General features: G+C 68.3%; 97 protein-coding genes and 1 riboswitch (1 of these 98 running past the window's edge). Of the genes, 42 read left to right on the top strand and 55 right to left on the bottom strand.

Going from position 1 to position 115,343, the window contains the following annotated elements:
• From DSD19_RS16545 to trpS, 3 genes are all read right to left on the bottom strand, one after another.
• Positions 1-279, bottom strand: the 5' portion of a protein-coding gene (locus tag DSD19_RS16545; protein ID WP_113670404.1) for a universal stress protein. 177 nt of this gene lie to the left of the window's left edge; 279 of the gene's 456 nt are visible here — the first part of the coding sequence; the start codon lies at positions 277-279; the stop codon falls past the left edge of the window.
• Positions 280-451: 172 nt separating this feature from the next.
• The gene (locus tag DSD19_RS16540) at positions 452-1,315 is read right to left on the bottom strand and encodes a branched-chain amino acid aminotransferase (protein WP_075786662.1); all 864 of its coding nucleotides are present in this window, start codon (positions 1,313-1,315) and stop codon (positions 452-454) included.
• Between the two features lie 746 nt (positions 1,316-2,061).
• Entirely contained in the window at positions 2,062-3,084 is a 1,023-nt protein-coding gene (trpS, locus tag DSD19_RS16530; RefSeq protein ID WP_113670403.1) for a tryptophan--tRNA ligase, read from the bottom strand.
• Between the two features lie 79 nt (positions 3,085-3,163).
• Here trpS and DSD19_RS16525 point away from each other — a divergent pair, with 79 nt between their 5' ends.
• Entirely contained in the window at positions 3,164-3,850 is a 687-nt protein-coding gene (locus DSD19_RS16525; RefSeq protein ID WP_113670402.1) for a rhomboid family intramembrane serine protease, read from the top strand.
• Here the strand turns inward: DSD19_RS16525 and murJ are convergent.
• The 3 genes from murJ to DSD19_RS16510 are packed head-to-tail and all read right to left on the bottom strand — an operon-like array spanning position 3,841 to position 9,357.
• Positions 3,841-5,385: a murein biosynthesis integral membrane protein MurJ gene (gene murJ / locus DSD19_RS16520; RefSeq protein WP_113670401.1), complete on the bottom strand. Its 1,545-nt coding sequence runs from the start codon at positions 5,383-5,385 to the stop codon at positions 3,841-3,843. The genes DSD19_RS16525 and murJ overlap by 10 nt on opposite strands.
• The gene (locus DSD19_RS16515; protein WP_113670400.1) at positions 5,385-8,201 is read right to left on the bottom strand and encodes a [protein-PII] uridylyltransferase; all 2,817 of its coding nucleotides are present in this window, start codon (positions 8,199-8,201) and stop codon (positions 5,385-5,387) included. Before DSD19_RS16515 ends, murJ begins: the two co-directional genes overlap by 1 nt.
• The gene (locus DSD19_RS16510; protein ID WP_113670399.1) at positions 8,161-9,357 is read right to left on the bottom strand and encodes a penicillin-binding protein activator; all 1,197 of its coding nucleotides are present in this window, start codon (positions 9,355-9,357) and stop codon (positions 8,161-8,163) included. The genes DSD19_RS16515 and DSD19_RS16510 overlap by 41 nt, the downstream gene beginning before the upstream one ends.
• An 85-nt stretch (positions 9,358-9,442) precedes the next feature.
• Between DSD19_RS16510 and rsmI the strand changes: the two genes are divergently transcribed.
• The 3 genes from rsmI (at position 9,443) to gshB (ending at position 11,714) form a co-directional block, all read left to right on the top strand.
• Entirely contained in the window at positions 9,443-10,303 is an 861-nt protein-coding gene (rsmI, locus tag DSD19_RS16505) for a 16S rRNA (cytidine(1402)-2'-O)-methyltransferase (RefSeq protein WP_243628065.1), read from the top strand.
• 16 nt (positions 10,304-10,319) lie between these two features.
• Positions 10,320-10,673 (top strand): YraN family protein, encoded by a 354-nt coding sequence (locus DSD19_RS16500; RefSeq protein WP_113670397.1) that lies wholly within the window; start codon positions 10,320-10,322, stop codon positions 10,671-10,673.
• 99 nt (positions 10,674-10,772) lie between these two features.
• Entirely contained in the window at positions 10,773-11,714 is a 942-nt protein-coding gene (gene gshB, locus DSD19_RS16495; RefSeq protein ID WP_113670396.1) for a glutathione synthase, read from the top strand.
• Between the two features lie 18 nt (positions 11,715-11,732).
• Here the strand turns inward: gshB and DSD19_RS16490 are convergent, their stop codons facing one another.
• From DSD19_RS16490 to DSD19_RS16480, 3 genes are all read right to left on the bottom strand, one after another.
• On the bottom strand, positions 11,733-12,185 hold the full coding sequence (locus tag DSD19_RS16490; protein WP_113670395.1) for a hypothetical protein: 453 nt from the start codon (positions 12,183-12,185) through the stop codon (positions 11,733-11,735).
• A 120-nt stretch (positions 12,186-12,305) separates the two neighbouring features.
• Positions 12,306-13,817, bottom strand: coding sequence for a YifB family Mg chelatase-like AAA ATPase (locus DSD19_RS16485; RefSeq protein WP_075786651.1), 1,512 nt, complete (start codon positions 13,815-13,817; stop codon positions 12,306-12,308).
• A 31-nt stretch (positions 13,818-13,848) separates the two neighbouring features.
• Complete coding sequence (locus tag DSD19_RS16480) at positions 13,849-14,736, bottom strand: glutathione S-transferase (protein ID WP_113670394.1); 888 nt, start codon at positions 14,734-14,736, stop codon at positions 13,849-13,851.
• A gap of 219 nt (positions 14,737-14,955) precedes the next feature.
• Between DSD19_RS16480 and DSD19_RS16475 the strand changes: the two genes are divergently transcribed.
• The 5 genes from DSD19_RS16475 (at position 14,956) to DSD19_RS16455 (ending at position 19,441) form a co-directional block, all read left to right on the top strand.
• A complete protein-coding gene (locus tag DSD19_RS16475) occupies positions 14,956-15,834 on the top strand; it encodes an RNA polymerase factor sigma-32 (RefSeq protein ID WP_075786649.1) in 879 nt (292 codons plus the stop codon).
• Positions 15,831-16,649 (top strand): ChaN family lipoprotein, encoded by an 819-nt coding sequence (locus DSD19_RS16470; protein ID WP_243628059.1) that lies wholly within the window; start codon positions 15,831-15,833, stop codon positions 16,647-16,649. Before DSD19_RS16475 ends, DSD19_RS16470 begins: the two co-directional genes overlap by 4 nt.
• 88 nt (positions 16,650-16,737) lie before the next feature.
• Positions 16,738-17,934 carry a bifunctional phosphopantothenoylcysteine decarboxylase/phosphopantothenate--cysteine ligase CoaBC gene (gene coaBC, locus DSD19_RS16465; RefSeq protein WP_113670393.1) on the top strand — a complete coding sequence of 399 codons (1,197 nt, stop codon included), beginning with the start codon at positions 16,738-16,740 and terminating at the stop codon, positions 17,932-17,934.
• Positions 17,931-18,398 carry a dUTP diphosphatase gene (dut, locus tag DSD19_RS16460; protein ID WP_113670392.1) on the top strand — a complete coding sequence of 156 codons (468 nt, stop codon included), beginning with the start codon at positions 17,931-17,933 and terminating at the stop codon, positions 18,396-18,398. Before coaBC ends, dut begins: the two co-directional genes overlap by 4 nt.
• Positions 18,398-19,441 carry a HesA/MoeB/ThiF family protein gene (locus tag DSD19_RS16455; RefSeq protein ID WP_113670391.1) on the top strand — a complete coding sequence of 348 codons (1,044 nt, stop codon included), beginning with the start codon at positions 18,398-18,400 and terminating at the stop codon, positions 19,439-19,441. The genes dut and DSD19_RS16455 overlap by 1 nt, the downstream gene beginning before the upstream one ends.
• 4 nt (positions 19,442-19,445) lie before the next feature.
• Here the strand turns inward: DSD19_RS16455 and DSD19_RS16450 are convergent, their stop codons facing one another.
• Positions 19,446-20,318 carry a cation diffusion facilitator family transporter gene (locus tag DSD19_RS16450; RefSeq protein ID WP_113670390.1) on the bottom strand — a complete coding sequence of 291 codons (873 nt, stop codon included), beginning with the start codon at positions 20,316-20,318 and terminating at the stop codon, positions 19,446-19,448.
• Positions 20,319-20,380: 62 nt separating this feature from the next.
• Entirely contained in the window at positions 20,381-20,902 is a 522-nt protein-coding gene (locus DSD19_RS16445) for an SH3 domain-containing protein (protein WP_113670389.1), read from the bottom strand.
• Between the two features lie 96 nt (positions 20,903-20,998).
• Between DSD19_RS16445 and DSD19_RS16440 the strand changes: the two genes are divergently transcribed.
• The 4 genes from DSD19_RS16440 to DSD19_RS16425 all read left to right on the top strand — a co-directional run bounded on the left by DSD19_RS16440 (position 20,999) and on the right by DSD19_RS16425 (position 27,517).
• Positions 20,999-21,985 (top strand): D-glycerate dehydrogenase, encoded by a 987-nt coding sequence (locus tag DSD19_RS16440; protein WP_113670388.1) that lies wholly within the window; start codon positions 20,999-21,001, stop codon positions 21,983-21,985.
• Between the two features lie 9 nt (positions 21,986-21,994).
• Positions 21,995-23,449 (top strand): glycosyltransferase family 39 protein, encoded by a 1,455-nt coding sequence (locus tag DSD19_RS16435; protein WP_113670387.1) that lies wholly within the window; start codon positions 21,995-21,997, stop codon positions 23,447-23,449.
• Entirely contained in the window at positions 23,446-24,915 is a 1,470-nt protein-coding gene (locus DSD19_RS16430; protein WP_165828160.1) for a glycosyltransferase family 39 protein, read from the top strand. The genes DSD19_RS16435 and DSD19_RS16430 overlap by 4 nt, the downstream gene beginning before the upstream one ends.
• Before the next feature lie 112 nt (positions 24,916-25,027).
• Entirely contained in the window at positions 25,028-27,517 is a 2,490-nt protein-coding gene (locus DSD19_RS16425; RefSeq protein ID WP_113670385.1) for an FAD-dependent oxidoreductase, read from the top strand.
• A 21-nt stretch (positions 27,518-27,538) separates the two neighbouring features.
• Here DSD19_RS16425 and DSD19_RS16420 read toward each other — a convergent pair whose 3' ends face one another.
• The 11 genes from DSD19_RS16420 to xdhA form a co-directional block, all read right to left on the bottom strand.
• Positions 27,539-27,982 (bottom strand): EF-hand domain-containing protein, encoded by a 444-nt coding sequence (locus DSD19_RS16420; RefSeq protein WP_165828159.1) that lies wholly within the window; start codon positions 27,980-27,982, stop codon positions 27,539-27,541.
• Between the two features lie 103 nt (positions 27,983-28,085).
• Positions 28,086-28,442: a carboxymuconolactone decarboxylase family protein gene (locus tag DSD19_RS16415; protein WP_075786638.1), complete on the bottom strand. Its 357-nt coding sequence runs from the start codon at positions 28,440-28,442 to the stop codon at positions 28,086-28,088.
• Between the two features lie 74 nt (positions 28,443-28,516).
• Positions 28,517-29,176: a DUF938 domain-containing protein gene (locus DSD19_RS16410; protein ID WP_113670383.1), complete on the bottom strand. Its 660-nt coding sequence runs from the start codon at positions 29,174-29,176 to the stop codon at positions 28,517-28,519.
• On the bottom strand, positions 29,176-30,255 hold the full coding sequence (locus DSD19_RS16405; protein ID WP_113670382.1) for an FAD-binding oxidoreductase: 1,080 nt from the start codon (positions 30,253-30,255) through the stop codon (positions 29,176-29,178). Before DSD19_RS16405 ends, DSD19_RS16410 begins: the two co-directional genes overlap by 1 nt.
• Before the next feature lie 516 nt (positions 30,256-30,771).
• Entirely contained in the window at positions 30,772-31,845 is a 1,074-nt protein-coding gene (locus DSD19_RS16400; protein WP_075786635.1) for a BMP family ABC transporter substrate-binding protein, read from the bottom strand.
• A 61-nt stretch (positions 31,846-31,906) separates the two neighbouring features.
• On the bottom strand, positions 31,907-32,839 hold the full coding sequence (locus DSD19_RS16395; RefSeq protein ID WP_113670381.1) for an ABC transporter permease: 933 nt from the start codon (positions 32,837-32,839) through the stop codon (positions 31,907-31,909).
• A complete protein-coding gene (locus DSD19_RS16390; RefSeq protein WP_113670380.1) occupies positions 32,839-33,924 on the bottom strand; it encodes an ABC transporter permease in 1,086 nt (361 codons plus the stop codon). The genes DSD19_RS16395 and DSD19_RS16390 overlap by 1 nt, the downstream gene beginning before the upstream one ends.
• 12 nt (positions 33,925-33,936) lie before the next feature.
• Complete coding sequence (locus DSD19_RS16385; protein ID WP_113670379.1) at positions 33,937-35,457, bottom strand: ABC transporter ATP-binding protein; 1,521 nt, start codon at positions 35,455-35,457, stop codon at positions 33,937-33,939.
• Positions 35,454-36,401, bottom strand: coding sequence for a xanthine dehydrogenase accessory protein XdhC (xdhC, locus tag DSD19_RS16380; protein WP_113670378.1), 948 nt, complete (start codon positions 36,399-36,401; stop codon positions 35,454-35,456). The genes DSD19_RS16385 and xdhC overlap by 4 nt, the downstream gene beginning before the upstream one ends.
• A complete protein-coding gene (xdhB, locus tag DSD19_RS16375) occupies positions 36,398-38,749 on the bottom strand; it encodes a xanthine dehydrogenase molybdopterin binding subunit (protein ID WP_113670377.1) in 2,352 nt (783 codons plus the stop codon). The genes xdhC and xdhB overlap by 4 nt, the downstream gene beginning before the upstream one ends.
• Positions 38,746-40,158, bottom strand: a complete 1,413-nt coding sequence (gene xdhA / locus DSD19_RS16370; RefSeq protein WP_113670376.1) for a xanthine dehydrogenase small subunit — start codon at positions 40,156-40,158, stop codon at positions 38,746-38,748. The genes xdhB and xdhA overlap by 4 nt, the downstream gene beginning before the upstream one ends.
• A 271-nt stretch (positions 40,159-40,429) precedes the next feature.
• Between xdhA and DSD19_RS16365 the strand changes: the two genes are divergently transcribed.
• Both DSD19_RS16365 and dnaE read left to right on the top strand, forming a co-directional pair.
• Positions 40,430-40,792, top strand: coding sequence for a VOC family protein (locus DSD19_RS16365; RefSeq protein ID WP_113670375.1), 363 nt, complete (start codon positions 40,430-40,432; stop codon positions 40,790-40,792).
• 38 nt (positions 40,793-40,830) lie between these two features.
• A complete protein-coding gene (gene dnaE / locus DSD19_RS16360) occupies positions 40,831-44,331 on the top strand; it encodes a DNA polymerase III subunit alpha (RefSeq protein WP_113670374.1) in 3,501 nt (1,166 codons plus the stop codon).
• A 219-nt stretch (positions 44,332-44,550) separates the two neighbouring features.
• On the opposite strand, the gene DSD19_RS16355 is transcribed toward dnaE, so the two are convergent.
• On the bottom strand, positions 44,551-44,751 hold the full coding sequence (locus DSD19_RS16355) for a hypothetical protein (RefSeq protein WP_075786626.1): 201 nt from the start codon (positions 44,749-44,751) through the stop codon (positions 44,551-44,553).
• A gap of 85 nt (positions 44,752-44,836) precedes the next feature.
• Here DSD19_RS16355 and hisS point away from each other — a divergent pair, with 85 nt between their 5' ends.
• From hisS to hisG, 3 genes are read left to right on the top strand one after another with little or no spacing between them, the layout of a single operon-like run.
• Complete coding sequence (gene hisS / locus DSD19_RS16350) at positions 44,837-46,333, top strand: histidine--tRNA ligase (protein ID WP_113670373.1); 1,497 nt, start codon at positions 44,837-44,839, stop codon at positions 46,331-46,333.
• 3 nt (positions 46,334-46,336) lie between these two features.
• Positions 46,337-47,443, top strand: a complete 1,107-nt coding sequence (locus tag DSD19_RS16345) for an ATP phosphoribosyltransferase regulatory subunit (RefSeq protein ID WP_113670372.1) — start codon at positions 46,337-46,339, stop codon at positions 47,441-47,443.
• Positions 47,440-48,138, top strand: coding sequence for an ATP phosphoribosyltransferase (hisG, locus tag DSD19_RS16340; protein WP_113670371.1), 699 nt, complete (start codon positions 47,440-47,442; stop codon positions 48,136-48,138). Before DSD19_RS16345 ends, hisG begins: the two co-directional genes overlap by 4 nt.
• A gap of 431 nt (positions 48,139-48,569) precedes the next feature.
• Here hisG and glyA read toward each other — a convergent pair whose 3' ends face one another.
• Positions 48,570-49,865: a serine hydroxymethyltransferase gene (glyA, locus tag DSD19_RS16335; RefSeq protein WP_113670370.1), complete on the bottom strand. Its 1,296-nt coding sequence runs from the start codon at positions 49,863-49,865 to the stop codon at positions 48,570-48,572.
• Between the two features lie 173 nt (positions 49,866-50,038).
• On the opposite strand from glyA, the gene DSD19_RS16330 reads away from it, so the two are divergent.
• A complete protein-coding gene (locus tag DSD19_RS16330) occupies positions 50,039-50,806 on the top strand; it encodes an NAD kinase (RefSeq protein ID WP_113670369.1) in 768 nt (255 codons plus the stop codon).
• A gap of 57 nt (positions 50,807-50,863) precedes the next feature.
• Here DSD19_RS16330 and DSD19_RS16325 read toward each other — a convergent pair whose 3' ends face one another.
• From DSD19_RS16325 to prpE, 3 genes are all read right to left on the bottom strand, one after another.
• The gene (locus DSD19_RS16325; RefSeq protein ID WP_113670368.1) at positions 50,864-52,282 is read right to left on the bottom strand and encodes a sigma-54 dependent transcriptional regulator; all 1,419 of its coding nucleotides are present in this window, start codon (positions 52,280-52,282) and stop codon (positions 50,864-50,866) included.
• Positions 52,279-53,796 (bottom strand): response regulator, encoded by a 1,518-nt coding sequence (locus DSD19_RS16320; protein ID WP_165828158.1) that lies wholly within the window; start codon positions 53,794-53,796, stop codon positions 52,279-52,281. Before DSD19_RS16320 ends, DSD19_RS16325 begins: the two co-directional genes overlap by 4 nt.
• A gap of 285 nt (positions 53,797-54,081) precedes the next feature.
• Positions 54,082-55,977, bottom strand: coding sequence for a propionate-CoA ligase PrpE (gene prpE, locus DSD19_RS16315; protein WP_075786618.1), 1,896 nt, complete (start codon positions 55,975-55,977; stop codon positions 54,082-54,084).
• A gap of 190 nt (positions 55,978-56,167) precedes the next feature.
• Here prpE and DSD19_RS16310 point away from each other — a divergent pair, with 190 nt between their 5' ends.
• The 6 genes from DSD19_RS16310 to DSD19_RS16285 all read left to right on the top strand — a co-directional run bounded on the left by DSD19_RS16310 (position 56,168) and on the right by DSD19_RS16285 (position 61,273).
• A complete protein-coding gene (locus tag DSD19_RS16310; RefSeq protein WP_075786617.1) occupies positions 56,168-56,557 on the top strand; it encodes a cytidine deaminase in 390 nt (129 codons plus the stop codon).
• A 1-nt stretch (position 56,558) separates the two neighbouring features.
• Positions 56,559-57,869, top strand: coding sequence for a thymidine phosphorylase (locus DSD19_RS16305; RefSeq protein ID WP_075786616.1), 1,311 nt, complete (start codon positions 56,559-56,561; stop codon positions 57,867-57,869).
• Positions 57,866-59,077, top strand: coding sequence for a phosphopentomutase (locus tag DSD19_RS16300; RefSeq protein ID WP_113670367.1), 1,212 nt, complete (start codon positions 57,866-57,868; stop codon positions 59,075-59,077). Before DSD19_RS16305 ends, DSD19_RS16300 begins: the two co-directional genes overlap by 4 nt.
• Positions 59,074-60,057, top strand: coding sequence for an adenosine deaminase (locus DSD19_RS16295; protein ID WP_113670366.1), 984 nt, complete (start codon positions 59,074-59,076; stop codon positions 60,055-60,057). The genes DSD19_RS16300 and DSD19_RS16295 overlap by 4 nt, the downstream gene beginning before the upstream one ends.
• A complete protein-coding gene (upp, locus tag DSD19_RS16290; RefSeq protein ID WP_113670365.1) occupies positions 60,050-60,682 on the top strand; it encodes a uracil phosphoribosyltransferase in 633 nt (210 codons plus the stop codon). Before DSD19_RS16295 ends, upp begins: the two co-directional genes overlap by 8 nt.
• 63 nt (positions 60,683-60,745) lie before the next feature.
• Positions 60,746-61,273 carry an SPOR domain-containing protein gene (locus DSD19_RS16285; RefSeq protein ID WP_113670364.1) on the top strand — a complete coding sequence of 176 codons (528 nt, stop codon included), beginning with the start codon at positions 60,746-60,748 and terminating at the stop codon, positions 61,271-61,273.
• Between the two features lie 25 nt (positions 61,274-61,298).
• Here the strand turns inward: DSD19_RS16285 and DSD19_RS16280 are convergent, their stop codons facing one another.
• Positions 61,299-62,315 (bottom strand): hypothetical protein, encoded by a 1,017-nt coding sequence (locus DSD19_RS16280; RefSeq protein ID WP_075786611.1) that lies wholly within the window; start codon positions 62,313-62,315, stop codon positions 61,299-61,301.
• 121 nt (positions 62,316-62,436) lie between these two features.
• The gene (locus DSD19_RS16275) at positions 62,437-64,068 is read right to left on the bottom strand and encodes a long-chain-fatty-acid--CoA ligase (RefSeq protein WP_113670363.1); all 1,632 of its coding nucleotides are present in this window, start codon (positions 64,066-64,068) and stop codon (positions 62,437-62,439) included.
• A gap of 354 nt (positions 64,069-64,422) precedes the next feature.
• On the opposite strand from DSD19_RS16275, the gene DSD19_RS16270 reads away from it, so the two are divergent.
• On the top strand, positions 64,423-65,157 hold the full coding sequence (locus tag DSD19_RS16270) for a Hint domain-containing protein (RefSeq protein ID WP_113670362.1): 735 nt from the start codon (positions 64,423-64,425) through the stop codon (positions 65,155-65,157).
• Here DSD19_RS16270 and DSD19_RS16265 read toward each other — a convergent pair.
• The 6 genes from DSD19_RS16265 to DSD19_RS16240 form a co-directional block, all read right to left on the bottom strand.
• Entirely contained in the window at positions 65,145-67,334 is a 2,190-nt protein-coding gene (locus DSD19_RS16265; RefSeq protein WP_113670361.1) for a 3-hydroxyacyl-CoA dehydrogenase NAD-binding domain-containing protein, read from the bottom strand. The two genes, DSD19_RS16270 and DSD19_RS16265, sit on opposite strands and share 13 nt — an antisense overlap.
• Before the next feature lie 11 nt (positions 67,335-67,345).
• Positions 67,346-68,557: an acetyl-CoA C-acetyltransferase gene (locus DSD19_RS16260; protein WP_113670360.1), complete on the bottom strand. Its 1,212-nt coding sequence runs from the start codon at positions 68,555-68,557 to the stop codon at positions 67,346-67,348.
• A 20-nt stretch (positions 68,558-68,577) separates the two neighbouring features.
• The gene (locus tag DSD19_RS16255) at positions 68,578-69,213 is read right to left on the bottom strand and encodes a glutathione S-transferase family protein (RefSeq protein WP_113670359.1); all 636 of its coding nucleotides are present in this window, start codon (positions 69,211-69,213) and stop codon (positions 68,578-68,580) included.
• A gap of 425 nt (positions 69,214-69,638) precedes the next feature.
• On the bottom strand, positions 69,639-71,417 hold the full coding sequence (locus DSD19_RS16250) for an acyl-CoA dehydrogenase C-terminal domain-containing protein (protein ID WP_075786605.1): 1,779 nt from the start codon (positions 71,415-71,417) through the stop codon (positions 69,639-69,641).
• A gap of 36 nt (positions 71,418-71,453) precedes the next feature.
• Positions 71,454-71,855, bottom strand: a complete 402-nt coding sequence (locus tag DSD19_RS16245) for a MerR family DNA-binding transcriptional regulator (protein ID WP_075786604.1) — start codon at positions 71,853-71,855, stop codon at positions 71,454-71,456.
• A 121-nt stretch (positions 71,856-71,976) separates the two neighbouring features.
• A complete protein-coding gene (locus tag DSD19_RS16240; protein WP_075786603.1) occupies positions 71,977-72,345 on the bottom strand; it encodes a MerR family DNA-binding transcriptional regulator in 369 nt (122 codons plus the stop codon).
• 438 nt (positions 72,346-72,783) lie between these two features.
• Between DSD19_RS16240 and DSD19_RS16235 the strand changes: the two genes are divergently transcribed.
• The 3 genes from DSD19_RS16235 to DSD19_RS16225 are packed head-to-tail and all read left to right on the top strand — an operon-like array spanning position 72,784 to position 75,069.
• Positions 72,784-73,215 (top strand): PaaI family thioesterase, encoded by a 432-nt coding sequence (locus DSD19_RS16235; RefSeq protein WP_075787642.1) that lies wholly within the window; start codon positions 72,784-72,786, stop codon positions 73,213-73,215.
• Positions 73,212-73,721 (top strand): PaaI family thioesterase, encoded by a 510-nt coding sequence (locus tag DSD19_RS16230; protein WP_075786602.1) that lies wholly within the window; start codon positions 73,212-73,214, stop codon positions 73,719-73,721. Before DSD19_RS16235 ends, DSD19_RS16230 begins: the two co-directional genes overlap by 4 nt.
• Positions 73,714-75,069, top strand: a complete 1,356-nt coding sequence (locus DSD19_RS16225) for an MATE family efflux transporter (RefSeq protein ID WP_113670358.1) — start codon at positions 73,714-73,716, stop codon at positions 75,067-75,069. Before DSD19_RS16230 ends, DSD19_RS16225 begins: the two co-directional genes overlap by 8 nt.
• Before the next feature lie 18 nt (positions 75,070-75,087).
• Here the strand turns inward: DSD19_RS16225 and DSD19_RS16220 are convergent, their stop codons facing one another.
• Complete coding sequence (locus DSD19_RS16220) at positions 75,088-76,131, bottom strand: succinylglutamate desuccinylase/aspartoacylase family protein (RefSeq protein WP_075786600.1); 1,044 nt, start codon at positions 76,129-76,131, stop codon at positions 75,088-75,090.
• Positions 76,132-76,250: 119 nt separating this feature from the next.
• Positions 76,251-76,448: riboswitch (cobalamin riboswitch) on the top strand.
• A 177-nt stretch (positions 76,449-76,625) separates the two neighbouring features.
• On the opposite strand from DSD19_RS16220, the gene DSD19_RS16215 reads away from it, so the two are divergent.
• Together DSD19_RS16215 and DSD19_RS16210 are read left to right on the top strand one after the other, a co-directional pair.
• The gene (locus tag DSD19_RS16215) at positions 76,626-76,970 is read left to right on the top strand and encodes a cysteine-rich small domain-containing protein (protein ID WP_075786599.1); all 345 of its coding nucleotides are present in this window, start codon (positions 76,626-76,628) and stop codon (positions 76,968-76,970) included.
• A gap of 260 nt (positions 76,971-77,230) precedes the next feature.
• On the top strand, positions 77,231-78,544 hold the full coding sequence (locus DSD19_RS16210; protein WP_113670357.1) for a calcium-binding protein: 1,314 nt from the start codon (positions 77,231-77,233) through the stop codon (positions 78,542-78,544).
• A 27-nt stretch (positions 78,545-78,571) separates the two neighbouring features.
• Here the strand turns inward: DSD19_RS16210 and DSD19_RS16205 are convergent, their stop codons facing one another.
• From DSD19_RS16205 to hutI, 11 genes are all read right to left on the bottom strand, one after another.
• Positions 78,572-79,372, bottom strand: coding sequence for an amino acid ABC transporter ATP-binding protein (locus DSD19_RS16205; RefSeq protein WP_113670356.1), 801 nt, complete (start codon positions 79,370-79,372; stop codon positions 78,572-78,574).
• 3 nt (positions 79,373-79,375) lie between these two features.
• Complete coding sequence (locus DSD19_RS16200; protein WP_075786597.1) at positions 79,376-80,038, bottom strand: amino acid ABC transporter permease; 663 nt, start codon at positions 80,036-80,038, stop codon at positions 79,376-79,378.
• Positions 80,038-80,685, bottom strand: a complete 648-nt coding sequence (locus DSD19_RS16195; protein ID WP_113670355.1) for an amino acid ABC transporter permease — start codon at positions 80,683-80,685, stop codon at positions 80,038-80,040. The genes DSD19_RS16200 and DSD19_RS16195 overlap by 1 nt, the downstream gene beginning before the upstream one ends.
• Positions 80,686-80,745: 60 nt before the next feature.
• Positions 80,746-81,558, bottom strand: a complete 813-nt coding sequence (locus DSD19_RS16190) for a transporter substrate-binding domain-containing protein (protein WP_075787640.1) — start codon at positions 81,556-81,558, stop codon at positions 80,746-80,748.
• A 101-nt stretch (positions 81,559-81,659) separates the two neighbouring features.
• Complete coding sequence (locus tag DSD19_RS16185; RefSeq protein ID WP_113670354.1) at positions 81,660-82,208, bottom strand: HutD family protein; 549 nt, start codon at positions 82,206-82,208, stop codon at positions 81,660-81,662.
• Positions 82,205-83,899 (bottom strand): urocanate hydratase, encoded by a 1,695-nt coding sequence (hutU, locus tag DSD19_RS16180; protein ID WP_113670353.1) that lies wholly within the window; start codon positions 83,897-83,899, stop codon positions 82,205-82,207. Before hutU ends, DSD19_RS16185 begins: the two co-directional genes overlap by 4 nt.
• Before the next feature lie 21 nt (positions 83,900-83,920).
• A complete protein-coding gene (locus tag DSD19_RS16175; protein WP_113670352.1) occupies positions 83,921-85,063 on the bottom strand; it encodes an acyl-CoA dehydrogenase family protein in 1,143 nt (380 codons plus the stop codon).
• Complete coding sequence (locus DSD19_RS16170) at positions 85,056-86,252, bottom strand: CaiB/BaiF CoA-transferase family protein (RefSeq protein WP_113670351.1); 1,197 nt, start codon at positions 86,250-86,252, stop codon at positions 85,056-85,058. Before DSD19_RS16170 ends, DSD19_RS16175 begins: the two co-directional genes overlap by 8 nt.
• Positions 86,249-87,043, bottom strand: coding sequence for an N-formylglutamate deformylase (hutG, locus tag DSD19_RS16165; protein ID WP_113670350.1), 795 nt, complete (start codon positions 87,041-87,043; stop codon positions 86,249-86,251). Before hutG ends, DSD19_RS16170 begins: the two co-directional genes overlap by 4 nt.
• Positions 87,040-88,560 carry a histidine ammonia-lyase gene (hutH, locus tag DSD19_RS16160; protein ID WP_113670349.1) on the bottom strand — a complete coding sequence of 507 codons (1,521 nt, stop codon included), beginning with the start codon at positions 88,558-88,560 and terminating at the stop codon, positions 87,040-87,042. Before hutH ends, hutG begins: the two co-directional genes overlap by 4 nt.
• The gene (gene hutI, locus DSD19_RS16155; protein ID WP_113670348.1) at positions 88,554-89,744 is read right to left on the bottom strand and encodes an imidazolonepropionase; all 1,191 of its coding nucleotides are present in this window, start codon (positions 89,742-89,744) and stop codon (positions 88,554-88,556) included. Before hutI ends, hutH begins: the two co-directional genes overlap by 7 nt.
• Positions 89,745-89,817: 73 nt before the next feature.
• Between hutI and DSD19_RS16150 the strand changes: the two genes are divergently transcribed.
• Positions 89,818-91,188, top strand: coding sequence for a formimidoylglutamate deiminase (locus DSD19_RS16150; RefSeq protein WP_113670347.1), 1,371 nt, complete (start codon positions 89,818-89,820; stop codon positions 91,186-91,188).
• A 2-nt stretch (positions 91,189-91,190) separates the two neighbouring features.
• A complete protein-coding gene (locus tag DSD19_RS16145) occupies positions 91,191-91,892 on the top strand; it encodes a GntR family transcriptional regulator (protein ID WP_113670346.1) in 702 nt (233 codons plus the stop codon).
• A gap of 10 nt (positions 91,893-91,902) precedes the next feature.
• On the opposite strand, the gene DSD19_RS16140 is transcribed toward DSD19_RS16145, so the two are convergent.
• From DSD19_RS16140 to choX, 7 genes are all read right to left on the bottom strand, one after another.
• Positions 91,903-92,340, bottom strand: a complete 438-nt coding sequence (locus DSD19_RS16140) for a universal stress protein (protein ID WP_113670345.1) — start codon at positions 92,338-92,340, stop codon at positions 91,903-91,905.
• Between the two features lie 19 nt (positions 92,341-92,359).
• Complete coding sequence (locus tag DSD19_RS16135) at positions 92,360-93,655, bottom strand: TRAP transporter large permease (RefSeq protein WP_113670344.1); 1,296 nt, start codon at positions 93,653-93,655, stop codon at positions 92,360-92,362.
• A gap of 3 nt (positions 93,656-93,658) precedes the next feature.
• Complete coding sequence (locus DSD19_RS16130; RefSeq protein ID WP_207802484.1) at positions 93,659-94,216, bottom strand: TRAP transporter small permease; 558 nt, start codon at positions 94,214-94,216, stop codon at positions 93,659-93,661.
• Between the two features lie 217 nt (positions 94,217-94,433).
• Complete coding sequence (dctP, locus tag DSD19_RS16125) at positions 94,434-95,456, bottom strand: TRAP transporter substrate-binding protein DctP (RefSeq protein ID WP_075786584.1); 1,023 nt, start codon at positions 95,454-95,456, stop codon at positions 94,434-94,436.
• 387 nt (positions 95,457-95,843) lie between these two features.
• On the bottom strand, positions 95,844-96,872 hold the full coding sequence (choV, locus tag DSD19_RS16120; protein ID WP_113670342.1) for a choline ABC transporter ATP-binding protein: 1,029 nt from the start codon (positions 96,870-96,872) through the stop codon (positions 95,844-95,846).
• On the bottom strand, positions 96,869-97,705 hold the full coding sequence (gene choW / locus DSD19_RS16115; protein WP_075786582.1) for a choline ABC transporter permease subunit: 837 nt from the start codon (positions 97,703-97,705) through the stop codon (positions 96,869-96,871). Before choW ends, choV begins: the two co-directional genes overlap by 4 nt.
• 96 nt (positions 97,706-97,801) lie before the next feature.
• Positions 97,802-98,716: a choline ABC transporter substrate-binding protein gene (gene choX, locus DSD19_RS16110; protein ID WP_113670341.1), complete on the bottom strand. Its 915-nt coding sequence runs from the start codon at positions 98,714-98,716 to the stop codon at positions 97,802-97,804.
• Between the two features lie 102 nt (positions 98,717-98,818).
• Between choX and betI the strand changes: the two genes are divergently transcribed.
• From betI to betA, 4 genes are read left to right on the top strand one after another with little or no spacing between them, the layout of a single operon-like run.
• A complete protein-coding gene (gene betI / locus DSD19_RS16105; RefSeq protein WP_075786580.1) occupies positions 98,819-99,391 on the top strand; it encodes a transcriptional regulator BetI in 573 nt (190 codons plus the stop codon).
• Positions 99,388-100,893 (top strand): choline-sulfatase, encoded by a 1,506-nt coding sequence (gene betC, locus DSD19_RS16100; protein ID WP_113670340.1) that lies wholly within the window; start codon positions 99,388-99,390, stop codon positions 100,891-100,893. Before betI ends, betC begins: the two co-directional genes overlap by 4 nt.
• 13 nt (positions 100,894-100,906) lie before the next feature.
• Positions 100,907-102,364 (top strand): betaine-aldehyde dehydrogenase, encoded by a 1,458-nt coding sequence (gene betB / locus DSD19_RS16095; protein ID WP_113670427.1) that lies wholly within the window; start codon positions 100,907-100,909, stop codon positions 102,362-102,364.
• Complete coding sequence (betA, locus tag DSD19_RS16090; protein ID WP_113670339.1) at positions 102,364-104,019, top strand: choline dehydrogenase; 1,656 nt, start codon at positions 102,364-102,366, stop codon at positions 104,017-104,019. The genes betB and betA overlap by 1 nt, the downstream gene beginning before the upstream one ends.
• On the opposite strand, the gene DSD19_RS16085 is transcribed toward betA, so the two are convergent.
• Positions 103,988-105,655 carry an FAD/NAD(P)-binding protein gene (locus tag DSD19_RS16085; RefSeq protein ID WP_207802483.1) on the bottom strand — a complete coding sequence of 556 codons (1,668 nt, stop codon included), beginning with the start codon at positions 105,653-105,655 and terminating at the stop codon, positions 103,988-103,990. The genes betA and DSD19_RS16085 overlap by 32 nt on opposite strands.
• Before the next feature lie 219 nt (positions 105,656-105,874).
• Between DSD19_RS16085 and DSD19_RS16080 the strand changes: the two genes are divergently transcribed.
• The 5 genes from DSD19_RS16080 to DSD19_RS16060 all read left to right on the top strand — a co-directional run bounded on the left by DSD19_RS16080 (position 105,875) and on the right by DSD19_RS16060 (position 114,578).
• Positions 105,875-107,722: a c-type cytochrome gene (locus DSD19_RS16080; protein WP_165828155.1), complete on the top strand. Its 1,848-nt coding sequence runs from the start codon at positions 105,875-105,877 to the stop codon at positions 107,720-107,722.
• 138 nt (positions 107,723-107,860) lie between these two features.
• Positions 107,861-109,498 (top strand): MFS transporter, encoded by a 1,638-nt coding sequence (locus DSD19_RS16075; RefSeq protein WP_113670426.1) that lies wholly within the window; start codon positions 107,861-107,863, stop codon positions 109,496-109,498.
• Positions 109,499-109,654: 156 nt separating this feature from the next.
• Positions 109,655-110,725, top strand: a complete 1,071-nt coding sequence (locus DSD19_RS16070) for an HlyD family secretion protein (protein ID WP_113670336.1) — start codon at positions 109,655-109,657, stop codon at positions 110,723-110,725.
• Between the two features lie 3 nt (positions 110,726-110,728).
• Complete coding sequence (gene rbbA / locus DSD19_RS16065) at positions 110,729-113,455, top strand: ribosome-associated ATPase/putative transporter RbbA (RefSeq protein WP_113670335.1); 2,727 nt, start codon at positions 110,729-110,731, stop codon at positions 113,453-113,455.
• A gap of 4 nt (positions 113,456-113,459) precedes the next feature.
• On the top strand, positions 113,460-114,578 hold the full coding sequence (locus DSD19_RS16060; RefSeq protein WP_113670334.1) for an ABC transporter permease: 1,119 nt from the start codon (positions 113,460-113,462) through the stop codon (positions 114,576-114,578).
• Positions 114,579-115,343: the final 765 nt, after the last annotated feature.

The raw sequence follows: 115,343 nt of genomic DNA, 5'->3' as shown, positions 1-115,343 counted from the left end.
GATCTCGGGCACTGCCTCGCCCTCGCGGATCACCAGTTCGGGGTCGATCCCCTGCCGGTCGCGCATCCATTTGGCGAAGACCTCGAAATGCGCCTCGATCCGTTCGCGGGCCTCTTCGCGCATCAGATCGCCGACGCCGATCCAGTGGTTGAACTCCTCGGGCGCGATCACCGACAGGATCTGAACCCCGCCGCCCGTCTTCGCGGCCCGGAGCGCGGCAAAGCGCATCGCGTTCAGACATTCGCGGCTGTCGTCCAGCACCACCAGAAACTTGCGCATCGGGGCCTCCTCCGGGAACCGCGCCTCAGCATGACCGACCGGCCGCGCGCTGGCAACTCCCCCCTCCTGCCGCAGGCCCGTCCACGGAGGACGGGCCTGACCTGCTGATTTCTTCTTGGCTCAAATACCCATAGCGAAACCGCGCAGATGCGCGCTCCCACAGGGGCAGGGCTCAGGCGGCCGAATGCGCCCAGTCCCAATACAACTCGCGCACCTTCGCGGTCAGAGGCCCGTGCTCGTACTGCACATCATCGAAGGCCTTGACCGGCGTCACCTTCATCATGTTGCCCGACAGGAACACCTCGTCCGCCTGGCGCACATCCTCGAAGCTCAGCACCGTTTCATGCACGGTGTAGCCCGCCGCCGTCAGGTTCGAGATATGCCGCTTGCGGGTCAGCCCGGCGAGGAAGGTGCCGTTGGCGATGGGCGTGAAGAATTCGCCATCCTTGACGATGAAGACATTCGCGGTCGCGGTCTCGGCGACATTGCCCAGCGCATCCGCGACCAGCGCATTGCCAAACCCCTTGGCCCGCGCCTCGGCCAGCATCCGCGCGTTGTTGGGATACAGGCAGCCCGCCTTGGCATTGACCACGGCACAATCCAGCGTCGGGCGGCGGAAGCGCGTCGTCGTCATCGTCGTGGCGCTGCCCGGTGCGGCCATCGGGATTTCCTCGAGGCAGATCGCAAAGCCGGTGGCGCCTGGCTTCGGCGCGACCCCCAGCGAGTCGCCCTCAAGCGCCCAGTACATCGGCCGGATATAGACGGCGGCATCGGCAGGGTAGGTCTTCAGTCCTTCCCAAACGATCTCGGCCATCTCGCCGCCGCCGATGGTGGGGGTGATCATCAGCGCTTCGGCCGACCGGTTGATCCGGTCGCAATGGGCCTGAAGATCGGGGGCGATGCCCTCGAAATAGCGGGCTCCGTCGAAGACCGTGGTGCCCAGCCAGGACCCGTGATCGGCGGCGCACATCACCGGAATGTCGCCCCGGTGCCAGGTCCCGTTGTAATACGTGCGAATATTCGTGCCTGTGGCCATGGCGTACCTCTTCGGAAATTCGTCGCGCACCCTAGACCCGGGCTGCCGGAGCGTCCAGACCGCAGAGCATCGCCACCATCCGGCCAGGCGCGCGCCGGCCATAAAAAGACGCGCCCCCGGCGGGGCGGCCGGGGGCGGATCGGGTCTCGCAGTCCGCGGGCACTGGCGCAACGGGCGGATGCGCCGGACTTGGGGATGACGAGGCGGCCCCCGGATAAACGGTACCGTAGCGGAACCCGACCGCCCAACCCTGTGCGGCGAGCGATTCCATTTTGTGTCAGGCCCGTTTCCGTTTTGTGAATTCGCCTATGGGGACCGGATCGGCCAGGCAGATGGCCTCGCTGACCCGGTGACCGGCCGCGCCGTCGATCGGGAGGCCGGCGGCCAGCACCCGGGCCGGCGTGACGCTAAGGCCCTTGCTGCCGGGATAGAGGGGCGTGGTGTGAAGAAAGCCCGGTATGGCCCGGCGTCAGGGGCGCGCCAAGCCTGGCCCCGGCGTTCAGGCCGATATGGTGGTGATCGCCGCCAGCGGAACCAAACGCAGAGCCGGACCCGTAGCGCTCTTGCAGCTCGAACCTAGGCAGGCCCGAACAGAAGGTAATGCCAAGGTCCAGATCGGCCACCTTCAAATGGACATGGCCGATGCGAGCTTCTGCGACATGGGGCACCTTCGATAGAGAAGACAACACCCCGTCAGTCGCACATGCCGCGTGGAAACCCGCGCGGCATTGCGTTTTTGCAGTGTCTCAGGCGCCGACCATGCCGACGATCTGATAGGCGCGCCGCACGATGGGCTCGGCGATGGCGTTGGCCTGCTCGGCGCCATGGGCGAGGATGCGGTCGATTTCGGCCGGGTCCTGCATCAACCGGCTCATCTCGGTCGAGATCGGCGACAGCCGGTCCACCGCCAGATCGGCCAGCGCGGGCTTGAAGGTGCCGAACGGCTGCCCGGCATACTCGGCCACGACCTCGGCCGCAGTCTTGCCGGAAAGGGCTGCATAGATGTTGACGAGGTTGCGGGCCTCGGGCCGGCCGTCCAGCCCTTCGAGGGTTTCGGGCAGGGGTTCGGGGTCGGTCTTGGCCTTCTTGATCTTCTTGGCGATGGCATCGGCATCGTCGGTCAGGTTGATCCGGCTCATGTCCGAGGGGTCGGATTTCGACATCTTCTTGGTGCCGTCGCGCAGCGACATCACCCGGGTGGCGGCCCCCTCGATCACCGGCTCCGGCACCGGGAAGAAGTCGACGCCATAGTCGTTGTTGAACTTGATGGCGATGTCGCGGGTCAGTTCCACATGCTGTTTCTGGTCCTCGCCGACCGGCACATGGGTCGCATGATAGACGAGGATGTCGGCCGCCATCAGCGCGGGATAGGCAAAGAGGCCCAGCGAGACGTTCTCTGAATTCTTGCCCGCCTTGTCCTTGAACTGGGTCATGCGCTGCATCCAGCCCAGCCGGGCGACGCAGTTGAAGATCCAGCCCAGCTGGGCATGGCCGGGCACCGCCGACTGGTTGAACAGGATCGACTTGGTCGGGTCGATGCCGCTGGCGATGAAGCCCGCGGTCAGCTCGCGCGTGGCGCGGTTCAGCTTTTCGGGGTCTTGCCAGACGGTGATCGCATGCATGTCGACGATGCAATAGATCGTGGGCATGTCGCCCCGGTCCTGAGTCTCGCCAAAGCGCTTGAGCGCGCCCAGGTAGTTGCCCAGCGTCAGCCCGCCCGAGGGCTGGATGCCGGAAAAGACTCGCGGTGTGTGGACCACCTCGGCCATCGGTTCATCTCCGTCTGGAATTTCACGCCCCGCTCGCTTACCGATGCGGGGGAACAGCGTCAACCGAGGCCCGTGTCGCATGCAGTCCGATCCGAACGCTCCGCCGATCAACCCGTTGCCCGCGGTGGTCTGGCTTCTGACCCTGCCGGTGATCGCGATGGAGGCGGTGCTGAGCCTCGGCGAAAGCGGGCTGGCGGGCGGGCCGGGCGCGGTCGGTTGGCGGATGGAGGCGATCCGCGATTACGGCTTCTCGGGGCAGGTCTTCGACTGGATGCTGAAGACCGGCCAGTTTCCGCCCGACCAGATGATGCGCTTTGTGACCTATCCCTTCATCCATGGCAGCGTGACCCATGCGGTCTTCGTCGTGGTCTTCATCCTCGCGCTGGGCAAGATGGTGGGCGAGGTGTTCCGCGCCTGGGCCGTGCTTTTGGTCTTTTTCGGCGCGGCCATCGTCGGGGCGGCGACCTATGGGCTTCTGATCGACAGCCCGGTGCCGCTGATCGGCGGCTATCCGGGCGTCTACGGGCTGATCGGCGCCTTCACTTTCCTGATGTGGGTGCGGCTGGCGGGGACAGGGGCCACGCAATACCGGGCCTTCACGCTGATCGGGGTGCTGCTGGGCATCCAGCTTCTGTTCAGCCTGCTTTTCGGCGGGTCGATGGACTGGGTTGCCGATCTGGCCGGATTCTGCACCGGGTTCGTGCTGTCCTTCCTGGTCAGCCCCGGCGGCTGGGCCCGGGTGCGGGCGAAGATCCGTCACCGCTGACGGCGCATCGCCCGGCGGAATTCGGACAGGCGGAACGCGCCCAAAGCGTGACCCAGCCCGAAATACGAAACGATCCCCAGCGCCACCAGACCGGCCAGCGCCGGATAGCGCAGCCCGTCCTCGGCCAGCCAGGGCTGGGCGGCGCGGGCCGCGCCCCACAGCAGCGCCCCCATCAGCCCCGAAGCCAGCACGATCCGCCCGGCCCGGCGCCTGAGGCGCGCGTCGATCGCGGCCGCCGCGCCATAGCGGCGCGACCCGTGCCAAAGCAGCGCGACCATCGCCCAGCCCGCCAGCGTCGTGCCCCAGGCCGCCGCGATATAGCCGAAGACCGGAGCAAGCCCGATCGCGACGCCCGCATTCACCGCCAGCGCCCCCAGCGCGTAATAGAACGGCCGCCGGGTATCCTCGCGCGCGAAGAAGAGCGGTTGCAGCACCTTCTGGATCACGAAAGCCGGCAGCCCCGCGCCATAGACCGCGACCGCCAGGGCGGTGGCCGCGACATCCGCCTGATCGAAGGCGCCGCGCCTGAACAGCACGCCCACGATGGGGCCGGGGATCGTGGCCAGCGCGACGGCGGCGGGCACGGTCAGGGCCAGCGCGAATTCGCCCGCGCGGTTGAAGGCGTCGCGCCCGCCCGTCGTGTCGCCCGCGCCCAGACGGCGCGAAAGATCCGGCAGCAGCACGACGCCGATGGCGATGCCGACCACGCCCAGCGGCAACTGGTACAGACGGTCGGCATAGGACAGCCAGGCCACCGCGCCCTCGAAGAAGCTGGCGACCTGCCGTCCGATCAGCAGGTTGACCTGCACCACGCCCCCCGCCAGCGCCGCCGGGGCCGCGATGATGGCCAGCCGCTTCAACTCGGGCGTGAGGCGCGGGCGGCGAAGGGTCAGCCGGAACCCGGCCTTCGCGGCGGCGGTCCAGACCAGCGCCATCTGCGCGATCCCGGCCAGCGGCACCGTCCAGACCAGCGCGTCGCCGACCGGCCAGCCCATCGTGGCGGCCAGCAGCATGGCGCCGACCAGCAGCACGTTCAGAAGGACCGGTGCCGCGGCCGCGGCGACGAAGCGTCCGGTCGCGTTCAGCACGCCCGACAAAAGTGCCGCCAGCGAAATGAAGAGGATATAGGGAAAGGCGATGCGGCCAAAGACCACCGCCAGATCGAACCGCTCATCGGCTGCGAACCCGCCCGCCATGGCCAGCACCAGCGCGGGCATCGCCAGTTGCGCCAGCAGGGTAAAGCCGATCAGGATCGTCGCGAGCCCGGTGAAAGCGTCCCGGGCGAAGTCGAGCGCGCCCTCGTCCCGTTCCAGCTTTTTCGAGAACAGCGGCACGAAGGCCATGTTGAACGCGCCTTCGGCGAAGAAGCGGCGGAACATGTTGGGTAGCGAGAAGGCCACCAGAAACGCCTCGGCCACCGGTCCGGTGCCCAGATAGGCCGCAATGAGGATGTCGCGGGCAAAACCGAGGATGCGGCTTGCCAGGGTCCAGACGCCGACGGTCAGAAAGCCCGACACCAGCCGGATCGGCCGCATCAGTTATAGGCCCTCTCGGTACCCTTCTCGATGGCCTCGCGCAGCTTGCGTTCCAGCGAGTCCTGCCGGGATTTCGAATAGAGCTTCAGCCCGAAACTGTCCTTCACATAGAAGCTGTCGACCACCTGCGCGCCATAGGTCGCGATCATCGCCGAGGCGATGTAGATGTTCGAGGTCGCGAAGATCCGGGTCAGGTCGTACAGCAGCCCCGGCCGGTCGCGGGTGTCGACCTCGATGATGGTGTAGATCTCGGACCCGTCATTGTCGAAGGTGATCGAGGTCGGGAACTTGAACCCGCGCTCGCGTTTCTTGACCTTGTCGCGGTCGGCCAGCTTTTCGCGCGGGCGCACCTCGCCCATCAGGGTCTTTTCGATCATCTGGCTGAGCCGGGACAGCCGCGAGGAGTCGTAGGGCGACCCGTCCGCATCCTGGACCCAGAAGGCGGCGGTGGCGTAGCCGTCCTTGGTTGTATAGGTGCGCGCGTCGACGACATTGGCGCCGACCAGTGCCAGCGCCCCCGCCAGCCGCGAAAAGATCCCCGGATGGTCCGAAAGCGCAAAGCAGACGCGGGTGGCGTCGCGGTCGGCATCCTCGGCCAGGTCGATCCGGATCTCGTCATTGCTGATGCCGCGCAAGAGGTTGGCCATCACCACATGGGTGCCGCTTGGCAGGCCCTGCCAGTAGGGCCCGTAATGGCGCCCGGTCTCAAGCCGAAGCTCTTTGGCGTCCCAGCCCGCCAGCGCCTCGCGCAGCGCGCGTTTCGATTCCGCCTCGCGGCGTTCGCGGTTGATGTCCTCCAGCCCGCCTTCCAGCGCGGTCACGGTTTCGCGGTAAAGGCTGCGGATCAGCTGGGCCTTCCAGTTGTTCCAGGTCCCCGGGCCCACCCCGATGATGTCGCAGACCGTCAGAACCGTCAGCAGATCGAGCCGCTTGCGGGTCTTCACCGCCTTGGCGAAGTCGCGCACCGTCCGAGGATCGGACAGGTCGCGCTTTTGCGCCATGTCCGACATCAGCAGGTGATAGCGCACCAGCCATTCGACGGTCTCGCACTCTTCGGCCTTCAGCCCCAGCCGCGGCGCCACCTTGCGCGCGATCTGCGCCCCCAGCACCGAATGATCCTCGGGCCGGCCCTTGCCGATATCGTGCAGCAGCAGCGCGACATACAGGATGCGCCGGTTCACGCCGTCCTTCAGGATGCGGCTGGCGATGGGCAGTTCCTCGACCAGTTCGCCGCGCTCGATCTGGGCCAGCGTCGAGATGCACTGAATGGTATGCTCGTCCACCGTGTAGCTGTGATAGACGTTGAACTGCATCATCGCCACGATGGGTTCGAATTCCGGGATCAGGGCGGACAGCACGCCCAGCTCGTTCATCCGCCGCAGCGAGCGTTCGGGGTTGCCGTGCTTGAGCAGCAGGTCAAGGAAGATCCGCTGGGCCTCGGGGTCGGCGCGCACCTCGTCGTCGATCAGCCGCAGGTTGGCCTGGATCAGCCGCATCGCGTCGGGATGCAGCAGCGTGCCGGTCCGCAGCGCCTCTTCGAAGATCTTCAGAAGGTTCAGCTTGTCGGCCAGAAACGCCTTGGGGTCCGAGACGTTCATGCGGTTCTGCACGATCTCGTAGCCCTTCGGCACCTTGCGGCGGCGGCGGAACAGCCCGATCAGCGCGGGTTCCTTCTTGACATGGGCCGCCTCGAGCTTGGTCAGGAAGATCCGGGTCAGGTCGCCGACCGTGGTGGCGTGCCGGAAATAATCCTGCATGAAATGTTCGACCGCGCGGCGCCCGCCATGGTCGGCATAGCCCATCCGCGCCGCCACCTCGACCTGCATGTCGAAGGTCAGCTGGTCGATCGCCCGGTCGGCGATCAGATGCAGATGGCAGCGGACGGCCCAGAGAAACCGCTCGGCCTCGACGAAACCGGTGAACTCGTCGCTGATGAAAAAGCCAAGCTTGACCAGTTGCGAGGCGCGGTCGACGCGATAGACGTATTTCGCGATCCAGTACAGCGATTGCAGATCGCGCAGCCCGCCCTTGCCCTCTTTCACATTGGGTTCCAGCACGTAGCGCTGACCGCCCTGCTTGCGCAGCCGTTCGGACCGTTCGGCCAGCTTGGCCTCGATGAATTCGGCGGCGGTGCCCTTGAAGAGATCGTCCCAGAGCGCGGTGTTCAGGGCCTTGTCCAGCGGCTGGTGCCCGCCGAGGAAGCGGTTTTCCAGCAAGGCCGTGCGGATCGTGTAATCCTCGCGGCCCAGCCGGACGCAATCCTTCACCGTGCGCGAGGCATGGCCGACCTTCAGCCGCAGGTCCCACAGCATGTAGAGCATGGATTCGATCACGCTCTCGGCCCAGGCGGTCAGCTTGTAGGGAGTGAGGAACAGCAGGTCGACATCGGAATGCGGCGCCATCTCTCCCCGCCCGTAGCCGCCGACGGAAAAGACGGCGAGACGTTCGCCCTCGGTCGGGTTGGGGCGCGGATGCAGGATCTCGCAGGAGACTCTCATCGTCGCGCGCAGCAGGCAGTCGGTCAGCCAGGTATAGGCGCGCACGGTCGGACCCGCGTCGAAGGGCCGTTCGGCGAAGCCTGCGGCGATGACCTCGCGGCCTTTCTGCCGGGCTTCGGTCAGATACTGCACCACGGCGCCGCGCAGCGCCTTGGGGTCGATCCCCTCGGCGGTCAGACGGGTCAGTTCGGCCTCGAAGGCGGCCATGTCGAAAATGTCGGACGCCGGACAGATCAGGCTGTCCGGCGCCGGGTCTGCGCGGCGGGATCTGGACGGGCTAGAAGCCTGCGCCGCCGAAACTTCTTGGAGCGGGGTCAATCACGGTCACCTGGTTGTCGCGGATCTCGGCCACGGCCAAGGCCCGCTCGTTCGTGCCGTCGGAGCGCAGTCGGAACACGCCGTTCACACCGACGAAGCCGGAAGGCTGGGTCAGCCCGGACACCGTCAGCGCATCGCTGCGGCCCTGGCTGGCAAGGGCGCCGATCGCGGCGATGCCGTCATAGGCAAGGCCGGCGGCGGGATGGGCGGGCTCGCCATAGGCGGCCATGTAGCGCCGTTCGAACCGGTCCGAAACGCCCGGATCGGGCAGGGCGAACCAGCCGCCCTGAAGGCCCGGCAGCGCCAGTGTCGAGGGCGGAATATCCCAGCGCGTCAGCCCGATGAACTTGATCTGGGCCGGATCGACGCGGTTTTCCGGCAGGAGCTGCGCCAGAAGGGGCAGCGCGCCTGCGGTGCTGGCGGTGAAGAAGACCGCCGAGGCGCCCGAGTCGCGGGCCTTGCGCGCCAGACCGGGCACGGCCTGAACCACACCGTTCTGCGACAGCTCGTAGCTGCCGGTCGCGGCGACCGTGCCGCCGCTTCGCGCGACGGCCGAGGCGATGGCCGCCCGCCCGGCCTCGCCCGCTACGTCGGGGTCGTGCACGATCATGACCGGGCTTCGGCCCTGGGCCACGGCATAGCGCGCCAGCCGGTCGGCGGTATTCTCGAAGGTGGGTCCCAGCACAAAGACGTTGCCGCCGGCGATCTGGGTATTGTTGGAAAAGCTCAGCACGTTGATTCCGCGCCGGGCGACGGCCAGGCCCGCGGCATTGGCCGACTGGGCATAAAGCGGCCCGAGGATGATCTTGGCCCCGTCCGAGGCGGCCTCTGCCGCGACCTTCGCGGCGATGTCGGGATTGCCACCGGTATTGTAGACGCGAAGGTCGATCTGCACGCCCTTGAGGTCGGAAATCGCAAGCCGCGCCGCATTCTCGAGGCTGCGCGCGACCACCTCATCGCCCGGCGTTCCCGACCCGTGGGGCACCAGAAGCGCCACCGGAACCGGTTTCGATGAGTTAATCGAGGGGCCGCCTCCCAGTCCTGACGGCTGGCAGGCCGCGACCAGAGCAAGGGCGGCCAGGCCCAGGACCGGCGCCAGGGCCGACGTCAAGGCGGGAGCCGACCGCTTGCGGCAGGCGCGAAAAACGGCGATCATGACGCTCTCCTTCACTGGGGCGGTCTCGGCGGCGAACCTATGCGTATCGGCGGGGCAAGTAAACGTCAGACAGGTAAAAGAATCCTTGGAAATCCTGCGTGATCCGCTGCCTGCGGGGCTTTATTTCGTCGCGACGCCCATTGGTGCCGCGCGCGACATCACACTGAAGGCGCTGGATATTCTGGCCTCGGCAGACGTGCTCGCGGCGGAAGACACGCGCACCGCGCGGCATCTGATGCAGATCCACGGGATCGCGCTGGGCGACCGGCCACTGATCGCCTATCACGACCATTCCGCGCCCTCGGTTCGGGATGGCCTGGTCGGAATGGCGGCCTCGGGCAAGTCGGTCGCCTGTGTCAGCGAGGCGGGCACGCCGATGGTGTCGGACCCGGGCTTTCCTCTGGCGCGCGCCGCCATCGCGGCCGGGGTTGCCGTGCATGCCGCGCCCGGACCCTCGGCGATGCTGGCGGCACTGGTGGTTGCGGGGCTGCCGAGCGATCGGGTGCTCTTTGCCGGGTTTCCCCCAGCCCAGGCCGGAGCACGGGCCCGGATGCTGGAAGACCTCGCTTTGGTGCCGGCGACGCTGGTGTTCTACGAATCGCCCAGGCGCATTAGCCGACTGTTAGAGGAAATGGTGGTATCCCTCGGCCCGGATCGCGAGGCTGCGGTCTGCCGGGAACTGACCAAGCGCTTCGAAGAGATTTCGCGCGGCACGCTTGCGGACCTTGCCCAGACCTTTGCCGAGCGTGAGGTCAAGGGAGAGATCGTGTTGCTGGTCGGGCGAGCCGCGCCGCGCCAGGCAAAGGCTGAAGATCTTGAGGCCGCGCTTGACGAAGCTCTGGCGCGGCTGTCGGTCAAGGATGCGGTGGCCGAGGTTGCCTCGGCGCTGGACCTGCCACGGCGGCAGGTCTATCGCGCCGCCCTCGACCGAGAGGGCAAGGCGTAGCTCTGGAGGGCGGATTGTGAGCGGAACTGTGTCGTATCATTCGGGATATTCGGCCGAAGACTGTGTCGCCCGTGGTTACGAACGGCGTGGCATGGCGATTGCGGCGCGTCGCTGGCGCGGCGGCGCCGGTGAGATCGATCTGATCGCGCGGGATGGCGACGGTCTCGTCTTCGTCGAGGTCAAGGCCAGCCGAAGCTTCGCCCGCGCGGCCGAACGGGTCACGCGGCGGCAGATGGTTCGGGTGATGTCCGCAGCACAGGAATTTCTGGCTGGCGAGCCGAAGGGGCAACTCACCGATATCCGCTTCGATGTCGCATTGGTGAACGGGATCGGAGAAGTCGATATTCTCGAGAACGCATTCTGCGCCTGAGCGCGGTTGCAAATCCCCGGCGGCTCGGCCATCCAGAGCGGGCGCCGTGGCGCCCGGGCGAGGGGCAGCGGCGGGGAAGGCCGGGCGAGGGAGCACCAGATGCCGTTCAAGGTTGCCATTCAGATGGACCCGATCGGGGCCGTCAATATCGACGCGGACAGCACGTTCAGGATCGCCGAAGAGGCGCAGGCGCGCGGACACAGCCTGTTCTACTATACCCCAGACCGGCTTTTCTGGAACGATGGGCGGGTCATGGCGCGGGGCTGGCCGCTGGAGGTCCGCCGGGTGCGTGGCGATCATTTCACTCTGGGGCCCGAGCAGGAGGTTGATCTTGGCGCCTACGATGTCGTCTGGCTGCGGCAGGACCCGCCCTTCGACATGGGCTACATCACCACCACGCATCTGCTGGAGCATCTGACGCCTGCTACCCTCGTCGTGAACGACCCGTTCTGGGTGCGTAATTTCCCGGAAAAGCTATTGGTCCTTCGTTTTCCGGAACTCATTCCGCCGACTGTGATTGCCCGCGATCTGACAACTCTGCGTGCCTTCAAGGACCTGCATGGGGACATCATTCTCAAGCCGCTTTACGGGAATGGCGGGGCGGGGATCTTCCGGCTCGACCCCGACGATCGCAACCTGGCCTCGCTGCACGAGCTTTTTTCGGGCATGAGCCGCGAGCCGCTGATCGCGCAGAAATTCCTGCCTGCGGTTCGCAAGGGCGACAAGCGCGTCATTTTGGTCGACGGCGCGCCGGTCGGAGCCATCAACCGGGTTCCGGCCGAGGGCGAAACCCGGTCGAACATGCATGTGGGGGGCCGTGCCGAACGGGCGGATCTTACGCCCCGCGATCTGGAGATCTGTGCCGCCATCGGCCCGACGCTGAAGGAGGCCGGTCAGGTTTTCGTGGGGATCGACGTGATCGGCGATCATCTGACCGAGATCAACGTGACCTCGCCCACCGGCATCCAGGAACTGGAGCGCTTCGACAAGGTGAACATCGCCGCCCGGATCTGGGACGCCATCGAGGCGAAGCGGGCCTGAGCCCGCTTCGACCGCCAGTCATTTCTGCACTTCGCCGGTGATGATCTGCCGGATGAATTTCGCGACCGGTCCGTCCGAACCGGAGCCTTGGCCCGTGCGCCAGGACATGTTGCGGGCCTCGCCGGTCTTGGGGGCGGCACCGGTATCGGTCTCGCTCGCACTGAGAAGCGGCAGCCCCAGGGCGGCCGAGAACGGCGTCGGATTGTCGGTCATCAGCTCGAGGTCGGAGCGGCGCCCGCTGAGCAGCGGCCAGCCGAACCGGCTTGAAAACGGGGTCGGCATGTCGGTCATCAGCTTGGTCGACGACCCCTGTCTCTCGCTCAGCAATGGCAGGTTCAGCGCGTCTGACAGTGGGTGATCGCGGACCTTGCCCAACTCGACATCGGGTTTGCGATTGCTCAGCAGCGGCCAGCCGAACCGGCTCGACAGCGGAGTGGGGGTATCGGTCATGAGGCCATGTCTGTCGGTCATCGTGGCATCCTTCCTTCGATGTTTGCAGGTTCGACCTGGTCAACAACCCGGGTGCCGCAGGGTTCCTGCAAATGCCACGATCGTGGGATCGTGAGGTTCGGCGCGATCATTGACAGCCTTCTAGCTATCGCCGACGGCCAAGCGGAAGCCGACGGCCTCGGCGACATGGGGCCGCGCAACCTGCTGGGCGCCGTCGAGATCGGCGATGGTCCGGGCGACGCGCAAAACGCGGTGATAGCCGCGCGCGGTCAGCCGGAACCGCTCTGCCGCCCGTAAAAGCAGCGCGCGTCCTTCGGCGTCGGGCGTCGCGATCTGGTCGAGCAGCGCGCCCTCGGCCTCGGCATTCACGCGCACCCGGGGATGCGCCTCGAAACGCGCGGTTTGCCGGGCGCGGGCGGCGGCGACCCGGGCGGCCACGGCGGCAGAGCTTTCGCCCGAGGCGGGCAGGTCCAGGTCGCGGAACGCGACCGGCGGCACTTCGACGCGCAGGTCGAACCGGTCCATCAACGGACCCGAGATCCGGCCAAGATAGTCCGCGCCGCATTGCGGCACCCGGGCGCAGGCCCGGGACGGGTCGGCGAGATAGCCGCATTTGCAGGGATTGGCCGCCGCGACCAGCAAAAAACGGCAGGGATAGCGGGTATGGGCATTGGCGCGGGCGATCACGACTTCACCGGTCTCGATCGGCTGGCGCAGCGTGTCCAGCACCTGACGCGGAAATTCGGGAAACTCGTCCATGAACAGCACGCCGTTATGGGCCAGGCTGATCTCGCCCGGTCCGGCGCCGCGCCCGCCGCCGACGATGGCGGCCACCGAGGCGGTGTGATGCGGGTCGCGAAACGGGCGCTGGCGCGAGATGCCGCCCTCGTCCAGCAGCCCCGCCAGCGAGTGGATCATCGAGGTTTCAAGCGCCTCTGTCGGCGACAGCGGCGGCAGAAGGCTGGGGATCCGCGCCGCCAGCATCGACTTGCCCGAGCCGGGCTCGCCGACCAGAAGCAGGTGATGCCGACCTGCCGCGGCGATCTCGAGCGCGCGCTTGGCCCGTTCCTGGCCCTTGACCTCGGCCAGATCGGGCGTCGGCGCGTCCGGCTGGACCTCGCCCGGCTCGGCCGGGGCCAGCGGGGCCTGGCCGGTGAAATGGCGCACCACCGAGGCGAGGTCGGGCGCGGCCAGCACCTGGGTCGCGCCGACCCAGGCCGCCTCGGCACCGCAGGCGCGCGGACATAGAAGCGCCCGGTCGGCTTCGGCGGCGGCCATCGCCGCGGGCAGCGCCCCGATCACCGGCACCAGCCGCCCGTCGAGCGACAGCTCGCCCAGGGCCACCACGCCTTCCGCCATGTCGCGGGGGATGACCTCGAGCGCGGCCAGCAGCGCCACCGCGATGGGCAGGTCGAAATGCGAGCCCACCTTGGGCAGATCGGCGGGCGAAAGATTGACCGTGATCCGCTTTGAGGGCAGCGCCACGCCCATCGCCGCCAGCGCCGCGCGCAGCCGGTCGCGGGCTTCGCTGACCGCCTTGTCGGGAAGGCCCACCACTGAAAAGGCGGGAAGCCCGGGGGCGACCGCGCATTGCACCTCGACGATCTGTGCCTCGATGCCGTCGAAGGCCACCGTATAGGCCCGGGCCACCATTTCGCGCTCTCCGGTCTGAATCGGAAAACGGCTACGCCTGCTTGGTTACCGAATGGTAAATGGCGCTGACTTCGGGGAAGGCTTCGGGGTCGTTCGCGGCCTTGTCGCGGCAGCGCGCGTTGCAAAAGCCGATCACCACACCTTGCGTCTTGAGGAAATGGGTCGTCGGCTGGCCCGAGAACGGGCAGGCCGCGTTGACCGAAGGGCCGGACGCGACGGCGCGGGCGGCGACCGGTTCGGGGCCGGGCCAGGGCAGGCGCGGCAGGGCCATCGCATAGGGTTCGGGGTCGTAGCCGACGGTCAGCCCCTCGGCGCGCCAGCGGCGGAAGGCCGGGTCCGCCAGATGCTGCGCCACGTAATTGGCGGCGGCATCGCCGACCGGCAGCCCATAGGCCGCGATCCTTGCCGCGACCGGGGCGTAGAAGGCATCGGCCAGCGAATAGCGCCCGAAAAGCCAGGGTCCGCCCGCGCCGAACCGGGCATGGGCCTCGGCCCAGATCGCCTGCAGGCGGTCGAGTTCGGCCAGCACCTCGGGCGGCGGCAGGAAGCCGTCATAGGAATGGGACAGCACCATCGGACAGCGCGACCGCAGCGCGGCAAAGCCCGAATGCATCTCGGCCGCCAGCCAGCGCGCGCGCATCCGCGCCGCCGCGTCCTCGGGCCAGAGCCCGGCCCCGGGATGGCGTTCGGCCAGGGTCTCGGCGATGGCCATCGTATCGCCCAGCGGCTCGCCCTCGGGGGGCAAGAGCGCGGGCACCAGATGCGCGGGCGCGGCCGGAGCGAGGTCGCGGCGCATGGTGCCGGTGTATAGCCCGACCTCGGCGATCCGGTAGGGCAGGCCGAATTTCTCCAGCATCAGCCAACCGCGCAGGGACCAGCTGGAATAGGTCCGGTCGCCGATGAAAAGCGTATATGTCATGGACTGAGGCTAGCCTCCGGGCGCGTCCGGAGAAAGCGCATTTTCGTGATCGTTCCGATGTCGGCGCGCGATGCCCAAGTGAAACCCATGAATATGTGCGAATTTGCACACAAGTATCGCGGGAATATTTCGAGTCGCTCAAGCTCTTGTGTGATCCGGAACCGGATCGGCGCAGTATAGTTTAGGAAACGATAAAACTCTGTCTGACGGGAATTTGGCATGGCATTTGATGGATTCGATGCGAACACGCTGTCGCGTCAGGCGATGAAGGCGGAGCTTCTGGACGCCGAGACCGAACTGAAGCTTGCCTATGCCTGGCGCGACGAACGCGACGAGGCAGCCCTTCACCGCCTGATCACGGCCTATATGCGGCTGGCGATCTCGATGGCGGCGAAATTCAAGCGCTACGGCGCGCCGATGAACGACCTGATCCAGGAGGCGAGCCTTGGCCTGATGAAGGCCGCCGACAAGTTCGACCCCGACCGGGGTGTGCGGTTTTCGACCTATGCGGTCTGGTGGATCAAGGCCTCGATCCAGGACTATGTGATGCGGAACTGGTCGATGGTGCGGACCGGGTCGACCTCCAGCCAGAAATCGCTGTTCTTCAACATGCGCCGGGTCCAGGCCCGGCTGGAACGCGAGGCGGCGGGCCGGGGCGAGACGCTTGACCGGCACCAGTTGCGCCAGATGATCGCCTCCGAGGTCGGCGTGCCCTTGCAGGATGTCGAGATGATGGAGGGTCGGCTCTCGGGGTCCGATTTCTCGCTGAACGCCTCGCAATCCACCGACGAGGAGGGGCGCGAATGGATCGAGACCATCGAGGATGACAGCGCGCAGGCGGCCGAACTGGTCGAGGAGGGGCGCGACCGGGCGCAACTGCGCGGCTGGCTCGTCCATGCCATGGGTCAGCTGAACGACCGCGAACGTTTCATCGTCAAGGAACGCAAGCTGCGCGACGACCCGCGGACGCTTGAAAGTCTTGGCAACGAGCTTGGCCTGTCGAAGGAACGGGTGCGTCAGCTCGAGGCCGCGGCCTTCGGCAAGATGCGCAAGAGCCTTGAAGCCCAGTCGCCCGAGGTGCTTCACTTCCTCGCGTGAGACATGTTGCACGAATCGCCGCGCTGGCCGTGGCCCTGACCGCCCATGCCGTCGGCGCCGAGGAAATCGGCCCGGCGGCTTTCGCCTCGCTGCCTGCCGCCGATGTGGTGGTGCTGGGCGAGACCCATGACAACCCCGACCAGCACGCCAATCAGGCCGCAGCCGTCAAGGCGCTGGCGCCCAGGGCGCTGGTTTTCGAGATGCTGACGCCCGAGCAGGCGGCAAAGGTGACGCCCGGGCTTCGGCTCGACGGTGTGGCGCTGGGCCAGGCGCTGGGCTGGGAGGCCTCGGGCTGGCCTGATTTCGCGATGTATTTTCCGATTTTCTCGGCCGCGCCCGAGGCGCGGATCTATGGTGCGGCGCTGCCCCGCGACGAGGTCCGCCGGGCCGTGACCGATGGGGCGGCGGCCGTCTTCGGTGCCGATGCCGCGACCTATGGCCTGACCGACCCGCTGCCCGAGGCCGAAGGCGAGCAACGGATCAACGATCAGCGCGAGGCCCATTGCAACGCTTTGCCCGAACATCTTCTGCCCGGTATGGTCGAGGCTCAGCGGCTGCGCGATGCCGCGCTGGCCCGGGCCGCGCGTCAGGCGCTGGACGACACCGGCGGCCCGGTCGCGGTGATCGCGGGCAACGGCCATGCTCGCACCGACTGGGGCCTGCCCGCGGCCTTTGCCCGGGTCGCCGAGGGCGCCCGGCTGATCTCTGTCGGCCAGCTCGAGGGGGCCGCGACGGGCACGCCGCCCTATGATTACTGGCTGGTCACGGGGGCGGCCGATCGCGGCGACCCCTGCGCCGCGCTGACTGGCGGCTAGGGCCGGTGGGCGTGCTTGTCTCGGCCCCGTCCGGGGCCTAAGACTGTCTTTCCAAGGTGTTCTGGCAAGAGGTTGACGGGCGGGCGGCATGGTTTCCGGCAAACGCATTCTTCTGATCGTCGCGGGGGGCATCGCCGCCTACAAGACACTCGATCTGATCCGCCGCTTGCGCGAGCGGGGCGCGGCGGTCACCCCGGTGATGACGCAGGCGGCCGAACGTTTCGTGACGCCGCTGTCGGTCTCGGCACTGGCGGGCGAGGCGGTGCATCGCGACCTCTTCGATCTGACCCGTGAGGCCGAGATGGGGCATATCCAGCTTTCGCGCTCGGCCGATCTGGTGGTCGTGGCGCCCGCGACCGCGAACCTGATGGCAAAGATGGCGGGCGGGCTCGCCGACGATCTGGCCTCGACCCTGCTGCTGGCGACCGACTCGCCCGTTCTGGTCGCGCCCGCGATGAATGTGCGGATGTGGACCCATCCCGTGACCCGGCGCAATCTGGCTGCCCTGCAATCGGATGGGATCCGCGTCGTCGGGCCCAATGAGGGCGGCATGGCCTGCGGCGAATACGGGCCGGGGCGGATGGCCGAAGTGCCCGAGATCCTTTCCGCGATCGAGGCCGCGCTGGGGGCGGGGCCGCTTGCCGGGCGCCGCATCGTCGTGACCTCGGGCCCGACGCATGAACCGATTGATCCGGTCCGCTACATCGCCAACCGCTCGTCGGGCGCACAGGGCACGGCGCTGGCCCGGGCGCTGATGGCGCTGGGCGCCGAGGTGGTTTTCGTGACCGGCCCGGCCGCGGTGCCGCCGCCCGAGGGTGTCGAGATCGTTCGGGTCGAGACCGCGCGCGAGATGCTGGCCGCGGTCGAGGCCGCCCTTCCGGCCGATGCCGCGGTCTGCGCCGCCGCCGTTGCCGACTGGCATGTCGCCAATGCGGCCGACCGCAAGATGAAGAAGGACGGTTCGGGCCGGGCGCCGGTTCTGGATTTCGCCGAAAACCCCGACATTCTGGCGCGCATCGCCCGGCGGGCCGAAGACCGGCCGCGTCTCGTGGTGGGCTTTGCCGCCGAAACCCATGATGTCGTGGCCCATGCCGAGGCCAAGCGCGCGCGCAAGGGCTGCGACTGGATCGTTGCCAATGACGTCTCGCCCGCGACCGGCATCATGGGGGGGGCCGAGAACGAGGTGACGCTGATTACCGCCTCGGGCGCCGAAACCTGGCCGCGTCTGTCGAAGGACGAGGTCGCCCAGCGGCTTGCCCGCCGGATCGCCGAGGCGCTGGCATGAGCCCGCGTCTGCAGATCGTCTGGGAAGACTGGGCCGATCGCAGCCTGCCGCTGCCCGCCTATCAGACCCCGGGCTCGGCCGGAGCCGACATTCGCGCGAACCTGCCGCCCGAAGATCGCGAGGCCGGGCTGACGCTGGCGCCGATGGAGCGCCGGATCGTGGCCACGGGCTTCCGGATGGCCTTTCCCGCTGGGTTCGAGGTGCAGATCCGTCCGCGCTCGGGCCTGGCGCTGAAGCACGGGATCACGCTTCCGAACACGCCCGGCACCATCGACAGCGACTATCGCGGGCCGCTTGGCGTGCTGCTGGTCAATTTCGGGGCCGAGCCCTACACCATCCGCCATGGCGACCGGATCGCCCAGATGATCGTGGCGCCGGTGGTGCAGGCCGCCTTCGAGGTGGTCGAGGCGCTGGACGAGACCGTGCGCGGCGAGGGCGGGTTCGGGTCGACGGGGCGCGGCTGATGGGTCTGGTGCTGGGAATTGCGCTGGTGCTCTGGTCGCTGGGGATGATCCTTCGGATCTCGCGCCAGGGGCGCTGGGGCATGATCGGGGGGCTTTATGCGGGCGTCCTGATCCTGCAGATCGCCATGCCCGCGGGCCATCCCCTGCGCCAGGCCATCGGTGGCACGCCCGAGGGATGGGCGGCGCTTGGGGTCCTGGCGCTCTTGGTCGTGGCCTATCGCGGCGTGCTGGGCGCGCTCAAGCGGCGCGTGGCCCGCGAGGTCGTGCCGATGGCCCCCCAAGGCCCGCTGCGGCCGGTCGAGCTGGACCGTTATGCCCGCCACATCATGCTGCGCGAAATCGGCGGGCCGGGCCAGCGCAAGCTGAAAGAGGCGCGGGTTCTGGTGATCGGGGCCGGCGGGCTCGGCTCCCCCGCTTTGCTGTATCTCGGGGCGGCGGGGGTCGGCACCATCGGCATCGTCGATCCCGACGACGTGGATCTTTCGAACCTTCAGCGTCAGGTGATCCATACCGATACGCGGCTGGGCATGCCCAAGGTCTTTTCCGCGCAAAAGGCCATTCTGGCTCAGAATCCGTTTGTCACCATACGCCCCTACAAGCGTTGTCTGGATGAAGAGTCGGCCGCCGCACTCTTTCCCGATTACGATCTGATCCTGGACGGCACCGACAATTTCGAAACGCGCTATCTGGTCAACCGGATGGCCGCGCGTCTGGGCAAGCCGCTGATCGCCGGGGCCATCGCCCAGTGGGAAGGCCAGATCAGCCTTTACGACCCGGCGCACGGGACGCCCTGCTATCAATGCATCTTTCCCGAGGCCCCGGCGCCGGGGCTTGCGCCAAGCTGCGCCGAGGCGGGCGTCGTGGGCGCGCTTCCGGGCGTCGTGGGCGCGATGATGGCGGTCGAGGCGATCAAGTTCGTGATCGGCGCGGGCGAAGGGCTTGGCGGGCGGATGCTGATCTATGACGCGCTTTACGGCGAGACCCGGACCATCGCGCTCCACCGCCGAGAAGACTGCCCGGCCTGTGGCGCTGTTCGGCTCTGAGGGCTCAGCGTACCGGGTCGAAATGGATGATCACATCCGCGACCGGAAACTCTGCAAGGATCGCGTGTTTCAGCCGGGCGCCGATGGCATGGGCATCGTTCAGGCTTTGTGCGCCATCAAGCTCGATATGCAGGTTCACGAAAAGGCGCGGGCCGGACCGGCGGGTCTTGAGGTCGTGAAAGCCCCGCACGCCCGTGCAGGCCTTGGCCAGCGCCTCGATCCGCGCGATGGTTTCGGGCGGCGCGGCGCGGTCCATCAGCGCGTCCCACGCCCCCTTGCCGATCCCCAGCGCGCCGACCGCCAGCATCCCCGCCGCGGCCAGCGCGACCACCGCGTCGATGCGCACCAGCCCCAGATTGGCCGAGGCCCAAAGCGCGAAGATCGCCCCGATATTGGGCAGCAGATCGCCCAGATAATGCAGCGAGTCGGCAGCCACGACGCGATTGCCGGTCCGCCGCGCGACCCAGCGCTGGTACAACACCAGCATCGCCGTCAGCGTGATCGACAGCGCCATCACCACGATCCCGGGTCCTTCCTGCGAAAGCGGTTCGGGATCTGCCTCCAGAAGCCGGGTCATGGCCGCGAACGCGATGATGCTGGCCGAGGCCAGGATGAACACCGCCTGTCCCAGCGCGGCCAGATCCTCGGCCGCGCTGTGGCCGAAGGCATGATCGTCGTCCGGCGGCCGCGCGGCATAGAAGATCGCGGTCAGCGCGCCCAGCGAGACCATCAGATCGAGCGCGCTGTCGGCCAGCGAGGCCGCGATCGACAGCGCCCCGGTCTGGCCCAGCGCCCAGAGCTTCAGCGCAACAAGCGTGATCGCGGTGGCGACAGAGGCGACCCCGGCAGAGAGGTTAAGGCGGGAGATCTTGAGCATGGCGGCTGGCTCGACAGGGGGTGCGGCCCCCGCTTACCAGCCGAGCGCATGGCGGGGCAAGCTCACTCGCGGATCTCGTCGGCGTCCACGCCCCAGATCGCGGCCTTGGGCACCCAGCCCGCCGCGCCGTCGGCGCTGATCCGGCACCAGTCTATACTGCATTCTCCCAGCCGGGCGATCACCCCGGCTTCGGCCTTCGCCAGCACTTCGGACTCGCGGCGGGGCGCGCGCAGAAGCGGCAGCATGTCCTGATCGACGATCACCGTGCGGACGCCCGACAGCAGCGAATAATGCACCCAGCCGCCCGCGCCGTCGCGGTCGCGCACCTGCCGCCAATGGCCGAATTCCGCCGTGATCTGCAACGGCACGCCACGCCGGGTATAGACCCAGTCGATCCGGTGGCTGAGGCTCGGGCCACGCCGCACATTGCCCTCGGCCGCCTTCAGCGAGACATAGCGCGGCAGCGGCAGATTGGTCACCCGCCCGCGTTCCTCGGCCAGGACGGGACCCGTCGAGGTGAGCACGCCAATCAGAAACAAAAGGGAAATCGCCAGAGATGCGCGTTCGCGCAGTCGTGCCCGCATAACGTCCTGCCAGCTGGTTTCGGGGTCTTGTGCCGCGCCCCGATCTCGGACAGTTTGCCACTGACGCCAAGGGATGAAAAGCAGGGAGGCTCTGGGATGCCCGCACAACGTCTCAGTGTGGTTGTGACGCGACGGTTGCCCGAGGCGGTCGAGACCCGGATGAAGGAACTTTTCGACGTCGAGCTGAACGAGGCCGATGTCAAGCTCACCCGCGAGCAGCTGGTCGATGCGATGCGCCGCGCCGATGTGCTGGTGCCCTGCGTGACCGACGTGATCGACCAGTCGATGCTGGCCCAGGCCGGGGACCGGCTGAAACTGATCGCGAATTACGGCGCCGGGGTGGATCATCTGGATGTGCAGACCGCCCGCCAGCGCGGCATTCTGGTGTCGAACACGCCCGGCGTGGTGACCGAGGATACCGCCGACATGACGCTGGCGCTGATGCTGGCGGTGACCCGCCGCATCCCCGAGGGGCTGCATGTGATGCAGGCGGGCGACTGGCGCGGCTGGGCGCCCACGGCCTTCATGGGCGGGCGGATCGGCGGCCGGCGTCTGGGGATTCTCGGGATGGGACGGATCGGGCAGGCGGTCGCGCGGCGGGCGCGGGCCTTCGGCATGCAGATCCACTATCACAACCGCAAGCGCCTGCGCCCCGAGATCGAGGCCGAGTTCGAGGCGACCTACTGGGACAGCCTCGACCAGATGGTCAGCCGGATGGACGTGATCAGCGTGAATTGTCCGCATACGCCCTCGACGTTCCATCTGATGAACGCGCGGCGGCTCAAGCTGATGAAGAAGGACGCGGTGATCGTGAACACCTCGCGGGGCGAGGTCATCGACGAGAACGCGCTGACCCGGATGCTGCGCGCGGGCGAGATTGCGGGCGCCGGGCTTGATGTTTTCGAACATGGGCACGAGATCAACCCGCGCCTGCGCGAGCTGCCCAATGTGGTTCTTCTGCCGCATATGGGGTCCGCCACGATCGAGGGGCGCAGCGAGATGGGCGAAAAGGTCATCATCAACATCAAGACCTTCGCCGATGGGCACCGGCCACCGGATCTGGTCGTGCCCAGCATGCTCTAGGCGCCTGCGATGTCCGGGACAGGTGGCAGAACCGCGACCGCTATTTTCCTTTTCGCGATCTCGGCCTATTTCGCAGTGCAAGTCGTGTTGCGTCTGACGCTGGGCGGCGCCTTTGAAACCGACGAAGCCGAAATGCTGGTCATGACCCCCGGTTTTCAGTTGGGTTATGGACCGCAACTGCCGCTTTATAACTGGTTGCAGCTTGGACTTTTCGAGCTTCTGGGCAGGTCTTTGCTGGCGCTGTCGCTGCTCAAGAACGGGCTGCTTTGGCTGACCTATCTTCTGGTTTTCCTTGGGTTCAGGCTGTGGCTGCCCGCAGGTGTCGCGGCTCTGGGCGCGCTGTCGCTGCTTTTCGTGCCCGACATCGCCTGGGAGGCGCAGCGGGCGACCACCCATTCCAACATGCTGATCTCGGTCTCGGCGGCGACGCTGGCGGCCTTTCTCTGGGCGATGCGGGGCGGAAGCTGGGCCGCCTGGGTTGCGCTGGGCATTGCCGTGGGGCTTGGGGGGCTGTCGAAATACAATTTCTTCCTGGTCCCGGTTGGCTTGCTGACGGCGGCGCTGACGCTGGCCCCGTTCCGCGCCCGGATCATGACGCGCCGGGCGCTGGTCGTGCCCGCCATCGCCGCCGCCATTCTGGCGGCGCCCTATGGCTGGATGGTGCAGAATCGCGACCTTGCGTTCTCCTCGGTCGGCAAGCTTCGGCTTGAAACCGACAGCGCCCGCGCCGTGCTGCCCGATGGGCTGGCGATGCTGCCGGGCGGCATGCTGTCGCTTCTGGCGCTGCCGCTTCTGGTGGCGGCGGTGGCCTGGGCCTTCGGGCGGCGGCGGGCCGAACCGGACCCGGTCGGGCCGCTGCCCGCGCTGTTGCTGCGGGCGGGCGCGGTCGTGGCCGTGTTGATGGCCTTGGGCGTCTGGCTTGCGCAGGCGGGCACGGTCACGGCGCGCTGGCTGCTGCCTCTGGCCTTCCTCGCCGCGCCGGGTCTTTTTCTGGCGCTTGCGCCCCGGATCGGCCCGGTCGCGCGGCGGGGCATATTCGCTGCCGCGGCGGTCTTTGCCGTTCTGGTCTGCGCGGGCCTGACCTATGACCGCTTCAAGGAGGGCGCGCGGCGCGACGTCGATTTCACCGGCCTGCCCGGGCGCCTGGCCGGGATCGAGGGCGCCGAGGGCGTGCCGGTCATCGCGGAATTCTACACCGCCGGAAACCTTGCCGCCGCCGAGCCGGATTGGCGCATCGCGCCCTATCTGCCCTTCGCGGTGCACCGCTTTGCGGGCGGGCCGGTGCTGTTTCTGATGCGCGAGACCGTGCCCCGCGACCTTGCGGCCGGTCTCGCCCAGGCCGGATGGCCGCCGGGCACCGAACCGGAGGTGCTGGAGGAGGGCGGCTTTACGCTGCCATACCGCCGGTCCGGGGCAGAAATGCCCTTCCGCTTTGTCCTTGCCAGAACGCCCGCCTTGCCATGACCGCCGCTCGCGCGAAAGACGCCCGCACCGTCACGCTCTTTCTTCTGGCGATCGCCGCCTATTTCGCCGCGCAGATCGGGTTGCGGCTGTGGCTGGGGGGCAGTTTCGAAGGCGACGAGGCCGAAATGGTCGTCCTGTCGCGGGACTGGCATTTCGCCTATGGCTCGCAGCCGCCGCTTTACAACTGGTATCAGACCGTCTTTTTCGACCTCTTCGGCGTCAACACGCTGGGTCTGGTGCTGGCCAAGAACCTTCTGCTGTTCGGCACTTATGCGACGGCCTTCCTCGCCTTGCGCCCTGTCGCAGGAACCCGGCCCGCGATGGCGGGCGCACTTGCCCTCGGGTTGATCCCGAACCTTGCCTGGTGGTGCCAGCGGACCGGGTCGCACAGCATCGCGCTGGCCTTTACCACGGTGCTGACGGTCGCGGCCTTCCTGTGGCTGCTGCGCCGCCCCGGCACGCGCGGCTTTGTGCTGTTTGGCCTCGCGGTCGGGCTGGGCGGGCTTGCCAAGCCGAATTTCTGGATCGTGCCGCCCGCGCTGATTCTGGCGGGGCTCAGCATGGCTGCGCTCCGTCCGCTCCTGTGGGACCGGCGGCTCTGGCTGACGGCGGCTGTGGCATTGGCCGTGGCCATCCTGCCCTATGCCGCGATGCTGGCCGATCCGCTGGCGGCCTTCTCCGATCTGTGGGAGTTCCGCACGGGCGCTGGCGGACCTGCGCAGGCGATGTGGCCTGCGGGGCTGGCCTATCTGGGGCAGTCCACCCTCCTCGAGCTTGTTCCGATGCTGCTGGCCGTCGGTCTTGCCCTGGGGCTTGGCGGGGCCGCGGCACGCCGCAGCCTGAAAACCCCGCCCGAGGCGCAGCTTCTGCTGCGGGCGGCGTTGATCGGGTTGGCGCTGACCGCGGTCGGGGTGGTGGCGACCGATACCGGTTTTGTGCGGTCGCGCTGGCTGATGCCGCTTTTCATCCTTGGTCTGCCGCCGCTGGCGATGACGGTTTTCGGCAACGCCCCGGCCCGCGTCTGGCGCAATTTCCTGCGCGCCATGGCGGGCCTTGCGCTGCTGATCCTCGCGGCCATTGCCGACACCCGGCTGCGCGGCGCTGGAAGCGATTCGCTTCGGGTCGATCTGCTGGCCGAGACCCTGGCCGAAACGCTGCCCGACCGGCCGGTGCTGCTGGGGCCGCATTACTATACCGGCAACCTGCTGCTGCATCTGCCGGACTGGGCGGCATTTCCGCCCTTCCCGACCCGGCAACTGGCCGAGCCGGAGGGCAGGGTGCTGGTGGTCGTCGACCGCAAGGGCGTGCCGGGCATCCTAGGCCTGCTGCAAGAGCAGGGCTATCCCGGCGAGAGCCTGCCCGAGCCGGTGCTGACCCGCGAGGTGCAGGTGCCCTACCGTTTCGACGAGGGCACCCCGCGCGAGATAGTGGTGACCCTTTTCGATTTCGGCGCGGCCCTGCGGTAAGCGCGCGCAGCCCCGCGTCGGTTTCCGTCCATTTCGGGTCGGATGGCCCCCGCCGCGCCGACCGAATCCTGCCTAACTGGGGGAAACGAGCGGCAAGCAGGAGTGAAGGCCGATGAAGACTCATGTCAAAGCCCTGGTCGTCGGCGGCGGCGCCGTCGGCACCTCGATCGCATATCATCTGGCCAGGGCCGGCTGGGACACCATGCTTTTGGAGCGGGACGAGCTGACCTCTGGGTCGACCTGGCATGCGGCCGGGCTTTTGCCCTATTTCAACATGTCCTTCGCGACGACCCATATCCACGACTACTCGATCAAGTTCTACAAGACGCTCGAGGCCGAGACCGGGCTTAACCCAGGGTTCAGCGTGGTCGGCAACCTGCGCATGGCGCAGACGCGCGCGCGGATGGACGAATACATGCTCTATGCCACAACGGCCGAGACCTGTGGCGTGCCCTATGAATGGTTGAGCCCGGCGCAGCTGAAAGAGCGCTGGCCGCTGATGCGCTGCGACGATCTGATCGGCGCGATCTACCATCCGACCGACGGCTACATCAACCCGGCCGACGTGACCCAGGCCATGGCCAAGGGCGCGCGGCAACTGGGCGCCGTGATCGAGCGGAAATGGCAGGTCGACGCTTACGAATGGACTGGGTCCGAATGGCGGGTGACGGTCACGAAGATGGCCGAGAAGGGCGGCAACCTCGTGCCGACCGAGGAACAGACCGTCATCACCGCCGAACATGTGGTGACCGCCACCGGCAACCACGCGCAGCGCACGGCGCGGCTTCTGGGCCTCAAGATTCCGGCGATTCCGGTCGAGCACCAGTATATCGTGACCGAGCCCGACCCGGCGCTGGTCGAATGGCGCAAGGCCGGCAATCCCGAACATCCGGTCCTGCGCGATGCCGATGCCAAATGGTATGTGCGCGAGGAACGCGGCGGCTGGATCCTCGGCCCCTATGAACGGAACGCGCCCGCGCGGTTCGCCTATGGCTGCCCCGACAGCTTCCGCGCCGATCTGTTCCCGCTCGATCTGGACCGGATCGAGGAGGAATACATGTCGATGATCCACCGGCTGCCCAGTTCGGAGACGGTGGGGCTGAAGGACGATTTCAACGGCCCGATCTGCTATACGCCCGACGGCAACCCGCTGTTGGGGCCGGCGCCGGGGCTAAGGAACATGTGGCTGGCCGAGGGTTTTTCCTTCGGGATCACCGCCGCGGGCGGGTCGGGCCATTACCTTGCCCAGCTCATGACCGAGGGCGAGGCCGAGATCGACATGGGCGCGCTCGACCCCCGGCGCTACGGGTCCTGGATGACGATCGATTATGCCGTGGCCAAGAACGAAGAGGCCTATGAGCATGTCTATATCCTGCACCATCCCGACGAGGAACGCCCGGCTGCCCGGCCGCTGAGAACCGCGCCCTGCTATGACCGGATGAAGGCGCTGGGCGCGCAGTTCGGTCAGGTGAATGGCTGGGAGCGGCCGAACTACTTCGCCCCCGAGGGCTTTGACGACCATGCCGCGCGCAGTTTCCGGCGCGGCGGCTGGTGGCAATATGCCGAGGCCGAGGCGCGGGCGATCCGCGAGACGGCCGGGCTGATCGACGCCACAGCCTTTGCCAAGCATGTCGTGCGCGGCCCCGGGGCGACGGCCTTCCTCGACTGGTTCACCTGCAACAAGCTGCCGAAGGTGGGTCGGGTCAACCTGACCTATGCCCTCAGCGTCGCGGGCACGGTCAGGACCGAATACACCATCGTCCGTCAGGCCGAGGATGTCTATTATCTGGTCTCGGCCGGGGCCTGGCACGCTTATGACGAGGATTTCCTGCTGAAGGCGGCCGAGGACAAGGCGGCCGAGTTCGGCCCGGTGATCGTCGAGGATGTCACCACGCGCCATGGCGTCTTCGCGCTGGCGGGACCCAATGCGCGGGCGATCCTGGCCGGGCTGATCCGCGATGCCGACCCGGCGACGGCGCTGTCGAACAAGCGTTTCCCCTGGCTGTCGGCGCGGCAGATCGAGCTGGGTATGGTCCCCGTCAACGCGCTTCGCGTGGCCTATACCGGCGAGCTGGGATGGGAGTTGCATCACCCGATCGAGATGCAGAACCACCTGTTCGACCGGCTGATGGAGGCAGGCGCCGCGCATGGGCTGAAGCCGGTGGGGGCGCGGGCGCAGAACTGGCTGCGGCAGGAGAAAAGTTATCGCGCCTTCGGCACCGAACTGGGGCGCGATGCGACGCCGCTCGAGGCCGGGCTCGACCGTTTCGTCGATCTGTCGAAAGACTTCCACGGCAAGGCGGCGATGGAGGCCAAGGGCCTCCGCTCGAAATGCGTCACGCTGCTGATCGACGGGCCGGAGGATGCCGATCCCTGGGGCCGCGAGGCGCTTTACGATGGCGAGACCCGGGTCGGGCGGCTGACCTCGGGCGGCTGGTCGGTCGCCTTCGGCAAGTCCATCGGCATGGGCTATGTGCGGCCCGAGCTGGCGGTGCCGGGCACCCGGCTGAGCATCAGGATGTTCGACGCGCTCTGGACCGCCGAGGTGGTCGAGGACAGCCCCCACGACCCGACGAATGCACGGATCCGGGCGGACGGCTGAGCCGCCCGCCTTCCCCACCGGTCAGCGGGCGGACACGTCCCAGAGCGTGAGCCGCCCGTCGCCGTCGCGATCGTGCATCGCGAGCCATTCATTGGCTGCCATCCGGAATTCCGAAAGCTCGATGCGCCCGTTGCCGTCGAGGTCGTTGCGCATCAGCTTCTGGCCCTTGACGACGACCTTGCGTTCGTAGGCCTCTTCGCCGCGGAAATAGGCCAAGGGGCCGCGGGCGCGGTCGAAGGCCGCGGCTTCGGTCGCGTCGAGATGGCCGTCGCCATTGGTATCGAAGGCCGCGAAGATGTGGCGGGCCTGGCTTTGCAGTTCATGGCGGTTGATGGTGCCGCTGCGGTCGGCGTCCCATTTCTCGTAGAGTATGGGCGCGCGCTGGGTGTCCGCGGCTGCGGACCCGGCGGCAAGGGCAAGGGCGAAGCCCGAAAGGGCAAGGGCGGAACGGATGGGGCGGCGCATCGGAGGACTCCTTGGATCGCGGTGTCCAAGAGGTAGTCGCATCCGCGGCCTGCGGCAACTGCAGCAGGGCCGGGGCGCCTTAAGGCGCCCCGGCCCCCTGGGCCTATTCGGCGGCCGCTGCCTTTTCTTCGGTCAGCTGGTCGTAGCATTCCATCGCTTCGGCGGCGTACATCATGGCCGGGCCGCCGCCCATCTGGATCGCCATCGCCAGCACGTCGCCGACCTCTTCGCGGGACGCGCCGACCCGCACCAGGGCCTCCATGTGCAGCACGATGCAGGCCTGGCAGCGCTGGGTGACCGCGATACCGAGCGCGATGAATTCCTTGGTCTTGAAGTCAAGCTCGCCGCCTTCCTTGACGGCCTTGCCGAGCGCGCCGAAGGCCTTGGTTTGCTCGGGAATGGCCTTGTTCAGGCGGCGCAGCTGGTCCTTGGTTCCATCGCGTTTGGCGGTCCAGTCCATATCGGTCTCCTTTGGTCCGAAGCTGAGTCGGAGATGCGTTTTACCTTGCCCTAATTATAGGTTTCGTTGCGCGTTCACAGGGGGAGGCGAAAAATTATCGTCAGATTATTGGCCGGCATGGAAATCTGTGCCTCAGGCAACAATCCGGCGGCAACGCCCCAGCCGGTCACCGTGGCCACCGGCTTGTAGCCGATCCGGGCGTCCTGGGCGGTCAGGCTGGCATGGAAGGCGGCATCCCCGGGGCTGGCGAAGCCGGTCTCACGCAGGAAGGGCCCGTAGATCGCCAGCACGCCCTTCGGCGCCAGCGCCCGGGCGGCCTCGGCGATCAGGGTTTCAGCCTCGGCCGCGCTGACAAGATGCAGGATGTTGCTGACGAAGATCAGGTCCTGCCCGGCATGGGTCGCGCCCCAGCCCGGCTGGCAGGCATCGAGCGCGATCGCCGGGCGCAGGTTCGGCAGCGCCGCCTCGGCCGCCCAGGCGTCGATCGAGGCGCGGCGCGCCGGGTCGATCTCGGTCGGCTGCCAGATGAGACCGGGCAGGCGCGCGGCAAAGCGGACCGCATGTTCGCCGGTGCCCGAGGCCAGTTCCAGCACGCGCCCGCGAGGCGGGGCCAGGGTTTCCAGAACCGCGCAGATCGCATCCGCGTTCCGCAAGGCCGAGGGCGCGCTGAGCCGCCCGCCCATGCCCGACGTCGCGACCGAGGCGCTGTCGGGCAGGTCCAGCCGCCGGGGCATCAGCAGAACCGGGCCGGGCTGAAGGTCGCCTCGAGCATGCGCCGGAGCTCCGAGGCGCGGCCGCCCAGGATGTCGGCGGCCAGTTCGCTGGCGGCGGGCGAGGTCTGCATCCCGACCCCGCCCTGACCCGCATGCCAGAAGAAGGCCGGATCGCGCGGATCGAAGCCGATCACCAGCAGGCGGTCGGGCGCGAAGGTGCGCAGGCCCGCCCAGCTGGTTTCGACCCGGGTCACCGGCGCGGTCACCATGTCTTCGTAGCGCGCCAGCCCCTCGGCCAGCACCATGTCGTCGGCGAAGGCATCATGGGGCGCCATCGGGTCTTCGTCGGCGGGCGACACCAGAAGCTTGCCCGCCTCGGGCTTGCAGTACCAGCGTTCGCCCGCGCCAAGGATCATCGGCCAGCGGCGCGGGTCCTGCCCGGCAGGGGCGGGCAACTGGGCCATCGACCGGCGCATCGGGGTAAAGCCCAAGGGGGCCAGCCCGGCCATCCGGGCGACGTCGTCGACCCAGGCGCCGGCGGCATTGATCAGGACGCGGCCCTCGACGGTCTCGCCGCCTGCGGTGACCTGCCAGCCGGTTTCGACCCGCGCGATGGCGGTGACCTGGCGCCCGGTCTCGATCCGGCCGCCCTGGCTGCGGATCTGGCGGGCGAAGCCTTGCAGCAGCCGGTCGGTGTCGATGTCCCAGGCACGGTCGGTGATCCCGGCGAAGGCGACGCGGGCGGGATCGAGGATCGGCACGATCTCTTGTGCTTCGTCGGGCGTCAGCGCGCGCAGGTCCATGTGGCGGCGGTCGGCCTCGAAGGCGGCGCCGTCTTCGGCACGGCCCACGACCATCAGCCCCCGGGGCGACAGCACGCCGCCATCGGCGGTCTGGTGATAGCTGTGCCCGGCCCGGTTCAGCGCGACGATCGGGGGGGCGCCCAGGCATTCGTCGAACAGCGCGGCCGAGCGGCCCGAGGCATGATAGCCCAGCGCCTTTTCGGTTTCGAGCAACGTGACACGGCCCAGAGGTGCGAGCCGCGCCCCGACCGATACCCCGGCGATGCCGCCGCCGATGACGATGAAATCCGTATCCATGGCGCGAGATAAGCACAAGCGCGCGGCAGAGGGAAACCCCTGCCGCGCGCCGCTCCGGAGGCGGCGGGTGCACGCGGTCATGCAGCAACCGCGCGCGGGCGCATGTCTCTCGGACTGCCCGGCAGGTACCACCCTTCCGGGCCGCCAGAGGACCGGCGCCGCAGGAGGCAGTGCCGCCTCAGAGTTCGGTCGGTTGCCCGCGGTCCCGGTCCGTGGACAAAGCACACATGTCTGCGGGCGGGCGCCCGCAGGACATGCCTTTTTTGGGGTGAGGGCAAGCGCGGGAAGATCCCGACCAACGCGCCGGTTCGACGCCCCGGACGGCTGGCCCCACAAATGAATTACGTTAGGGAAACTAGCAGATTCGGACGCGGTTTTGAAACATTATGCGAGGCCCGTTGTCACAGGCGTCGGATTGGTCCCGGGGCACGGCGAGGGGGCTGGCGCTGGAGGGGCCTCGACATGCGAAGGGCCCGCGCACGGGCCCTTCCGTCGACCTGTCGGGGAACGACCGGGTTATTTCGGGACTTCGCCGCTCAGCCCTTCGACGTAGAAGTTGAGACCGGCAAGCGTGCCGTCGTCGGCCACTTCGCCCTCGGCCAGCCAGACGCTGCCGTCCTGCTTGTTGAGCGGCCCGGTGAAGGGGTGATAAGCCCCGCTGGAGATCGACTCTTCCAGTGCCAGCGCCTCGTCGCGGATTTCGGCCGGGACCGCGTCCGAAATCTCGCCGATCTTGACCATGCCCGAGGCGATGCCGCCCCAGGTGTCGGTGCTTTCCCAGGTGCCGTCGATGACCGCCTGCACGCGCTCGATGTAATAGGGCGCCCAGTTGTCGATGATCGAGGAAATCCGGGGCTTCGGCGCGTATTCGGCCATGTCGGCGGCCTGACCGAAGGTATAGACATTGCCCGCCTTCTCGGCGGCGGCATGGGGCGCTGTCGAGTCGGTATGCTGCAGGATCACGTCGGCGCCTTGGTTGATCAGCGCGGTGGCCGCGTCGGCCTCCTTGGCCGGGTCGAACCAGGTATTGGCCCAGACCACCTTGAACTGCACGTCGGGGTTGACCTTGCGGGCGTGGATGAAGGCCGAGTCGATGCCGCGGATCACCTCGGGGATCGGGAAGGACCCGATATAGCCGATCACGTTCGACTGGGTCATCCGGCCGGCCAGCAGGCCCTGCACCGCGCGGCCTTCATAGAACCGGGCCGAATAGGTCGAGACGTTCTCGGCGCGCTTGTAGCCGGTGGCGTGTTCGAACTTCACCTTCGGGAACTTCTTGGCCACGTTGATCGTCGGGTCCATGAAGCCGAAGGAGGTCGCGAAGACGATGTCGCAGCCCGACAGCGCCATCTGGGTCAGTGCGCGTTCGGTATCGGCGCCCTCGGGCACGCTTTCCTGTTCCACCAGGTCGATGGCATCGCCGAAATGCTCTTTCATCACCATCGCGGATTCGTGGTGGTGCTGGCTCCAGCCGCCATCGTTGACGGGGCCGACATAGATGAAGCCGACCTTGACCTTGTCCTGGGCGAAAGCGGTTCCGGCAAGGCCGAGGGCCAGCGCACTGGTGGCAAGGAATGTTCTGCGTTTCATGGGGTCTCTGTCTCCGATACGTGTCCGGGGCGCGTGGCGGCCCCGTCGGTTGCGCGCGCCTCTAGCTCGAGGCGTGGAAAGTCTTGCCCAGATCGGCCGGCGCATGCAGGGCGGCCCGGCTGCGGTCGGCCGACATCAGCACGAGTACCAGAATGGTTACCAGATAGGGCGTGGCCGACAAGAACTCTGCCGGAACCGCGACACCGGCGGCCTGCAGGTTCAGCTGCAGCACGGTGATGCCGCCGAACAGGTAGGCCCCAAGAAGCAGCCGCCAGGGCCGCCAGGAGGCGAAGACGACCAGCGCCAGCGCGATCCAGCCCGCGCCCGCGGTCATGCCCTCGGTCCATTGCGGCACGCGGATGAGGCTCAGATAGGCGCCCCCCAGGCCCGCCATCGCACCGCCGAAGCCGATCGCCATCAGGCGGATGCGCACCACCTTGTAGCCCAGCGCATGGGCGGCTTCGTGGCTTTCGCCGACCGCGCGCAGGATCAGGCCCGCGCGGGTATAGCGCAGGAAGGCCCAGACCAGCGCCACGAGGGCGAGGCTGACATAGACCATCGCATCATGGGAAAAGACGATCTTTCCGATCACCGGCAGATCCGACAGGACCCCAAGGTCGAGCGGCCGGGTCGGCGGCGGTTTCATCCCGGCATAGCCCTGACCGATCAGCGCCGACAGCCCCAGCCCGAACAGCGTCAGCGCCAGCCCCGTCGCAACCTGGTTCGACATCAGCACCTGGGTCAGCAGCCCGAAGATCATCGACAGCGCCGCGCCGCCGACCATTGCGGCCAGAAACCCCAGCGCGGGGCTGCCGGTCTGTACCGAGGCGGCAAAGCCGCAGATCGCGCCGGTGATCATCATCCCTTCGACGCCCAGGTTCAGCACACCCGATTTCTCGACGATCAGCTCGCCGGTCGCGGCCAGCAGGATCGGGGTCGAGGCCACCATCAGCGAGGCGATCAGGATGACGGGGTCGATGGCGGACAGGTCCATCAGGCGATCTCCCTCTTGCCCCAGCGGAGCCGGTAATTGGTCAGCACGTCGAGCCCCAGAAGGAAGAACAACAGCATCCCCTGAAACGCCTGGATCGCGGCGGCGGGCAGGTTCAGCATGAATTGCGCGAGTTCGCCCCCGATATAGGTCAGCGCCATCAGCAGCCCCGCCAGCAGGATGCCCACGGGGTTCAGCCGCCCGAGGAACGCCACGATGATCGCGGTAAAGCCGTAGCCCTGATTGAAGTCGATCGAGACCTGGCCCGCGGGGCCCGAGACCTCGAAGAGCCCGGCCAGTCCCGCCAGCGCGCCGGATGCGCCCAGGCAGAAGACGATCAGCCCATTGGGATTGACGCCGGCAAAGCGCGCGGCCCGGGGCGATTGCCCGGTCAGCCGGATCTGAAAGCCCAGCATGTGCCGGTTCAGCAGGACATAGGCCGCGATCACCGAGACGAAGGCCGCCACCACGCCCCAATGCATGCCGCTGTTGGCGATCAGCTCGGTATTGGCGGCGGCGGGGTATTGCTGCAGGTTGCGGCTGCCCGGAAAGCCGCCGCCCTCGGGGTTGCGCATGGTCCCCAGCGCCATCGCTGCCAGGATCTGCTCGGCCACATAGACCAGCAAAAGCGACACCAGGATCTCGTTGGTTCGGAACCGGGTCTTGAGGATCGCCGGGATCATTGCCCAGGCCCAGCCGCCAAGCCCGCCCGCGATCACCATCAGCGGAAAGACGAACCAGGCCTCCAGCGGATAGAAGGCCAGCGCCACGCCCGCGCCCGCAAGCGCGCCGATGATGTACTGCCCCTCGGCGCCGATATTCCAGATGCCCGCGCGAAACCCGAGGCTCAGCCCGATGGCGATCAGGATCAGCGGCCCGGCCTTCACCAGAAGCTGCGGGCGCGAGTAGCTGGCGAACTGCTCGTTGAACAGCGGGTCCCAGAAGATGATGCGGATCGCCGCGACCGGGTCCTTGCCCAGCATCGCGAATAGCACGCCGCCCGCCACCATGGTCAGTGCGACCGCCAGAACCGGCGTCGCCGCGGTCCAGGCGCGCGACGGCGAGGGGCGTTTTTCCAGACGGATCACAGGGCCGTCTCCTCACTCGGCCACATGTGCCACCTCCATCCCGTGGGCGCCGCCCATCATCAGGCCGATTTCCTCGAGGCTCAGCCCCTTGGCCGGGCGCGGGGCCGACAACCGGCCCTCGTTCAGCGCGGCGAAGCGGTCGGATATCTCCATCAGCTCGTCCAGGTCCTGGCTGATGACGACGACGGCCGTCCCGGCCTCGGCCAGATCCAGCAGCGACTGCCGGATCGAGGCGGCCGCCGAGGCGTCGACGCCCCAGGTCGGCTGGTTCACCACCAGCACCTCGGGGCGTTGCAGCACCTCGCGCCCGATGACGAATTTCTGCAGGTTGCCGCCCGACAGCGAGCGCGCGGCATTGCCGGGGCCGGGGGTGCGCACGTCGAAGGCGTCGATCACCTTTTCGGCGAAGGCGCGGGCGGCGGGCCATTTCAGAAAGCCGCGCGTGGCCAGACCCTGGCGGATCGCGGCGGTCAGCATCGCGTTTTCGGTCAGGCTCATGTCGGGCGCCGCGGCATGGCCAAGCCGTTCTTCCGGCGCGGCCAGCACGGCGATCCGGCGCCTCAGGCTCGGCCCCAGCGCGCCGATGGCCTGACCGTGCAGCCGTACCGTGTCGGGCGCGACCGGCGCCTCGCCCGAAATCGCATCCAGCAATTCGTCCTGCCCGTTGCCCGCGACCCCGCCGATGCCGAGGATCTCGCCCGCGCGGACGGTGAAGGTGATGTCGCGCAGGCTGGTGCCGAACGGGTTGGGCGAAGGCAGGCTGAGCCCCGAGACCTCCAGCACCGGGGCGCCCGGCGCGCTGCCCGCCCGCGACGGGGTGGCGAGTTTCGCGCCCACCATCATCTCGGCCAGTTCGGCCGCCGTCTTCTCGTGCGGGGTGCAGCTTTCGACGACCCGGCCCAGCCGCAGGATCGTCGCCCGGTCGCACAGCGCCCGGATCTCTTCGAGCTTGTGCGAGATATAAAGGATCGCGGTGCCCTCGGCCGCCAGTTTCCTGAGCGTCGCGAACAGGATATCGACCTCCTGCGGCGTCAGCACGCTGGTCGGTTCGTCCATGATCAGGACGCGCGGGTCCTGCAGCAGACAGCGGATGATCTCGACCCGCTGGCGTTCGCCCGCCGAAAGATCGCCGACCAGGCGGTCGGGGTTCAGCGGCAGCCCGTAGGTTTCGCTGACCTCGCGGATCTGGCCCGCAAGGCGGCGCATCGGCGGTGGCGTCTCCATGCCCAGCGCGATGTTCTCGGCCACGCTCAGCGCGTCGAACAGCGAGAAATGCTGAAACACCATCGCCACCCCGGCGCGCCGCGCGGCGCTGGGTTCGGGCGGCGCATAGGGCGCGCCGCGCAGGGTCATCCGCCCGCTGTCGGGCTGCACCAGCCCGTAGATCATCTTGACGAGGGTGGATTTCCCGGCGCCGTTCTCGCCCAGAAGCGCATGCACCTCGCCCTCGGCAATCTCGAAGCTCACATGGTCATTGGCGACCACGCCGGGATAGGCCTTGGTCAGGCCCTCGACTTTCAGAAGCGCTGTCACCCCGCGATGTCCCTCGCTGCGATCCGGTCTACGCCCTCGCTTAGTAGCGCGGCGGCGACGCCAATCGCAATGGCTTGAGGGTGTTTCCCCAGGGACTTCTGCCCAATCGGGCAGCAGATGCGTGCGATTTCGGCAGGGCTGTGCCCAAGCTGCCCAAGCCGAGCCCGGAACCGCGCCCATTTGCTGTCCGATCCGATCAGCCCTGCCGAGGCAAAGCCCCGGACCAGCAGCGCATGGCACAGCGCAAGGTCGAGCGCGTGCGAATAGGTCAGGATCAGGTGGTGGGCCTCGGTCGGCGCCTCGGGCACCAGCGCGGCCGGATCGGGTGCTGCCCGGGGCACCACCCCGTCGGGAAGCACATCGGGAAACCGTGCGGCCGCGGTATCGACCCAGGTGATGGCCAGCCCCGGCAGCGGCGCCAGCACCCCCACCAGCGCGCGGCCGACATGGCCCGCCCCCCAGATCCAGAGCGCCCGGGCGGGCGGTGCCACGGGTTCCAGAAACCAGCCCTCCTTCAGCAGGACCGGCGGCGCGCCAAGCCCGCCCCGGACGCCCGTCAGAGCCCGGCGCACCGCCAGCGGCATCGGGCCGTCGCCCTCGACCCGGCGGGCATGGACTTCGCGGGTCAGGGCCGCGACCGCCTCTGCATCGAAGACCTCGCTGACCAGCGTCACCGCCCCCCCGCAGCATTGCCCGAGCCCGGGACCCAAGGCTACCCGCGCGACCCGCGCTCTGCCCCGGTCCCGCAGCAGGCGGCGGGCCCCGGCCGCGGCCTCGAATTCCAGCGCGCCGCCGCCGATGGTGCCGCTTTGCCCCTCTGCCCAGACCAGCATCGCCGTTCCCGCCTCGCGCGGGGCCGACCCTCGGGTCTCGGCCACCGCGACCCGGACGACGCGGCCCTCGGCCGCCACCGCCCGCGCCAGCGCGTCCCGATCGAGGCTCATGCCCGGACCCTGTCGATGGCGGCGAGGATGCGTTCAGGCGTCGCCGGGGCGTCAAGCGCCGGATAGCCCGGGCCGCAGGCCGCGACCGCGTCGGACAGCGCCATCAGCACCGAAATGCCCAGCATGAAGGGCGGCTCGCCCACCGCCTTCGAGCGGTAGATCGTCTCGGCCGGGTTCGGCGCGTCCCAGAGCGCCACGTTGAAGATGCCGGGCCGGTCGCCGACCGCCGGGATCTTGTAGGTCGAGGGCGCATGGGTCGACAGCCGCCCCTTCGCGTCCCAGACCAGTTCCTCCATCGTCAGCCAGCCCGCGCCCTGCACAAAGCCGCCCTCGATCTGGCCGATATCGAGCGCGGGGTTCAGGCTTGCGCCCGCATCGTGGAGGATGTCGGTCCTGAGGATCCGGTTCTCGCCGGTCAGCGTGTCGATCACCACCTCGCTCGCCGCCGCCCCATAGGCGAAATAGAAGAACGGCCGGCCGGTGCCCGCGATCCGGTCCCAGCTCAGCCCCGGTGTGCGGTAAAACCCGGTGGCGCTGAGGCTCACCCGGCCCTCATAGGCGCTTTTCGCGGCCGTGGCGAAGCTCATCTCGTTGCCGCCGGCAAAGACCCGGCCGTCGGCGAAATGCACCTCGGCGGGCTCGGTCTGATGCAGCTCGGCCAGATGGGCGGCGATCCGGCCACGGATCTCGTCGCAGGCGGCCTTGACCGCCATCCCGTTCATGTCGGACCCCGACGAGGCCGCGGTGGCCGAGGTATTGGGAACCTTGCCGGTATCGGTGGCGGTGATCTTCACCGCCCCGACCGGCAGGCCGAAAGCGCTGGCCGCGACCTGCGCCACCTTCTGGAACAGCCCCTGACCCATCTCGGTGCCGCCATGGTTCAGATGGACCGACCCGTCCTGATAGACATGCACCAGCGCGCCCGCCTGGTTCAGATGGCTCAGTGTGAAGGAAATCCCGAACTTCACGGGCGTCAGCGCGATCCCCTTCTTCAGCACGGCATGCCGCGCGTTCCACTCGGCCACCGCCGCCCGCCGCGCGGCGTAATCGGCGCGCTCCGCCAGTGCGGCCGTCATCTCGTGCAGGATGAAATCCTCGACCTCCATCCCATAGGGCGTGGTCGTCTTCTTTTTGGCGGAAATACCCTCGGGGGGGGCCGATCCGGAGGATCGGCGGGGGGCAGACAGCCCCCCAGCCCCGGCCGGGGCGCTGTCATAGTAGTTGATCCGCCGCACCTCCAGCGGATCGCGGGCCAGCGCATGGGCGATGTGGTCCATCACCCGCTCGATGCCGACCATTCCCTGCGGCCCGCCGAAGCCGCGAAAGGCGGTTGCGGACTGGGTGTGGGTCTTCAGCCGGTGGCTTTCGATCCGAACGGCGGGCAGGAAATAGGCATTGTCGGCATGCAGCATGGCCCGGTCGGCCACCGGCAGGCTCAGGTCCTGCGCCCAGCCGCAGCGGGTATACTGGACGAACTCGACGCCTTCGAGGCGGCCCTCGCCATCGGTGCCCGCCCGATAGCGGATGCGGAAATCGTGGCGCTTGCCGGTGATGACCATGTCGTCGTCGCGGTCATAGCGCATCCGGCAGGGCCGCCCGGTCGCGCGCGCCGCCAGCGCGCAGGCGATGGCCAGCGCATTGCCCTGGCTTTCCTTGCCGCCAAAGGCCCCGCCCATGCGCCGCACCTCGACCCGGACCGCATGCATCGGCAGGCCCAGCGCGTCCGCGACCTTGTGCTGGATCTCGGACGGGTGCTGGGTCGAGGCATGGATGACCATGTCGCCCCCCTCCTGCGGCAGGGCGAGCGCGGCCTGGCCTTCCAGGTAGAAATGCTCCTGCCCGCCGATCTCGATCACGCCCTCGACCCGGTGGGCAGCTCCCGCGATGGCCGCGGCCGCGTCGCCCCGTTCCCAGATCCGCGGCCCGTCCTCGAAGCGGCTGTTTGCGGCCAGCGCCTGGTCGATCGTCAGGATCGCGGGCCGGTCCTCGCTGGTCACGTCCGCGCGCCGCGCGGCCTTGCGGGCGGCAAGATGGCTGTCGGCGATCACCAGAAACAGCGGCTGGCCGCAATAGCTGATCTCTCCGGGTGCCAGCAGCGGCTCGTCATGGGCCGAGGGCGAACAGTCGGGCATCGGGTCGAGATCGTCCGGCCCGAGCACCGCCACCACCCCGGGGGCGGCGCGCACCGGCGCGAGGTCCATCGCCAGAACCCTGCCATGGGCGATCTCGGACAGACCGAAGGCGAGGTGCAGCGTGCCTGCCGGGGCCGGGATATCGTCGAGATAGCGCGCCTCGCCGGTCACATGCAGGCGCGCCGCGTCATGGGGCAGGGGATGCGTCACGCTCACGGGGCGACCTCGGCGATATCGGCGGGCTCGTTCCGGCTTTCGTGCCAGAGCCGCATCAGCATGTTCCGGGCGGCCTGCAGCCGGTATCCGGCCGAGGCACGCATGTCGGACATCGGCTGGAAATCGGTCGCGAAGGCGGGCAGGGCGGCCTCGAGCGTGGTTTCGGTGAAGGGCCGTCCGATCAGCGCGGCCTCGACTTCGCCGGCGCGTTTCGGGATGCCGGCCATGCCGCCGAAGGCGATGCGGGCGCTTTCGATGCGGCCGTCGCGCAGGGTCAGGTTGAAACAGCCGAGCACGGCCGAGATGTCCTGATCGCGGCGTTTCGAGAGCTTGTAGCAGCGCAAGGTGTCGGGCTGGCGCGGGACCGTCACCGCCTCGACGAATTCGCCGGGCGCGCGGTCCTGCTTGCGATACTCGAGAAAGAAGTCCTCGAGCGGCAGGGCGCGGCGGGTGTCGCCCTTGCGCAGGTGCAGGGTGGCACCCAGCGCGATCAGCGCGGGCGGGCTGTCGCCGATGGGCGAGCCGTTGGCGATGTTGCCGCCCAGCGTCGCGGCGGCGCGGACCTGGGCCGAGCCGAAGCGGGTCAGCATCCGCGCGAAATGCGGGTGGTGGGCGCGCATCAGATCGAGAAGCCGCGCGATCGTGACGCCCGCGCCGATGCGGATCTCGGTTTCGGTCGTCTCGATCCGTTTCAGGTCCTCGCAGCCCGACAGGAAGGCGACCGGGCCGAGGTCGCGGAGGCCCTTGGTGACCCAGAGCCCGACATCGGTGGCGCCTGCGATCAGCGTGGCATCGGGATGGGCGTCGTACCAGTTGGCCAGCGCGTCGGCGGTGGCAGGGCGGAGGGCGGGGGGGCTGTCCGCCCCCCGCCGATCCTGCGGATCGGCCCCCCCCGAGGGTATTTCGGCCAAGAAGAAGCTGGCATCGTCCTCGATCCAGTCGGGGACCGGGGCGTGGCGGGCGGTCTCGGCGGCGCGCAGGATCGGGGCATATCCGGTGCAGCGGCAGAGATTGCCCGCGAGCGCGCTGTCGAGATCGGTTTCCCCCGTCTTGTGGGCCGTCGCCATCGAGACCGCGAAGCCGGGCGTGCAGAAGCCGCACTGGCTGGCGTGATGGTCGATCAGCGCCTGCTGAACCGGATGCAGCCGGCCATCGGGTGCCGCCAGCCCCTCGACGGTGCGGATCGCCTTGCCGTGGATCTGCGGCAGGAAGAGGATGCAGGCATTGAGCGCGCGGGAGCCGTCGGCATCGGTCACCATGACCGTGCAGGCGCCGCAATCGCCTTCGCGGCAGGCCTCCTTGGTGCCGGTGAGGCCGCGTGTCTCGCGCAGCCAGTCGAGCAGCGTCGCGGTGGGCGCAACACCCGTCAAAGCCACTCTTTCTCCGTTCAGAAGAAAGGCGATGTCCATGCCGTGATTCCGCCGCCTTACCGGGTTGTCGCCGTCGTTCCCGGGCCGGGCTCCCTCGATGCGGCGTAGAAGGAGCGGCCCCTGTCGGGTCCTGTCGCTCAGCAGATCGGGCGGTGCCGGGCTTGGCAAGGGAAAACCGGGCGAAGATGCGGCGGGGCGGCGGCTGGTGCCCAAAAAATGGGCGAACGCGGCGTTGCTTTTGGGGGAATGCGGCTTGGCAGGGGCGGGGCTGCGCCCCTATGCTGAAATTGGCAGAAGGACCGGGGGCGACATGTATCCGCACGCGCTGCATCACGTTCAGCTGGCGATGCCCGAGGGGCGCGAGGAGGAGGCGCGGGCCTTTTACGGCGGGCTTCTGGGGCTGGAGGAAGAGCAGAAGCCAGAGGCGCTGGAGGCGCGCGGCGGGGTCTGGTTCCGGCGCGGCGAATTGCGGTTGCATCTGGGAGTCGAGACGCCCTTTGCGGCCGCGCGCAAGGCGCATCCGGCGCTGGAGGTGCGCGGGCTGGGGGCGCTTGCCGACCGGCTGGAGCGCGCGGGCCTCGCGCCGCGCTGGGACGGAGCGATGCCGGGGATGCGGCGGTTCTATGTCGACGACCCGTTCGGCAACCGAATCGAGTTTCTGGAGCCGGTCTGAGCCTTTCGCCCGGCGGCGGCTCTGGATAGGGTGGGGCCATGGCCGCGCCCCGATTCATCCATCTTCGCCTGCATACCGAATACTCGCTGCTCGAGGGGGCGGTGCGGGTCAAGAAACTGCCCGATCTCTGCAAGGCCGCGGGAATGCCCGCGGTTGCCGTGACCGACACCAATAACATGTTCTGCGCGCTGGAATTTTCCGGCTATGCCACGGGGGCGGGGATCCAGCCGATCCTGGGCTGTCAGGTCGATCTGGCCTACGATCCGGCGGCCCCCGGCGAGCGTCCGCGCGCGCCTGCGCCTGTGGTCCTGCTGGCGCAGGACGAGTCCGGGTATGGCAATCTGATGAAGCTGAATTCCTGCCTCTATCTGGGCAAATCGGGCGAGCTGCCTCAGGTTACCCCCGATCAGCTGATCGATCATGCCGAGGGGCTGATCTGCCTGACAGGCGGGCCGGATGGCCCCGTGGGGCGGCTCATTCGCGAGGGCCAGCGCGCGAAGGCCGAGGCGCTTGTGACCCGGCTGGCCGCGGCTTTTCCGACACGGCTTTATGTCGAATTGCAACGCCATCCGGGCGAGGGCGGCCAGCCGACCGAGGCCGAGCGCGAGACCGAGCGCGGCCATGTCGAGATGGCCTATGCCATGGATTTGCCGCTGGTCGCGACCAATGACGTCTATTTCCCCAAATCCGAGATGTACGAGGCCCATGACGCGCTTTTGTGCATCGCCGACGGCGCCTATGTCGATCAGGCCGAGCCGCGCCGCCGCCTGACGCCCCAGCATTATTTCAAGACGCCCGAAGAGATGGCGGCGCTGTTCGCCGACCTGCCCGAGGCGCTGGAAAACACCGTCGAGATCGCCCGCCGCTGTGCGGTGAAATCGGAAAAGCGCAAGCCCATCCTGCCGCGCTTTGCCGATGACGAGGTCGAGGAGCTGCGCCGTCAGGCCTGGGAAGGGCTCGAGGCCCGGCTGGCGGTCATTCCCCATGCCGCGCCGGTCGAGGAGTACGAGAAGCGGCTGAAATTCGAGCTCGGGATCATCGAGGGGATGGGTTTCCCGGGCTATTTCCTGATCGTGGCCGACTTCATCAAATGGGGCAAGGATCACGGCATTCCGGTGGGTCCCGGGCGGGGGTCGGGCGCGGGCTCGCTGGTGGCTTATGCCCTGACCATCACCGACCTCGACCCCTTGCGCTATTCGCTGCTGTTCGAACGCTTCCTGAACCCCGAACGGGTCTCGATGCCCGACTTCGACATCGACTTCTGCATGGATCGCCGCGAGGAGGTGATCCATTACGTGCAGGAAAAATACGGCCGCGAGAAGGTGGCCCAGATCATCACCTTCGGCGCGCTCCTGTCCAAGGCCGCGGTGCGCGACGTGGGCCGGGTGCTGCAGATGCCCTATGGTCAGGTCGACAAGCTGTCGAAGCTGATCCCGGTCGAGGGCGTGAAGCCGGTCTCGATCGCGCAGGCCCTGACCGACGAGCCGCGGCTGCGCGAGGCGGCGAAGGCCGAAGAGGTGGTGGACCGGCTGCTGACCTATGGCCAGCAGGTCGAGGGGCTTCTGCGGAACGCCTCGACCCACGCGGCGGGGGTGGTGATCGGCGACCGGCCGCTCGACGATCTGGTGCCGCTTTACCAGGACCCGCGGTCCGACATGCCCGCGACCCAGTTCAACATGAAATGGGTGGAACAGGCCGGTCTGGTGAAGTTCGACTTTCTCGGGCTGAAGACGCTGACGGTGATCCGGAACGCCATCGACCTGATCCTCGGCAGCGGCCGGCCGCTGCACCGGTCAGCCGACGGGGCCGAGCTTTACCAGCCGGCGGCCGGAGCCGAGAACGACATCGGGCATATCCCGCTGGATGACCCGAAGACCTACGAGCTTTACGCCACCGCCCATACGGTCGCGGTGTTCCAGGTGGAAAGCTCGGGCATGATGGACGCGCTGCGGCGCATGAAGCCCACCTGCATCGAGGACATCGTGGCGCTGGTGGCGCTGTACCGGCCCGGCCCGATGGAGAACATCCCGACCTATTGCGAGGTGAAGCACGGGCTGAAGCCGCTGGAATCGATCCATCCCACGATCGACCACATCCTGGCCGAGACCCAGGGCATCATCGTCTATCAGGAACAGGTGATGCAGATCGCCCAGGTGATGGCGGGCTACAGCCTCGGCGGCGCCGACCTTCTGCGCCGCGCCATGGGCAAGAAGATCAAGGAGGCGATGGACGCCGAGCGCCCGAAATTCGTCGAGGGCGCCAAGAAGAACGGCGTCGATGCCAAGAAGGCGACCGAGGTCTTCGACCTTCTGGAAAAATTCGCGAATTACGGGTTCAACAAGTCCCACGCCGCAGCCTATGCGGTCGTCAGCTACCAGACCGCCTGGCTGAAGGCCAATCACCCGGTCGAGTTCATGGCGGGCGTCATGAACTGCGATATCCATCTGACCGACAAGCTTGCGGTCTATGCCGAAGAGGTCCGCCGCGGTCTTGCCCTCGAGATCGTCGCACCCTGTGTGAACCGCTCGCTTCCCACCTTCGACGTGCAGGAGGGACGGCTGGTCTACGCGCTGGGGGCGCTCAAGAACGTGGGCATCGAGGCGATGAAGTTGATCGTCGAGGCCCGCGACGGCCGACCTTTCGGCTCGCTCTTCGAGTTCGCCCGCCGGGTCGACATGAAGCATGTGGGCAAGCGCCCTCTGGAAATGCTGGCCCGCGCCGGGGCGTTCGACGCGCTGGACGGCAACCGCCGCCGGGTCTTCGAAAGTCTCGATGCGCTGGTAGCCTATTCGGCGGCGATCCACGAGCAGCGCGCCTCGGCGCAGGTGTCGCTTTTCGGCGAGGCGGGCGAGGATCTGCCCGAGCCGCGGCTGGCCCCGGTGACCGACTGGCTGCCGAACGAACGGCTGGCCGAAGAGCAGAAGGCCATCGGCTTCTACCTCTCTGGCCACCCGCTTGACGATTACATGCCCGCGTTGCGCCGGAAGAAGGTGATGACCCGGGCCGAGGTCGAGGAAAAGACCAAGGCGGGGCCGGCCCTCGTCCAGATGGCGGGCGCCGTGGCCGGGCGGCAGGAACGGAAATCGGCCAAGGGCAACCGTTTTGCCTTCGTCCAGATGTCGGACCCGACGGGTCTTTTCGAGGTGACGCTGTTCTCGGACGTGCTCGAGGTCGCGCGCGACAGTCTCGAACCCGGCATGAATGTGGTGATCCAGGTCGAGGCCAATCTGGAGAACGAGCAACTGAAGCTTCTGGGCCGGTCGGTGAAGCCGGTCGATGCCGTGGTGGCCGATGCCGGGGCGACCGGGCTCAAGGTGGTGGTCGAGACCGAAGCCGCGGTCGAGGCGGTCGCGGCCTTGCTGGACCGGGCACGAGCCGAAAGCGGCCCGCGCGCTCGCGGCCCCATTGAATTCTGCCTGATCGCGTCGGACCTGCCCGGCGAGGTCCGGATGGCGTTGAACGACCGCTATCCGGTCAATCCCCAGATCAAGGGCGCGCTGCGCAGCCTGCCCGGCGTCGCCACCGTCGAAGAGGTCTGAACCCGCCTTGCCCGTCGGCCGGACTTCGGGGCGGCGATACCGTCCCCGATCTCGGTGCGCTCCGATGGTCGGGAACCGTGCCGTCCGCAAAAGGGGGCGCATGCGTTGCCCGGGATGCCTGCGGCGCGCCCGTCCCGCCGCAAGACGCCCGCTTCGCGACCTTCTTCTTGGCTCAAATACCCAAGGCGCTCCACCGGCCGTTCGCGCGGGCCCGCGGGGTCAGCGCGCCACTTGTGCCGGTTGCCGTTCCGACCCCGCATCCGCCCGGTCGCGTGCCGCGCTGCGTGCAAGCGTTCCGGCGACCAGACGCTGAAACCCGGCGATCTCTTTCGCCTGCCGGTCGATGGCGCGTGTCAGCCCCTCGACCTCGGTGCCCAGCCGGGTCAGCCGCGTTTCCAGTGCCGTCAGTTCCCGATCCATGCGTCCTCCGGACCTTGCGCGACCTTGCCCCCCGGCCCCCCTTCCGCTAGACCCCGCGCGACGCGTAGGCAGTGGCGAGAGACCGATGGCCAAGGACAAGAAACCCCGCCGCCCCAGGGCCGAGACGCCCAAGGGGTTCCGCGACTATTTCGGCATCGATGTCACGGAACGAAAGGCGATGCTCGACCGTATCGCCGAGGTCTACCACCGCTATGGTTACGATCCTCTTGAGACCTCTGCCGTCGAAACCGTCGAGGCGCTGGGCAAGTTCCTGCCCGATGTCGACCGTCCCAACGAAGGCGTCTTCGCCTGGCAGGAGGAAGACAGCGACTGGGTCGCGCTCCGCTACGACCTGACCGCGCCGCTCGCCCGGGTCGCGGCGCAGTTCCGCAACGATCTGCCCAGCCCCTACCGGCGCTATGCCATGGGGCCGGTCTGGCGCAACGAAAAGCCGGGGCCGGGGCGGTTCCGCCAGTTCTATCAATGCGATGCCGACACGGTTGGCGCCGCGACCGTTGCCGCCGATGCCGAGGTCTGCGCGATGCTCTCGGATGCGCTGGAAACAGTCGGCATCCCGCGCGGTGACTATGTTGTCCGGGTGAACAACCGCAAGGTCCTGAACGGGGTGATGGAGGTTGCGGGCGTGCTCGACCCCGCCGATCCCTCGAAATACGAGGCCGCACGCGGTATCGTTCTGCGCGCCATCGACAAGCTCGACCGGCTGGGCGAGGCGGGTGTGCGCGCGCTTCTGGGCGAGGGCCGCAAGGACGACTCGGGCGATTTCACCGATGGCGCGAAGCTGTCCGAGGCGCAGGCCGAGGTGGTGATGGGCTTCATGGCCGCCCGCCGCGAGACCGGCGCCGAAACCTGCGCGCGGCTGCGCGAGCTGGTTGCGGGCTCGGCCATGGGGGCCGAAGGCGTCGACGAGCTGGAAACCATCGCCACCCTGCTCGACGCCCAGGGCTATGGCCCCGACCGTATCATCCTCGACCCCTCCGTCGTGCGGGGGCTTGGCTATTATACCGGCCCGGTCTTCGAGGCCGAGCTGACCTTCGAGATCCTCGACGAGAAGGGGCGGCCGCGGCAGTTCGGGTCCGTCGCGGGCGGCGGGCGCTATGACGATCTGGTCAAGCGCTTCACCGGACAGGACGTGCCCGCGACCGGTGTCTCGATCGGGGTCGACCGGCTGCTGGCGGCGCTGCGCGCCAAGGGCCGCGCCGGGGCCGGAATGGACGGGCCGGTGATCGTGACCGTGATGGATCGCGACCGGATGGCCGAGTATCAGACCATGGTGGGCGAGCTGCGCAGTGCCGGCATCCGCGCCGAGGTCTATCTGGGCAATCCGAAGAACTTCGGCAACCAGCTGAAATACGCCGACAAACGCCAGTCGCCCGTCGCCATCATCCAGGGCAGCGACGAGGCGGCGCGCGGCGTCGTGCAGATCAAGGACCTGGTGCTGGGCGCGAAGATCGCCGAAAGCGCCAGCCTCGAGGAATGGAAGTCCCAGCCCGCCCAGTTCGAGGCGGCGCGCGCGGATCTGGTGGCCGAGGTCCGGCGGCTGCTGGCCCAGGGCGAGGGCTGAGCGGTGCAGGACAAGGGCCGCATCCTCGCACAGGCCGAACGGCTGCATGTGTTCTTCCGGGGCGCGGGGGCCGAGCCGGTTCAGACCGCGATCCTGCAACCGGCCGAGACCCTGCTCGACCTTTATGGCGAGGACATCCGGGCGCGGGCCTATGTGACCTCGGACGCGCTGCGGGGCGAACAGATGCTGCGCCCCGATTTCACCGTGCCGGTGGTGCAGATGCATATGGACAGCGCCGCCGACCCGGCCCGCTACACCTATTGCGGCGAGGTGTTCCGGCGGCAGGAACGCGACCCGTCCCGGCCCAACGAATATATCCAGGTCGGCTACGAGCTTTTCGGCGGCGACAGCCCGGCCGAGGCCGATGCCGAGGTGTTTGCGCTGTTTTCCGAGGCGCTCTCGCCGCTCGACCTGCGGGCCGCGACCGGCGATATCGGGCTGATCCTTGCCGCCGTCGACGGGCTTTCCACGACCGACAAGCGCAAGGCGGCGCTGCGTCGGCATGTCTGGCGGCCGCGCCGGTTCCGCGCGCTTCTGGAACGGTTCGCGGGGCGCATCCCGCTGCCCGAAAGCCGCAAGCGCCTGCTGGCCGAGATCGAGGCGCATGGGGTCGAGGCGGTGCTGAAGGCGGCCGCGCCGGAAATCGGGCTGCGCTCGCGCGCCGATGTGGCCCACAGGCTGCATGCGCTGGTGCAGGACGCGGCCGAGCCGCCGGTTTCGACCGGCGAGACTGAACTTCTGGAGGATCTGTTGTCGATCCGCGAGACCTCGGTCCATGCGCTGGCGCATCTGCGCGACATTGCGGTCGACCTCAAGACCATCGGTCCCGCGGTCGACCGGATGCAGGCGAGGCTCGACGCGCTGGCGGGGCAGGGGATCGACGTCGATCTGCTGGATTTCGAGGCGAGCTATGGCCGGACCACGATGGAATATTACGACGGCTTCGTCTTCGGCTTCTACGCCGAGCGCAAGCCGGGGCTGCCGCCGGTCGCCACGGGCGGGCGCTATGACGCGCTGACCCGCATTCTGGGGCGCGGCCGCGAGGTGCCCGCGGTCGGCGGCGTGGTCCGGCCCGAACTGGTGCTGTCGCTGACGGAGGCGCTGGCATGACGCTGAAACTCGGGGTGCCGTCCAAGGGGCGGCTGATGGAAAAGACCTTCGACTGGTTCGCCGAGCGCGGCATTGCCATCGCCCGCACCGGGTCCGAGCGCGAATATTCGGGGGCGGTCGAGGGTGTCGACGGGATCGAGCTGGTGCTGCTCTCGGCGGGCGAGATCCCGCGCGAGCTGGCTTCGGGGCGCATCCATCTGGGCGTGACCGGGTCCGATCTTGTGCAGGAGCGGATTGCCGACTGGGAACACCGCGTGCTGGCGCTTGAACCCATGGGCTTCGGCTTTGCCGATCTGATCATCGCGGTGCCGCGCTGCTGGGCCGATGTCGACACGCTCGACGATCTCGACGCGGCGGCGGCGGCCTTCCGTGCGGCCCATGGACACCGGCTGCGGATCGCGACCAAGTATCACCGCCTGGTGCGGGTCTTCCTGCGCGATGCGGGGGTGGCCGACTATCAGCTGGTCGACAGCCAGGGCGCGACCGAGGGCACGGTCAAGAACCTGACCGCCGAGGCCATCGCCGACATCACCTCGACCGGAGAGACGCTGCGCGCCAACCACCTGAAAATTCTGTCCGACGGGCTGATCCACCGCAGCCAGGCGACGCTTTTCAAGTCGCGCTCGGCCGATTACAGCGACGCGGACCGCGTGAACCTGCGCGACCTGCTGGACCGTCTGGGGCTGGGAGGCTGACCTTCGGGCGGGCGGGTCCCGGTGCCATTCGACCGTGCTTCTGACGCCGTTTCGGGTGTCACGTGCGGCGCATGGATTTGCCGCCGCTCCTCCGGCCTGCGCACCGGTTTCGGTAGTCCCGCTCCCGGGGCCGATCGGATAGCCTGACAGACTTGTGGCGGGTGAAGGGCCACAGCGGGCCTCAGGGGGCCGCCATAGCCGTCGCCCCCGATCCTTTGGTCAAGACAAGAACAACGGACCCTCTGAAGGCCTGCAAGCGGCCAACGCGCATCAGGCCTGCAGCAGAAGACGTGTCGGACAAACCCGTCCTGACGACCGGGCGGCAGGGCATCCGCACGGTTCCGCTCGACCGGCGGCCGCACGTTGTCTGCGAACCATCGCGCCGGGCGGGTCCGTCCAGAACGCCTTCGGCAGGCGTCTGGACGGCAGGCTCAGAGCGCGGGATAGATCGGGAAGCGGGCGCAGAGCGTCGCGACCTCGGCCTTGACCCGGGCCTCGACCTCAGCGTTACCCTCTTCGCCATTGGCGGCGAGCCCGTCCACGACCTCGGTGATCCAGCGGCCGATCTGGGCGAATTCCTCCTCGCCGAAGCCGCGGGTCGTTCCGGCGGGGCTGCCCAGACGGATGCCGCTGGTGATCGTGGGCTTTTCGGTGTCGAAGGGGATGCCGTTCTTGTTGCAGGTGATATGGGCGCGGCCAAGGGCCTTTTCGGTGGCGTTGCCCTTCACACCCTTGGGCCGCAGGTCGACCAGCAGCACGTGGCTGTCGGTGCCGTTCGTCACAAGGCTGAGCCCGCCCTCGACCAGCGTCGCGCCAAGAGCCTTGGCGTTCTTGATGACCTGGTCCTGATAGACCTTGAACTCGGGGCGCAGCGCCTCGCCGAAGGCCACGGCCTTGCCCGCGATCACATGCATCAGCGGCCCGCCCTGGATGCCCGGGAAGATGGCCGAGTTGAACTTCTTGGCCAGCGCCTCGTCATTCGTCAGGATCATGCCGCCGCGCGGCCCGCGCAGGGTCTTGTGTGTCGTGGTGGTGGCGACATGGGCATGCGGGAAGGGCGAGGGATACAGGCCCGCCGCCACCAGACCCGCGAAATGGGCCATGTCGACCATGAGATAAGCCCCCACGCTGTCGGCAATCTCGCGGAAACGCTTGAAGTCGATGATGCGCGGAATGGCCGAGCCGCCGGCGATGATCAGCTTGGGCTTGTGCTCATTGGCCAGCGCCGCGATCTGGTCGTAGTCGATCTCGAGATCGCTTTCGCGCACGCCGTACTGGACGGCGTTGAACCATTTGCCCGACTGGTTCGGGGCGGCGCCATGGGTCAGGTGGCCGCCCGCATCGAGGCTCATGCCGAGGATGGTGTCGCCGGGTTTCAAAAGCGCGGTGAAGACGCCCTGGTTGGCCTGGCTGCCCGAGTTCGGCTGGACATTGGCGAAGGCCACGTCGAACAGCTTGCAGGCGCGTTCGATCGCCAGGGTCTCGGCTATGTCGACGAACTGGCAGCCGCCGTAATAGCGCTTGCCGGGGTAGCCTTCGGCATATTTGTTGGTCATCACCGAGCCTTGGGCCTCCATCACGGCGCGGCTGACGATGTTCTCCGAGGCGATCAGCTCGATCTCGTCGCGCTGGCGGCCAAGCTCCAGGCCGATGGCCTTGGCGATTTCGGGGTCGCGGGTGGCAAGGTCGTCTTGGAAAAAGCCACTGTCTTGGTGATGGGCATTCATCTTGGGTCTCCTCGAAACAGCCTGGGCCGGATGACGGTGGTTCTATCGGAAGGCCGGGCATCGCAAAAGCCCGTTTTGGCCGGGGCCGGGGTCCGGCGCGGGGCGGAGCCGGGCCTTGTGTTTCCGATCGGCGCGCGCAATGACTTGGCCGGAAACGCGCGAAGGACAGGGACATGGCCGGCAGGACGAGGATCGCCTTTCTGGCAAGCGAAACGGCGAGCGCCGAGGGCGCGCTGGACCGGCTGACCGCGCGTTACGGCCAGACCGCGCCGGAGGCGGCCGAGGTGATCGTGGCGCTGGGCGGCGACGGCTTCATGCTGCAGACGCTGCATGCGACGCAGGCGCATGACCTGCCCGTCTATGGCATGAATTGCGGCACCATCGGCTTTCTGATGAACGAGTTTCAGGAGGATTGTCTGATCGAGCGGCTGGAGGCGGCCGCCGAAGAGATCCTCAACCCGCTCAGACTGAGGGCGACCCGGCCGGACGGGGCGGTGGTGGAGGCGCTGGCGATCAACGAGGTCAGCCTTCTGCGCGCGGGACCCCAGGCGGCCAAGCTTAGGATTTCGGTCGATGGCAAGGTGCGGCTCGAGGAACTGGTCTGCGACGGTGCTCTGGTGGCGACCCCGGCGGGCTCGACGGCCTACAACTATTCGGCCCACGGTCCGATCCTGCCGATCGGATCGGATGTGCTGGCCCTGACGGCGGTCGCACCCTATCGGCCGCGGCGCTGGCGTGGCGCGTTGCTGCCCAAGCGGGCGACAGTGAAGATCGAAGTTCTGCAACCGGCCAAGCGCCCGGTCATGGCCGAGGGCGACAGCCGTGGGGCGGGGGTGGTCAGCATGGTCGAGATCCGGTCGGAATCGGCCATTGCGCACCGGATCCTGTTCGATCCGGGCCACGGGCTCGAAGAGCGGCTGATCCGCGAACAGTTTCTTTAGAACCCGGCGGCCGGGGCAGGCGCGATTTTTCTGCGAAAAATCGGGGGCGCGGACCGGTCAGCCGACCTGGTCCTTGCGCGCCCAAGCCTCGCGTTTTCGGTAAAGCGTCGAGGGCGACACGTCGAGCACCTTGGCCGCGCGCGGCAACGAGCCGCCTTCCCGTGCGATGGTGCCTTCGATCACCACTTGCTCGATCTCGGCCAGCGTACGGCCGATCAGGTCTTCGACCTGGACCGGCGGCGTCGTACTGCCGGTCGTCGGCTGCGGGCTGAAACCCGGCCCCGCCAGACGCCCGCGCTCTTGCTGCAGCGCGATCGGCAACATGTCGAGCGTGACCTCGGGGCCCTGGTTCAGCACCACCGCATGGCGCAGCACGTTCAGCAACTGACGCACGTTGCCGGGCCAGGGCAGGCGCCGGAACAGGTCCGCGACGTCGGGCGCGAGCCTGTCGAAGCTGCGCTCCTCCTCGGCCGAAAGCTTCTCGAGTGCGGCCTGGGCGATCTCGACGACGTCCTCGCCGCGATCGCGCAGCGGCGGCAGGTGGATCGGCACCACGTGCAGGCGGTAGTAGAGATCCTCGCGGAACCGGCCGAGCTTGACCTCCTCGAGCGGATCGCGGTTCGTCGCGCAGACGATCCGGACATTGACCTTGCGCGGATGCGAGGCGCCGATCGGCTGCACCGTCGAGGTCTGCAGGAAGCGCAGGAGCTTGGTCTGCAGCCCCATGTCCATTTCGCAGATCTCGTCGAGGAAGAGCGTCCCGCCGTCGGCGACCGCCGCCGCGCCAGGCTTGTCGGCCAGCGCCCCGGTGAAGGCGCCCTTGAGATGGCCGAAGACCTCGGATTCCAGAAGATCGCGCGGGATTGCGGCGCAGTTGAGCGGCACGAAGGGGCCGTCGGCCCGCGCCGAGGCGGCATGCACGGCTTGCGCGCAGATCTCCTTGCCGGTGCCGCTTTCGCCGGTGATGAAGACCGTGGCCTTGGACCTGCCGACCGAGGCGATCCGGTCGTAGACCGCCACCATCTGCGGCGAACTGCCGACAAAGCCCGTCGGCGGTTCCGGGGTTGTCCGGACCGGCGGGGCGGGGGTCGGCGGTTCGCGGACCGCGCCGCGTTCGGCCAGCGCGGTTTCGACCGCATGCAGGAAGCGCTGTTCGTTGAAGGGCTTGAGCAGAAATTCATAGGCGCCGGCCCGCATCGCCTCGACCGCGCGATTGATCGAGCCGTTGGCGGTGACCACGATCACCCGGGTTTCCGGCGCGAGGGACAAAAATTCCTGCAACAACTCCTGCCCCGGACGATCGGGCAGCATCAGGTCCAGCAGCACGACCGGCGGCTTGAGTTCGCGGAACGCCGCCAGCCCCTCTTCCGCGGTCGAGGCCGAGACCACCTTGTAACCGGCATTGCGCAGCACCGTCTCGTAAATCATCTGCAGAGACGGTGTGTCCTCGATCATCAGAAGCGGGGGAACACTCATGCGCCTGCCTTGCTGTAACGGCTGTCGAATTCGGCCCGGAGCGCGGTGCAGAGGTCATCGATGCTGGTGATTGTGCCTGGGCAGAGCCGCGCGATCTCGGCCTCGTCGGGCAGGCGTGCGGCGGCATTGAGGTTTTCGGCCATCGCCTGCAGGGCGCCATTGCCGACTGCGCCCGCCAGCGAGATCAGCACATGGGTTTGCGACCGCAGCTTGGCCCGGTCGCCCTGAGCGAGGGCCTCGGTCAGACCGGCGCGCACGGTTTCGAGATCGTCCCGCATCCGGGTCAGAAGCTCGCGCCCGTCCTCGGGCCCCGCCAGCGCCAGCAACCGGTCGAGATGCAGCGCGTCGAAGGGCGTGACGTCATGGGACGGAACCAGCATGCAGCCGCAGGGCCGCTTGCGCAACACCCGCAGGATGGCTTCGCCGAACGAGTCGAGGCTGAGGATCGGCTTGGCGAGGATCCCGTCGGCGCCGGCGGCATAGATCTGGTCGCGATTGGCCGACAGCACGAAGGCCGTCACCGCCAGCACCGCGGTGCCGGGCCCGTCGCCTTCGGACGTGCGCAGGCGCCGGATCACGTCGATGCCCGACAGGCGCGGCATTTCGATGTCGATCAGCGCGATGTCGAAGCGGCGCGCGGCCAGAAGCTCGGCCGCGGCCTGGCCGTCCTTGACCAGCGTGCAGCGCGCGCCAAGGGTTTCCAGCATCTGCCGCATCAGAAGCTGGTTCGTGGGGTTGTCCTCGGCCAACAGCACGTCGCAGCGGGACAGATCGGGCAGGTCATGCAGATCGCCCGGCGCATGCACCCCCGGCGCCCAGGCGCCGCGCGGCAGGATGACCGAGACCTCGGCCCCGCCATCGGCCAGGTTCACGACCTGAAGCTGACCGCGCACGCGCCGTGCCAGATCGCGCACGATATGAAGCCCCAGCCCGGTGCCGGGGCGGCTGCTTTCGACCGGCCGTCCGGCGAATTCGAAAAGCCGTGCCAGCGCCGCCTCGGAAAAGCCGGGGCCGGCATCGCGCACCCGCAGGCACAGCGATTCCTGCGGCCCCATATGAACCCGCAGCCGCACCGTTCCTGCCTGGGAATACTTCATCGCATTGCCGATCACGTTCGCCAGTATCCGTTCCAGCGCGGCGGGGTCGGTTCCGACAATGCCGGGCAGGTCGCCATCGGCGTCGAGTGCGAAGGTCAGCCCGTGCTCGTCGGCATGGGCGCGCCAGCGGCTGGCGATCCGGTCGAGGAACGGGTGCAACTGGGTGTGGACCGGCACCTCGGCCCGGTCGACCTCGTCGCCCGACATCAGTGCGACGGTTTCATCGGTCAGCCGGGCAAGCTGTTCGGCCGCGCTTTGGACGCGCTTGAGCTGCAACCGGGAATCGGCGTCGAGCGGACCCAGCTCTGCCAGCGCCAGCCCGCCGAGAATATCCGAGATTGCAGCCCGCATGTCATGGCCCAGCATGGCCGCGCGTTTCTGTGCCCCGCGCCCGGCAAAACTCGGCTCTGCGAGCATGCCCCGACCGGTCGGGCCGAAGTCCTCGTCCCCGCCGACAGTCCCACTGGCGGTGCGTTCCGGGATCGGCAACATCACTACACTCGCATGGGTTGCATTTTCATCTTACTATCGCGCCTGCGGCCAAGCACCAACCTGTCTATTCGTCAGGTCCGGCCAGGATCGGGAAAAAAAGTGCCTAAAAGGTAAAAAAAACGCGAGCCGACGCAAGATTGTCTCTGCGTCGGCTCTAATCCAGGTGCTTTTTCAGTCCGGGACCCGACGCCGGGGCCCGCGGACCGCCTCTCAGGCCGCCTGCGGGTAACCCAGCCGCTTCACCGCATCGGCGATCTCGTCGAGGATCGCCGGGTCGTCGATGGTCGCGGGCATCTTGAAGTCCAGCCCGTCGGCGATCTTGGCCATGGTCCCGCGCAGGATCTTGCCCGAGCGGGTCTTGGGCAGCCGGTCGACGACGCAGGCGAGCTTGAAGGCCGCGACCGGCCCGATCTGGTCGCGCACCAGTCTCACGCATTCGCGGACGATCTCGCCATGGTCGCGGCCGCAGCCCGCGTTGAGGCACACGAAGCCCATCGGCAGTTGCCCCTTCAGCTCGTCGGCGACGCCGATCACCGCGCATTCGGCGACATCCGGGTGGCTCGCCAGCACTTCCTCCATGGCGCCGGTCGACAGCCGGTGGCCCGCGACGTTGATGACGTCATCGGTCCGCGCCATGATGTAAAGATAGCCGTCCTCGTCCTTGTAGCCTGCATCGCCGGTCTCGTAGTAGCCGGGGAAGTGGCTGAGATAGGATTTCTCGAACCGCTCGGGGGCGTTCCACAGCGTTGGCAGCGTACCCGGAGGCAGCGGCAGCTTGATCGCGATGGCGCCCAGCGTGTTCGCGCCGACTTCGTGGCCGCCCTCGTCGAGGATATGCACGTCATAGCCCGGCATCGGCACCGAGGGCGAGCCGATCTTGACCGGCAGCTTCTCGATCCCCAGCGGGTTGCCCGCGATGGCCCAGCCGGTTTCGGTCTGCCACCAGTGGTCGATCACCGGGACGCCCAGCATGCGCTGCGCCCATTTGATGGTGTCCGGATCGGCGCGTTCGCCCGCGAGATACAGCGCCTTCAGCCCGGTCAGGTCGTATTTGTTGACATATTCGCCGTTCGGGTCCTCGCGCTTGATGGCGCGGAAGGCGGTCGGCGCGGTGAAGAAGCTTTTCACCTTGTGTTCCGAGATCACCCGCCAGAACACGCCCGCATCGGGCGTACCCACGGGCTTGCCCTCGAAGACGATGGTGGTGTTGCCGTGGATCAGCGGCGCATAGCAGATATAGCTGTGCCCCACGACCCAGCCCACGTCCGAGGCCGCCCAGAACACGTCGCCCGGCTCGAGGTTGTAGATGTTCTTCATCGTCCAGTTCAGCGCCACCAGATGGCCGCCGGTCGGACGGACCACGCCCTTGGGCTGGCCGGTGGTGCCAGAGGTATAAAGGATATAGGCGGGGTGGTTGCCCTCGACCGGCACGCATTCCGCGGGCTGAACGCCGTACTGGAAGCCGTGCCAGTTGACGTCGCGGCCCTCGGTCAGCTGCGCCACTTCCTGTTCGCGCTGGTAGATCACGCAGAATTCGGGCTTGTGGGTGGCCTGGTCGATGGCGCCGTCCAGCAGAGGCTTGTAATGCACCAGACGGCCCGGCTCGATCCCGCAGGAGGCAGCCATGATGCATTTCGGCTTGGCGTCGTCGATCCGGACGGCCAGTTCGTGCGCGGCGAAGCCGCCGAACACCACCGAATGGACCGCGCCCAGACGCGCGCAGGCCAGCATCGCTTCCAGCGCCTCGACGATCATCGGCATGTAGATGATGACCCGGTCGCCCTTGGTCACGCCCTTGTCGCGCAGCGCCCCCGCCAGCGTCGCCACGCGGTTGCGCAGTTCCACATAGGTGATCTCGCGCTTGGTATGGGTGATCGGGCTGTCATAGATGATCGCGACCTGTTCGCCGCGGCCCTGTTCCACATGACGGTCGACCGCGTTCCAGCAGGTGTTGACCATGCCGTCGCTGAACCATTCGTAATGGGGCGCATTCTCGTCGAACAGCGCCTTGGAGGGTTTTTCCACCCAGTCGATCGCCTCCGCGGCTTCCATCCAGAAGCCGTTGGGGTCCGCCTTCCAGCGTTCGTAGACCTCGGCATATGACATGACTTTCCTTCCCTCCGCGTAACTGGCGCAATTCTGTTACGCAGGGAGTTGAAGTTGCGCAAGATAGAAACTCCATCTCAAATGAATGTTAGCGCAATCGCCCGCCCGCCGCGCCAATTCGTCGCGATTTCGGGTGGGCTTGCATCGGCCGCACCGGCGCCGCAGATTGTCCGGGAAACGGGAGGACCCCATGCCGCTACTGACCGCTGCCCGCGCGGTGCGCGAAAACGCCTATGCCCCCTATTCGAACTTCAAGGTCGGGGCGGCGATCCTGGGGGCGGACGGGCAGGTCTATACCGGCTGCAATGTCGAGAACGCGGCCTATCCCGAAGGGACCTGCGCCGAGGCCGGTGCGATTGCCGCGATGGTGGCTGCGGGCTGCCGCGAGATCCGCGAGGTGGCGGTGATTGCCGACAGCCCCGATCCGGTGCCGCCTTGCGGCGGCTGTCGCCAGAAGCTGGCCGAGTTCGCCGGGCCCGAGGTCAGGGTGACGCTGGCCACGACCGGCGGCGCCACCCGGGTCGCAACCCTGGCCGACCTGCTGCCCGGGGCCTTCACGCCCGCCCATATGGACAACTGACATGGATGCCCGCAGCATCATCGCGCGGGTTCGCGATGACGAGGCCCTGACCGACGCGGACCTGCTCTGGTTCGCCGAGGGCCTCGCCACCGGCGCCGTGACCGATGCCCAGGCGGGCGCCTTTGCCATGGCGGTTCTGCTGAACGGGTTGACCGCACCCGAGAGGGTCGGGCTGACGCGGGCGATGCGCGACAGCGGCAAGGTGCTCGACTGGGACCTGCCGGGGCCGGTGCTCGACAAGCATTCGACGGGCGGCATCGGCGATTGCGTGTCGCTGGCGCTGGCGCCCGCGCTCGCCGCCTGCGGCGCCTTCGTGCCGATGATCTCGGGGCGCGGGCTCGGTCATACCGGCGGCACGCTCGACAAGCTCGAATCGATCCCCGGCTATCGCAGCGAGGTGTCGGTCGCGGATCTCAGGGCGATCACGGCGCAGGTTGGCTGCGCCATCGTCGGCGCCTCGGGCGACATCGCCCCCGCAGACCGGCGGCTTTACGCGATCCGCGATGTCTCGGGCACGGTCGAGAGCATCGACCTGATCACCGCCTCGATCCTGTCCAAGAAACTGGCTGCCGGGCTCGAGGCGCTGGTTCTCGACGTCAAGGTCGGGTCGGGCGCCTTCATGAAGGACATGGAAGAGGCCGAGGATCTGGCCCGCGCGCTGGTTGCGACGGCGCAGGGGGCGGGCTGCATGACGGCCGCGCTGATCACCGACATGTCCCAGCCGCTGGTCGGCGCCGCGGGCAATGCGCTTGAGGTGATCGAGGTGATGGAGACCCTGACCGGCACGGGTGTCACGCCTGCGCTCTGGGATCTGACCTGCGCGCTGGGCGGCGAGGTACTGGCGCTGGGCGGTCTGGCCGATGATGCGGCCGACGGCGCGCTGAGGATCGCGAATGCGCTGGAATCGGGCGAGGCCGCGCTCAAGTTCGGCGAGATGGTGGCCGAGCTTGGCGGCCCGGCCGATTTCGTCGAGCGCTGGCCCGACCGGCTGCCGGCCGCGCCGGTGCTTTGCGAGATCACGGCGCCCGAGGGCGGCATCGTTCAGGCGATCGACGGCGAGGCGCTGGGCCTTGCGGTGGTGGCGCTTGGCGGCGGGCGGCGGCGCGAGGGCGACCGGATCAACCCGGCGGTCGGGCTGGCCGAGATGGCGGCGCTGGGCGACCGGATCGCGCCGGGCGAGCCGCTGGCCATTGTCCACGCGGCCAGCGACACCGATGCCGACGCGGTTGCGGCGCGGGTGCGGGCGGCCTTCCGCCTGGGCGACACCGCACCCGAGATCCCGCCGCTGGTGCAGCGGAGGGTTCTGCGATGAGCCGGGCCTTCCTCGTGGTGATGGATTCCGTCGGCTGCGGCGGGGCGCCCGATGCCGACGGGTTTTTCAACGAGGACCGGCCCGATACCGGCGCGAACACACTTGTCCATATCGCACAGGCCTGTGCCGAGGGCCGCGCCGATACCGGGCGTTCCGGGCCTTTGAAATTGCACAATCTCGACAATCTGGGTCTGGGGGCCGCCAGTCGTCTGGCCTCGGGGCGGACTGCGCCGGGGCTTGGGGCCGCGCCGCAGGGGCTGTGGGGCGCCGCGACCGAGGTGTCGCGCGGCAAGGATACGCCCTCGGGGCATTGGGAACTGGCCGGGGTGCCGGTGCCCTGGGACTGGACCTATTTCCCGCGAGAGCTTCCCGCCTTCCCCGAGGATCTGCTGGCCGAGATCCGCCAGATCGCGGGCACCGACGGCACGCTGGGCAATTGCCATGCCTCGGGCACCGAGATCGTCGAGCGGCTCGGCGCCGAACATCTGCGGACCGGCTGGCCGATCCTTTACACCTCGGCCGACAGCGTCTTTCAGATCGCGGCGCATGAAGAGGCCTTTGGGCTCGACCGGCTTTATGCGCTTTGCGCGGGCATCGCGCCGCGGCTTCATGCGATGCGCATCGGCCGGGTCATCGCGCGGCCCTTCACCGGCAGCGCCGAAACCGGCTTTGTGCGGACGCCCCGCCGGCACGACTATGCCATGACTCCGCCCGCGCCGACGCTTTGCGACTGGGTTCAGGGGGCCGGGCGGCGGGTGCAGGCCATCGGCAAGATTGGTGACATCTTCTCGATGCGTGGCATCGACGAGGTCCGCACCGGCCCCGATGCCGAGCTGATGACCCATTGGGCCGACCTGATGGACGAGGCGCCCGAGGGCAGCCTGACCTTCGCCAATTTCGTCGAGTTCGACAGCCTTTACGGCCACCGCCGCGACGTCGCGGGCTATGCCCGGGCGCTGGAATGGTTCGACGCGGCGCTGCCGCCCGTTCTGGCGCGGATGCGGCCCGGCGATCTGGTGCTGATCACCGCCGATCATGGCAACGATCCGACCTGGACCGGCACCGACCATACCCGCGAACGGGTGCCGGTCATCGGCGCCGGGGGCGGGCCACGGGCGGCCGGTCTTTGCGCCTTTGCCGATATCGGCGCCAGCGTGGCGGCGCATCTCGGCGTTCCCTCCCAAGGCCCCGGACGGAGTTTCCTGTGACCGACCTGCCCAAGATCGAATTGCATCACCATCTGGAAGGCGCCGCGCCCCCGGCCTTGATCCGCGACTTGGCCCGGGCGCATAACTTGGACATTTCCCGCATTTTCGATGCCGAGGGCGCCTATTATTACGCGGATTTCTTGCAGTTTCTCGATATCTACGAAACCGCCTGTTCGACCCTGAAAACGCCCGAGGACTATGCCCGCCTGACCGCGGCCGTGCTGGAAGAGACGGCGGCCGAAGGCGTGATCTACCTTGAAACCTTCCTGTCGCCAGACTTTTGCGGCGGCTGCGATCTGTCGGCCTGGGTCGAGCATCTCGAGGCGATCCGCGAGGCGTCGGAGCGCGCCGAGGGCGATGGCATCCTGCTGCGCGCCACCGTCACCTGTATCCGCCATCTTGGTCCCGACCGCGCCCGCGAGGCCGCGCGCTGTGCGGCCGAGACAGCGGGCGATTTCGTCGTGGGCTTCGGCATGGCGGGGGACGAGAGCCGCGGGCGGCTGCGCGACTTCGCCTATGCCTTCGACATGGCGCGCGAGGCCGGTCTTGGGCTGACGGTCCATGCCGGCGAATGGAGCGGCCCGGCCTCGGTGCGCGAGGCGCTGTCGGATCTTCGGGTCGACCGCATCGGCCATGGCGTGCGCGCCATCGAGGACCCGGGGCTGGTCGAGCATCTGGCCGAGACGGGGACGGTGCTGGAGGTCTGCCCGGGGTCCAACGTGGCGCTGGGGCTTTACCCGTCGCTGGCGGCCCATCCGATCGACCGGCTGAGGCGCGCGGGCGTCAAGCTGACCGTTTCGACCGACGATCCGCCCTTCTTCCACACAACGATGCGGCGCGAATATGCCCGGCTGGCCGAAACCTTCGGCTGGGAGGACAGCGATTTTGCCGCGATGAACCGGGTGGCCCTTGACGCCGCCTTCTGCGATGCGGAAACCCGCGCAAAGCTCAAGACCCGCCTGGAGGCCGCCGATGTATGACCATCTGACCGTTGTCACCCACCCGCTGGTGCAGCACAAGCTGACGCTGATGCGCGACAAGAACACCTCGACCGCCGGGTTCCGGCAGCTGCTGCGCGAGATCAGCCAGCTCTTGGCCTACGAGATCACCCGCGAGCTGGAAATGACCACCCGCCGGATCGAAACCCCGCTCTGCACGATGGACGCGCCGGTTCTGGAGGGCAAGAAGCTGGTGCTGGTCTCGATCCTGCGGGCGGGCAACGGGTTGCTGGACGGTGTGCTGGAGCTGGTGCCCTCGGCCCGGGTCGGCTTTGTCGGGCTTTACCGCGACGAGACCACGCTGGAGCCGGTGCAGTATTATTTCAAGGTGCCGCAGGATTTGAAGGACCGGCTGGTGATCGTGGTCGACCCGATGCTGGCCACCGGCAATTCCTCGGCCGCGGCGGTCGAGCTTTTGAAAAAGGCCGGCGCCAACGACATCCGCTTCATGTGTCTTCTGGCCGCGCCCGAGGGCGTCGCCCGGATGAAGGAGGCGCATCCCGATGTGCCGATCGTCACCGCCTCGATCGACGAACGGCTGAACGAGCAGGGCTATATCATGCCCGGGCTCGGCGATGCGGGCGACCGGATGTTCGGCACGCGGTAGCGGTTTTCGGCTTTACACCCTCCGGGTGCGGTGTCACGCTTTTTGCGAAAAGGTGAGGGTGCCATGCCGTATCAGCGATATCGTCTGGCCGGGGCCGCGGTTCTGGCGCTGGGGCTCGGGTGTCCCGGTGCCGCGCCGGTCCGGGCCGAGTCCGCCCCCGTTGGCGCGGTGCCGCTTCAGGTGCTGCCGGGCTATCGCGCGGTCTGGGAAGACGACCGGCTCAATCCGCTGCGCGGCCGCAGGACCGACTGGGGCGATGCCCAGATGCGGACGGTCTGGACCGAGCGTGTGCCGCAACGCCTGGTCGATCCGGCGCTTCGGCCGCCCCAAGCGGTTGCGCCCGTCGCGGTGCCGCCCGCGGCGGGCAGCCGGTACATTCAGGTCGGCGCCTTCACCGAGGCCGATGCGGCGGGCGATGCGGTGGCCGATCTGCACCGTCTGGGTCTGCCGGCACGACAGGGCCGGGTGATGGCGGATGGAGAACTGGTCACGGTGATCTTCGCGGGTCCCTTCGCCGACCGCGAAAGCCATGGCCGCGCGCAAAGCGTCTTGAGGCGGGCGGGCTATACGCCCGTGTCCCCCGCGCGCTGAGACCGTCTTTCGGGCAAGCCCCCTGTCAGCCGCCGCAGATTGCCTGCAGCCTCAGCCAGTCGCCATCGGAGATTGGCGCATCGGTCTCGCGTCCCTGCAACGGGTCATTCCGGATCAGCCCCCGCACGCTCTCGCCGGTCACGTCCCGGGCCAGCGCGTAAGGCGTCGAGGGCAGACCGGCAGCCGCGAAGCGCGCCAGCAGGTCGGCCTCGGGCAGCGGGGCTTCGGGCGCCACCAGCACGTGGTGGGCATAGGCCGACAGCGCCCCGTCGGGCAGGGTGCCGGTGGTCAGAAGGCGGAAGGTGGCCAAGGGTCCGGCGGCGCGCAGCAGATCGGCCAGCGGGTCCGAGCGGGCGGCGCGCGCATCCTCGGCCAGGATGAAGCCCGCCACGGCGGCGACGTCCTCGTAATCCTCGACCAGGGCCCGGTTCAGCAGGATCACCCCGCCGGGCAGATGCAGCGCACGCGGCAGGCCGCCGGGCAAGACCCTCACCGTCCGCGCCGTGCCCGGCAGCAGCCGCGCGGCCAGCCGGTCCAGCGCGCGCTGCCCGCCGGGCCGGTCGCAGGGGGTGCCGGCCGCGTCGGCCATCCGGGCCAGCAACGCCTGGCCGATCTCGGCGCGCACCTCGGGCGGGGCGACCGCCACGGTCTGGCGCACCAAAGCCCCGGGCAGCCAGAACGCCGCCAGCGCCGCAAGGCCCGCCAGCGTCCCCGCGACGATCCAGATCCGCAGCCGCCCCGGACGCGGCCGCGCCCGGCCGATGGCCCGGCGCACCGTTTCAAGCGCCTCGACCATCAGGTCGTCGTCGATCTCAAGCGTTTCGCCGCTATCGGCCCCCGGCGAATACAGCGCGGGCGACTGGCCGGGGTTCAGCCGCTCGAGCGCGGCCAGCGACCAGTGCGTCAGCACCCGTTCGGCGCTGTCCGACACCACCAGCGAGGCATCGCCGAAGGACAGGATCACGTCACGCCGCTGGGCCTCGGGGCTTTCGCGCCAGAGGCCGGGGCTTTCGAGGCGTTGGAATTTCTTGAGCGCCGTCATGGGCGGCCGGTCTTGCCTGCACGTTCTGCTGGGTTTGTCGGCGGACGATAGCCGACCCGCCCGCCGCCCACAATGTCACAACGTCCCCTTGCGGCGCGTGGCCGCCGCGGGACGGGTCTCTTCAGAGCGTCTTCGCGATCTTTCTCAGCTCGAATTTCTGGATCTTGCCGGTCGAGGTCTTGGGCAGCTCCTGAAACACCACCCGCTTGGGGGTCTTGAAGCCCGCCAGCCGTTCGCGCGCGAAGGCGATCAGCGCGTCGCCATCGACCGAATGGCCGTCCTTCAATTCGACGAAGGCGCAGGGCACCTCGCCCCACTTTTCGTCGGGCTTCGCAACCACCGCACACAAGAGCACATCGGGATGGTGCATCAACACGCCCTCGACCTCGACCGAGCTGACGTTTTCTCCGCCCGAGATGATGATGTCCTTGGCGCGGTCGGCGATCTCGAAATAGCCATCCTCGTGCTGATGGGCCAGATCGCCCGAATGGAACCAGCCGCCCTGAAAGCTCTCGCGGGTGGCGCGGGGGTTCTTCAGATAGCCCTTCATCACCCCGTTGCCGCGGAACATGATCTCGCCCTGGTGCTGGCCGTCCCTCGGCACCTGCTCCATGGATTTCGGGTCCAGAACGGTCACCTCTTCCATGAAGGGCATGGCCACGCCCTGACGCGCCTTCATCCGGGCACGTTCCTCGGTCGGCAGCGCGTCCCACTCCTCGGCCCGCCAGGTGCATTCGGTCGCGGGGCCATAGGTTTCTGTCAGCCCGTAGACATGGGTGATGTTGAAGCCCAGCGGCTCGATCGCGGCAAGCGTCGCGGCGGCGGGCGGCGCGCCGGCGGTAAAGACCTCGACAATGTGGTCGAAGGCGCGCCGATCCTCGTCCTTCGCGTTGACCAGCATGTTCATCACGATGGGAGCGCCGCCGAAATGGGTCACGCCCTCGTCGGCGATGGCATCGTAGATGGCGCGGGCGGTGATGTCGCGGCAACAGACGACAGTGCCGCCGAGCGCCGCGATCATCCAGGTGTGGCACCAGCCGTTGCAGTGAAAGAGCGGCACGATGGTCAGGTAGGTCGGGTGCATCACCAGACGCCAGCTCACGATCTGGCCCATCGCGTTCAGATAGGCGCCGCGATGGTGATAGACGACGCCCTTGGGCCGCCCGGTGGTGCCCGAGGTATAGTTCAGCGCGAGGCTTTCCCATTCGTCCTCGGGCAGGATCCAGTCGAAATCGGGATCGGCCTCGGCCAGGATGTCTTCGTATTCGGGGAAGTCGCCGAAGTCGTGCACGCCCTCGGGATCGTCGCCGACCTCGATGATGATGGGGCGCTCGCCCTCCATGTCCTCCAGCGCATCGGCCGCGAGCGGCAGGAATTGCGGATCGACCAACAGCACCCTGGCGCCGCCATGATCGAGGATGTAGCTGACGGTATTGGCGTCGAGCCGGATGTTGATGGTGTTCAGCACGGCCCCGCAGGCGGGCACGGCCCAGGTCGCCTCGGCCTGCGCGGGCACGTTGGGCAGCAGCGTCGCCACCACGTCGCCGGGTTTCACCCCCATCGCCGCCAGTGCCGAGGCCAGCCGGGTCACCCGGTCATGGTACTGCCGGTAGGTATAGCGGCGCTGGCCATAGACCAGCGCCACCCGGTCGGGAAAGACCCGCACCGCGCGTTTCAGAAAGGACAGCGGCGTCAGCGGCACGTAGTTCGCCGCGCATTTTTCCAGACCGGTTTCATCGGACAGCCATCCCATGGCCCACCTCCCTCGCTCGATACGATATCCCGGCCCGATCTTGGCCAGAGCCGCCGCCGGAGGGAAGGGGTCTGCGTCTCGAAGGTCGGGTCGCCGTGCGTTTTTTGCGCGCTGACAGCGGTCGTGCCGGTCGGGCCAAGCTCCCGTTCGGTCACACGTTGCCGACGACAGGCGGAATTGGTCGCCGGACCGGTGGCCCGTGCCACAAAGCCGTCGGGATCGGGTCCAATTGGGGACGGGATCGCAATTTAGAATTATTCAACCGGCGCCCGCAGAGTGGCGCCGCGTCGACCGCGTGCCGACGCTGCCCGAACCCTTGGCATAAGGGCCGCTCGGAAAGGGGGAGTAACCGCAATGGGATTCAGAATCAACTTTCATGGCAGCCGACCGGTCCCCGAAGAGGCCGAGGCTGCGGATCTGGCCACGCAGTCGCTGGCCGGGCTCGCCTGCGGGTTCAGCGCGGGCACGCGGCTTGCGACCCGCGACGGCTGGCGCCCAGTCGAGGCGTTGGTGCCCGGAGACATGGTGCTGACCTTCGACCGCGGCTCGCAGCCGATCCGGTCGGTCGAGCGCGGCTTTCTGTGGCGCGGTCCCTCGGCCTGCCCGCTGCCGCTTTGGCCTCTCGACGTGCCCGAAGGCGTGCTCGACAACACGCAGCCGCTGATGCTTCTGCCCGAACAGACCCTGCTGATCGAGTCCGATCTCGCCGAAGAGATCTACGGCGATCCGTTCGTTCGTCTTCCGGCCAGCATTCTCGACGGCGTGCTGGGCATCCGGCGGACGGCGCCGCTGCTGGGATCGTCCGTGCCGGTGGTCTCGATCGCGTTCGAGTCGCCCGAGATCGTCTATGCCAATGGCGCGGCGCTGGTGCATTGCCCGCCGCGCAAGGTCGGCGAGACGCTGTCGATCGACCGCCTGCGCGAGCTTCATTTCGAGGCGCTGGCCTGCGGTGTCATTCCTACGCTGGACGATGCCCGCCGCATCGTCGCAGCACTGGAAAGCGCGCAGGCCGGGGCGGCCTCTCCGCCCCGGCTGCCGGTGGTGCAGACCGTTCCGCTGCTCGACGCGCTTCTGATTCACGCCGCCTGAGCGTCGGGTCCGAAGCGCGCATAGAAGCTCTCGCCCGCCTCTGCCATCTCGCGCAGCAAGGCGGGCGGGGCGAAGCGGTCGCCGTGACGCTGGGCCAGGTCCTCGCAGAGAGCAACGGCTTTTGCGGCCCCCATCATGTCGAGCCAGGACAGCGGCCCGCCCGACCAGGGCGCAAAGCCCCAGCCGAGGATCGCGCCGACATCGCCTTCGCGGATGTCCATAAGCACGCCGTCCTCCAGCGCCCGCACCGCCTCCAGCACCTGCGCGAACAGCAGCCGGTGCTGCACCTCGTGCACATCCGGCTGATCCGCCGCGGGCGGGAACTTGGCGGCAAGCCCGTCCCAAAGCCCGGTCCGCTTGCCCGCCTCGTCATAGGCGTAAAAGCCGGCCTTGGCCTTCCGGCCCAGGCGACCCTCGTCGGCCAGCCAGAAGATCACTTCGTCCACGGCACCATCGGGATAGGCCTCGCCCATCGCGGTCCGGGTGGCCTTGGCGATCTTGACGCCCAGATCGATCGAGGTCTCGTCGACCAGTTGCAGCGGCCCCAGCGGCATGCCCACCAGCCGGGCCGCGTTCTCGATCAGTGCGGGCGAGACGCCTTCGGCCACCATGCGGATCCCTTCGTTCAGATAGGGGATGATGCAGCGGTTGGCGTAGAAGAAACGCGCATCGTTGACCACGATGGGGGTCTTGCGGATCTGGCGCACGAAATCGAGCGCCTTGGCCACGGCCCGGCCGCCCGTGGCCTTGCCCTTGATGATCTCGACCAGCAGCATCTTTTCGACCGGGCTGAAGAAGTGGATGCCGATGAAATCCTCGGGCCGGTGCGCCGCCTTTGCCAGATCGGTGATCGGCAGGGTCGAGGTGTTGGTTGCAATAATGCAATCCGGGCCCACCGCGGCCTGCACCTTCTTCGTGACCTCGGCCTTGATGCCCGGGTCCTCGAACACCGCCTCGACGATCAGATCGGCGCCTTTCAGCGCGTCATAATCGGTGGTTGCGGTGATGCGGTCGAGGATCTCGGCCTTCTTCTCGGGGCTGGCCTTGCCGCGCTTGATGCCCTTGTCCATGTAGGATTCTGTATAGGCGCGGCCCTTGTCGGCGGCCTCCTGGGACTGGTCGACCAGCACCACCTCGATCCCGGCCTGGGCCGAGACCAGCGCAATGCCCGCGCCCATCATGCCCGCGCCGAGGATGCCGAGCTTCTTCACCGTCTGGTCGGGCACGTCCGCTGGCCGCACCGCGCCCTTTTCCAGCGCCTCCTTGTTGATGAAGAGCGACCGGATCATCGCCGAGGAAGACGGGTTCATCAGCACATGGGTGAACCAGCGCGCTTCGATCTTCAGCGCCGTGTCGAAGGGCACCAGCGCGCCCTCGTAGACCGCGCTCAGAAGCGCCTTGGCGGCCGGGTAGACCCCCTTGGTCTTGCCATGCACCATGGCCGAGGCGCCGACGAAGGTCATGAAGCCCGCCGGGTGATAGGGCGCGCCGCCCGGCATCTTGTAGCCCTTCTCGTCCCAGGGCTTGACAATGTTCGGTTCGGACAAGACCCAGGCGCGGGCGGCCGCCACCGGGTCCTCGGCCACCTCGTCGATCAGCCCTGCGGCTTTTGCCTTCTTCGGGTCCGACAGCTTGCCTTCCAGCAGGAAGGACGAGGCCCCCATGGCACCCAGCTTTCGCACCAGCCGCGTGGTGCCGCCGCCGCCCGGGAAGATGCCGACCATGATCTCGGGCAGGCCGATCTTGGCCTTGGGATTGTCGGCGGCAAAGATCCGGTGGCAGGCCAGCGGCAGTTCAAGCCCGATCCCCAGCGCTGTGCCGGGCAGGGCGGCGGCAATCGGCTTGCCGCCCTTGTTGCGGTCGTCCATGCCCGCACGCTCGATCTTCCGCAGCAGGCCATGCAGCTGCATGAGGCCTTCGAAAAGCCCCCGCGCCGGGTCGTCGCCCGCCTCCTGTTTCATCCGGGCGATGACATTCAGGTCCATCCCGCCCGCGAAGTCCTTCTTGCCCGAGGTCAACACGATGCCCTTGACCGCCTCGTCGGCCAACGCGCTGTCGATATGGGCGTTCAGCTCTTCGATGCCGGTAAAGCTAAGCACATTCATGCTTTTGCCGGGCACATCCCAGGTGATCGTGGCGATGCCGTCCGCATCGGTCGCGTAGTGAAATTCGGTCATTCTCGCCTCCCTCAGACCCGTTCGATGATGGTTGCGGCACCCATGCCGGAGGCCACGCAAAGCGTGGCAAGCCCGGTGCCCTTGCCGGTGCGCTCGAGCTCGTCGAGCAGCGTGCCGAGGATGATCGACCCGGTCGCGCCCAACGGGTGACCCAGCGCGATGGCCCCGCCGCAGGGGTTCACGACGCCCGGGTCGACATCGAAGGCCTGCATGAAACGCAGCACGACCGCCGCGAAGGCCTCGTTCACTTCGAACAGGTCGATGTCGGAAATCTGCATGCCCGCGTCCGTCAGGATCTTCTGGGTGGCGGGCACGGGACCGGTCAGCATGATGGTCGGATCGGTGCCGATCTTGCAGGTGGCCCGGATCCGGGCGCGGGGTTTAAGCCCGTGCGCCTGACCGAACTCGGCGCTGCCGATCAGGATGCCCGCCGCGCCGTCGACGATGCCCGACGAGTTGCCCGCGTGATGGACATGTTCGATCCGTTCAAGATGGGGGTATTTCATCAGCGCGAGCTGATCGAAGCCCGGCATCATCTCGCCCATGTCCTTGAAGGACGGCTTCAGCGCGCCCAGCGTCTGCATGTCGGTGCCCGGGCGCATGTATTCGTCGCGCCCGAGGATGGTCAGCCCGTTCACGTCCTTCACGGGCACGATCGAGCGGGCAAAGCGGTCCTCCTCCCAGGACCGCGCCGCGCGCGTCTGGCTTTCGACAGCCAGCCCGTCGACATCGTCGCGCGAGAACCCATATTCGGTCGCGATGATGTCGGCCGAGATGCCTTGCGGGACGAAATAGGTCTTCATCGCCAGGCTGGGATCGACGGCGATGGCCGCCCCGTCGCTGCCCATGGCGACCCGGCCCATCATCTCGACCCCGCCCGCGATATAGGCGCGGCCCGCACCCCCCTGCACCTGGTTCGCGGCGAGGTTCACGGCCTCGAGCCCGCTGGCGCAGAAGCGGTTGATCGACAGCCCCGGGATCGATTCATCGAGCCCCGAGGCCAGCACCGCGCTCCGTGCAAGGCAGCCGCCCTGTTCGCCGACCTGGGTCGCGTTGCCCCAGATCACGTCCTCGACCGCGTGCCCCTCAAGCCCGTTCCGGTCCTTCAGCGCGTCCAGAACCACGGCCGACAGCCGCAGAGAGGTCACTTCGTGCAGGCTGCCGTCCTTGCGGCCCTTGCCCCGCGGGGTGCGCACCGCGTCGTAGATGAAAGCGTCTGTCATATGTCCTCCTCATAGAACTCTCAGGCCCGGTCGGCGGGCGAGCCGGGCATCATGTCATAGGGGTGTTTCCATCCGGGCAGCGCCTCGATCCGGCCGAGCCAGGCGTCGATGGCGGGCAGGGCCCGGCGGTCGAAGCCGAAGGGCTCGGGGTAGAACAGATAGCCGCAGCAGGCGAAATCGGCGGTGGTGGGGCCGTCGCCCACCAGCCAGTCGCGGTCCTGCAAGACGCGTTCGAGCGTCTGCAACGACGCCGTCACCCGGCCGGACAACCAGCGGATCGCCTCTTGCGGCCGTTTTTCTTCGGGCAGGAAGTTCATCATGAAGCGCAGGCTTCCGGCCTGGCCCGACATCTTGTGATTGTCCCAGAACATCCAGCGCAGCACCTCGCGCGCTTCGGCTGCATCGCGCCCGCCGAACCGGCCGGTGGTTTCGGTGACCCAGGCCTGCATCACGCCCGACTGGCTGAGAACCAGATCGCCTGCCACCATGACGGGCACCTCGCCCATCGGGTTCAGCGCAAGAAACTCGGGGCTCCGCGCGCCGCCATTGAAGAAATCGACGTAGACGGGCGTCCAGTCGATCCCGGCGAGGGTCAGGGTCAGGGCCGCCTTGTAGGCATTGCCGCTTTCCCCGAAGCAGTAGAGCTTGACCGTCATTTTCCGAGCGTCCTTCCTGTCCTGAGGGCGCGGGCCGTCCTGGCGCCGCGCCTGTTCGTCCTGTCGGGTCATGGGTATTTTTTCCAAGAAGAAGCCCGAAACGCCGTTATGGATAACCCTACGTTAGGGAGGCTTCGGGCAGTCTGGGCGCGCGGCACAGGCTGGGGAGCCGATGACCGCCCAAGGAGAAGGCCCTCCATCCCGCGGCTTCCGCCCGGCACCGCCCGGGGGCGCCGCGGGGATGGGGGGCTGACCCTGGCTCTTCTGCTTGGCGAAAATACCCAAGACGCACCGCCGGCCGCCCGGCAGCTGTCGTTCGGGCAGGGCAGGACGGTAAGGCGCGGGCAAGGACGCGTCTGCATGTCCGTGATCCGATGATCCGTGTCCGATGATGCGGGGGGGACGGCCCCGAGGGGCCGCACCGTTCAGAAATTCGCCGCGTCGAGCGCCATGACCGGCTCTGCCCCGCTGCGGATGCGCGCGAGATGCAGGGCGGTGGCGGGCAATTGCCGCGCCATGTAATAGCGCCCGGTTGCCAGCTTCGCCTCGTGGAAGGCGCGCGGGCCATGGCCCGCGGCCAGCGCCGCCTGCGAGGCCACGGCCATCTTCGACCACATGAGACCCAAGCAGACATGGCCGAAGAGATGCATGAAGTCGTAGCTTCCCGCGAGCGCGTTGGCCGGGGATTTCATGCCTTCGGCCATGAAATACATCGCCGCCGCCTGCAGGTCCTTCGAGGCCGTCTTCAACGGATCGAGGAAGCCCTCTTTCAGGGCCTCGTCGGCTTCGTGCTCCTTGGCGAAGGTCTTCACCATGTCGAAGAAGGCCATCAGCGCCTTGCCGCCATTCTGCCCGATCTTGCGGCCGACCAGATCCAGCGACTGCACCCCGTTGGTGCCTTCGTAGATCATGGTGATCCGGGCGTCGCGCACGAACTGCTCGGCGCCCGCCGCGCGGGTGAAGCCGGTGCCGCCATAGGTCTGCTGCGCCAGCACCGTCGTCTCGAATCCCTTGTCGGTCAGGAAGCCCTTGATGACCGGGGTCAGCAGCGAGATCATCGCCTCGGCGTCAGGGTCCTGCATCCGGTGGGCGCGGTCGATCATCTGCGCGCCCCAGAAAGTCAGGGCCCGGGCGCCCTCGAGGAAGCTCTTCTGATCCATCAGGTTGCGCCGCACGTCGGGGTGCACGAGGATCGGGTCGGCCGGGCCTTCGGGGTTGGACGGATCGCCCAGCGCCCGGCCCTGCAGCCGTTCCTGCGCGAAGGCCAGCGCGTTTTGATACGCGACCGCCCCTTGCGCATAGCCCTGAAGGCCCACGCCCAGGCGGGCCTCGTTCATCATGGTGAACATGGCGCGCATGCCCTTGTGTTCCTCGCCGACGAGAAAGCCGGTCGCGCCGTCGTAGTTCATCACGCAGGTGGCGTTGGCATGGATGCCCATCTTGTGTTCCAGCCCGCCGCACATAAGGGCGTTGCGCCGGCCCGGGTTGCCGTCCTCGTCGGGCAGGAATTTCGGCACGATGAAGAGCGAGATGCCCTTGATGCCCTCGGGCCCGCCGGGGATGCGCGCCAGCACCAGATGGACGATGTTCTCGGTCAGATCGTGTTCGCCCGCCGAGATCCAGATCTTGGTGCCGGTGATCGCATAGCTGCCGTCGCCCTGCGGCTCGGCCCTGGTGCGGATCAGACCCAGATCGGTGCCGCATTGCGGCTCGGTCAGGTTCATCGTGCCCGACCAGGTGCCCGCGACCATCTTGGGCACATAGGTCGCCTTCTGCTGGTCCGAGCCATGCGCGAGGATCGCCGACATCGCGCCGTGGCTCAGCCCCTGATACATGTTGAAGGCCATGTTGGCCGAAACGAACATCTCGCCCACCGCCGAGTTGATCAGGTAGGGCATGTTCTGGCCACCGACCTCTTCGGGCATGTCGAGCCCGATCCAGCCGCCCGCGCAGATCTGGTCATAGGCGTCCTTGAAGCCCTTGGGCGTGCGCACCACGCCATTGTCCCAGTGGCAGCCTTCGGCGTCGCCGGTCGCGTTCAGCGGCGCCAGAACTTCGGCGGCAAGCTTGCCGGCCTCGCCCAGGATCGCCCCGGTGAAATCGGGGTCGAGCTCGGCATAACCGGGGATGTCGGACGCGCTGATCTTCAGCACGTCATGCAGCAGATACTGCATGTCCTCGGTCGGTGGAGTGTAGATCGGCATGCGTTCCTCCCTTGAACGTCATCCCAACCGCAACGGTCACTCGGCGGCGGGTTTCCTCTTGTCGAAATCGGCCAGCTTCCTCTCTCCCCAGGAGATCTGGCCTTTCAGTTCCGATATGGCGTCGTCCAGTTCCAGACGTTGCCGTTCCATGACCGCCAGCCGTTCCCGGGCCAGCTCGCAGGTGCGACGGAATTGCGTCTCCTGTCCGTCGTCCAGATCGTAGAGGTCCAGCATCTGCCGGATCTCCTCGAGGCTGAAGCCGAAGCGCTTGCCGCGCAGGATCAGCTTGAGCCTGGCCCGGTCGCGCCGACCGTAAAGCCGCCGCTGGCCCTCGCGCAGGGGGGAGATCAACTCCTTGGACTCGTAAAACCGCAACGTGCGCGCGGTCACTTCGAAAGCATCGCACATCTGGCGAATAGTCATTAACTCGTCGGTCATTGGTCGTCCGGATACGTCACTCAGAACTCTGACCTGCGCCCTTTCGGACGGCAAGACAAGGCCTGCTGACGTTTACGTAAACGTAACGCTGCGTCGCAAAATGTCGAGACGGGAAGAGGGGTCAGATCTTGCCGGCGGATGCGGCGTCGCGCAAGGATCGCAGCTCTTTGATCGAGCTGTCGAGCTGGTCGCGCTGTTCGCTGAGAACGCCGAGCTGGCGGTCGGCCATCTGGACCAGCGCGGCCATCTGCGCCTCGCTGCCCTGCTCGTCATAGATCAGCAGCCACTGCCGGATTTCCTCGAGGCTGAAGCCGAACCGGCGTGCTCGGAGGATCAGAGTCATGCGCGCCACTTCCCGCGGACCATAGAAGCGGGCGCGTCCATCCTTGGTGGGGCTCAGCAGTTCGATGTATTCGTAGTACCGCAACGTGCGCGGGGTCACATCGAACCGGGCGCACATCTCCTTGAAACTCAGACGTTCGTCCGCCATCGCCTAAAACTACCAGCCACTTCCGTGCTACTAGCTAAGGCAAATCCGGGGCGCGGATCAATTCGGTTATATGCCTCATAAGGCTTGTTTTTTGACGCACCGCCGAAAATGGCGGTTCCGCAGCGTCAGGTGCCCTCCGGGGGTTCCGAAAATCGGAACGAATGGTGCCGTCCAGAACCGGCGGCGCAGGCCGTCACTGCCCGGAATTGCGCCGGAACGACTGCGAAGTCCCGGAAAATGCGGGCAATCCGGGTCAGGGCTTCCACCGCGCGGTCGTCCTGCCGGACAGGTGTCGCCAATTGGCGACAGCCTGCGGATTTTTACACTTGCAGGGCAGGGGGGCAGACCCAATAACCGGAGCGTTGACCAGAGGAGACAGAGGTGAGCGACACCAGCTCGGACGCGGCGCCGGAAGCGGCGCGGGACGCCGCCGAAGATATGGCGGCAGGGGCAAAGGCGGATGTGGCGCGGCGGTTCATCGAGCAGATCCCCCATGCCCATGCGCTGGCAATGCGGATCGATCAGCTGGGCGAGGGCCGGGCCGAACTGTCGATGCCCTACGATTCGCGTCTGGTGGGCGACCCGCGCAACGGGGTGATCCATGGCGGCGCGGTTTCGGCGCTTCTGGACACCTGCGGCGGCACCGCCGTTCTCAGCCATCCCGAAGGGCCGGCGCATACGGCGACGATTTCGTTGCGGATCGACTACATGCGCGCCGCGACCCCGGGTCAGCGGCTGGTGGCGCGGGCGGAATGCTATCATGTGACCCGCTCGGTGGCCTTCGTGCGGGCGACCGCGACCGATGACGACCGCGGCCATCCGGTGGCGACCGCGACCGGTACCTTCACCGCCGATGGAGGCGCCGAATGAGCCGCGCCGCGCCCGAACCCGTTCAGATCGTCAAGCAGCGGCGCGACGCGGCGCTGTCTGCGCTGGTCGACGGGCTGCCCTATGCGCGTTTCCTCGGGATCTCGTTCGACCGGCGCGGCGACGAGCTGACCGGCGTTCTGGGATTTCACGAGGCCCTGATCGGCAATCCCGAACTGCCGGCGCTGCATGGCGGCGCGACCGCCGCCTTTCTGGAGGTCACGGCCATTGTCGGGCTGTCCTGGGCGATGATCTGGGACGATCTCGAACGCGGGATGCTCGATGCCGCGACGCTGACCCCCGAAACCCTGCCGCGGCTGCCCAAGACCATCGACTTCACCGTCGATTACCTGCGGCCCGGCCTGCCGCGCGACGCCTATGCGAGGGCCCGCGTCAACCGGTCGGGGCGGCGGTATGCCAGTGTCCATGTCGAGGCCTGGCAGGACAACCGCGCCCGGATTTTTGCGCAGGCGACCGGCCATTTCCTGATGCCGCCGCGCGATGGCTGAGGCGGTGCTCCGCCCGGACCGGGACGCGCTCGCTGATCTCGGCCATCGCCGGGTTCTGGCCATCGCGCTGCCCATCGTGCTGTCGAACCTGACCGTTCCGATCCTCGGTGCGGTCGACACCGCCGTGGTCGGTCAGATCGGCGCGGCGGCCCCGATCGGCGCGGTCGGCGTGGGCGCGGTGGCGCTGGCCTCGGTCTACTGGGTGTTCGGCTTTCTGCGCATGGGCACGACCGGACTGACTGCCCAGGCGCGGGGCGCGGGCGATGCGGCCGAGGTGGCCGCGATGCTGTCGCGCGCGCTGATGATCGGGCTGGTCGCGGGGCTTGCCCTGATGGCCTTGCAGATGCCGCTGATCGCCGCCGCGCTGGGCCTTGCCCCCGCCAGCGCCGAGGTCGAGCACATGGCGCGCCAGTACATGGCGATCCGGATCTGGTCGGCCCCGGCCACCATCGCGCTTTACGGCATCAACGGCTGGCTGATCGGGCAGGAGCGCACCCGCGCGGTTCTGGCGATCCAGCTCTGGATGAACGGGCTCAATGTCGGGCTCGACCTGCTTTTCGTGCTGGCGCTGGGCTGGGGAGTGCCGGGGGTGGCGCTGGCCACCTTCCTGGCCGAATGGTCTGGCCTGGCGCTGGGGCTCTGGTTCTGCCGCGACGCGTTTCGCGGCACCGCCTGGCGGGACTGGGCGCGGGTGTTCGACCGGGTGCGGCTGCGCCATATCGCCGGGGTGAATAGCGACATCCTGATCCGGTCGCTGCTGCTGCAGGGGATCGTGCTGTCCTTCCTCTTCCTCGGGGCGGGCTTCGGCGACGTGTCGCTGGCGGCCAATCAGGTGCTGCTGCAGTTTCTGAACATCACCTCCTATGCGCTGGACGGGTTCGCCTTTGCCGCCGAATCGCTGGTCGGTCAGGCGATGGGCGCGGGATCTGTGCTGGCGCTGCGCCGGAGCGCGGTGCTGACCAGCCTCTGGGGCCTGCTGTCGGTCGTGGTTCTGGCCGCGGTCTTCGCCGGATGGGGCGGGGTCCTGGTGGATCTGATGACCACCGCGCCCGAGGTGCGGGCCGAGGCGCGGGTGTTCCTGCCCTACATGGTGGCCGTCCCGGTCGCGGGCATCGGCGCCTGGATGCTTGACGGCATCTTCATCGGCGCCACCCGGACCGCGGACATGCGCAACATGATGGTGATCTCGGCCGCGATCTATGCCGCCGCCGTGGCCCTGCTGTTGCCGCTTTTCGGCAATCACGGGCTCTGGCTGGCGCTTTTGCTGTCCTATGTCGCGCGCGGCGTCACGCTGGGGCTGCGCTATCCGGCGCTCGAGGCGGTGGTCCGCCGCCGCCAGGCGGCCTGACGGCCCGATGCCCTCGGGCTAGAGGATTTCGTCCTCGTCAAACAGCGGTTCGGCCGCGACCTCGCTGGCCCAGGTGCCGATCCGGTCCTCGGCCCGGTCGGCGGCCGCGATCGCGGCCAGATGAAAGACCGCGTTGCCCTCGTTCACCACCGGCAGGATGGCGCGGCCGACGATGATGCCGGGTTCCGAGGCGCGGATCTCGGCCTCGATCTCGCCGAACGGGTCCGAGACCATCGCCAGCAGATCGCCCGCCTCGACGACGTCCCCTTCGGACCGGTAGGTGCGCAAGAGCCCGCCCTGCGGCGCCCTGAGCCAGCGCGACACCCGGCAGTCGAGCGGCGCGCGCCGCGCCTTCGGCACGCCCTTTGCCGGGATCATGCCCCGGTCGAACATCACCCGCAGCACGCCCGACAGCCCGGCCCTGACCGCCACCTCGTCGAAGCGCAGCCCCTCGCCGCCTTCGTACAGCAGCATCTGCACGCCCATCCGCGCTGCCGTCTCGCGCAGCGAGCCATGCCGTGCCTCGGAGGTCAGCACCACCGGCGCGGCGAAGACCCGCGCCAGCCGGGCCAGCTCGGGATCGTCCGGCACCACGCGGACCTGCGGCAGGTTCGTGCGATGGACCGCGGCCGAATGCAGGTCGATGCCGATTTCGCAGCGCGCGACCACCTCGTCGACCAGAAGATGCGCCAGCCGCGAGGCCATCGAGCCGCCCGACGACCCGGGAAAGCAGCGGTTGAGGTCGCGCCGGTCGGGCAGGTATCGCGACAGGTTGAGAAAGCCGAAGGCGTTGACGATGGGAATGGCGATCAGCGTGCCGCGCAGCGCGCCAAGCGCGGGCAGGCTCAGCAGCCGCCGGACGATCTCGACCCCGATCACCTCGTCGCCATGCACGCCCGCGGTCACGAACATCGCGGGGCCGGGGCGGCGGCCATGCACGACATGGGCCGACATGGTGACGGGGGTGTGGTCCGAAAGCACCGACACGGGCAGGTCCACCGTGCGGCGGGTGCCAGGCAGAACGGTTGCGCAGCCGAGCGTGAAGCCCTCTCGCGGGGTCATCTGGCGTCTGGGGAAAGGGACCTCATCGTCACGGGATAGCGCCGTGCCGGGGGGGCTGGCAAGAGCCACGGCGCGTCGGGCCCCCGGGGGACGCATTGACAGTGGCGGGCGCGGTCCCCATTGATGAGAGGCGTTCTGGTGCTCCCGCAAGGGAGTGAAAAGGGAAGCCGGTGCAAGTCCGGCGCTGCCCCCGCAACTGTCAGCGGCGAGCCCCCGCCCCGAGCCGCCACCGGCCCCGGCATCCGCCCGGCCGGGAAGGCGGGCGGATCGGCCGAGACCCGCAAGCCAGGAGACCTGCCAGCGCGCCGAACCGCCCCCGGGCGGCGGGTCCGGAGGCCGGGCGCATGTGCCATGCGCCCCCTGCCTGTCGGCCCGCAGATGCCCTCGGGGCCAGCGGCCGCGGTTCGCCTGCGATATGGGGCGCGGCCTTCACCTTGTCCCTGACCGGCCCGGGGCGGGCCCGGCCAGGGGTGCCGACCGGAAGGAGTTGCGCCGTGCAACCCAAGGATCTGACCTCGAACGAGGCCTTCAAGGGCTTCACCAATACCCAATGCCCGTTCCTGCCCTGCCATCCGGGCGTCGAGCGCGAGTTCAACTGCCTGTTCTGCTACTGCCCGCTGATCGCCTATGAATGCCCCGGGCCGTATCAGGTCTACACCGATGCCAACGGGCTGACCCGCAAGGACTGTTCGGCCTGCACCTTGCCCCATGACGGCTACCGGCAGTCCTGGGGCTTCATCCAGCGCTGGCTGGAATATCCGCAGCCCTGGTCGGGCAAGCCGCAGACCGACCCGCCGATGCGCCGCCCGCGCCCCCAAGGCGACGGGACCGCCGACTGACGCTGAGGGCGACCGGCCCGGACCGCTTTGACCGCGCCGGTCCCATTCCTGGTCGGGATGGGGGCGAGACATGGCTCAGGCATCGTTCCGGCGCGGCGAGGACCCGCTTCGGGCATGGTTTTCAAGAATTCGCCGCATTCCTTGCTGCATCGCGGCAGCGGCCTTAATCAAACGGCAAGCTTTATTGACGACATCTGCCGCCCGGGTCGTCAGCGGGGGCGGGGGCCTTTTCGCGCAACATCCGGGCCGAAGGGCAGACCGTGGCATATTTCCGATCCGACAAGGACCATCCCTATCTTCTGGCCGAGCTTGCGGCCGAATTCCGCGCCATCGGCCGGTCCTTGCCCACGGCGCCCGTCCAGCTTGCCGAAACCGGGGCATTCAGCGTGGGTTACGACGGGCCCAACAATTTCCACGTGATCCCCAACGCCTATTTCCCGGCGTACTTTGCCTGGATGAACGACGGCGATGACACGATCACCGGTGGCTGGGGCGCTGATGCGCTGTTCGGCAATGGCGACCGCGACCGGATCTGCGGGATGGGAGGCGACGACACCCTGGTCGGCGGGGACGACGATGACGTGCTTTATGGCGGCGACGGTGACGATGCTCTGTTCGGGGGCGGCGGCAACGATCTTCTGGTCGGCGGGGCCGGGTCCAACCTGCTGAGCGGCGGCGACGGCGACGACGTGCTCGATACCCGCTTCGGGTCGCAGCGTGACCCGGGCATCAGCGACTGGGCCGCGTTTCGCGCGGGCAAGCTTGCCGCAGGCGATGTGCTTTTCGGGGGCGCGGGCAACGACACGCTGGAGAGTTCCTATGGCGATGACCGGCTTGACGGCGATGCGGGCAACGATGTGCTGCGCGGCTGGGACGGCGACGATCGGCTGGAGGGGGGCGCGGGCGACGACCGGCTGACCGGCGACAATGGCAAAGACCGGCTGGTCGGCGGCGACGGGCGCGACACGCTCAGCGGCAATCTGGGCGACGACACGCTGGAGGGCGGTGCGGGCGAGGACCGGATCGAGGCGGGAAACGGCGATGATGCGATCGACGGCGGGGCCGATCGCGACGTCATTTACGGCGGCAATGGCAGCGACCAGATCATGGCCGGGTCCGGCAATGACTGGGTCGATCCGGGCGCGGGCGACGATGTGGTGATGCTGGGAGCGGGCGACGATTTCGTGGCCGCCATCGACGACTTCGGGCGCGGCAACGACCAGATCCATGGCGGGGCGGGCAATGACTGGATCCATGGCGGGCGCGGCGACGACCTGCTGAACGGTGGCGCCGGGCGCGACCTGCTGATCGGCGGTCCCGGCGCCGATATCTTCGAGTTTCGCGGGGCCTCCGGGGGCGACACCATTGCCGATTTCGGCCCCGCCGACCGGCTGCATATCCAGCAGGGGATCAACGGGTTGGGCCGTTTCGATGCCGCCGATCTTGGGGCACGGATCACCGCGACGCCGGTCGGCAGCTATCTCGATCTGGGCGAGGAGAACGGACTCTTCTTTCTGGGAGTGACCGGCCACGCCCTTGGCGACATGCTGGAAACCCAGATGGTCTTCCTCTGAGGCGCCGCCGTCCCGGCGCCTCTGCCCCTAGAAATCCAGAGAGTTCCGTTCGCGGTAGCCCTGCAGGAAGCTTGCCAGCCGCTGATCGGTCGGGTGCTGGAAGATCTCGCGCGGGGCGCCTGCTGCGACCAGCTCGCCGCGCTCCATGAACACCACCCGGTCGGCGACATGGGCGGCAAAGCCCATCTCGTGGGTGACGACGACCATGGTCATGCCCTCGGCGGCAAGCTGCTTCATCACCGCCAGAACCTCGCCCACAAGCTCGGGGTCGAGCGCGCTGGTCGGTTCGTCGAACAGCATGATCCGGGGCTGCATGGCGATGGCGCGGGCGATGGCCACGCGCTGCTGCTGGCCGCCCGACAGCCGGCTGGGATGGTTGGCTTCCTTGTCGGCCAGCCCGACCTTGGCCAGTGCCTCGCGCGCGCGCGCGGTCGCCTCGGCGCGCTTCAGCCCGCGCACCCGTTCCAGCCCCTCGGCCACGTTCTGCAGCGCGGTCATGTGCGGCCAGAGGTTGAACTGCTGGAACACCATGCCGATGTCGCACCGCATCTCGCGCAGGCGCCGCCCGGACATCCGCTTGCCTCCGGGGGTCTCGTAGCCGATCAGCCGGTCGTCGATGCGGACCTCGCCGCTGTCATATTCCTCAAGGAAGTTGATGCAGCGCAAAAGCGTCGACTTGCCCGAGCCGGACGGCCCGATCAGGCAGGTCACCTTGCCGGGGGGAATGTCGAGCGTGATGTCCTTCAGGGCCTGGAAGTCGCCATAGAACTTGTTGACCGCGCGCAGATGCGCCGAAGCAGGAGAGGTGGCGGTGGGCTCGAGGGACATCGGTCAGCTTTCTTCGAGAAGATAGTGGGTGAAGCGGCGTTCGAGGCGGCGGCCGAACCGCGAGATGACCTCGACGAAGCCCCAGAAGAACAGCGCGAGGATCAGGATCGGCAGCACGAAGGCGAAGGTCTCGCTCATCATGGTCTGGGTCTGGAACATGATCTCGGGCACGGTGATCATCGACAGGATGACGGTTTCCTTGGTCAGGATGATCGCGAAATTCACCAGCGCGGGCAGGGCCGAGACCATCATCACCGGCAGCATGATGCGCCAGACGATGGTGCGCCCGGGCAGGCCGATGGCACGGGCGGCCTCGATCTGGCCCTTGGGCACGGCATCGAAGCCCGCGCGCAGGATCTCGGTGAAATAGGCGGCGCCGTAAAGCGACAGCCCAAGCACGCCCGCGGGCAGCGCGTCGAGCCTCAGCCCGATCAGCGGCCCGCCATAGTACAGCACGAAAAGCTGGACGAGGAAGGGCGTGCCGCGGATGAATTCGACATAGGCCCGGATCGGCCAGCCGATCCAGAACCGAGGCCCGAAGCGTCGGGCCATTTCGAGGAAGAACCCCAGCACGAGCCCGCCCACGGTGCCCAGCACCCAGGTCAGAAGCGTCAGCCCGAAGCCGGTCAGAAGGTCGGGGCCGTAGCGGTGCAGCATCTCCAGCATCAGACCGTCAGCCTCCGTTCCAGAAGCCGCCCGGCCGCGGCGATCACCAGGTTGATCGCGAGATAAAGGAAGGCGGCGGCGAGGTAGATCTCGAGATAGCGATAGGTCGAGGAGGCGATCGACTGGCTCATCCGGGTGATCTCGACGATGCCGACGACGGTCACCAGCGAACTGGCCTTCACCAGCAGGATCAGCTCGTTGACGATGGCGGGCAGGCCGATCTTGAGCGCCTGCGGCAGCAAGACCCGGACCCAGAGATCGCCCGGGCTCATGCCGATGGCCAGCGCGGCTTCGGCCTGGCCCTTCGGAATGGCGTTGATCGAGCCGCGCAGCACCTCGGAGAGGTAAGCTGCGGCGCAAAGCCCGACGGTCAGCACGGCAGCGGCCAGAGGCGGCACGTTGATGCCGACGACCGGCAGCAGGTAATAGGCCACGAGCAGCTGGATCAGCAGCGGTACGCCGCGAAAGAAGCTGACGTAAAGCCCGGCGGCCCGCCGCAGCGCGGTCCGTTTCGACAGCGCCGCCGCGCACAGAAGCGCGCCGAGGATCAGCCCCTGTGCACAGCCCAGGACCGATATCAGCAGCGTGTAGCGCGCGGCGCCCAAAAGCGTCGGCAGGTTTTCGACGATGGTCTGAAAGGAAAACACGGACGGCCCGCTCCCTGGCTTGTGGGCGGGCCGGAGGCGATCCGGCCCGCATCGGTCGCGTCAGAGCTCGGGCATTTCCTGCGGCAGCTCGGTCGCGGCGCCGAACCATTTCTCCTGCAGCGCGGCCATCCGGCCGTCATCCTGGATCTTGATCAGCGCCTCGTTGATCGCAGCGACCAGCGTGTCGCCTTCGCCCTTGCGCGCGACCCAGGCGAAATAGGTGGGCTTGCCGAAGGGCGGCTTGACGACCGAGAACTGTTCGGGCCGGGTCTTGGCGAGATAGTCGAGCAGCGGCGCCGAGCCCGCCACCGCGTCGAGACGGCCGGTCATCAGGTCGGCATAGGCCTCGTCGGGAGTGCCGTATTCCTTGATCTTGATGCCGCCGATCTTTTCGCCATAGGCCTCGAGCTGGGCCTGCTGGGCGGTGCCCTTCTGCACGCCGACGGTCTTGCCCTTGGCATCTTCGGGCGCGGTCATGTCGCCGCCGGTGCGCTGCACGAAGGCCACGGTGGAATCCGAGATCGGCAGGGTGAAGGCGTAGCGCTCGGCGCGCTCGGCCGTCATCGTCACCGGGGCCAGAACGAAGTCGAACTTGCTGACCTCGAGGCCCGGCAGGATCGAGGTCCAGGGCAGGTCCTGATATTCGGGGGTGACGCCCAGCTCCTTGGCGATCTCGTCGAAGAGGTCGCGGTCGAAGCCCACATATTCGCCCTTCTCCAGCATGTCGAAGGGGGCATAGTGCATCTCGGTCGCGGCGACGATCTTGCCCGCGGCCTTGATGTCGGACAGCTGGTCGGCCAGCGCGCCGGATGCGGTCAGAGTCAGGGCGCTGAGCCCGAAAAGCGCGGATTTCAGCGAAAGACGAAGCGTCATGTTTCTCTCCTGTTGGCGGGGCTGGTCGTGTTGGCCGGCGTCCCGCCCCGAGGGCGCCGGAAAAGTCTGGCCCGGCGCCGGATCGACCGGCACCGGGCGGTTCATGGCGTCATGCGCAGGCAGATGGCAAGCATCGGCCCGTCTCCGGCAGTGCCGCCCAGGTCCCGTCCCGGATCGGACATGAGCGCCTCGCCGGGTGCAAGGGCAAAACCGGCGACCGCCACGGGCTTTTGCCGTGCGATCAACGCCCGCGTGTCCGGCGGGGCCGGAACGCCTGCCGAAACGGCAATAACCGCATGCGCGGCCCGGCCGCGCCGGGTCATGACGTTGAAATCGAGGATCGATCCGGCGCCCAGCCGGGCCGTCACCGGCGCCTCGCCCGGGAAGGACAGCGGGCCCGAGTCTTCGCTCAGGTCCACGCTGCCCCCGCCGAAATCGAGGCGCATGCCCCGGCCCGCCAGCACCGTCAGGGTGCGGTCGATGCCGGGAAAGGTCGAGAACGGGCCGTCAGAGGCGACCTCGGCCAGGCTCATCCGCCACAGCATGTCCGGAAAGCCCGCGCCTTCGGGGAAGGCCGCCAGTTCCCAGGTCAGCCCGCCCCCGTTCTTCCAGGGCGCGGGCGTCAGATCGCTGCGGCGGATATGCCTCATTTCAGGATGCCCGGCAGGGTCAGCCCGTGCTCGCGCGCGCAGTCTATCGCGATTTCGTAGCCCGCATCGGCATGGCGCATGACGCCGGTCGCGGGGTCGTTCCAGAGCACGCGTTCAAGCCTGCGGTCGGCCTCTTCCGTGCCATCGCAGCAGATCACCATGCCCGCGTGCTGGCTGAACCCCATGCCGACGCCGCCGCCATGATGCAGCGACACCCAGGTCGCGCCCGAGGCGGTGTTCAGAAGCGCATTCAGGAGCGGCCAGTCGCTGACCGCGTCGGACCCGTCCTTCATCGCCTCGGTCTCGCGGTTGGGCGAGGCGACAGAGCCGCTGTCCAGATGGTCGCGGCCGATCACGACGGGGGCTTTCAGCTCGCCGTTGCGCACCATCTCGTTGATCGCAAGCCCGGCCCGGTGCCGGTCGCCCAGCCCGATCCACATGATCCGCGCGGGCAGGCCCTGGAAGGCGATCCGTTCGCGCGCCATGTCGAGCCAGCGATGCAGCCCGGCATTCTCGGGGAACAGTTCCTTCATCTTCGCGTCGGTCTTGTAGATGTCCTCGGGATCGCCCGACAGGGCGGCCCAGCGGAACGGCCCCACGCCCCGGCAGAACAGCGGCCGGATATAGGCCGGCACGAAGCCCGGGAAGGCGAAGGCATCCTCGAGCCCTTCTTCCAGCGCCATCTGGCGGATGTTGTTGCCGTAATCGAGGGTCGGGATGCCCGCATTCCAGAAGCCCACCATCGCCGCGACATGGTCCTTCATGCTGGCCCGGGCGGCCGTCGCGACGCCCTTGGGGTCGCTCTCCTGCCGGGCGCGCCACTCGGCCACGGTCCAGCCCTTCGGCAGATAGCCGTGGAACGGGTCATGGGCCGAGGTCTGGTCGGTGACGATGTCGGGCCGGCCGTTCGGCAGCGGCTCGCCCGCCTGCATCCGGCGCAGGATCTCGGGGAAGACATCGGCGGCATTGCCGATCAGCGCGACCGACTTGGCTTCGCCCGCCTCGGTCCAGCGCCCGATCATCGCCAGCGCCTCGTCGAGGCTGTGGGTCTTCTCGTCGCAATAGCGGGTGCGGATGCGGAAGTCCGCGTGATCCTCGTCGCATTCCACCGCCAGGCAGCAGGCGCCCGCCATCACCGCGGCCAGCGGCTGCGCGCCGCCCATGCCGCCAAGACCGCCGGTCAGGATCCACTTGCCCCTGAGATTGCCGTCATAATGCTGACGCCCGGCCTCGGCGAAGGTCTCGTAGGTGCCCTGCACGATGCCCTGCGCGCCGATATAGATCCAGGACCCGGCGGTCATCTGGCCGTACATCGCCAGGCCCTTGCGGTCGAGCTCGTTGAAATGCTCCCAGGTGGCCCAGTGCGGCACGAGGTTCGAATTGGCGATCAGCACGCGCGGGGCGTCGCGATGGGTGCGGAAGACGCCCACGGGTTTGCCCGACTGCACCAGCATGGTCTGGTCGTCCTCGAGCGATTTCAGGGTCTCGACCATCAGGTCGAAATCCTGCCAGGTGCGCGCGGCGCGGCCGATGCCGCCATAGACCACCAGCTCATGCGGGTTCTCGGCCACGTCGGGATGCAGGTTGTTCATCAGCATCCGCATCGGTGCCTCGGTCTGCCAGCTTTTCGCGGTGATCTCGGGGCCCGTCGGCGGGAAGATGTCACGGGTGTTGTGGCGCGGATCGGTCATGGATCGGGTCCTTTCGGAAGCTCAGGCCAGAAGACGGCCGGCAATGATGTTGCGCTGGATCTCGGACGAGCCCTCATAGATGCGCATGATGCGCAGGTCGCGGGCATGGCGTTCGAGCGGGAAATCGTGGGTGTAGCCGTAGCCGCCATGGATCTGGAGCGCGGTATCGGCGATCCGGCCCGCGGCCTCGGAAGCGTAGAGCTTGGCCTTCGAGGCGGCGGTGGTGAAGCGCAGCCCCGCCTGCCGCTGCCGCGCGGCCTCATGGCCCAGAAGCTCGGCTGCGGACAGTTCGGTCGCCATGTCGGCCAGCATCCACTGGATGCCCTGCCGATTGGCGAGCGGCTCGCCGCCGATGATGCGGGATTTGGCCCAGTCGCGGGCCTCGGACAGGGCCGCCCGGGCGATGCCCACGGCCATGGCCGCGACCTCGGTCCGGCCATTGTCGAGCACCTTCATCGCGATCTTGAAACCCGAGCCCTCGGGGCCGACGCGGTTGGCATCGGGCACGGTCACGTCGAGATCGAGCTCCCAGACATGGCCGCCCTTCAGACCCATGGTCTGCTCGACCCGGCCGGGCACGAGACCCGGCGTGCCCTTCTCGACCACGAAGGCCGAGATCCCGCGATGGCCTGCCTCGGGGTCGGTCACGCAGAAGACGACGACGAAATCGGCAACGCCGCCATTCGAGATGAAGCATTTCCGGCCCTTGATATGCCAGCTCTCGCCGTCCCTTGTGGCGCGGGTGCGCATGTCGGCCGGGTCCGAGCCCGCATTGGGTTCGGTCAGCCCGAAGGCGCCCAGCATCCGGCCCTCGGCCGCCGCCGGCAGGAAGCGCGCGCGGATCGCGTCATCGCCGCCCAGCAACAGGCTGTCGGTCGCGAGGAAATGCGCGGTCAGCGCCGAGACGGTCGAGCCGCAGCCGCCCGCGACCGCCGCGACCGCCTCGAAAAGCGCATGCGCCGAGATGTCGGCGCCGCCCCAGCGCTCGGGCAGGTTCGCGCCCATCATGCCGGTCTCGGCCAGCGCCGCCAGCTGGGCATGGACAAAGGCGCCCGTGCGGTCGGTCTCGGCCGCCTGCGGGGTCAGCACCTCGGCGGCAAACCGCTCCAGCATGTCGAGGAACTGGCATTCCTCGGCGCTCAGCAGATGGTCGAACTCACGCATCCTCATACTCCCTGACAATTCCGGCGGCCACCAGCCCCGCGATCTGGTCCTGATCGAGCCCGAGCCCTTCCAGCACCGCGCGGGTGCCGCTGCCCAGTGCGGGCGCGCCGGTTTCGGCCAGCGGCGCCTGGCCATCGAAGCGGACCGGCTGGCCCACCACCGGGGCCTTGCCCAGCCGGGGATGGGGCAGCTCGCTTACCAGCCCGCGCGCGGCGGCATGATCCGAGCCGAGCTGATCGGCCAGCGTCAGGATCGGCGCGGCGGGCACCTTGGCAGCCGACAGCGCCGCGACCGCATCGGCGGCGGGGCGGGGGCCGGTCCAGGCCTCGATCATGGCGCGGATCTCGGGCTCATGCGCGGTGCGCAGTTCGTCGGTGGCAAAGCGCGGATCCTCGGCCGCCTCGGGTCTTCCGATCGCGGCGCAGAGACCCGCGAACTGGCGCGGGCTGAGAACGGCGATGACCACATGGCCATCTGCGGTGCGGAAGGCGCCGAACGGGGTCGAGAACGGGTGGCGGTTGCCGACGCGGGCCACCGGGGCCTTCGCGTAAAGATGAAGCGCATGGCTGGTCGGCAGCATCGCCACCAGACAATCGAGCATCGCGACATCGAGCGTCGCGCCCTTGCCGCTGCGGCCCCGGCCGACAAGGGCTGCCAGGATCGCGATGACGGCGTAAAGCCCCGCCGCGACATCGCCGAGCGCCTCGCCTACCTTCAGCGGCGCGCCGTCTTCCTCGCCGGTCGCGTCCATCCAGCCCGACATCGCCTGCACGACGATGTCATAGGCGGGCAGGTCCGCCGCGGGGCCCGACTGCCCGAAGCCCGAAATCGCGCAATGGACGAGGCCGGGATTGTCGCGGCGCAGATCCTCGGCGCCAAGCCCCAGCCGTGCGGCGACGCCGGGGCGGAAATTCTCGACCACCACGTCGCACCCGGTGGCAAGCTGGCGCGCCAGCGCCTGCCCCTCGGGCGCCTTGAGGTCCAGAACCACCGAGTGCTTGCCGCGATTGGTCAGCGAGAACAGCGCGGATTCGCCTTCGCGGAACGGGCCGATATGGCGGTATTCGTCGCCTCGGGGCGGCTCGATCTTGATCACCTCGGCGCCCAGATCGGCAAGGATCGCGGTCGCGAAGGGGCCTGCAAGGACCCGGGTCAGATCGAGGATGCGGAGGCCTTCCAGCGGCTTCACGAGGACAGCTCCGGCGCCAGCGCCTCGATCCGGGCGAGGATCGCGGCCAGATGCGGGCGCAACCGCGCGGCCTTGTCGGGGTCGAGCGCGAAGGGCGCGGCCTCGGTGGTCAGGTGACACGATTGCGTCAGTTCCATCTGGATCGCATGCACCCCGGTTTCGGGCCGCCCGTAATGGCGCGTGGTCCAGCCACCCTTGAAGCGTCCGTTCAGCACATGGGTATAGCCCTCGGCCCCGGCGCAGACGCTTGCGGCGGCTTCGGCAATGGCGGGCGCGCAGGTCGTGCCATTGGCGGTGCCGATGTTGAAATCGGGCAGGGTGCCCTCGAAGAGATAGGGAATGACCGAGCGGATCGAGTGGCAGTCATAGAGGATCGCGACGCCATGGCGGGCGCGGACGCGCGCGATCTCGGCGGCAAGGGCGGCGTGATACGGGGCGTGGAACGCGGCCAGCCGCCGGGCGGTCTCGGCCGCGTCGGGGGCGGTGTCCCAGATCGGTTCGCCGTCGAAATCGGTCAGCGGCACCAGACCGGTGGTGTTCTGCCCGGGATAGAGGCTTTCATCCTCGGGCGGGCGGTTGGCGTCGATCACGTAGCGGTGGAAGGTGGCGCGCACCGTGGTCGCCCCGGGCAGGAGCCCATCGTAAAGCTCATGCACATGCCAGTCGGTATCGGTCAACTCGCGCCCGCGGGCGTTCAGCCGGGCGAGGATGTCCTCGGGCACATGGGTGCCGGTATGGGGCAGTCCGAGGATGACGGGGCTGTCGCCCCGGGTCACGTCGACGGGGCTCATGCGGGCATCTCCAGTCCTGCGGCGGCGACGAGGCTGCCGGTTTCGATCAGCGCCTGCGCCCGGGCGAGGTCGGGCGCGAGGTAGCGGTCCTCGCCCATCGTGGCCACCTCGGCGCGGATCGCCTCCAGCGCGCGTTTCAGCGGTTCGGAGGTTGCCAGCGGCGCGCGGAACTCGATGCCCTGGCCCGCGCAAAGCGCCTCGACGCCGAGGATCACGGCGAGGTTGCGGGTCATCCCGCCCAGACGGCGCGCGGCATGGGCGGCCATGCTGACATGGTCCTCCTGATTGGCGCTGGTGGGGGTGCTGTCGACCGAGCAGGGCGCGGCCAGATGCTTGTTCTCGCTCATCAGCGCGGCGGTGGTGACCTCGGCGATCATCAGCCCGCTGTTCAGCCCCGGTTCGGGCGTGAGGAAAGGCGGCAGGCCGAAGCTGAGCGCCGGATCGACCATCAGCGCGACCCGGCGCTGGGCGATGGCACCGATCTCGGCCACGGCAAGCGCGATCTGGTCGGCGGCAAAGGCCACGGGTTCGGCATGGAAATTGCCGCCCGAGACGATGGACCCGTCCGACAGCACCAGCGGGTTGTCGGTCACCGCATTGGCCTCGGTCTCGAGCGTCTGCCCGGCAAAGCGCAGCAGATCGAGCGCCGCGCCCGTCACCTGCGGCTGGCAGCGGATGCAGTAGGGGTCCTGCACCCGGGCATCGTCCTCGCGGTGGCTTTCGCGGATCTCGCTGCCCTTCAGGAGGCCGCGCATCGCGGCCGCGACGTAGATCTGGCCGCGATGGCCACGCAGGGCGTGGATCTCGGCGCGGGTTGGCGCGGTCGAGCCCATGATCGCGTCGGTCGACATCGCGCCGGTGACGATGGCGGCGCGCAGGCAGGCCATGGCGCGGAACCAGCCGGTCAGGGCCAGCGCGGTCGAGACCTGGGTGCCGTTGATCAGCGCCAGCCCCTCCTTGGCGCCCAGCGTGACGGGGGTCAGCCCGGCGCGGGCCAGCGCCTCGGCGCCGGGCAGGGTTTCGCCCTCGAAGATCGCCTCGCCCGCGCCGATCATGACCGCGGCCATATGCGCCAGCGGCGCCAGATCGCCCGAGGCGCCGACCGAGCCCTGTTCCGGGATCGCGGGGGTCACGCCCTTCTCGAGCATCGCCTCGATCAGCGCGACGATCTCGGGGCGGACGCCCGAGGCGCCGCGCCCGAGGCTGAGAAGCTTCAGCGCCATCACCAGCCGCGCGGTGGCGATGTCGAGGGCCGCGCCGACGCCGCAGCAATGCGACAGGATCAGGTTGCGCTGCAGCGTGGCGGTGTCCTCGGGCGGAATGCGGACCGAGGCGAGCTTGCCGAAGCCGGTATTGACCCCGTAGACGGCCTGATCGCCTTGGGCGGCGGCGGCGATGCGGGCGGCCGAGGCGGCGATGGCGGGGCCGGTGGTTTCGGCCAGCCGCGCGGGCGTTCCCTCGCGCCAGAGCGTTTCCAGTTGGGCGAGCGTGGTCTCGCCCGGCGTCAGAGTCAGCATTTGCATCCCTCGAAATAACGGGCGTGAAGCGGGTTGAAGCCGATCCGGTAGGTCAGTTCGGCCGGTTCGGCGATGTCCCAGACGGCAAGATCGGCGCGCAGGCCCGGCGCCAGTCGGCCGCAATCGGTCAGCCCCAGCGCCCGGGCGCCGTTCGCGGTGACGCCGCGCAGGCATTCGTCCGGGGTCAGCCGGAACAGCGTCGCGGCCATGTTCATGGTCAGCAGAAGCGAGGTCAGCGGCGAGGTGCCGGGGTTGCAGTCGGTCGCCAGCGCCATCGCGGTGCCCGCCTCGCGGAAGGCGGCGACGGGCGGCATCTGCGTCTCGCGCAGGGTGTAGAAGGCACCGGGCAGCAGCACCGCGGCCGCGCCCGCCCGGGCCAGCGCCGCGGCATCGGCCGCATCGGCATGTTCGACATGATCGGCCGACAGACCGCCGCGTTCGGCCACCAGCAGGCTGCCGCCCAGATGCGACAGCTGCTCGGCATGCAGCTTGACCGGCAGGCTCAGCTCGTCCGCGACATCGAAGATCCGCGCCATCTGCGCCACCGAGAAGGCGATGCCCTCGCAGAAGCCGTCGACCGCATCGACCAGCCCCTCGGCATGGGCGGCGCGCAGCCCGGCAATGGCGACCTCGTCGATATAGGCCTCGGCGCGGCCCTTGTATTCGGGCGGCAGGGCATGGGCGGCCAGCCATGTGGTGACGATACGCACCGGGCGTTCGCGCCCCAGCCGCCGCGCCGCGCGCAGCATCTTCAGCTCGTCCGCGACGGTCAGCCCGTAGCCCGACTTGACCTCGATGGTGCCAGCGCCCTCGGCCAGCAGGCAGTCGAGCCGGGGCAGGGCCGAGGCGACCAGATCGTCCTCGGAGGCGGCGCGGGTCGCGGTGACGGTCGCGAGAATCCCGCCGCCCGCCCGCGCGATGTCCTCATAGCTGGCACCTTCCAGCCGCATCTCGAATTCGCGGGCGCGGCTGCCGCCATAGACCAGATGGGTGTGGCAATCGACCAGCGCGGGCGTGACCAGCCGGCCGCCCAGATCCTCGATGGGGCCACCGTCCGGGGCCGGGCCGTCGCCCAGCGCCGCGATGCGGCCGCCCTCGATCCTCAGCCAACCCCGCTCGATCCGCCTCGGCGCATCCTCGCCGAGTGGCAGGATGGTCGCATTGGCAAGGGTGAGATCTGTCATGTTGTCGGCTCCTCCTTGATTCGAGATTATATGTCTGCACATAATAATCAAGTCAAACTCGGAGGGTCAGGCGATGCAGAGGGTCTGGGCGCGGCATGCGCTTGTGATGAATTCCTGGGCGGAGAACGTGGAAATCGCCGTTGAAAGCGGCGGCAAGATCGCGGAATTGCGGGAAAACGCGCCCTGTCCGCCCGGCGCGACGGTCGTCGGGACGCTTCTGCCCGCGCCTGCGAACCTGCACAGCCATGCCTTTCAGCGGGCGATGGCGGGGCTGACAGAATCCCGCGGCCCCGATCCGCGCGACAGTTTCTGGACCTGGCGGCGGCTGATGTACCGCTTTCTCGACCGGCTTAGCCCCGAGGATGTCGAGGCCATCGCCGCCTTCGTGCAGATGGAGATGCTGGAGGCGGGCTATGCCACCAATGTCGAGTTCCATTACCTGCATCATGGCCCGGGCGGCGCGCCCTATGCCGATCCGGCCGAAATGTCGGGCCGGATCGCAGCGGCGGCGGCAAGCTCGGGCATCGGGCTGACGCTGCTGCCGGTGCTTTATACCTATGGCGGGCTCGACCGCCGCGCGCTGGTCGCGGGGCAGGACCGGTTTGGCAACGACCCCGACCGGTTCGCACGGTTGCACGAGGGCGCGGCGGCCCATGTCGCGGCCCTTTCCCCCGATTGCCGGATGGGCGTCGCGCCGCATTCCCTGCGCGCGGTCGATGCCGCGGGGCTCGCCGCGGCCCAGGCGCTGGCACCCGAGGGGCCGATCCATATCCATATCGCCGAGCAGCAGGCCGAGGTCGACGAGGTGCTGGCCGCGACCGGTCGGCGTCCGGTCGAATGGCTGCTGGAGAATGCGCCTGTCGATGCCAGCTGGTGCCCGATCCACGCCACCCAGATGGAGCCCGCCGAGACGCTGGCGCTGGCCGCGACCGGCGCGGTCGCGGGGCTTTGCCCGATCACCGAATCGAGCCTCGGCGACGGCATTTTCGACGGGGTGCGCTGGGCGCAGGCGGGCGGGCGCTTCGGCGTCGGCTCGGACAGCAATATCCGGATCTCGCTGAGCGAAGAGCTGCGCACGCTCGACTATTCGCAGCGGCTGCGCGACCGCACCCGCGCGGCGCTGGCGACCGGGGACCGCTCGACCGGGCGGGTGCTGTTTCAGGGCGCGGCCGAGGGCGGGGCGCAGGCGGCAGGGCGCGCAAGCGGCGGGCTTGCGGTCGGCAATTGGGCCGATCTGCTGGCACTGGGCGACATGGGCCCCGACGGCATCGGGCGGCAGGGCGATCTGCTGCTCGATACCTGGATCTTCGCGCGCGACGACCGCGCCGTCAGCGATGTCTGGGCGGCCGGGCGCCATGTGGTGCGGGGCGGGCGGCATGTCCGCCGCGACGAGATCGTGGCGGGATATGCGGCCGCGATGCGCCGCCTCCGGGACGGGCTATAGGGATGGCCGGAGAGCGCGCCGCCTCGTGGCAGTCGATCCGCGACACCATCATGCTGCGGATCCGCGACCGGACCTATCCGCCTGGCGAGCTGATCCCGAACGAGGCCGACATCGCGGCGGAATTCGGCTGTGCCCGGGCGACGGTGAACCGGGCCTTGCGCGATCTTGCCGAGGAGGGCTTCCTCGACCGGCGCCGCAAGGCCGGAACCCGGGTGATCGAGGCGCCGCAGCGCAAGGCGACGCTGGAAATCCCCCAGATCCGGCGCGAGGTCGAGGCGCGCGGGCAGGTCTATGGCTACCGGCTTCTGGCGCGCGCAACCGGCCCCGCGCCCGAAGAGGTGCGCGCCCGGCTGAAACTGCCCGAGGCGGAAGCGACGCTGTATCTTGAAAGCCTGCATCTGGCCGATGGAGAAGCCCACATGTTCGAGCGGCGCTGGGTGGTGCTGAGGACCGTCCCCGGTATCGCCTCGGCTGATCTGGCGGCCGTCAGCCCCAACGAATGGCTGGTGCGCGAGGCGCCCTATACCCATGGCGGGATCGCGTGTCATGCCGAACCGGCCGGGCAGGCGGCGGCCGCGGCGCTGGGCTGTGCGCCAGCCGATCCGGTGCTGGTGATGGAGCGGCAGACCTGGCTCCATGAGGCGCCGATCACCTATGTGCGCGAGCATTTCGCCCAAAGCTACCGGCTGTGCCTCGGGCTCTGAGCGCTGCGGCTCAGACCACCAGAACCGGGCAGTCCGCGAGCCCGGTGACCTTGTGCGAGACGCTGCCCAGCAGGTAGTTCTCGACCGAGCCGAGGCCCCGGCTGCCGATCACGATCAGGTCGTTCCCGTGTTCGCGGGCGAAGCGGATGATGGTGCGGGCGGGCGGTCCGGCCTTGATGAAGGCGCGGGTGCCCTCGGCCCCGGCCTCGCGCGCCAGCCGCTTGGCATAGTCCGCCACCTCTCGGGCATAGCCGCGCATGGCGTCGTCCAGCGGCCCCGGCTCGTCCTTGCGGACCATCGACAGCGAGGCTTCCAGCATCGAATGGTGCCGGAAGACGGTCAGCACCGACAGCTGGGCGTCGCAGAGCCTGGCCAGCGCGACCGCCTGGCGCAGCGCGCGTTCGGCCCCGGCCGAGCCGTCATAGGGAACGAGGATCGAGTTGAACAAACCGGTCTCCTTTCGGCCCTCACCCGGCCTCGCCGGGGAAGGCGAGATCGCGGAGGAACAGCGCGATCTGGGGGAAGAAGATCAGCGCCACCGAGACGCCGAGCAGGATCAGGATGAAGGGCGGCGTGCCCCGGATCACCTCCATGTAGGGCCGCTTGAAGACGGCGATGGCGGTGAAGATATCGCAGCCGAAGGGCGGCGTGGCCGAGCCGATGGCGACTTGCAGCGTGATCAGCGTGCCGACCAGCACCGGGTCGAGCCTGACATCGGCGACGACCGGCGCGAAGATCGGCACCAGGATCAGGATCACCACGATCGGATCGACGAACATGCAGCCGATGAAGAAGGCGATCGAGATCGCGAACAGCACCCCGATCTGCCCCATCTGGTCGATGCCCGCGGCCGACAGGATGGCCTGCGGGATCTGGGCGAAGGAGATCACCCAGGAAAAGGCCGCGCCTGCCGCCACCAGGATGAACACGACCGCGGTGATCAGCCCGGTCGACTTGGCGGTGCGGTAGATGTCGCGCAGGCCCATCTCGCGGAAGACGAGGGTTTCGAGGATCAGGGCGTAAAGCACGCAGGCCGCGGCCGCCTCGGTCGGGCTGAAGATGCCGCCATAGATGCCGCCGATGATGATCGCCGGAAAGCCCAGCGGCCAGAGCGCGGCCCGGACCGCGCGCAGACGCTCGCCCCAGCTGGCGCGGGGTTCGGTCGGGACCCCGTTCCGGACCGCATAGGCCCAGGAATAGATCGCGAACAGCACGAGGATCAGCAGCCCCGGCCCGATGCCCGCGATGAACAGCTCGGCAATCGAGGTGTTCGAGACCACGCCATAGATGATCATCCCGATCGAGGGCGGGATCAGGAAGGCGATGTCCGAGGCATTGACGATGAGGGCCAGGATGAAGCTGTCGCCATAGCCCGCCCTCTGCATCCGGGGCCGCAGCGGGCCGCCGATGGCCACGACGGTGGCCTGGGTCGAGCCCGAGACCGCGCCGAACATGGTGCAGGCGGCGGCGGTCGAGATCGCGAGCCCGCCCTTCAGATGGCCGACGAAGGCCATCACCATGTCGATCAGCCGCCCCGCGGATTGCCCGCGCGTCATGATGTCGGCGGCGAAGATGAACATCGGCACCGCGATCAGCGAGGCCGGGCGGATGCCCGCCATCATCTGCTGGATCATGGTCTCGAGCTGGCCGAGACCGCCGAAGAGGGTCACGAAGCCCACCAGCGCCCCCGCGAGCAGCGGGATCATCATCGGAAAGCCCAGCAAAAGCAGCACGATCATGATCGAGAAGATTGCAGCCGCCATCGCTCAGACCTCCGTCTCGTCGTCGTCATAGCCTTCCAGAACCGCCGTCGAGAGGTAGACGTCGCGCGAGATCGCGTTCTTCACCGCCGTCAGAAGGTATTGCATTCCGGTCATGAAAAGCCCGATCGGCACGATCACCAGCGTCGTCCAGACCGGGATCTGCAGGGCGGGCAGGACCCGGCCGCGCCCCGCCTGGGTCAGAAGATAGGCCGCCGCGAACCAGCACAGGCCGAACATCAGCACCGCTGTCGTCAGCGCGATGACGATCATCAGGATCTTGCGCGCCCGCGAGGGCAGCGAATCGTAGATGGCCGACATCCGGATATGGCGGCCCTGGCGTGCGGCATAGCTGATGCCCGCGAAGGTGATCACCACGATCAGGATGCGGTTCAGTTCCTCGGTGAAGAAAAGGCTCGACTGAAACAGGTAGCGGCCGACCACATTGGCGACCGTGTTCAGCGCCATCAGCAGGACGCCCGCGGCCAGCAGCGCGGATTCGACCCGCGCGATGGCCGCGTCGAACGTCCCCAGAACCCCGGGAAGGCTTGAGACATAAGCCACCTCGTCGGGGTCGTCGGCGGCGGTGGTGTCGGTCTGGGACTGGGCCTGCGTGGGGCCCTGAGCAGGGCTGGCCTGGGCGCGAAGCGATTGGTCCGAGGACAAGGGCAGCTTCCTTCCGTTCCTCCCTGCGGGCGGGTGCCGGGTGCGGGGCGGGCAAGGGGCGGGGAAATGGCCAGAGCGCGCGGGATGCGGCCCGCGCGCTTCGGTGACCGTCGGATCAGCTCTGGGTGGCGTCCTCGGCGGTCTTCAGGTCCTCTTTCATCTGATCGAGGATCTCCTTGCCGCTGTCGCCGGTCATCTCGAGGAACTTGGCCTCGACCTCGCTGGCCGCGTCCCTGAAGGGCTGGCGCTCTTCCTCGGACAGCGTGGTGAAGGTCATCGAAGGCTTGGCCTCCCTGATCTTCTCGACCGAGGCTTCGGTCAGGCCCTTCTGATAATCGATGATATGGGCGAAAGCGGCATCGGCCGCGTCGCGGATCGCCTGCCGGTCCTCATCCGACAGGTCCTCGAAGAAGTCCTTGTTGGCCATCACCGCGGTCGTGAAGTTGTTGTGCCCGATCCGGGTCACGTAATCGGTGACCTCGTACATCTTCGTCGACTCGATGAAGAACATCGGGTTTTCCTGGCCCTGGATGATGTTGGTCTGCAGCGCGCCATAGACCTCGCCCCAGGGCAGCGGCGTCGGCGTCGCACCGAAGGCCTTGTAGCTTTCCACCAGAAGCGGGTTGGTCATGGTGCGGATCTTGACCTCGTCCAGATCCTCGGGCGTCTTGAACGGCTCCTTGGTCGTGATCGCCACCTCGCCTTCGGGGAACATGGTCAGAAGTTCCAGGCCCTGATCGGCATAGAGCTTGGGGAACATCTCGTTGATGGCCTTCGAATTCTCGAAGAAGCTGGCCAGCGTTTCGGGCTCCTGCGGCAGCAGGTAGGGCACGAAGAAGACCTGCGCCTCGGGGATCAGCGAGCCGGTGAAGCCCGGCGACTGGTCGACGAATTGCAGGATGCCGTCCTGCGCCTGTTCCATGATGTCGGCGGATTCGCCGAGCGTGCCATAGGGGAAAAGCTGGATCTCGTGGTCGGTATTGGCCTCGATCTCTTCCTTGAACTTCTGGGCATAGATGCCCTGCACCTCGTCGAGCGCCTCTTCGAAGGCATAGCGCCAGGTGTCGGCCTGAGCCATGCCCGCGCCAAGCGCGAAGGCGGCGACGGATAGGGTCAGCAGGCGGGTCTTGAATTGCATGGACGGTCTCCTCTGGTTGCTTGCGCACGAGCCCGCGGGCCCGAACCTTCGGGGCTGTCGGTGATCGGGGAAAGACGCGAGATTTGGCACCGCGCGCAAGCGCGACCGGTCCGGCCGCACTCCCCGGAAACGCACCATACCGGGGCCGGTCCGGAACCGCCCCGGGCAAGCCGGGAATAGTCAGGCCCGCGGGGTCTCGTCACGATCCCCGCAGGCCGGTTTCCGCCCCGCGGCGCGCCACCTGTGAGTAGCAAACGCGGGTCCGGCGCGCCCGGTTCCGAAAAAAGTGCGAAAAAATGAGCGCGGGAGAGGGAACCCGGGCCGGGCGGCCGTTTTCCCGACGGAACCGCCTGTGGCATGGCCCGGGCGGTCCGGTCCGGGTAGGCGCTAGGCGGCGGGCCGACAGAGCCCGCGCAGCACGTCGTCCTTGCCGATCTGGCCGATCAGGCGGCCGTCCTCGACCACGCCGACGGGGACGGTGGCGCCGATCAACCGGTCCATGCCGTCGCGGATCAGGGCGTCTGCCTCGATGGTGACCTCGGGGCTGCCGGTTGCGGGCTGCATCAGATCGCGCGCCCGCAGCACGCCCAGCGGGTTCATGTGCTGGACGAAATCGGCGACATAGTCGTTCTTCGGGTCGCGGAAGATCTCGGGCGGGGCGCCGGTCTGGACGATGCGTCCGCCCTCCATGATCGAGATGTGGTTGCCGAGCTTGAACGCTTCGTCGAGATCGTGGCTGACGAAAAGGATCGTGCGCTTCAGCCGCTGCTGCAGCTCCAGCAACTCGTCCTGCAGCTTGGCCCGGATCAGCGGGTCGAGCGCCGAGAAGGGTTCGTCCATCAGCAGGATCGGCGCCTGGGTGACGAAGGCGCGGGCAAGGCCCACCCGCTGCTGCATGCCGCCCGACAGCTCGCCCACGCGGCGGTCGCCCCAGTCGGCCAATCCGACCAGAGACAGCTGGTCGTCGATCCGCTCGCGTGCCTCGCGGCGTCCGACGCCCGACAGTTCGAGCCCGAGCCCCACATTCTCGCGCACCGTGCGCCAGGGCAGCAGGCCGAATTGCTGGAATACCATCGCGACGTGATGCATGCGGATGCGGCGCAGGGTGGCGGCATCGGCATGGGTCACGTCGACCATGCCGGTGCCGTCATTGACCTCGACCTTGCCGCGCACGACGGGGTTCAGCCCGTTCACCGCGCGCAGAAGCGTCGACTTGCCGGACCCCGACAGGCCCATCAGCACCAGGATCTCGCCGGTCTCGACGGTCAGGCTGCAATCGTGCACCCCCAGCACCTGGGCTGTCGCCGCCTGCACCTCGGCCCGGGTCTTGCCCTGGTCCATCAGCGGCAGGGCGCGGTCGGGATGGGCGCCGAAGACGATCGAGACGTTTTCGATACGAAGCGCGGTCGCTGTCATTTGCGCGCCCCCACATGCAGGATGCGGTCAAGCATGATTGCCACCACGACGATCACGAAGCCGGATTCGAAGCCGAGCGCGGTGTTGACCTGATTGAGCGCGCGCACCACCGGCACGCCCAGCCCGTCGGCGCCGACCAGGGCTGCGACCACCACCATCGACAGCGACAGCATGATGGTCTGGTTGAGCCCCGCCATGATCTGCGGAAAGGCATAGGGCAACTCGACCTTGAAGAGCGTCTGCCGGCTTGTGGCGCCGAAGGCGGTCGCGGCTTCCAGCAGGGCCTTCGGCGTCGAGGAAACCCCCAGATAGGTCAGCCGGATCGGGGCGGGCAGCACGAAAATGACCGTCGCGATCAGCCCCGGCACCATGCCGATGCCGAAGAAGACGATGGCCGGGATCAGATAGACGAAGGTTGGCAGGGTCTGCATCAGATCGAGGATCGGCCGCAGATAGGTGTAAAGCTGCGGCCGGTGCGCCGCGCCGATGCCGATCGGCACCCCGATCGCCATGCAGACCACGCAGGCCGACAGCACCAGCGTCAGGCTTTCGGTGGTCTCTTCCCAATAGCCCTGGTTGAGAATGAACAGAAAGCCCAGGGCCACCGCGAGGCAGGTCTTCCAGCTGCGCTGCAGCGCATAGGTCAGCGCGACGAAGCCCAGCGTGACCACCGCCGGATGCGGCGTCTGCAGCACCCAGAGGATCGCGTCGATCATCGCCTCCATGATTGCGGCGATGGCGTCCAGCACGACCTCGGCATTGTCCCTGAGCCAGTCGAAGATCGTGCCGGCGACACGGCCCACGGGAATCTTGTGATCGGTCAGCCACTCCACGGCGGCATTCCCTCCTGCATTGACGGTTTGGAAAGGGGCAGGGCGGCGGGACCGCCGCCGGGGACCGCTTGCGCCGGGCGGGCGGTCCGGTCGGGGTCAGAGCCCGAGGCTTTGCCTGACCGCGGCCAGGCCGTCGCCGCCGTCCCTGGTGGTCACACCGGCAAGCCAGGTGTCGAGAACCTGCGGGTTTTCTTTCAGCCAGGCTTCGGTCGCCTCGGCCGGGTCGGCGCCGTCGTCGAGGATTTCGCCCATGATCTTGTTTTCCATGGCAAGGCTGAAATCCATGTTGGCGAAAAGTGTGCCAAGGTTCGGGCATTCCGCCGAATAGCCCTTGCGGGTCACGGTATGCACGACGCCCTCGCCGCCGAAGAAATCCTCGCCGCCGGGCAGGTATTTCAGGTCGAAATTGGCGTTCATCGGGTGCGGTTCCCAGCCGAGAAACACGACCGGTTCTTCCTTGCGGTAGAAGCGCGCGACCTGGGCCAGCATGCCCTGTTCGGAACTTTCGACGATCTTGAAGTCGCCCAGCCCGAAAGCGTTTTCCTCGGTCAGGCTCACGAGATAGGCGTTGCCCTCGTTGCCGGGCTCGATCCCGTAGATCTTGTGGTCCAGCTCATCGGCGAACTTGGCGATGTCGGCGTAGCTTTTCAGCCCGGCCTCCCAGGCATAGGTGGGCGTGGCCAGCGTGTATTTGGTGCCTTCGAGGTTGACGTTGATGTCCTCGATCTCGCCGCTTTCGAGATAGGGGCCTATGGCGCCCGACTGCGCCGGCATCCAGTTGCCGAGGAACACGTCCACGTCGCCGCTGTCGAGCGAGGCGAAGGTCACCGGCACCGACAGCACCTTGACGTCGACCTTGTAGCCCAGCCCTTCCAGCACATGGCGGGCCGTGGCGGTGGTGGTGGTGATGTCGGTCCAGCCGACATCGGACATCACGACGGTATCGCAATCGGCGAATGCCGTGCCCGCGGCCAGCATGGCCAGGGCAGAGACGGCAGAAGTCAGTTTCATGGCAATTCCCTGATCGACTTGAGGTGCAGATTTATTGATTGACCAGTCAAACAGTGCCTGATTATCTCCGGTTTGCAACCACTTTTTCAGGAAACGCCCCAGATGACCGCCCAACCCGAGCGCAAGGCACAGCTGATCGACGCGACGATTCAGGAACTTGGCGCAACCGGGTCGCTCAGCGTGACGGTGGGCCAGATCGCCAGGCGGGCCGGGGTTTCGTCGGCGCTGGCGTTCCACTATTTCGGCGACAAGGACCGGCTGTTCCTGGCCGCGATGCGGCATATCCTCGCCGTCTACGGCGCCGAGGTGCGGGCGGCTCTGAAAGAGGCCGACTCGCCCCGCGCCCGGCTCGACGGAACGATCCGCGCCAGCTTCAGCGAGACGAGCTTTCGCCATGACGTGATCGCGGCCTGGCTGAACTTCTACGTGCTGGCGCACCGGTCGGACGAGGCGCGGCGGCTGCTGGGGGTCTATCACCGGCGGCTGCATGCGAACCTCGTTCACGACCTGCGCCCGCTGGCAGGCCCCCGCGCCCCCGAGATTGCCCGCAGGCTCGCGGCGCTGATCGACGGGCTTTACTTGCGATTCGTGCATTTCCCCCGCGACGAGGCCGAAGACAGCGCCTCTGCCCATGTCCTTGCGGCACTCGACGCCGAACTGAAGGCCCTGCCATGACCCGACCCAATCTTCTGATCCTGATGGTCGATCAGCTGAACGGGACGCTCTTTCCCGACGGCCCGGCCCACTGGCTTCACGCGCCCAACCTGAAACGGCTGGCCGCCCGGTCGGCGCGGTTTTCCACCTGCTACACCGCCTCGCCGCTTTGCGCGCCGGGCCGGGCCAGTTTCATGTCGGGGCAGTTGCCTTCGGTCACCGGCGTCTATGACAACGCGGCCGAGTTTCCCTCGGACCTGCCGACCTTCGCCCATCACCTGCGCCGGGCGGGCTATCATACCTGCCTCGGCGGCAAGATGCATTTCGTCGGCCCCGATCAGCTGCACGGTTTCGAGGAACGGCTGACCACCGACATCTACCCCGCCGATTTCGGCTGGACGCCCGATTACCGCAGGCCCGGCGAGCGGATCGACTGGTGGTATCACAACATGGGCTCGGTCACCGGCGCGGGCGTGGCCGAGATCACCAACCAGATGGAATATGACGACGAGGTCGCCCATGCCGCCGGGCAGAAGCTTTACGATCTGGCGCGCCGCAAGGATGACCGGCCCTGGTGCCTGACCGTCAGCTTCACCCATCCCCACGATCCCTACGTGGCCCGCAAAAAGTTCTGGGACCTCTACGAGGACTGCGACCACCTGCTGCCCGAGGTTCCGGCGATCCCTTACGACGATCAGGACCCGCATTCGAAACGGATCTTCGACGCCAACGACTGGCGCAGCTTCGACATTACCGAGGACGACATCCGGCGGTCGCGCCGGGCCTATTTCGCCAATATCTCCTATCTCGACGAAAAGATCGGCGCCTTCCTCGACATTCTTCAGGCGACCGATCAGGAGGCCGCGATCCTCTTCGTGTCGGACCACGGCGACATGCTGGGCGAGCGCGGGCTGTGGTTCAAGATGACCTTTTACGAGGGATCGTCGCGGGTGCCGCTGATGATCGCGGCGCCGGGCGTTGCACCGGGGCGGATCGACACGCCCGTCTCGACCCTCGATGTCTGCCCGACGCTCTGCGATCTGGTCGGGATCTCGATGGACGAGGTTGCCCCCTGGACCGAAGGCCAGTCGCTGCTGCCGGTCGCGGGCGGTGGGCCGCGCGGCCCGGTGCCGATGGAATACGCGGCCGAGGCGTCCTATGCGCCGCTGGTGGCGCTGCGCGACGGGCGCCACAAGCTGACCCGCTGCGCGCTCGATCCCGATCAGCTTTTCGATCTAAAGGCCGACCCGCAGGAGCTGACCGACCTTGCCGCCGATCCCGCCCATGCCGACACCCTTGCCCGGCTGCGGGCCGAGGTCGACGCGCGCTGGGATCTTAACCGGTTCGATGCCGAGGTCCGCAAAAGCCAGGCCCGGCGCGGGGTCGTCTACGAGGCGCTGCGGAACGGGGCCTATTTCCCCTGGGACTACCAGCCGTTGCAGCGGGCCAGCGACCGCTTCATGCGCAATCACATGGACCTGAACGAGGTCGAAGGCCGGGCGCGCTACCCGCGCGGCGAATGACCGGAGAATGACGATGATCTATGAGACCCAACCCACCGCCAGCCACTATGTGGACGGTGCCTATCTCGAAGATACCGACGGCACGCCGATCCCGGTGATCTATGCTGCGACCGGAGCGCGGATCGCGACCGTTCATGCGGCGACGCCCGCCGTGATCGACAGGGCGCTGACCGCCGCCGCGCGCGCCCAGACCGATTGGGCCCGCCTTTCGGGGCGCGAGCGCGGCCGCGTGCTCATCCGCGCCGCCCAGATCCTGCGCGAGCGGAACCGCGAGATGTCGGTTCTGGAAACCTGCGACACCGGCAAGCCCCTGCAGGAGACGCTGATCGCCGATGCCGCATCGGCCGCCGACGCGCTGGAATATTTCGGCGGGCTTGCGGGCAGCCTGACGGGCGAGCATATCCCGCTGGGCGGCGACTGGGCCTATACGATGCGCGAGCCGCTGGGCGTCTGCGTCGGCATCGGCGCCTGGAACTACCCGACCCAGATCGCGGCCTGGAAGGCGGCCCCGGCGCTCGCCTGCGGCAATGCCATGGTCTTCAAGCCGTCCGAGGTGACGCCGCTTTGCGCGCTGAAACTGGCCGAGATCCTGACCGAGGCGGGCGCGCCCGCCGGGCTTTTCAACGTCGTGCAGGGCGCGGGCGAGGCCGGGCAGGCGCTGATTTCCGATCCGCGCGTCGCCAAGGTGTCGCTGACGGGGTCGGTTCCCACGGGGCGGAAGGTCTATGCCGCCGCCGCCGCCGACATGAAACACGTCACGATGGAACTGGGCGGCAAGTCGCCCCTGCTGATATTCGAGGATGCCGATCTCGAGAATGCCGTCGGCGGCGCGATCCTTGCGAACTTCTACTCCTCGGGGCAGATCTGTTCCAACGGCACCCGGGTCTTCGTGCAGAAAAGCGTCAAGGAGGCCTTCCTCGCCCGCCTGACCGAACGGCTGAAGGGTGTCGTGATGGGCGACCCGCTGGACGAGGCCACCAATTTCGGCCCGATGGTCAGCGAGGCCCAGATGCGGATCGTCGAGGGCTATATCGCGAAGGGCGTCGAGGAGGGGGCGCGGCTGGTGACCGGCGGCAAACGGGCCGCGCGCGACGGCTTTTTCCTCGAGCCCACGGTCTTTGCCGATGTCACCGACGGCATGACCATCGCCCGCGAAGAGATCTTCGGCCCGGTGATGGCGGTCCTCGATTTCGAGGACGAGGACGAGGCCGTCGCGCGCGCCAATGCCACCGAATTCGGTCTTGCGGCGGGGGTCTTCACCCGCGACATCTCGCGGGCTCACCGGGTGATCGGGGCGCTGAAGGCGGGCACCTGCTTCATCAATTCCTACAACGATGCGCCGGTCGAGATGCCCTTCGGCGGCGTCGGGATGTCGGGGGTCGGCCGCGAGAACGCCAAGGCCGCGATCGAACATTACAGCCAGCTCAAATCCGTCTATGTGCGCATGGGCGACGTGGAGGCGCCCTACTGATGCAGGCCGATTACGTCATAATCGGCGCGGGCAGCGCCGGTTGCGCCATCGCGTACCGTCTGGCCGAGGCCGGAAAGTCGGTTCTGGTGATCGAACATGGCGGGTCCGATGCCGGGCCGCTGATCCGGATGCCGGGCGCGCTCAGCTATCCGATGAACATGCCCCGTTACGACTGGGGCTTCCGGACCGAGCCCGAGCCGCATCTGGGCGGGCGGCGCCTCGCGACCCCGCGCGGCAAGGTGATCGGCGGGTCTTCCTCGATCAACGGCATGGTCTATGTGCGCGGCCATGCCCGCGACTACGATCACTGGCGCGACCAGGGTGCGGCGGGCTGGGGCTATGCGGATGTGCTGCCCTATTTCCGGCGGATGGAAGACTGGCACGCGGGCGGGCATGGCGGCGATCCGGCCTGGCGCGGGCAGGGCGGGCCGCTGCATGTCACCCGGGGGCGGCGCGACAACCCGCTGGTGCAGGCCTTCGTCGAGGCCGGGCGGCAGGCGGGCTATCCCGTGACCGACGACTATAACGGCCACCAGCAGGAGGGCTTCGGCCCCTATGACATGACCGTCTGGAAGGGCGAGCGCTGGTCCGCCGCGCGCGCCTATCTGCGGCCCGCGCTGAAGCGGCCCAATTGCGATCTGATCCGGGGGTTTGCCCGCCGCGTCGTCATCGAGAACGGCCGCGCCACGGGCGTCGAGATCGACCGCGACGGCTTTACGGAAGTCGTCCGCGCCGGGGCCGAGGTGATCCTGGCAGCGTCCTCGATCAATTCGCCGAAGCTGCTGATGCTGTCGGGCATCGGCCCGGCCGCGCATCTGGCGGACCATGGCATCGGGGTCGTGGCCGACCGTCCAGGCGTGGGGCAGAACCTGCAGGACCATCTTGAACTCTATCTGCAGATGGCGGCCAGCCAGCCGATCAGTCTTTTCAAGTACTGGAACCTTCCCGGCAAGGCCTGGGTGGGGCTGCAATGGCTCTTGACCAGGGGCGGCCCCGGCGCGTCGAACCAGTTCGAAAGCGCGGCCTTCCTGCGGTCGGGCGAAGGCGTCGACTATCCCGACATCCAGTATCATTTCCTGCCGATCGCGGTGCGTTATGACGGGCAGGCGGCGGCCGAGGGGCATGGATTTCAGGCCCATGTCGGCCCGATGCGCAGCCCCTCGCGCGGCGCGGTCACGCTGCGCTCGGCCAACCCGAACGAGCCGCCGAAGATCCTGTTCAACTACATGAGCCACGAGAAGGACTGGGCCGATTTCCGGACCTGCATCCGGCTCACGCGCGAGATCTTCGCGCAGGAGGCCTTCGCGCCCTTCGTCAGCCACGAGATCCAGCCCGGCGCCGCGGTGCAGTCCGACGACGCGCTGAACGGGTTCATCCGCGAGCATGTCGAAAGCGCCTATCATCCCTGCGGCACCGCCCGGATGGGGGCTGCGGACGATCCGATGGCGGTGGTCGATCCCGATCTGAGGGTGATCGGGGTCGAGGGGCTGAGGCTGGCCGACAGCTCGGTCTTTCCGCGCATCCCGAACGGCAATCTGAATGCGCCCTCGATCATGGTGGGCGAGAAGGCGGCAGATCACATCCTCGGCCGCCGCCTGCCCGCCGACACTCGCGGCCCCTGGATCAACCCGGACTGGCGGCAGGCGCAGCGCTGAGCGCTGCACGGGTCAACACGCCCTCGGCCCAGCGGTCGGCCGAGGCGCCGAAACAGTCATGGATCGAGTCGACCGCGATCACGCTGCCCAGCGCGGCCCGGCCCAGCAGCGCCAGCCCCGGCTGCACCCGCCCGTCGGCCCCGATCACCTGGCCGTCGGGGCGGATGCGCGCCCCCTGACCCTTGGCCACCGGCACGATCCGGCCTTCGTCCCGCAGCGCGGCGATGACCGGCGCCTCGATGCCCTGAAGGGCGGGCGAAGGCAGCACCGCGTCGACCATAACATCGGCCCGGGCGCCCTCGTCCCCCTCGACCAGTTGCCAGCCGCTGTCGGTCAGCAGGATGTCGGGGTCGTCCACAATGCGCAAATCGACGATCCCGGTCTCGATCAGGATCGCAAGCTCTTCAATCGTGGCAGCGGGCGGCCCGTAGGAATAGCGTTTCAGCCCCTCGTCGAAGCCGATCAGCGCCTCGGCCGTTCCCGGCGCGGCCGAGCCCGGGTTCACGCCCCGGCGCAGCGCATTCTGCCAGTGCCGCCAGATCTGCCCGATGGCATAGCCCGGCGCGGGCGGGCGGGTCCCGCGCGCCATGGCAAGCCCGCCCCGCAAGGGCACGGTCGGGTCCGGGTCCTCCTGCGAGGCCGGGGCGCTGCGTTCTGCGGTCAGCCACTCTTCGACGCCACCGGGCCCTGCGCCGGTGGCCGCCAGCACCCGCCGGGCGGCCCGCGCGAGCGGGGTGCACAGGGTGACCAGCGCGGCCTCGGGCGGCTGGGCCAGGGCCCGGCTCAAGGCCGCCTCGAAGGCGCGGGTCTCGGCGGGCAGGGGCGCCATGCGCGCGTCGATGGCTTCGCTCGCCGGTTTCGGCCAGGGCGGCAAGCCGTTCAGCGAAAAGGGCAGGAGGCGCGCGGGCTCGCGGCCCGAGGCGATGTACCGGCCGTCCTCGAACCGGCCGCCGAGGCCCAGCGTCAGAAGCCGCACCGCATCCAGCGTCGAGAGCCCGAGCCCGCGAAGCGCCACTGCCTTGCCGGCCCAGCCCTCGGCGGCCTCGAGCAGGCGGTCGGCAGGATAGGCAGGCAGAAGCTCGGCGCCGCAGCGCCGGGCATGGTCCTGCCAGCGTGCCAGTTGCGGGTCGGGCCGGGTGGCGGGCTGGCCGGGCGCCAGCAGCACCTCGTCATAGGGGCCGAAACGTGCCCCCGCGCCGTCCAGCCGCCAGCCCGCCGCGCTGGCCTCGATCCGGCGGATGGCGGTTTCATGGCGGGTCAGCGCGGTGCCCTCGGGCAGGCTGGCCGTCAGCGCGCGGAACCGCGCCGCCATATAGGCGCCAAGCTCGGCCCGGGCCGGAAACCGCTCGCCATCGGGGGGCGACATCAGCCAGGCGGCGAAAGACGCGATCCGGCGCGGAACTGGCGCGGGCGGGTCGATGTCGATGGCCCGGATCGGGATGTTCAGAAGCATCAAGGGGCTTTGGCCGGGATCGAAATTCGGCCCGGCGCCGGGCCAGGGGCCGGGTTCGAAGACGTCGATGGCGACGGGTGTACCAGTGTCGGCCAGCCGCGCGGCCAGTGCTTCCAGCGCCCCCAGACCGCGCGGTCCGAGACCGATGATGGCAAGGCGCAGCGGAGGGTTCTGGTGGGGCATGGCGGGGCGATGTGCGGTGGGGGCGATCTGCGGGTCCATTGCGGGACAAGCCCGAAGGGGGCGATCCGGTTCCCGGCATCGGCGCGCAGAGAGGTCGCAGGCCCCCCATCCGGGCGCAAATCCGGAGGGCGCAAGGTCGGACGGAACCCGGGCGGCGCGCTTGCGTTGTCGGGCTGGCACCCGCCGGGGTCGGCGGGGCCGCTGAGAGGAGACCCGCCCTTGTCCCGTCCGCGCCTGACCCGCCCCCGCCTTCTGATCGGACTCGGCGCTGTTGCCGTGGTGCTGGTTCTGGGGGCCGCCGCGGTCCTCAAGGCCGGGCTGGTGCCCGTCTCGGCCCGCCCGCCCCATGCCGCCGCCACCGCCGCCCTGCTGCATGAGACCTTTCGCGCCTCGGTCGAACGAAGCGCCCGCCAGCTGACCGAGGCGGGTCTGGACGTGCCCGATCTGGACGATCCCGGGCTGATCGCGCTGGGCGCGCAGCATTACGACCAGGTCTGTTCGTCCTGCCATGGCGGCCCGGGGCTGGGGCAAAGCCCGGTTGCGCTGTCGATGCGGCCCCGCCCGCAAAGCCTGCCCGCCGTGGTGGGCGAATTTTCCGAGACCGAGCTTTACGTGATCCTGCGCGACGGGGTCCGCTTCACCGCGATGCCAAGCTGGCCCGCCGATGGCAATTTCGGCGAGATCTGGGCGGTGGTCGCCTTTCTGCGCCAGTTGCCCGGCATGACGCCCGATGCCTATCACGACGCCACCGAGGCCTCCCGGGGGGCCACAGAGGCCGCACTGCCCGCGATGGCCTGGGACCGCCGGGGCGCGGCGATGGAACTGAAGCTGCATGCCCGCGCCGATCCGCTTGAGGACTATCTGTATTCCGCGCCCTCGACCGGCTGGCGCCCGATCGGGCTGGGCGACACGCCTTTGCGCTATTGCGTGGCCTGCCACGGAACCGACGGCACCGGCGCGCCAACCGGCGGGCAGGCGCCCAACCTGGCCATTCTCGATGCCGACACCATCGCCGCGCGGTTGCGCGACTATGCCAGCGGCGCCCGTCAAAGCGGGATCATGGCGACCGTGGCCACCAGCCTGTCGGGGCCGCAGATCGACGCGCTGGCCGAGCATTTCGCGGGGCTTCCCGACCGGACCCTTGGCGTGCCGCCCTCGGCCGGCACCGAGGCCGATGCCGAACGCGGGGCGGCGCTTGTGCGGAATGGCGACTTTGCCCGGGCGCTGCCCGCCTGCGGTCTTTGCCACGGAACCGGCACCGAAAAGGCCGGGCTGGGCGTGCCGCGGCTGGCCGGGCAGGGGGCTGCCTTCCTGAAACGTCGTCTCGACGGGTTCGCTTCCGGGCGGGGGCCCGACCGCGACGGCTGGAACCCGATGCCCGCCATCGCCCGCGCGCTGAGCCCCGCCGACCGCAGCGCCGTCGCGGCCTATCTGGCCGGGCTGCCGGCCGGCGATCCGCTGTCGCCCGATGCCGCCGCGGCCCCGGGGCTCGAACAGGCGACCGAAACGGCGATTGCCCAGGCCCAGAGCTGCACCGCCTGCCACGATCCCGGGCCTGCCCTGGGCGCCGACCGGGATCTGTCGCCCAATCTGACCCTGCAATCGCCCGCCTATATCGCCCATCAGATGGCCCTGTTCGATTCCGGACTGCGGCCGGTCACGACGATGCAACAGGCCGCCCACGAACTGACCGAGGCCGAGGTCGGGGCGCTGGCTGCAGTCTTCGGAACTGCCCGCGCCAGCCCCTCGGGGTCCGACCCCGAGCGCCGTCCGCCGCCTGACTATCAGCTGGCCGAGGCAGGAGCTCTGGCGCGCGACGGCGATCCGGGCCGAGGGGTCCCCGCCTGCCTCAGCTGTCACGGCGCGGCACCGACCGGGGCGATCGGGCTGATCCCGCGGCTCGACGGGCAGCGCGCCGGGTATCTGCAGGATCGGCTGGACTATTTTGCCGAAGGGAAGGCGCCCGAGGTGCTGGCGCCGATGACCGGGATCGCCGCGCGTCTGACCGACAGCGAGCGCGCGGCGCTGGCCGACTGGTTCGCGGCGCGCCCGCCGCTGGAAAAGTAGCGCCTTTGGTGCCGGGTCCGGCCGCGCCCCGCCAGACCGGCAGGGACCGGCCGCAGGGGGGCGGACCGTTCCGGGCTTCCTTGCCGGTTGGCGACTGCGACCTATCCCTTTGAGATCGACCGTCCCGAAAGCCGCCCCGTGCCCGACCCAGTTCCCGTCCGCCCCTCGTCGCTCGCGCCGTTCCGCAAGGCGACTTTCCGCAATCTGTGGCTGGCCTCCAACGTGTCGAATTTCGGGGGGCTGGTGCAGACGGTCGGCGCAGGCTGGATGATGACCGAACTGACCCATTCGCCGGTCATGGTGGCGATGGTGCAGGCCTCGAACACCCTGCCGATCATGCTGGTCTCGCTGATCGCCGGGGCGCTGGCGGACAATTTCAACCGCCGCCGCATCATGCTGGGCGCGCAGACCTTCATGCTGGTCGTCTCGGCGGCCCTGGCGGCGGCGGCCTTCGCCGGGGGGCTGACCCCCTGGCTGCTTCTGGGGTTCACCTTCCTGATCGGCTTCGGAATGGCGCTTTACAACCCGTCCTGGCAGGCCTCGGTCGGCGATATCGTGCCGCGCTCTGATCTTCCGGCGGCGGTCGCGCTGAACAGCATGGGGTTCAACCTGATGCGCAGCGTGGGCCCGGCCGTCGGCGGGCTGATCGTCGCCGCGGGCGGCGCGGCGGCGGCCTTCGCGGTGAATGCCGCAAGCTATCTGCCGCTCTGGCTGTCGCTTTATCTCTGGCGCCCGGCCCTGCCCGAGCGGCGGCTGCCGCGCGAGGCGCTGGGACCGGCGGTGGCGGCGGGGCTGCGCTATGTCTCGATGTCGCCGGTGCTTTTGCGCGTGCTGTTTCGCGGATTTCTCTTCGGGGTGGCGGCGGTCGGGCTGCTGGCGCTTTTGCCCATCGTCGCGCGCGACATGCTGGGCGGGGGCGCCTTCGCCTATGGCCTGCTGCTGGGCTGTTTCGGCGCGGGCGCCATCGGCGGCGCGGTCTCGGGGGCGCGACTGCGCGACCGCTTTGCCAATGAAACCATCGTCCGGGCGGGCTTTCTGGGCTTCGGGGCGGCGCTGGTGGGGCTGTCTCTGTCGCGCGATCTCTGGATCTCGGGGCTGTTGCTTCTGCCTGCGGGCGCCTCCTGGGTGCTGTCGCTGTCGCTGTTCAACGTGTCGGTGCAGCTTTCGACCCCGCGCTGGGTGGTCGGACGGGCGCTGTCGCTTTACCAGACCTGCACCTTCGGCGGCATGGCGACGGGCAGTTTCCTCTGGGGGCATGTGGCGGGCCGGGCGGGGCTGGCCGAGGCGCTGTGGGCGGCGGCTGCGGTGCTGGTTCTGGGCGCGCTGGTGGGGCTGCGCCTGCCGCTGCCGAATTTCGGCACGGACGATCTGGCGCCGCTGGGCCGCTTTGTCGAGCCGCGGCTGGGCGTCGATCTGCGCGCCCGCTCGGGGCCGATCGCGATCACCGTCGAATACGATATAGCGCCCGAGGACGTGACCGCGTTTCTGGCCGCGATGACCGAACGGCGCCGGATCCGCATTCGCGACGGCGCCCGGCAATGGGTGCTGCTGAGGGATCTCGAACGCCCGACGGTCTGGGCCGAAAGCTATCACGTCGCGACCTGGGCCGAATACCTGCGCCATCACGAACGCCGCACCATGGCCGATGCCGAGGTGACCGATCGTCTGCGGGCGCTCAATCGGGGGGCGGGCAAGCCGCGCGTCCGCCGGATGATCGAGCGGCAGACCGTGCCGCTGAGGGACGACCTGCCGCTGAAGCCCGACGACATGGTCTGAGGGCGGGCCGCAACCGGCCGCAAGGTGATCCCTTGCCCCCGGCCGCCCGCCATGCGACACCACCCTGAAAGGCGACATGCGGCCGGTGCCGCCCGTGCCTGTGGGCCCCTTGCGTCCACCCGTCCGGGCCAGCGGCGGCCGCGCGAAGGTGACCCCATGACCGACAGACCGATCTTCCCCCGATTTCCGAGACGGTGCGCCCGCAGGGGCGCGGTCCTGCTGGCGGTGGGGCTGAGCCTCGCGCTGCCGCCCGGCGCCCGACCGGCCCTGGCAGATGGCGGGTTCGCGGCCTTCTGGCAGGGGCTTTTCGGCGGCGACGACACGCAGGGAATCGCCAGTTCGAACGGCCGGATCGAGGCGCAAAGCGTCGAGGTCGCGACCAAATATGCAGGCCGGATCGCCGAGGTTCTGGTCGATGAGGGCAGCACCGTCGAGGCGGGACAGGTGATCGCCCGGATCGACGACCGCGACGCCCAGGCCCAGCTTTTGGGGGCGAAGGCGGCGGTGCTGCGCGCAGAGGCCGCAAGGGAAGTGGCAAAGGCCAGCGTCATGCAGGCGCAAAGCGCGCTGGACGTTGCGCGGACCAATCGCGACCGGGTGGCGCGGCTGCATGAGGACGGTCATGCCAGCGACAGCAGCTTCGACGATGCGCGCAACGCCCTGACCTCGGCCGAGGCGACGCTGGCCTCGGCCCGGGCGCAGGTCAGCGATGCCGAGGCGCTGATCGCCTCGAGCAATGCCGAGGTCGAACGCCTGCAGATCGCGCTGGACGATCTGACGATCCTCGCCCCGATCCGCGGCCGGGTGCTGTACCGGCTGCACGAGCCGGGCGAGGTGGTGGCCGCGGGCACGCCGGTCGTCACCCTTTTGGACCTGACCGATGTCTACATGAACATCTACCTGCCCGCGCCGGTCGTCGGCTTGATTTCGGCCAATGACGAGGCGCGGCTGATCCTCGACCCGATCCCCGATTACATCGTGCCGGCGCGGGTCACCTTCGTCTCGCCCGAAAGCCAGTTCACGCCGAAAAGCGTGGAAACCCTGTCCGAGCGCGAGGATCTGGTGTTCCGGGTCAAGCTGACCATCCCGCGCGAGCTGCTGGTGAAGTTCGAGGACAAGGTCAAGACAGGCGTTCGCGGGCAAGGATTCGTGCGCACGGATCCGGACCGGCCCTGGCCCGAGACCCTTCAGGTCCCCGAAAGCCTTCAGGCCAACGTGCCGGACTAGGCCATGGCGCCGGTGTTCCCCCCTCCGTCCGGCCCGCAGCGGGCGGCCGCAGAGATCGCCGGGCTGACCCACCGCTATGGCGGCAAGGCGGCGCTGGACGGTATCGAGCTGACCGTGCCGCCGGGGTGCATGGCCGGGCTGATCGGCCCCGACGGGGTCGGCAAGTCGACGCTTCTGGGGCTGATCGCCGGGGTCCGGCGCCTGCAGGAGGGGCGGGTTTCGACCCTTGGCCGCGACATGGCCGACCCCGCCGCCCGGCGCGAGATCGCGCCCCGGCTGGCCTACATGCCGCAGGGTTTGGGGCGGAACCTCTACCCCACGCTGTCGGTCCGCGAGAATCTCGATTTCTTCGGCCGTCTCTTCGGGCAGGGTGCGGCCGACCGCGCCCGCCGGATCGACATGCTGCTGGAGGCAACCGGGCTTGCGCCCTTTCCCGACCGTCCGGCGGGCAAGCTCTCGGGCGGGATGAAGCAAAAGCTGAGCCTCTGTTCGGCGCTGATCCACGATCCCGAATTGCTGATCCTCGACGAGCCCACGACCGGGGTCGACCCGCTGTCGCGGCGCCAGTTCTGGGACCTGATCGACCGGGTGCGCGCCGGCATGCCGGGGATGAGCGTGCTGGTCGCGACCGCCTATATGGAAGAGGCCGACCGGTTCGACTGGCTCGCGGCGATGGATGCGGGCCGGGTGATCGCCTCGGGCAGCCCGGCCGAGCTGAAGGCCCGGGCCGGGGCCGCGACGCTTGAAGAGGCCTTCGTGCGGCTGCTGCCAGACCGCCCGGCCGCCCCGCCGCTGGTGATCCGTCCGCAGAACGCAAGCCGGGGCCGCACCGCCATCGAGGCCCGCCACCTGACCCGGCGCTTCGGCGATTTCACCGCCGTCGATGACGTCAGCTTTACCATTCCCGAGGGAGAGATCTTCGGCTTTCTCGGGTCGAACGGCTGCGGCAAGTCCACCACGATGAAGATGCTGACCGGGCTTCTTGATCCAAGCGAGGGCGAGGCCGAACTTTTCGGCCAGCCGCTGCGCGCCTCGGATATCGAAAGCCGGATGCGCATCGGCTACATGTCCCAGGGCTTCTCGCTGTATTCCGAGCTGACGGTCCGGCAGAACCTCGCGCTGCATGCCGATCTTTATCACCTGCCGCGCGACCGGCGTCAGGCGCGGGTCGACGAGGTGCTGGACGAATTCGACCTGGCGCCGCTGGCCGACCGCATGCCCTGGGACCTGCCTCTGGGCCAGCGCCAGCGGCTGCAGCTGGCCGTGGCGGTGCTGCACGACCCGCAGGTGCTGATCCTCGACGAGCCGACCTCGGGGGTCGATCCGGTGGCCCGCGACGGGTTCTGGCACAAGCTTCTGTCGCTGTCGCGCGACAAGGGCGTGACGATCTTCGTCTCGACCCATTTCATGAACGAGGCCGAACGCTGCGACCGGATCTCGCTGATGCATGCGGGCCGCGTGCTGGAGGTGGGCGCCCCCGCCGAGATCGTGGCCCGGCACGGGGCCGACAGCCTCGAGTCGGCGTTCATCTCGTGCCTCGAGGCCGAGCTGCCGCCCGACCCGGCCCCGGCCGCCGAGCCCGCGGCCCTTCCCGTGGCGGGGGCGTCCGGGACCGCGCCGCGGCTTGCCGGGATGACCCGGCTCTGGGCGCAGTGCTGGCGCGAGACGCTGGAACTGACGCGCGATCCGATCCGGGTCTTCTTCGCCCTCGCGGGGCCGGTGATCCTGCTGCTGACCATGGGCTACGGCATCTCCTTCGATGTCGACCGACTGAGCTTTGCCGTCCACGATCAGGACCGCACCCCCGAAAGCCGCGCGCTGGCCGACCAGTTCACCGCGATCCGGCAATTCGCGGAAACCCCGCCGCTGCCCGGCATCGCGGACCTTCGCGCCCGGATGGGGCGGGGCGATCTGGCGGTGGCGCTGGACATTCCCGACGGCTTCGGCCGCGACCTGACCCGGGGCGACCGGCCCGAGGTTTCGGTCTGGATCGACGGGGCGATGCCGTTCCGGGCCGAAACCGCGCGCAGCTATGCGCTGGGCGTGCTGTCGGATTACGCCGCCGCGTCGGGCGCGGGGCAAGCCGGTGTCAATATCGAGACCCGCTTTCTCTTCAACCAGTCCTTCAAGAGCGCCCATGCCATGGTGCCCTCGATGATGATGGTGATCCTGATGCTGATCCCGTCGATCATGTCGGCGATCAGCGTGGTGCGCGAGAAGGAAACCGGCACCATCGCCAATTTTCGCGCGACCCCGGTCTCGCGCGCCGAATTCCTGCTGGGCAAGCAGCTGCCCTATCTGGCCATCGCCTGGGTCAGCTTCTGGATGCTCTTCGCGGTCGGGCGCGGCGTCTTCGGGGTGCCCTTCACCGGCAGTCTCGGGGCGCTGGCGGCGGTGTCCTTCCTGTATGTCTTCGCCACCACGGGCTTCGGGCAGCTGATTTCGTCCTTCACCCGAAGCCAGGTCGCGGCGGTCTTCGCCACGGCCGTTCTGGCGATCATTCCGACGGTGAATTTCTCGGGCCTGATCCTGCCGGTCTCGTCGCTCGACCCGATGGGGCGGGCGGTGGGGCAGGGCTTTCCCTCGGCCTGGTATCAGCAGGTGACCTCGGGCACCTTCCTCAAGGGCTTCGGCTGGGCCGAGGTCGCGCCATCGGCGGCGGTTCTGGCGGCGTTCTGTCTGGCCTATCTGGCGCTCGCGATCCTCGGATTGCGCAAGCAGGAGGCGTGATCTCATGCGGAGCCTGCTGAACACCCTGCGTCTGACCCTGAAAGAACTGAGCGCGATCCGTCGCGACCGGGTCATGGTGGTCTTGATCATCTATGTCTTCACCGCGGCGACCTGGCTGGTGTCGAACGCGGCCTCGACCGAGATCCGCGATCTGGCGGTGGCCGTGGTCGACGAGGATCGCAGCCCGCTGTCGCACCGGCTGACCGACGCGATCCGGCCGCCGCTTTTCGCCGAACCGGAAGTGCTGAGCCCCGCCGAGGCGGCGCGCGCCCAGGACGAGGGCCGCTATGTGCTGGTGCTGTCGATCCCGCCCGGGTTCGAGCGCGATCTGCGTGCGGGGCAGGCGCCCGCGCTGATGGTGCTGGTCGATGCCACCGCCATGGCGCAGGCGGGCAACGGTGCGGCCTTCCTGCAGCGGCTTCTGGCCGACGAACTGCAGCGCTATGCCGATCCCGGCGGCGGCGCCTCGGACCCGGTCGATGTGGTGTTTCGCAACCGCTTCAACCCGAACCTGACCGCAACCTGGTTCACCTCGGTCATGCAACTGATGAACAACGTGACGATCCTGACCCTGATCCTCTCGGGCGCCGCGATGATCCGCGAGCGCGAGCAGGGCACCATCGAACATGTGCTGGTGATGCCGGTCCGCCCGCACGAAATCGTGCTGTCGAAGATCCTGGCCACCGGTCTGGTTATCCTGCTGGCCTCGATTTCCAGCCTTGTGGCGGTGATACATTGGGGGCTCGGGGTGCCGGTGACGGACTCGCTGGGGCTCTATGCGCTGGGCGCTGCGGTCTATGCGATCTCGGTGGGCAGCATCGGCCTGTTGCTGGCCACCTTCACGCGCAACATGGGGCAGTTCGGACTTCTGGTCATTCCGGTCATCATCGTCATGCTGCTGCTGTCAGGCGGCATGACGCCGATGGAATCGATGCCCGCATGGATGCAGGTCGCGGTCGGCATCGTCAGCCCGGCGCCGCATTTCGTGGCCTTCGCGCAATCGGTCCTTTACCGCGATGCGGGCCTTGCGCTGGTGACGGGCGAGCTTTTGCGCATGGCGGCGATGGCGGGAGTGGCGCTGGCGGTGGTGCTGGCGCGGTTCCGCAAGGTGCTGGCGGGCTGAGCCCGGTTCGGGTGCGGCCAGAGACGCGATCCGGCTTTCGGCGGGGCCGACCTGCCCGGCCGCCGGGCCCTCAGGACGGAACGTGCAGCGCGCGTCCTCGCGAGGACGGCCGAGGTTCTTTGGGGCGACACCTGGCGCTCGCCGTCCCAGGCCTCAGCCCGTCCTTGCCAGGCAGCCGGAATGCGCAACGACGGCCTTGCCGGAGCTACTCTGTACGGGTCCAGACTGCTTCTGCTTCTGCTTCTGCTTCTGCTTCTGCTTCTGCTTCGGTTGCAGGGCGGGCGGAGCCGGGCCGGGCTCTGTTGCCAGGACCTGCGGCCAGTGTTCCCACGTAGGCCCGACGGGCGGCCGGAGGCCCCCCTGGCTGGAAGGGTTCCGCTGCGTCGAGCCGACCGGTTGGTGGTCTGTCCGCGCGCGACCTTATCCGTTCCGCTTGGGTCCTGTCGGTCAGGCGCAAGGCGGCGAAAAGCGGTACGACCTGCCGCGAGCCCACGAGGCGCCCGGGCCACGTCCCCGGGGCAGGGTTTCGGCCGGAGGCCGGTTGAACAGGGGCAACCACCGGGGAATGGGGGCCAGCCTGCGGCGCTGTCCATGCGGCGCTGGCTCGGGCTGTCCGGATGCCGGTTCTGAAGCGTCAGAAGTCTTGCCATCCTGCGTCGTTGACCGCGCGCTTGCGAGGCTCGCCCGCGGCGGGCGCAGCTTCGGGGCGGGCGGAAGGGGCCGGCCGCGCCGCCGGCCGGCCGGGCGCCGCGTTCCGAAGACGGA

Source organism: Rhodovulum sp. BSW8 (assembly GCF_003314725.1).
GTDB classification, from domain to species: domain Bacteria; phylum Pseudomonadota; class Alphaproteobacteria; order Rhodobacterales; family Rhodobacteraceae; genus Rhodovulum; species Rhodovulum visakhapatnamense.
The sequence above is the reverse complement of the archived record's forward strand: the minus strand, read 5'-3'. Positions and strand labels throughout refer to the sequence as shown.

Bases quoted from the DNA above. Each gene is read 5' to 3' on its own strand.
- DSD19_RS16270 (WP_113670362.1), top strand. From the start codon at position 64,423: ATGGGATTCAGAATCAACTTTCATGGCAGCCGACCGGTCCCCGAAGAG.
- DSD19_RS16365 (WP_113670375.1), top strand. From the start codon at position 40,430: ATGTATCCGCACGCGCTGCATCACGTTCAGCTGGCGATGCCCGAGGGG.
- betI (WP_075786580.1), top strand. From the start codon at position 98,819: ATGACCGCCCAACCCGAGCGCAAGGCACAGCTGATCGACGCGACGATT.
- DSD19_RS16185 (WP_113670354.1), bottom strand. From the start codon at position 82,208: ATGAGGCATATCCGCCGCAGCGATCTGACGCCCGCGCCCTGGAAGAAC.
- DSD19_RS16405 (WP_113670382.1), bottom strand. From the start codon at position 30,255: ATGGATACGGATTTCATCGTCATCGGCGGCGGCATCGCCGGGGTATCG.
- prpE (WP_075786618.1), bottom strand. From the start codon at position 55,977: ATGTCATATGCCGAGGTCTACGAACGCTGGAAGGCGGACCCCAACGGC.
- DSD19_RS16400 (WP_075786635.1), bottom strand. From the start codon at position 31,845: ATGAAACGCAGAACATTCCTTGCCACCAGTGCGCTGGCCCTCGGCCTT.
- rbbA (WP_113670335.1), top strand. From the start codon at position 110,729: ATGGCGCCGGTGTTCCCCCCTCCGTCCGGCCCGCAGCGGGCGGCCGCA.
- DSD19_RS16275 (WP_113670363.1), bottom strand. From the start codon at position 64,068: ATGGGATGGCTGTCCGATGAAACCGGTCTGGAAAAATGCGCGGCGAAC.
- DSD19_RS16205 (WP_113670356.1), bottom strand. From the start codon at position 79,372: ATGTCCCTCGAGCCCACCGCCACCTCTCCTGCTTCGGCGCATCTGCGC.
- DSD19_RS16305 (WP_075786616.1), top strand. From the start codon at position 56,559: ATGGATGCCCGCAGCATCATCGCGCGGGTTCGCGATGACGAGGCCCTG.
- DSD19_RS16245 (WP_075786604.1), bottom strand. From the start codon at position 71,855: ATGACCGACGAGTTAATGACTATTCGCCAGATGTGCGATGCTTTCGAA.
- DSD19_RS16260 (WP_113670360.1), bottom strand. From the start codon at position 68,557: ATGACAGACGCTTTCATCTACGACGCGGTGCGCACCCCGCGGGGCAAG.
- dnaE (WP_113670374.1), top strand. From the start codon at position 40,831: ATGGCCGCGCCCCGATTCATCCATCTTCGCCTGCATACCGAATACTCG.
- DSD19_RS16430 (WP_165828160.1), top strand. From the start codon at position 23,446: ATGACCGCCGCTCGCGCGAAAGACGCCCGCACCGTCACGCTCTTTCTT.
- dctP (WP_075786584.1), bottom strand. From the start codon at position 95,456: ATGCAATTCAAGACCCGCCTGCTGACCCTATCCGTCGCCGCCTTCGCG.
- DSD19_RS16060 (WP_113670334.1), top strand. From the start codon at position 113,460: ATGCGGAGCCTGCTGAACACCCTGCGTCTGACCCTGAAAGAACTGAGC.
- DSD19_RS16070 (WP_113670336.1), top strand. From the start codon at position 109,655: ATGACCGACAGACCGATCTTCCCCCGATTTCCGAGACGGTGCGCCCGC.
- DSD19_RS16285 (WP_113670364.1), top strand. From the start codon at position 60,746: ATGCCGTATCAGCGATATCGTCTGGCCGGGGCCGCGGTTCTGGCGCTG.
- DSD19_RS16480 (WP_113670394.1), bottom strand. From the start codon at position 14,736: ATGACATATACGCTTTTCATCGGCGACCGGACCTATTCCAGCTGGTCC.
- DSD19_RS16410 (WP_113670383.1), bottom strand. From the start codon at position 29,176: ATGCCCCGGCGGCTGGACCTGCCCGACAGCGCCTCGGTCGCGACGTCG.
- gshB (WP_113670396.1), top strand. From the start codon at position 10,773: ATGCCGTTCAAGGTTGCCATTCAGATGGACCCGATCGGGGCCGTCAAT.
- DSD19_RS16235 (WP_075787642.1), top strand. From the start codon at position 72,784: ATGGCGGCAGGGGCAAAGGCGGATGTGGCGCGGCGGTTCATCGAGCAG.
- DSD19_RS16330 (WP_113670369.1), top strand. From the start codon at position 50,039: ATGGCCGGCAGGACGAGGATCGCCTTTCTGGCAAGCGAAACGGCGAGC.
- DSD19_RS16420 (WP_165828159.1), bottom strand. From the start codon at position 27,982: ATGCGCCGCCCCATCCGTTCCGCCCTTGCCCTTTCGGGCTTCGCCCTT.
- murJ (WP_113670401.1), bottom strand. From the start codon at position 5,385: ATGCGGCCGATCCGGCTGGTGTCGGGCTTTCTGACCGTCGGCGTCTGG.
- DSD19_RS16525 (WP_113670402.1), top strand. From the start codon at position 3,164: ATGCAGTCCGATCCGAACGCTCCGCCGATCAACCCGTTGCCCGCGGTG.
- DSD19_RS16300 (WP_113670367.1), top strand. From the start codon at position 57,866: ATGAGCCGGGCCTTCCTCGTGGTGATGGATTCCGTCGGCTGCGGCGGG.
- DSD19_RS16445 (WP_113670389.1), bottom strand. From the start codon at position 20,902: ATGCGGGCACGACTGCGCGAACGCGCATCTCTGGCGATTTCCCTTTTG.
- DSD19_RS16225 (WP_113670358.1), top strand. From the start codon at position 73,714: ATGGCTGAGGCGGTGCTCCGCCCGGACCGGGACGCGCTCGCTGATCTC.
- DSD19_RS16320 (WP_165828158.1), bottom strand. From the start codon at position 53,796: ATGCTCGCAGAGCCGAGTTTTGCCGGGCGCGGGGCACAGAAACGCGCG.
- hutG (WP_113670350.1), bottom strand. From the start codon at position 87,043: ATGAGCCCCGTCGACGTGACCCGGGGCGACAGCCCCGTCATCCTCGGA.
- betB (WP_113670427.1), top strand. From the start codon at position 100,907: ATGATCTATGAGACCCAACCCACCGCCAGCCACTATGTGGACGGTGCC.
- glyA (WP_113670370.1), bottom strand. From the start codon at position 49,865: ATGAATGCCCATCACCAAGACAGTGGCTTTTTCCAAGACGACCTTGCC.
- DSD19_RS16240 (WP_075786603.1), bottom strand. From the start codon at position 72,345: ATGGCGGACGAACGTCTGAGTTTCAAGGAGATGTGCGCCCGGTTCGAT.
- betC (WP_113670340.1), top strand. From the start codon at position 99,388: ATGACCCGACCCAATCTTCTGATCCTGATGGTCGATCAGCTGAACGGG.
- DSD19_RS16265 (WP_113670361.1), bottom strand. From the start codon at position 67,334: ATGACCGAATTTCACTACGCGACCGATGCGGACGGCATCGCCACGATC.
- DSD19_RS16475 (WP_075786649.1), top strand. From the start codon at position 14,956: ATGGCATTTGATGGATTCGATGCGAACACGCTGTCGCGTCAGGCGATG.
- DSD19_RS16200 (WP_075786597.1), bottom strand. From the start codon at position 80,038: ATGCTGGAGATGCTGCACCGCTACGGCCCCGACCTTCTGACCGGCTTC.
- DSD19_RS16395 (WP_113670381.1), bottom strand. From the start codon at position 32,839: ATGGACCTGTCCGCCATCGACCCCGTCATCCTGATCGCCTCGCTGATG.
- DSD19_RS16485 (WP_075786651.1), bottom strand. From the start codon at position 13,817: ATGGTGGCCCGGGCCTATACGGTGGCCTTCGACGGCATCGAGGCACAG.
- betA (WP_113670339.1), top strand. From the start codon at position 102,364: ATGCAGGCCGATTACGTCATAATCGGCGCGGGCAGCGCCGGTTGCGCC.
- DSD19_RS16145 (WP_113670346.1), top strand. From the start codon at position 91,191: ATGGCCGGAGAGCGCGCCGCCTCGTGGCAGTCGATCCGCGACACCATC.
- coaBC (WP_113670393.1), top strand. From the start codon at position 16,738: ATGGTTTCCGGCAAACGCATTCTTCTGATCGTCGCGGGGGGCATCGCC.
- DSD19_RS16510 (WP_113670399.1), bottom strand. From the start codon at position 9,357: ATGATCGCCGTTTTTCGCGCCTGCCGCAAGCGGTCGGCTCCCGCCTTG.
- dut (WP_113670392.1), top strand. From the start codon at position 17,931: ATGAGCCCGCGTCTGCAGATCGTCTGGGAAGACTGGGCCGATCGCAGC.
- DSD19_RS16175 (WP_113670352.1), bottom strand. From the start codon at position 85,063: ATGCGTGAGTTCGACCATCTGCTGAGCGCCGAGGAATGCCAGTTCCTC.
- DSD19_RS16435 (WP_113670387.1), top strand. From the start codon at position 21,995: ATGTCCGGGACAGGTGGCAGAACCGCGACCGCTATTTTCCTTTTCGCG.
- xdhA (WP_113670376.1), bottom strand. From the start codon at position 40,158: ATGGACATCGCCTTTCTTCTGAACGGAGAAAGAGTGGCTTTGACGGGT.
- DSD19_RS16135 (WP_113670344.1), bottom strand. From the start codon at position 93,655: ATGGCGGCTGCAATCTTCTCGATCATGATCGTGCTGCTTTTGCTGGGC.
- DSD19_RS16455 (WP_113670391.1), top strand. From the start codon at position 18,398: ATGGGTCTGGTGCTGGGAATTGCGCTGGTGCTCTGGTCGCTGGGGATG.
- DSD19_RS16425 (WP_113670385.1), top strand. From the start codon at position 25,028: ATGAAGACTCATGTCAAAGCCCTGGTCGTCGGCGGCGGCGCCGTCGGC.
- DSD19_RS16540 (WP_075786662.1), bottom strand. From the start codon at position 1,315: ATGGCCACAGGCACGAATATTCGCACGTATTACAACGGGACCTGGCAC.
- DSD19_RS16220 (WP_075786600.1), bottom strand. From the start codon at position 76,131: ATGACCCCGCGAGAGGGCTTCACGCTCGGCTGCGCAACCGTTCTGCCT.
- DSD19_RS16255 (WP_113670359.1), bottom strand. From the start codon at position 69,213: ATGACGGTCAAGCTCTACTGCTTCGGGGAAAGCGGCAATGCCTACAAG.
- choV (WP_113670342.1), bottom strand. From the start codon at position 96,872: ATGACAGCGACCGCGCTTCGTATCGAAAACGTCTCGATCGTCTTCGGC.
- upp (WP_113670365.1), top strand. From the start codon at position 60,050: ATGTATGACCATCTGACCGTTGTCACCCACCCGCTGGTGCAGCACAAG.
- hutI (WP_113670348.1), bottom strand. From the start codon at position 89,744: ATGACAGATCTCACCCTTGCCAATGCGACCATCCTGCCACTCGGCGAG.
- xdhC (WP_113670378.1), bottom strand. From the start codon at position 36,401: ATGAGCCTCGATCGGGACGCGCTGGCGCGGGCGGTGGCGGCCGAGGGC.
- DSD19_RS16085 (WP_207802483.1), bottom strand. From the start codon at position 105,655: ATGCCCCACCAGAACCCTCCGCTGCGCCTTGCCATCATCGGTCTCGGA.
- DSD19_RS16355 (WP_075786626.1), bottom strand. From the start codon at position 44,751: ATGGATCGGGAACTGACGGCACTGGAAACGCGGCTGACCCGGCTGGGC.
- DSD19_RS16230 (WP_075786602.1), top strand. From the start codon at position 73,212: ATGAGCCGCGCCGCGCCCGAACCCGTTCAGATCGTCAAGCAGCGGCGC.
- DSD19_RS16150 (WP_113670347.1), top strand. From the start codon at position 89,818: ATGCAGAGGGTCTGGGCGCGGCATGCGCTTGTGATGAATTCCTGGGCG.
- DSD19_RS16280 (WP_075786611.1), bottom strand. From the start codon at position 62,315: ATGACGGCGCTCAAGAAATTCCAACGCCTCGAAAGCCCCGGCCTCTGG.
- hutH (WP_113670349.1), bottom strand. From the start codon at position 88,560: ATGCTGACTCTGACGCCGGGCGAGACCACGCTCGCCCAACTGGAAACG.
- trpS (WP_113670403.1), bottom strand. From the start codon at position 3,084: ATGGCCGAGGTGGTCCACACACCGCGAGTCTTTTCCGGCATCCAGCCC.
- DSD19_RS16325 (WP_113670368.1), bottom strand. From the start codon at position 52,282: ATGAGTGTTCCCCCGCTTCTGATGATCGAGGACACACCGTCTCTGCAG.
- DSD19_RS16190 (WP_075787640.1), bottom strand. From the start codon at position 81,558: ATGACGCTTCGTCTTTCGCTGAAATCCGCGCTTTTCGGGCTCAGCGCC.
- hutU (WP_113670353.1), bottom strand. From the start codon at position 83,899: ATGACCGATCCGCGCCACAACACCCGTGACATCTTCCCGCCGACGGGC.
- DSD19_RS16450 (WP_113670390.1), bottom strand. From the start codon at position 20,318: ATGCTCAAGATCTCCCGCCTTAACCTCTCTGCCGGGGTCGCCTCTGTC.
- hisG (WP_113670371.1), top strand. From the start codon at position 47,440: ATGACGCTGAAACTCGGGGTGCCGTCCAAGGGGCGGCTGATGGAAAAG.
- DSD19_RS16250 (WP_075786605.1), bottom strand. From the start codon at position 71,417: ATGCCGATCTACACTCCACCGACCGAGGACATGCAGTATCTGCTGCAT.
- DSD19_RS16415 (WP_075786638.1), bottom strand. From the start codon at position 28,442: ATGGACTGGACCGCCAAACGCGATGGAACCAAGGACCAGCTGCGCCGC.
- choX (WP_113670341.1), bottom strand. From the start codon at position 98,716: ATGAAACTGACTTCTGCCGTCTCTGCCCTGGCCATGCTGGCCGCGGGC.
- DSD19_RS16440 (WP_113670388.1), top strand. From the start codon at position 20,999: ATGCCCGCACAACGTCTCAGTGTGGTTGTGACGCGACGGTTGCCCGAG.
- DSD19_RS16310 (WP_075786617.1), top strand. From the start codon at position 56,168: ATGCCGCTACTGACCGCTGCCCGCGCGGTGCGCGAAAACGCCTATGCC.
- hisS (WP_113670373.1), top strand. From the start codon at position 44,837: ATGGCCAAGGACAAGAAACCCCGCCGCCCCAGGGCCGAGACGCCCAAG.
- DSD19_RS16490 (WP_113670395.1), bottom strand. From the start codon at position 12,185: ATGACCGACAGACATGGCCTCATGACCGATACCCCCACTCCGCTGTCG.